Origin of the sequence: Alkaliphilus flagellatus (assembly GCF_018919215.1) — a bacterium.
Lineage (GTDB): Bacteria > Bacillota > Clostridia > Peptostreptococcales > Natronincolaceae > Alkaliphilus_B > Alkaliphilus_B flagellatus.
On sequence record NZ_JAHLQK010000006.1, the window covers coordinates 230,686 to 319,893 of the forward strand.

At 31.0% G+C, this 89,208-nt stretch carries 100 protein-coding genes, 1 pseudogene and 1 other annotated feature (1 of these 102 only partly in view); of the genes and pseudogenes, 89 read left to right on the plus strand and 12 right to left on the minus strand.

Annotated elements, in window-relative coordinates:
- The 37 genes from KQI88_RS15850 to KQI88_RS16030 all read left to right on the plus strand — a co-directional run.
- Positions 1 to 1,099, plus strand: the final stretch of a protein-coding gene (locus KQI88_RS15850) for a virulence-associated E family protein (RefSeq protein WP_216418985.1). Its footprint begins 1,226 nt before the window's first position; the window shows 1,099 of its 2,325 coding nt (coding positions 1,227-2,325); its start codon lies beyond the left edge, outside the window; its stop codon occupies positions 1,097 to 1,099.
- Positions 1,100 to 1,402: 303 nt separating this feature from the next.
- Positions 1,403 to 1,684, plus strand: coding sequence for a PDDEXK family nuclease (locus KQI88_RS15855; RefSeq protein ID WP_216418987.1), 282 nt, complete (start codon positions 1,403 to 1,405; stop codon positions 1,682 to 1,684).
- Between the two features lie 117 nt (positions 1,685 to 1,801).
- Positions 1,802 to 3,064, plus strand: a complete 1,263-nt coding sequence (locus tag KQI88_RS15860; RefSeq protein WP_216419191.1) for an SNF2-related protein — start codon at positions 1,802 to 1,804, stop codon at positions 3,062 to 3,064.
- 2 nt (positions 3,065 to 3,066) lie between these two features.
- Positions 3,067 to 3,558 (plus strand): hypothetical protein, encoded by a 492-nt coding sequence (locus tag KQI88_RS15865; RefSeq protein WP_330656253.1) that lies wholly within the window; start codon positions 3,067 to 3,069, stop codon positions 3,556 to 3,558.
- A 777-nt stretch (positions 3,559 to 4,335) separates the two neighbouring features.
- Positions 4,336 to 4,860 (plus strand): hypothetical protein, encoded by a 525-nt coding sequence (locus tag KQI88_RS15870; RefSeq protein ID WP_216418988.1) that lies wholly within the window; start codon positions 4,336 to 4,338, stop codon positions 4,858 to 4,860.
- Between the two features lie 266 nt (positions 4,861 to 5,126).
- Positions 5,127 to 7,121: an NACHT domain-containing protein gene (locus tag KQI88_RS15875; RefSeq protein ID WP_216418990.1), complete on the plus strand. Its 1,995-nt coding sequence runs from the start codon at positions 5,127 to 5,129 to the stop codon at positions 7,119 to 7,121.
- Between the two features lie 65 nt (positions 7,122 to 7,186).
- The gene (locus tag KQI88_RS15880; RefSeq protein ID WP_216418992.1) at positions 7,187 to 7,594 is read left to right on the plus strand and encodes a terminase small subunit; all 408 of its coding nucleotides are present in this window, start codon (positions 7,187 to 7,189) and stop codon (positions 7,592 to 7,594) included.
- Entirely contained in the window at positions 7,587 to 8,822 is a 1,236-nt protein-coding gene (locus KQI88_RS15885) for a PBSX family phage terminase large subunit (RefSeq protein WP_246579338.1), read from the plus strand. Before KQI88_RS15880 ends, KQI88_RS15885 begins: the two co-directional genes overlap by 8 nt.
- 11 nt (positions 8,823 to 8,833) lie before the next feature.
- Positions 8,834 to 10,276 (plus strand): phage portal protein, encoded by a 1,443-nt coding sequence (locus KQI88_RS15890; protein ID WP_246579339.1) that lies wholly within the window; start codon positions 8,834 to 8,836, stop codon positions 10,274 to 10,276.
- Positions 10,266 to 11,801, plus strand: a complete 1,536-nt coding sequence (locus tag KQI88_RS15895) for a minor capsid protein (protein WP_216418996.1) — start codon at positions 10,266 to 10,268, stop codon at positions 11,799 to 11,801. Before KQI88_RS15890 ends, KQI88_RS15895 begins: the two co-directional genes overlap by 11 nt.
- A 2-nt stretch (positions 11,802 to 11,803) precedes the next feature.
- Positions 11,804 to 11,983, plus strand: a complete 180-nt coding sequence (locus KQI88_RS15900; protein ID WP_216418998.1) for a CPCC family cysteine-rich protein — start codon at positions 11,804 to 11,806, stop codon at positions 11,981 to 11,983.
- 66 nt (positions 11,984 to 12,049) lie between these two features.
- Entirely contained in the window at positions 12,050 to 12,202 is a 153-nt protein-coding gene (locus KQI88_RS15905) for a hypothetical protein (RefSeq protein ID WP_216419000.1), read from the plus strand.
- A 105-nt stretch (positions 12,203 to 12,307) separates the two neighbouring features.
- A complete protein-coding gene (locus tag KQI88_RS15910) occupies positions 12,308 to 12,856 on the plus strand; it encodes a phage scaffolding protein (RefSeq protein ID WP_216419001.1) in 549 nt (182 codons plus the stop codon).
- Between the two features lie 24 nt (positions 12,857 to 12,880).
- Positions 12,881 to 13,705 (plus strand): hypothetical protein, encoded by an 825-nt coding sequence (locus tag KQI88_RS15915; RefSeq protein WP_216419003.1) that lies wholly within the window; start codon positions 12,881 to 12,883, stop codon positions 13,703 to 13,705.
- Positions 13,706 to 13,715: 10 nt separating this feature from the next.
- On the plus strand, positions 13,716 to 13,871 hold the full coding sequence (locus tag KQI88_RS15920; protein WP_216419005.1) for a hypothetical protein: 156 nt from the start codon (positions 13,716 to 13,718) through the stop codon (positions 13,869 to 13,871).
- A gap of 30 nt (positions 13,872 to 13,901) precedes the next feature.
- Positions 13,902 to 14,204 carry a phage head-tail connector protein gene (locus KQI88_RS15925; protein WP_216419007.1) on the plus strand — a complete coding sequence of 101 codons (303 nt, stop codon included), beginning with the start codon at positions 13,902 to 13,904 and terminating at the stop codon, positions 14,202 to 14,204.
- Positions 14,205 to 14,208: 4 nt separating this feature from the next.
- The gene (locus KQI88_RS15930) at positions 14,209 to 14,565 is read left to right on the plus strand and encodes a hypothetical protein (protein WP_216419009.1); all 357 of its coding nucleotides are present in this window, start codon (positions 14,209 to 14,211) and stop codon (positions 14,563 to 14,565) included.
- On the plus strand, positions 14,566 to 14,997 hold the full coding sequence (locus tag KQI88_RS15935) for an HK97-gp10 family putative phage morphogenesis protein (protein WP_216419011.1): 432 nt from the start codon (positions 14,566 to 14,568) through the stop codon (positions 14,995 to 14,997).
- Positions 14,997 to 15,350 carry a hypothetical protein gene (locus tag KQI88_RS15940; RefSeq protein WP_216419013.1) on the plus strand — a complete coding sequence of 118 codons (354 nt, stop codon included), beginning with the start codon at positions 14,997 to 14,999 and terminating at the stop codon, positions 15,348 to 15,350. Before KQI88_RS15935 ends, KQI88_RS15940 begins: the two co-directional genes overlap by 1 nt.
- 16 nt (positions 15,351 to 15,366) lie before the next feature.
- Positions 15,367 to 15,810 carry a phage tail protein gene (locus tag KQI88_RS15945; RefSeq protein ID WP_216419015.1) on the plus strand — a complete coding sequence of 148 codons (444 nt, stop codon included), beginning with the start codon at positions 15,367 to 15,369 and terminating at the stop codon, positions 15,808 to 15,810.
- Positions 15,811 to 15,881: 71 nt separating this feature from the next.
- Positions 15,882 to 16,325, plus strand: a complete 444-nt coding sequence (locus KQI88_RS15950) for a hypothetical protein (protein WP_216419016.1) — start codon at positions 15,882 to 15,884, stop codon at positions 16,323 to 16,325.
- Between the two features lie 85 nt (positions 16,326 to 16,410).
- A complete protein-coding gene (locus KQI88_RS15955) occupies positions 16,411 to 16,776 on the plus strand; it encodes a DUF6096 family protein (RefSeq protein ID WP_216419018.1) in 366 nt (121 codons plus the stop codon).
- Positions 16,777 to 16,829: 53 nt separating this feature from the next.
- On the plus strand, positions 16,830 to 17,132 hold the full coding sequence (locus KQI88_RS15960; protein ID WP_216419020.1) for a hypothetical protein: 303 nt from the start codon (positions 16,830 to 16,832) through the stop codon (positions 17,130 to 17,132).
- Positions 17,129 to 19,840, plus strand: coding sequence for a hypothetical protein (locus KQI88_RS15965; RefSeq protein WP_216419022.1), 2,712 nt, complete (start codon positions 17,129 to 17,131; stop codon positions 19,838 to 19,840). Before KQI88_RS15960 ends, KQI88_RS15965 begins: the two co-directional genes overlap by 4 nt.
- 14 nt (positions 19,841 to 19,854) lie before the next feature.
- On the plus strand, positions 19,855 to 20,199 hold the full coding sequence (locus KQI88_RS15970) for a DUF6711 family protein (protein ID WP_216419024.1): 345 nt from the start codon (positions 19,855 to 19,857) through the stop codon (positions 20,197 to 20,199).
- A 7-nt stretch (positions 20,200 to 20,206) separates the two neighbouring features.
- A complete protein-coding gene (locus tag KQI88_RS15975) occupies positions 20,207 to 21,763 on the plus strand; it encodes a hypothetical protein (protein WP_216419026.1) in 1,557 nt (518 codons plus the stop codon).
- 1 nt (position 21,764) lies between these two features.
- On the plus strand, positions 21,765 to 22,172 hold the full coding sequence (locus KQI88_RS15980) for a hypothetical protein (RefSeq protein WP_216419028.1): 408 nt from the start codon (positions 21,765 to 21,767) through the stop codon (positions 22,170 to 22,172).
- Complete coding sequence (locus KQI88_RS15985) at positions 22,172 to 23,041, plus strand: hypothetical protein (protein ID WP_216419204.1); 870 nt, start codon at positions 22,172 to 22,174, stop codon at positions 23,039 to 23,041. The genes KQI88_RS15980 and KQI88_RS15985 overlap by 1 nt, the downstream gene beginning before the upstream one ends.
- A gap of 13 nt (positions 23,042 to 23,054) precedes the next feature.
- The gene (locus KQI88_RS15990) at positions 23,055 to 23,381 is read left to right on the plus strand and encodes a hypothetical protein (protein WP_216419029.1); all 327 of its coding nucleotides are present in this window, start codon (positions 23,055 to 23,057) and stop codon (positions 23,379 to 23,381) included.
- Between the two features lie 14 nt (positions 23,382 to 23,395).
- The gene (locus KQI88_RS15995) at positions 23,396 to 23,608 is read left to right on the plus strand and encodes a hypothetical protein (RefSeq protein ID WP_216419206.1); all 213 of its coding nucleotides are present in this window, start codon (positions 23,396 to 23,398) and stop codon (positions 23,606 to 23,608) included.
- A gap of 106 nt (positions 23,609 to 23,714) precedes the next feature.
- Entirely contained in the window at positions 23,715 to 24,623 is a 909-nt protein-coding gene (locus KQI88_RS16000) for an HNH endonuclease (protein WP_216419031.1), read from the plus strand.
- Between the two features lie 51 nt (positions 24,624 to 24,674).
- A complete protein-coding gene (locus KQI88_RS16005; RefSeq protein ID WP_216419033.1) occupies positions 24,675 to 25,406 on the plus strand; it encodes an N-acetylmuramoyl-L-alanine amidase family protein in 732 nt (243 codons plus the stop codon).
- Entirely contained in the window at positions 25,406 to 25,819 is a 414-nt protein-coding gene (locus KQI88_RS16010; protein WP_216419035.1) for a phage holin family protein, read from the plus strand. Before KQI88_RS16005 ends, KQI88_RS16010 begins: the two co-directional genes overlap by 1 nt.
- 147 nt (positions 25,820 to 25,966) lie before the next feature.
- Entirely contained in the window at positions 25,967 to 26,122 is a 156-nt protein-coding gene (locus tag KQI88_RS16015) for a hypothetical protein (protein WP_216419037.1), read from the plus strand.
- 446 nt (positions 26,123 to 26,568) lie between these two features.
- Entirely contained in the window at positions 26,569 to 26,781 is a 213-nt protein-coding gene (locus tag KQI88_RS16020; protein ID WP_216419039.1) for a hypothetical protein, read from the plus strand.
- A gap of 170 nt (positions 26,782 to 26,951) precedes the next feature.
- Positions 26,952 to 27,404, plus strand: a complete 453-nt coding sequence (locus KQI88_RS16025; protein WP_216419041.1) for a DUF3888 domain-containing protein — start codon at positions 26,952 to 26,954, stop codon at positions 27,402 to 27,404.
- Between the two features lie 149 nt (positions 27,405 to 27,553).
- The gene (locus KQI88_RS16030) at positions 27,554 to 28,531 is read left to right on the plus strand and encodes a hypothetical protein (protein WP_330656254.1); all 978 of its coding nucleotides are present in this window, start codon (positions 27,554 to 27,556) and stop codon (positions 28,529 to 28,531) included.
- A 48-nt stretch (positions 28,532 to 28,579) separates the two neighbouring features.
- On the opposite strand, the gene KQI88_RS16035 is transcribed toward KQI88_RS16030, so the two are convergent.
- The 3 genes from KQI88_RS16035 to KQI88_RS16045 form a co-directional block, all read right to left on the minus strand.
- Positions 28,580 to 29,836 (minus strand): replication-associated recombination protein A, encoded by a 1,257-nt coding sequence (locus tag KQI88_RS16035; protein WP_216419042.1) that lies wholly within the window; start codon positions 29,834 to 29,836, stop codon positions 28,580 to 28,582.
- A 42-nt stretch (positions 29,837 to 29,878) separates the two neighbouring features.
- On the minus strand, positions 29,879 to 30,856 hold the full coding sequence (locus KQI88_RS16040) for a diaminopimelate dehydrogenase (protein WP_216419044.1): 978 nt from the start codon (positions 30,854 to 30,856) through the stop codon (positions 29,879 to 29,881).
- A gap of 177 nt (positions 30,857 to 31,033) precedes the next feature.
- On the minus strand, positions 31,034 to 31,210 hold the full coding sequence (locus tag KQI88_RS16045) for an alpha/beta-type small acid-soluble spore protein (protein ID WP_216419046.1): 177 nt from the start codon (positions 31,208 to 31,210) through the stop codon (positions 31,034 to 31,036).
- A 371-nt stretch (positions 31,211 to 31,581) separates the two neighbouring features.
- Between KQI88_RS16045 and KQI88_RS16050 the strand changes: the two genes are divergently transcribed.
- The 5 genes from KQI88_RS16050 to KQI88_RS16070 all read left to right on the plus strand — a co-directional run bounded on the left by KQI88_RS16050 (position 31,582) and on the right by KQI88_RS16070 (position 39,582).
- Positions 31,582 to 33,060: a sodium-dependent transporter gene (locus tag KQI88_RS16050; RefSeq protein ID WP_216419048.1), complete on the plus strand. Its 1,479-nt coding sequence runs from the start codon at positions 31,582 to 31,584 to the stop codon at positions 33,058 to 33,060.
- A 133-nt stretch (positions 33,061 to 33,193) separates the two neighbouring features.
- The gene (locus KQI88_RS16055) at positions 33,194 to 34,096 is read left to right on the plus strand and encodes a glycyl-radical enzyme activating protein (RefSeq protein ID WP_216419050.1); all 903 of its coding nucleotides are present in this window, start codon (positions 33,194 to 33,196) and stop codon (positions 34,094 to 34,096) included.
- A gap of 4 nt (positions 34,097 to 34,100) precedes the next feature.
- Positions 34,101 to 36,461 carry a trans-4-hydroxy-L-proline dehydratase gene (hypD, locus tag KQI88_RS16060; protein WP_216419052.1) on the plus strand — a complete coding sequence of 787 codons (2,361 nt, stop codon included), beginning with the start codon at positions 34,101 to 34,103 and terminating at the stop codon, positions 36,459 to 36,461.
- A gap of 422 nt (positions 36,462 to 36,883) precedes the next feature.
- Positions 36,884 to 39,151: an ATP-binding cassette domain-containing protein gene (locus KQI88_RS16065; RefSeq protein ID WP_216419055.1), complete on the plus strand. Its 2,268-nt coding sequence runs from the start codon at positions 36,884 to 36,886 to the stop codon at positions 39,149 to 39,151.
- 11 nt (positions 39,152 to 39,162) lie between these two features.
- Positions 39,163 to 39,582: a MarR family winged helix-turn-helix transcriptional regulator gene (locus KQI88_RS16070; protein WP_216419057.1), complete on the plus strand. Its 420-nt coding sequence runs from the start codon at positions 39,163 to 39,165 to the stop codon at positions 39,580 to 39,582.
- 309 nt (positions 39,583 to 39,891) lie between these two features.
- On the opposite strand, the gene truA is transcribed toward KQI88_RS16070, so the two are convergent.
- Positions 39,892 to 40,629 carry a tRNA pseudouridine(38-40) synthase TruA gene (truA, locus tag KQI88_RS16075; RefSeq protein ID WP_216419058.1) on the minus strand — a complete coding sequence of 246 codons (738 nt, stop codon included), beginning with the start codon at positions 40,627 to 40,629 and terminating at the stop codon, positions 39,892 to 39,894.
- A gap of 192 nt (positions 40,630 to 40,821) precedes the next feature.
- Here truA and KQI88_RS16080 point away from each other — a divergent pair, with 192 nt between their 5' ends.
- The 4 genes from KQI88_RS16080 (at position 40,822) to KQI88_RS16095 (ending at position 43,911) form a co-directional block, all read left to right on the plus strand.
- Positions 40,822 to 41,301 (plus strand): DUF6530 family protein, encoded by a 480-nt coding sequence (locus KQI88_RS16080; RefSeq protein WP_216419061.1) that lies wholly within the window; start codon positions 40,822 to 40,824, stop codon positions 41,299 to 41,301.
- Positions 41,302 to 41,304: 3 nt separating this feature from the next.
- Positions 41,305 to 41,655, plus strand: a complete 351-nt coding sequence (locus tag KQI88_RS16085; RefSeq protein ID WP_216419063.1) for a GIY-YIG nuclease family protein — start codon at positions 41,305 to 41,307, stop codon at positions 41,653 to 41,655.
- 320 nt (positions 41,656 to 41,975) lie between these two features.
- Positions 41,976 to 42,359, plus strand: coding sequence for a BlaI/MecI/CopY family transcriptional regulator (locus KQI88_RS16090; protein WP_216419065.1), 384 nt, complete (start codon positions 41,976 to 41,978; stop codon positions 42,357 to 42,359).
- Positions 42,352 to 43,911, plus strand: coding sequence for a M56 family metallopeptidase (locus KQI88_RS16095; RefSeq protein ID WP_216419067.1), 1,560 nt, complete (start codon positions 42,352 to 42,354; stop codon positions 43,909 to 43,911). Before KQI88_RS16090 ends, KQI88_RS16095 begins: the two co-directional genes overlap by 8 nt.
- A gap of 68 nt (positions 43,912 to 43,979) precedes the next feature.
- Here the strand turns inward: KQI88_RS16095 and KQI88_RS16100 are convergent, their stop codons facing one another.
- Positions 43,980 to 44,165: a hypothetical protein gene (locus KQI88_RS16100; RefSeq protein WP_216419069.1), complete on the minus strand. Its 186-nt coding sequence runs from the start codon at positions 44,163 to 44,165 to the stop codon at positions 43,980 to 43,982.
- A 199-nt stretch (positions 44,166 to 44,364) separates the two neighbouring features.
- A complete protein-coding gene (locus KQI88_RS16105; protein ID WP_246579340.1) occupies positions 44,365 to 45,555 on the minus strand; it encodes a DNA polymerase IV in 1,191 nt (396 codons plus the stop codon).
- A 644-nt stretch (positions 45,556 to 46,199) separates the two neighbouring features.
- Between KQI88_RS16105 and arsD the strand changes: the two genes are divergently transcribed.
- The 9 genes from arsD to KQI88_RS16150 all read left to right on the plus strand — a co-directional run bounded on the left by arsD (position 46,200) and on the right by KQI88_RS16150 (position 54,453).
- The gene (gene arsD, locus KQI88_RS16110) at positions 46,200 to 46,574 is read left to right on the plus strand and encodes an arsenite efflux transporter metallochaperone ArsD (RefSeq protein ID WP_216419071.1); all 375 of its coding nucleotides are present in this window, start codon (positions 46,200 to 46,202) and stop codon (positions 46,572 to 46,574) included.
- 24 nt (positions 46,575 to 46,598) lie between these two features.
- Complete coding sequence (arsA, locus tag KQI88_RS16115; RefSeq protein WP_216419073.1) at positions 46,599 to 48,347, plus strand: arsenical pump-driving ATPase; 1,749 nt, start codon at positions 46,599 to 46,601, stop codon at positions 48,345 to 48,347.
- A gap of 99 nt (positions 48,348 to 48,446) precedes the next feature.
- Positions 48,447 to 48,785 carry a hypothetical protein gene (locus KQI88_RS16120; protein WP_246579341.1) on the plus strand — a complete coding sequence of 113 codons (339 nt, stop codon included), beginning with the start codon at positions 48,447 to 48,449 and terminating at the stop codon, positions 48,783 to 48,785.
- A 98-nt stretch (positions 48,786 to 48,883) separates the two neighbouring features.
- A complete protein-coding gene (locus tag KQI88_RS16125; protein ID WP_330655453.1) occupies positions 48,884 to 49,201 on the plus strand; it encodes an ArsR/SmtB family transcription factor in 318 nt (105 codons plus the stop codon).
- Positions 49,202 to 49,235: 34 nt separating this feature from the next.
- A complete protein-coding gene (locus tag KQI88_RS16130; RefSeq protein WP_216419075.1) occupies positions 49,236 to 49,637 on the plus strand; it encodes an arsenate reductase ArsC in 402 nt (133 codons plus the stop codon).
- A gap of 70 nt (positions 49,638 to 49,707) precedes the next feature.
- A complete protein-coding gene (gene arsB / locus KQI88_RS16135) occupies positions 49,708 to 50,781 on the plus strand; it encodes an ACR3 family arsenite efflux transporter (RefSeq protein WP_216419077.1) in 1,074 nt (357 codons plus the stop codon).
- 462 nt (positions 50,782 to 51,243) lie between these two features.
- Positions 51,244 to 51,930: a helix-turn-helix domain-containing protein gene (locus KQI88_RS16140; protein ID WP_216419079.1), complete on the plus strand. Its 687-nt coding sequence runs from the start codon at positions 51,244 to 51,246 to the stop codon at positions 51,928 to 51,930.
- A 215-nt stretch (positions 51,931 to 52,145) separates the two neighbouring features.
- Positions 52,146 to 54,026, plus strand: a complete 1,881-nt coding sequence (htpG, locus tag KQI88_RS16145) for a molecular chaperone HtpG (RefSeq protein ID WP_216419081.1) — start codon at positions 52,146 to 52,148, stop codon at positions 54,024 to 54,026.
- 136 nt (positions 54,027 to 54,162) lie between these two features.
- A complete protein-coding gene (locus KQI88_RS16150; protein WP_216419083.1) occupies positions 54,163 to 54,453 on the plus strand; it encodes a DUF3343 domain-containing protein in 291 nt (96 codons plus the stop codon).
- A 20-nt stretch (positions 54,454 to 54,473) separates the two neighbouring features.
- On the opposite strand, the gene KQI88_RS16155 is transcribed toward KQI88_RS16150, so the two are convergent.
- On the minus strand, positions 54,474 to 55,901 hold the full coding sequence (locus tag KQI88_RS16155) for a hypothetical protein (protein ID WP_216419085.1): 1,428 nt from the start codon (positions 55,899 to 55,901) through the stop codon (positions 54,474 to 54,476).
- A 128-nt stretch (positions 55,902 to 56,029) separates the two neighbouring features.
- Between KQI88_RS16155 and KQI88_RS16160 the strand changes: the two genes are divergently transcribed.
- A complete protein-coding gene (locus tag KQI88_RS16160; RefSeq protein ID WP_216419087.1) occupies positions 56,030 to 56,695 on the plus strand; it encodes a hypothetical protein in 666 nt (221 codons plus the stop codon).
- A gap of 60 nt (positions 56,696 to 56,755) precedes the next feature.
- Here KQI88_RS16160 and KQI88_RS16165 read toward each other — a convergent pair whose 3' ends face one another.
- Positions 56,756 to 57,520 carry a CAP domain-containing protein gene (locus tag KQI88_RS16165; RefSeq protein ID WP_216419090.1) on the minus strand — a complete coding sequence of 255 codons (765 nt, stop codon included), beginning with the start codon at positions 57,518 to 57,520 and terminating at the stop codon, positions 56,756 to 56,758.
- 177 nt (positions 57,521 to 57,697) lie between these two features.
- Here KQI88_RS16165 and KQI88_RS16170 point away from each other — a divergent pair, with 177 nt between their 5' ends.
- The 9 genes from KQI88_RS16170 to KQI88_RS16210 all read left to right on the plus strand — a co-directional run bounded on the left by KQI88_RS16170 (position 57,698) and on the right by KQI88_RS16210 (position 64,603).
- Positions 57,698 to 58,699: a glycosyltransferase family 4 protein gene (locus tag KQI88_RS16170; protein ID WP_216419092.1), complete on the plus strand. Its 1,002-nt coding sequence runs from the start codon at positions 57,698 to 57,700 to the stop codon at positions 58,697 to 58,699.
- A 123-nt stretch (positions 58,700 to 58,822) separates the two neighbouring features.
- Complete coding sequence (gene rfbD / locus KQI88_RS16175; RefSeq protein WP_216419093.1) at positions 58,823 to 59,647, plus strand: dTDP-4-dehydrorhamnose reductase; 825 nt, start codon at positions 58,823 to 58,825, stop codon at positions 59,645 to 59,647.
- A gap of 90 nt (positions 59,648 to 59,737) precedes the next feature.
- Positions 59,738 to 59,965 carry a hypothetical protein gene (locus KQI88_RS16180; protein WP_216419095.1) on the plus strand — a complete coding sequence of 76 codons (228 nt, stop codon included), beginning with the start codon at positions 59,738 to 59,740 and terminating at the stop codon, positions 59,963 to 59,965.
- A 186-nt stretch (positions 59,966 to 60,151) separates the two neighbouring features.
- Positions 60,152 to 60,601: an RrF2 family transcriptional regulator gene (locus KQI88_RS16185; protein WP_216419097.1), complete on the plus strand. Its 450-nt coding sequence runs from the start codon at positions 60,152 to 60,154 to the stop codon at positions 60,599 to 60,601.
- Positions 60,602 to 60,671: 70 nt separating this feature from the next.
- Positions 60,672 to 61,853 (plus strand): cysteine desulfurase NifS, encoded by a 1,182-nt coding sequence (gene nifS / locus KQI88_RS16190; protein ID WP_216419100.1) that lies wholly within the window; start codon positions 60,672 to 60,674, stop codon positions 61,851 to 61,853.
- A complete protein-coding gene (gene nifU / locus KQI88_RS16195; protein WP_456298292.1) occupies positions 61,850 to 62,293 on the plus strand; it encodes a Fe-S cluster assembly scaffold protein NifU in 444 nt (147 codons plus the stop codon). The genes nifS and nifU overlap by 4 nt, the downstream gene beginning before the upstream one ends.
- A gap of 118 nt (positions 62,294 to 62,411) precedes the next feature.
- Positions 62,412 to 62,948 (plus strand): PRC-barrel domain-containing protein, encoded by a 537-nt coding sequence (locus tag KQI88_RS16200; RefSeq protein WP_216419104.1) that lies wholly within the window; start codon positions 62,412 to 62,414, stop codon positions 62,946 to 62,948.
- A 46-nt stretch (positions 62,949 to 62,994) separates the two neighbouring features.
- On the plus strand, positions 62,995 to 63,162 hold the full coding sequence (locus KQI88_RS16205; protein ID WP_216419106.1) for a YtxH domain-containing protein: 168 nt from the start codon (positions 62,995 to 62,997) through the stop codon (positions 63,160 to 63,162).
- A gap of 205 nt (positions 63,163 to 63,367) precedes the next feature.
- Positions 63,368 to 64,603 carry an AI-2E family transporter gene (locus KQI88_RS16210; protein ID WP_216419108.1) on the plus strand — a complete coding sequence of 412 codons (1,236 nt, stop codon included), beginning with the start codon at positions 63,368 to 63,370 and terminating at the stop codon, positions 64,601 to 64,603.
- A 144-nt stretch (positions 64,604 to 64,747) separates the two neighbouring features.
- Here KQI88_RS16210 and KQI88_RS18715 read toward each other — a convergent pair whose 3' ends face one another.
- The gene (locus KQI88_RS18715) at positions 64,748 to 64,894 is read right to left on the minus strand and encodes a tyrosine-type recombinase/integrase (protein WP_216419110.1); all 147 of its coding nucleotides are present in this window, start codon (positions 64,892 to 64,894) and stop codon (positions 64,748 to 64,750) included.
- A 223-nt stretch (positions 64,895 to 65,117) separates the two neighbouring features.
- Between KQI88_RS18715 and KQI88_RS16220 the strand changes: the two genes are divergently transcribed.
- From KQI88_RS16220 to KQI88_RS16310, 20 genes are all read left to right on the plus strand, one after another.
- Positions 65,118 to 65,702 carry an ATP-dependent Clp protease proteolytic subunit gene (locus tag KQI88_RS16220; protein WP_216419111.1) on the plus strand — a complete coding sequence of 195 codons (585 nt, stop codon included), beginning with the start codon at positions 65,118 to 65,120 and terminating at the stop codon, positions 65,700 to 65,702.
- Positions 65,703 to 65,856: 154 nt separating this feature from the next.
- A complete protein-coding gene (locus KQI88_RS16225) occupies positions 65,857 to 66,081 on the plus strand; it encodes a phage scaffolding protein (protein ID WP_216419114.1) in 225 nt (74 codons plus the stop codon).
- Positions 66,082 to 66,314: 233 nt separating this feature from the next.
- Complete coding sequence (locus tag KQI88_RS16230; protein WP_216419116.1) at positions 66,315 to 66,668, plus strand: spore coat protein; 354 nt, start codon at positions 66,315 to 66,317, stop codon at positions 66,666 to 66,668.
- Between the two features lie 166 nt (positions 66,669 to 66,834).
- Positions 66,835 to 67,050, plus strand: a complete 216-nt coding sequence (locus KQI88_RS16235) for an alpha/beta-type small acid-soluble spore protein (RefSeq protein ID WP_216419118.1) — start codon at positions 66,835 to 66,837, stop codon at positions 67,048 to 67,050.
- 201 nt (positions 67,051 to 67,251) lie between these two features.
- On the plus strand, positions 67,252 to 67,374 hold the full coding sequence (locus tag KQI88_RS18375; protein WP_281417629.1) for a hypothetical protein: 123 nt from the start codon (positions 67,252 to 67,254) through the stop codon (positions 67,372 to 67,374).
- A gap of 511 nt (positions 67,375 to 67,885) precedes the next feature.
- Positions 67,886 to 68,104, plus strand: a binding site (T-box leader).
- Positions 68,105 to 68,184: 80 nt separating this feature from the next.
- Positions 68,185 to 70,827 (plus strand): alanine--tRNA ligase, encoded by a 2,643-nt coding sequence (gene alaS, locus KQI88_RS16240; RefSeq protein ID WP_216419120.1) that lies wholly within the window; start codon positions 68,185 to 68,187, stop codon positions 70,825 to 70,827.
- A 125-nt stretch (positions 70,828 to 70,952) separates the two neighbouring features.
- Positions 70,953 to 71,210, plus strand: a complete 258-nt coding sequence (locus tag KQI88_RS16245; protein ID WP_212377739.1) for an IreB family regulatory phosphoprotein — start codon at positions 70,953 to 70,955, stop codon at positions 71,208 to 71,210.
- A gap of 11 nt (positions 71,211 to 71,221) precedes the next feature.
- Entirely contained in the window at positions 71,222 to 73,393 is a 2,172-nt protein-coding gene (locus KQI88_RS16250; RefSeq protein WP_216419122.1) for an alkaline phosphatase family protein, read from the plus strand.
- A 48-nt stretch (positions 73,394 to 73,441) separates the two neighbouring features.
- The gene (locus KQI88_RS16255) at positions 73,442 to 74,392 is read left to right on the plus strand and encodes an aldo/keto reductase (protein WP_216419124.1); all 951 of its coding nucleotides are present in this window, start codon (positions 73,442 to 73,444) and stop codon (positions 74,390 to 74,392) included.
- Positions 74,393 to 74,406: 14 nt separating this feature from the next.
- Entirely contained in the window at positions 74,407 to 74,826 is a 420-nt protein-coding gene (gene ruvX / locus KQI88_RS16260; RefSeq protein WP_216419126.1) for a Holliday junction resolvase RuvX, read from the plus strand.
- A gap of 85 nt (positions 74,827 to 74,911) precedes the next feature.
- Positions 74,912 to 75,172, plus strand: a complete 261-nt coding sequence (locus KQI88_RS16265) for a DUF1292 domain-containing protein (RefSeq protein ID WP_212382259.1) — start codon at positions 74,912 to 74,914, stop codon at positions 75,170 to 75,172.
- A 279-nt stretch (positions 75,173 to 75,451) separates the two neighbouring features.
- Complete coding sequence (locus tag KQI88_RS16270; RefSeq protein WP_216419128.1) at positions 75,452 to 75,886, plus strand: Fur family transcriptional regulator; 435 nt, start codon at positions 75,452 to 75,454, stop codon at positions 75,884 to 75,886.
- Between the two features lie 450 nt (positions 75,887 to 76,336).
- Entirely contained in the window at positions 76,337 to 78,001 is a 1,665-nt protein-coding gene (locus KQI88_RS16275) for a ribonuclease J (RefSeq protein WP_305829048.1), read from the plus strand.
- Between the two features lie 107 nt (positions 78,002 to 78,108).
- Positions 78,109 to 78,411: a LysO family transporter gene (locus tag KQI88_RS16280; RefSeq protein WP_216419130.1), complete on the plus strand. Its 303-nt coding sequence runs from the start codon at positions 78,109 to 78,111 to the stop codon at positions 78,409 to 78,411.
- On the plus strand, positions 78,401 to 78,997 hold the full coding sequence (locus KQI88_RS16285; RefSeq protein WP_216419132.1) for a lysine exporter LysO family protein: 597 nt from the start codon (positions 78,401 to 78,403) through the stop codon (positions 78,995 to 78,997). Before KQI88_RS16280 ends, KQI88_RS16285 begins: the two co-directional genes overlap by 11 nt.
- A 347-nt stretch (positions 78,998 to 79,344) precedes the next feature.
- Complete coding sequence (locus KQI88_RS16290; protein WP_246579342.1) at positions 79,345 to 79,989, plus strand: O-methyltransferase; 645 nt, start codon at positions 79,345 to 79,347, stop codon at positions 79,987 to 79,989.
- Between the two features lie 20 nt (positions 79,990 to 80,009).
- Positions 80,010 to 81,248 carry a peptidase U32 family protein gene (locus KQI88_RS16295; protein ID WP_216419136.1) on the plus strand — a complete coding sequence of 413 codons (1,239 nt, stop codon included), beginning with the start codon at positions 80,010 to 80,012 and terminating at the stop codon, positions 81,246 to 81,248.
- Entirely contained in the window at positions 81,249 to 81,908 is a 660-nt protein-coding gene (gene udk, locus KQI88_RS16300; protein WP_216419138.1) for a uridine kinase, read from the plus strand.
- A gap of 78 nt (positions 81,909 to 81,986) precedes the next feature.
- Positions 81,987 to 83,672 (plus strand): peptidoglycan D,D-transpeptidase FtsI family protein, encoded by a 1,686-nt coding sequence (locus KQI88_RS16305; protein ID WP_216419140.1) that lies wholly within the window; start codon positions 81,987 to 81,989, stop codon positions 83,670 to 83,672.
- Positions 83,673 to 83,894: 222 nt separating this feature from the next.
- Positions 83,895 to 84,251 carry a sigma-70 family RNA polymerase sigma factor gene (locus KQI88_RS16310; RefSeq protein ID WP_212377759.1) on the plus strand — a complete coding sequence of 119 codons (357 nt, stop codon included), beginning with the start codon at positions 83,895 to 83,897 and terminating at the stop codon, positions 84,249 to 84,251.
- Positions 84,252 to 84,259: 8 nt separating this feature from the next.
- Here KQI88_RS16310 and KQI88_RS16315 read toward each other — a convergent pair whose 3' ends face one another.
- The 3 genes from KQI88_RS16315 to KQI88_RS18380 form a co-directional block, all read right to left on the minus strand.
- A complete protein-coding gene (locus tag KQI88_RS16315) occupies positions 84,260 to 85,918 on the minus strand; it encodes a recombinase family protein (RefSeq protein ID WP_216419142.1) in 1,659 nt (552 codons plus the stop codon).
- 91 nt (positions 85,919 to 86,009) lie between these two features.
- Positions 86,010 to 86,585, minus strand: coding sequence for a DUF4878 domain-containing protein (locus KQI88_RS16320; protein WP_216419144.1), 576 nt, complete (start codon positions 86,583 to 86,585; stop codon positions 86,010 to 86,012).
- A 117-nt stretch (positions 86,586 to 86,702) separates the two neighbouring features.
- Entirely contained in the window at positions 86,703 to 86,834 is a 132-nt protein-coding gene (locus KQI88_RS18380; protein ID WP_281417636.1) for a hypothetical protein, read from the minus strand.
- Between the two features lie 186 nt (positions 86,835 to 87,020).
- Here KQI88_RS18380 and KQI88_RS16325 point away from each other — a divergent pair, with 186 nt between their 5' ends.
- The 4 genes and pseudogenes from KQI88_RS16325 (at position 87,021) to KQI88_RS16340 (ending at position 88,668) form a co-directional block, all read left to right on the plus strand.
- Positions 87,021 to 87,224, plus strand: coding sequence for a hypothetical protein (locus tag KQI88_RS16325; protein WP_216419146.1), 204 nt, complete (start codon positions 87,021 to 87,023; stop codon positions 87,222 to 87,224).
- Between the two features lie 512 nt (positions 87,225 to 87,736).
- Entirely contained in the window at positions 87,737 to 88,318 is a 582-nt protein-coding gene (locus KQI88_RS16330; RefSeq protein WP_216419147.1) for a class I SAM-dependent methyltransferase, read from the plus strand.
- A 49-nt stretch (positions 88,319 to 88,367) separates the two neighbouring features.
- Positions 88,368 to 88,454: pseudogene (locus KQI88_RS18720) on the plus strand (hypothetical protein); the annotation flags it as partial.
- A gap of 1 nt (position 88,455) precedes the next feature.
- Complete coding sequence (locus tag KQI88_RS16340) at positions 88,456 to 88,668, plus strand: phage holin family protein (RefSeq protein ID WP_330656259.1); 213 nt, start codon at positions 88,456 to 88,458, stop codon at positions 88,666 to 88,668.
- Positions 88,669 to 89,208 lie beyond the last annotated feature (540 nt).

The window sequence follows — 89,208 nt, forward strand, 5'->3', positions numbered from 1 at the left end:
GCCCTGGCGAAAGAGGGAAAGGCCTTATGAGGATTATGAGCCTTGGCTTGGAGCAGACGATAGGAGAATGGAACACTATTTTGGTAAAAACTATGAATTTAAATCAAGTAGTACGATAAAAAATGCTTTTACAGAAGTAGCGCACATGAATAAATTTCATCCAATTATTGATTATTTAGAAGCTCAGCAGTGGGACGGAATTTCAAGATTAGAGTCTTTATTTATAGATTATCTAGGAGCTGAAGATTCTCTTTATATAAGAGAAGTTACTAGAAAAATGTTTGTAGCAGCTGTTAAAAGATTATATGAGCCTGGTTGTAAGTTTGACTATATGATGGTACTAGTTGGGCCACAAGGCTGCGGTAAAAGTACAATTATTCAAATGTTAGCAAGGAATTGGTTCAGTGATTCTCTAAAAACCTTTGATACTAAAGATGCTGGAGAGCATTTACAGTCAGCTTGGATTTTTGAATTTGGTGAATTAGCAGGAATGACAAAAACAGAAGTTGATGAGATTAAACAGTTTATTACAAAAAGATCTGATAAATATAGAGTTGCCTATGACCGGGTGGTTACAGATTTTCCTAGAAAATGCGTTTTCTTTGGAACTACAAACAACTGGAACTTCTTAAAGGACCCTACAGGGAATCGTAGGTTTTGGCCCGTAAATGTTGATCCTGCAAAAAGGACGAAAAGTATTTTTGAAGATTTAACAGAATACGATATTGGCCAGATGTGGGCGGAAACTTTAGAGGCATATAAAGCTGGAGAAAGCCTAATTTTATCCCCTGAGGTAGACAAGGAAGCAGCTAAAATACAAGGATTGCATATGGAAGATGATCCTAGGGTAGGATTGATACAAGAATGGCTAGAAACTCCAATAGAAGACGATATGGGCCAAAGTACAGGGCAATTAAGAACTAGAGTATGTGCATCTCAAGTATGGGCCGAGTGTCTTCACAATAAAACGAGTTCTATTAGACCTTGGGAAGCAAGAGAAATCAGTGATATTCTACGTAGAATTCCAGGATGGAAAGAACGTAAAACTAGAGCGAGAATACCTGGTTATGGAGCGCAAAATGTATTTGAAAGAGTGTAGCAGAAAGAGAATTTTTACTAGCACACGTCTAACACATCAAACACACCGCTGTGTTTAATGTTGCAGTACATGTAGCAGTAAATGGCATATGGTTAAACACAGACCATGTGTAGTAATACCAAAGTATATAGTGCTGTTGTGTTTAATGTGTTAGTAAAATTACTATTAAAGATAAATAGTAAATAGCATAGGGAATATAAAAAAAGTAATTTGTATGCTAGTGTATGCTAAATAGAAATAATCTTAATACGCATGCGTGTGAGGAACATTAGCACAAATTTAAATTGTGAGGTAAGAATAAAAATGCGAGAATCTAGAATTGAAAAAGAGTTAGTAAATAGAGTTAAAGCTATAGGTGGACTAGCATGGAAATTTGTTTCACCTGGTACGTCAGGAGTGCCGGATAGGATTGTGATACTTCCAGACGGACAAACGATATACGTAGAACTAAAACGACCAGGAGCTAAACCAGAACCATTACAGTTAAAACGTCATAAAGAACTAAGAAATAGAGGGCATAAAGTCTTTGTTATAGATAGCCTTGAAGGCGTAAAAAGTTTTATTCAGGAGGTGATGCCAAAATGAAGTTCATTCCACACCAATACCAGGAATACGCCACACAGCGTATCCTGGATACAAATTACATAGCCTTGTTGCTGGAAATGGGCTTAGGTTGACAAAACCGTAAGTACTCTAACAGCCATAGACCTTTTACTTAACGATTATTTTGATGCTTCTAAGGTATTAGTAATTGCACCATTAAGAGTGGCAGATGATACTTGGGCCAGAGAAGTAGAGAAATGGGATCATCTTAAACATTTAAAGATTAGTAAGGTTTTGGGAAGTGCTACAACCAGAAGAAAAGCCTTAAAAGCTGAAGCTGATATATACGTGATAAATAGGGAAAATGTAGAATGGCTTGTCAGTGAATATGGCAGTGAGTGGCCCTTCGATACAGTAGTAATCGATGAACTTTCAAGTTTTAAAAATCATCAGTCAAAGCGATTTAGAGCACTTCGACGAGTTAGGCCAATGATGAAAAGAGTAATCGGACTTACAGGAACACCGGCACCAAATGGGCTTATAGACTTATGGCCACAAATATACCTGTTAGACCAGGGTGAAAGATTAGGCAAAACAATTACAAGCTATAGGGATCGATATTTTGTACCAGGAGAAAGAGACGGCTACGTAGTTTACAAGTGGAAACAGAAACAAGAATCAGAGCAGCGAATCTACGAAGCTATTTCAGATATAGCGGTATCTATGAAAGCTGAAGATTGGCTTGACCTTCCAGAGAGGATAGACCATACAGTGCATGTTAAATTAAATGATAAAGCAAAAGAGCAATATAAAAAACTTGAAAAAGAGTTGCTGCTTCCATTCCAGGACGCAGACGTAGTAGCTTCTACAGCAGCAGTACTATCTAATAAATTACTTCAAATGGCCAGTGGAGCTGTATATGACGAAGAGAGAGGCGTGAAGCTAATCCACGACGCAAAACTTGATGCGTTGGAAGATATTATAGAGGCTGCCAATGGAAAACCGGTAATGGTATTTTATAATTTCAAACATAGTTTATCACGGATTCAAGAACGTTTTCCGAAAGCTAGAATACTGAGAAAAGGCAAAGATGGGAACGAAGATATTAGGACTTGGAATAATGACGAGATCCCAATTCTACTACTTCATCCAAAATCAGCCGGCCATGGGCTAAATCTTCAAGAATCTAGCTGCCAGACAGTAGTATGGTACGATCAGATATGGAGCTTAGAAGAAGATCAACAAGCTAATGCAAGAGTACACAGACAAGGACAGAAACACCGTATATTTATTATGAGATTGGTAGCTGAAGGAACTATGGACGAAGAAGCAGTAGCAGCACTAGATCGAAAAGCATCAGGACAAGATGCATTAATGGTAGCAGTAAAAGCTAGAATAGAGAAACTTAAAAAGGGGGCATAAAGGTGAAAAATTCAGAAATGACTAAATTAGTAAAAGAAGCTATAAAAGAATTTAAGATAGAGAATCAAAAGCAAGAGAAAAAACAAGTTTACCATAATACTAGATTGCTACTTAGGCATTACAATGATTTACAAGAGCATATACTAGACGCTGTAGACAATATAAATCAAATGGAATGTGATATAGATATCCATGAGTTAAACGAGGACGACCTATATATTTTAAGTATTAAACAGTCAAAAGTAAAAACATTAATTATGTTAGCACATATTGATGTATCGTTAGAGAAATTAAAGCAGAAACAGATAAAATTAGGTACTGTTGAAAAGTATCGAGCATTAGAAATGTTTTATTTTCAAGGTAAAACTTACGAACAAATTCAAGAGGAATTGCATTGTGGTTTAGGTACACCTGGAAGATGGGTAAATCAAATGGTTAATCAACTTAGTATTTATTTATTTGGGATTGATGGATTAAAGCAGATGCTAAAATAGTGCTAAAAAGATGCTATTTTTATACTAAGGTAAATGTGTTAATATGGTACTAAGGAAAACTATATAAAGCAGCCATGATTACGAGAGAACCTCCTTTCAAGATTATTAGAAAACCCTATTAGGTGCGAAATCCTGCTAGGGTTTTTATGTTTGATAATGTTATTTCATTATGATTGCATAAAAAGTAATCAAAATGTAATCAAAAAGACATCAAAAAGTAACTAAAATGTAAGTCAAACCTAGTATAATGGCATTATAGAAAATTATAACTTAGAAAGAAAATGTTTCCTCCCCTTTATTTAACCTCACTGGGACTCGCTCAGTGGGGTTTTTTATTACTCAAAATTAAGGCTAATAAGAGAGCATAAAACAACATTTAAGGTGGGACGAACTACTATCTAACAATCACCATATGGTAAAAAATATCATATTCGACATAATCAGTCTGTTTTTGCTATGGACAAAAAGTTTTACTTGCATTACCATAGTATATATAAAGTATTTACAAATATACCATAATGATATATATTTGTAAAAATTTTATAATTGTGTACTTGTCATTTAAGTGATATTTATCACCTAAATAAACTAACCCTCAAATCAATGCATCTCTGGACAAGCTGACATTGACTCGAGGGTAGAGCACCTTTACACAAAATGGCAAAAGTTATCTCTATTATATACCATATTAGGATATTTGTGAAGGTAGCATTAATAAAAGGGGGATAGAAGAAGTTATTTTCATGTCCTAAAATAATAATAATATGAGGTGAAATTATGAAAAAAAGATTAATGATTACGACTTTTATTGTTTTAATATGTGGATTAACATTCGCATCAGCAGCTAGTATCAAATGGAGTGAATCTGGAGAATGGGTTGATGCAAATTCAATTAACGATACTATGCCAGCTTTTTTATTTGATGCAACAGGTCATGGATTTGATATTTTTGGTGTATGTTCTTCAGTAGATAAAGAAGACTGGTATCAAATTAGAACAGAAGTAAATGGCATATTTAATATTGAATTAGATTTGGCGGATACTAATTTAGACGCAGATGTGTACCTTGTTCGTCCAGATGGAACAGTTATGTATCCAGGATATCCTAGTGGAACTAGTAAATTGTTAACAAATATATATATACCTACAAATCAGAATTGGATGATTAAGGTAGTTTATAAAAGTGGAATACCTAAAAAACCATATGAATTGTGGGTTGGATTGAGTCCAGCTTCTTATAAATCATATTCAGAAGTTATAAATTTAGAAGATGTACCACAAAATCTATTGCCTGTAAAATAATAGAATAATAGATAGCAAGTCTATGAATGACTTTATGTTTTACAATACATAATAAATTTTATTTGCTCAAAAAATATAATAAGAAAATAACTCAACTAAAGAGTTAGTAAAATATAGATATAATTATAAGAATTAAGAGCCAACAGGCTCTTTTCTTTTGCACAAAATAAAAGAATAGTTGTTATATATTGTCGAAACTTGACACACGAAATATGTAGGATTTAAGAACCTTTTGCCGAATGAGTAGGTGAGAGGGAGTGGTCGAAATGAGTGAAAATATAGCAAATGAAATTATTAAAGAAGTGGCTGTTTGGGGAGTACCTCAAATGATTGATTTGATTATAACTACTTATGTAAAACCTAAATTAAAAAAGAATACTAAAGATAGTAATTCGATTCTCGAGGAAAAGTTAAGTGAATATTTAAGAAGAAGCTATAATAAATATTTATATATGAATACTATAGTATTTAAAAATCAACAAAAAACAATAGATGATTTATATATTCCTTTAACTGTATCAAAACGTAATATAAAACCTAAAGTTGGTTATGCTAATATACTTATTAATAAATTTCCAGATAATTTCATTCCTTTATATACAAAGGTTCTATTAATTGATAATGCAGGTATGGGTAAATCGACAATAATAAAATATTTGTATTTAGAAGCGATAAAACAAAACAAAGGAATTCCTATACTTATAGAATTAAGAAGATTAGGTCAAGATGACGTTATTATTGATTTTATAACAAATGAAATAAGTAATATAAGGAAAAAGTTTGATAATGATGATGTATATAATTTAATAGAGGGCGGTGAGTTTATATTTTTCTTTGATGGATATGATGAAATAGTTGAGGAATCTAAAGGAAAAATAACGGATGCTTTACGAGAATTCATTTCAAAGGCTGAAAAGAATATGTTTATAATATCTTCAAGAGAGGAAAGTTCACTTAGCTGTTTTGGGGATTTTCAAAGATTCGATATAAAGCCATTGAGAAAGGAAGAAGCATATGATTTAATATGTAAATATGATAATAATGGCGAGTTATCAAAACAACTGATAACTAAACTTGAAAATGAGGAAAATCTTAAAATAATTAATGAATTCTTAACAAATCCATTAATGGTATCTTTACTATATAAAGCATTTGAATATAAGTCAAATGTTCCTTACAAAAAGAGTATTTTTTATAGACAAGTATATGACGCACTATTTGAAGATCATGATAGAAGTAAAGGGGGAGCATATGTTCATCCTAAAAAAAGTAATTTAGATATAGAGGATTTTTATAGAATACTTAGGATATTAGGGTTTTTAACTTTGAAAGAAGGTATAACCTATTCTAAAGAAAAGCTTATTGAAATATTAAAGAGATCAAAACAATATGCAACTGGAATTGAATTTAAAGAAAATGATTTTATTTATGATATCACCTATTCAGTACCTTTATTACTTAAAGAAGGCACTGAGTATAAATGGATTCATAAATCATTTCAAGAATACTTTGCTGCAAGTTACATCTGCATTGATGCTAAAGAAAATCAAAGTAAGTATTTATCTCAAATGATAAGTAATAAGAAAATGGATAGATATTATAATATATTAGATTTCTGCTATGATATTGATTATAAAGAGTTTAGGAAAGTTATAATTTATCCAACTATAAAAAAATTTATAGAGTATTATGAGAATTCATATACTGATGAACCGTATGAAAATTATAATGCAGAAGATTTAGATGTTAGAAAAAATTTGAATTTTATATATGAAAATACATATATAATAAAAATAGATAAAGCAGTACCTAGTATAGATGAGCAATTAAAATATACGAAGGAGAAATTCAAGGAAATTTTTAGAGGATGGAAGTATGTGTCGGATAAAAATGCAGCTATGTTGATTAGCAATACTGGAATTTGTGTTGGGTATCTTAAGGGATATACAAATAGAATTCTATTGAAGTTGTTAAGCAGTAAACAATCACCTATTATCAAAAAAGATATACATACAAAATCAAAACGATATTCAGAAAATATATTTAACCAGCTTGTTGAAGGAGAACATCTCATAAATGAAAATCCAGCCAATATACTAAATAATCATGAAATATTTGGCGAAGTTAATAGATTCCTAATTGAATATTTGCCTCAAGGAGATGGTACTAATTTAATATTTGATTATGCTGAATGCGTAAAATTTAAAAAAGAAATAGAAGAAGAAATTAAATTTGAAAAAGAAAATAAGTTATTTTTATAGAGCCAACCGGCTCTTTTTTCATGCAACAAAACAAACGAATAGCAACTAGCAATGGGGTGGTGGTAATGAAGAAAAGAGAAGCAACAAGACAACAAAAATTGTTTGTAGATGAGTTTTTAAGGTTGAGGAAAAAAAATCAAGGTCAAGCTGCAATCAATGCAGGATATAGTAAAAAATCAGCAGATAGTCAAGCTTACCAACTCCTACAAAATCCTATAGTTTTAGAATATTTACATGAACGAGAAAATGAGATAAAACAAGAGCTACAAGAGGAATTCATATTTGATGCTATAGAGGCTAGAAAAGAAATGTATAAGATATTAAAAAATCCAAAGGCAAGAGATATAGATAAAATAACTATAGCTAAAGATTTCTTAGATAGGGCAGGATTTAAGCCTACAGATAAATTAGAACATAATGGAGCTATAGCTAATGAGGTTAATATAGTAATAGATGGTGATGAGTTTGATTAACATTCAAATTAACTCAAATGTATTTAATCCTATCTATCTCAAACACCAATTAAAGAACCAAAACAGATATCAGATTTACTACGGAGGATCATCCAGTGGTAAATCTTTTTCTTTGGCTCAAAGGACTGTTTTAGATGTGCTTAATGGTAAAAGAAACTATCTTATAGTTAGAAATGTTCAAAACACCATTAGAAGGTCATGTCTAAATGAGATTACAAAGGCTATTAGTAGTTTTAAAGTAGCAGACTACTTCGATATAAACAAAACAGATTTAACTATTACTTGTAAATTAAATAAGAAACAAATTCTATTTGCGGGATTAGATGATCCAGAGAAGATTAAATCTATTACACCTATAGATGGAGTTATAACAGATATATGGGTGGAGGAAGCTACAGAGTGTGACTATAAGGCAATAAAGCAGCTAGATAAGAGACTTAGAGGAAGGTCTAAAGCTAAGAAAAGGTTGACGTTAAGCTTTAACCCGATACTTAGAGATCATTGGCTTTATAAAGAATATTTCTCTATATGGGAAGATAATAAGAAGTATGTAGAAAAAGAAGATGTTAGCATATTAAAGACTACATACAAAGATAATCAATTCCTAACTGATGATGATATAAAAGCATTAGAGAATGAAACGGATCCATATTACTATGAAGTTTATACTTTAGGTAACTGGGGAATCCTTGGGGCTGTTATCTTTAAGAATTGGAAGGTTAAGGATTTTAGTGATATAGAAAGTACCTTTAATAACTTTAGAAACGGAGTTGACTGGGGATTTGGTAGCGACCCGTTTGCTTTTATAAGGGCACATTATGATAAGTCTAGGAAGAAGCTTTATTTATGTGATGAAATATATGCTACTGAATTAGAGAATGAGGATAGTGCTAATTTAGTAAAGGAAAAAGTTAATAACGAGATAGTTATATGCGATAGTGCTGAACCTAAATCTATTAGAGATTTTAAGAAATATAGAGTTAGGTCAGTAGCAGCTAAGAAGGGTCCAGGTTCTATTGAGTATGGTATTAAATTCTTACAAAGTTTAGAAATAATAATACATCCAAGATGCCAAAATGCTAGGAATGAGTTTAGTAAATATAAGTGGAAAGAAGATAAGATGGGTAATGTACTACCTATTCCAATTGATAAAGATAACCACATTATAGATGCTCTTAGATATGCAATGGAGGGCGAAGGTAAAGGCGGACTAAAGATAATGAAATAGGAGGTGACAACTTGTTTCAGTTTAAAAACATGTTTAGAAACAATGTAAATATAATGACTACTGAGGAAATTCTTTTTAACGAAATAGAGGAATTTAATAACTCAGATAAACGTAAATGGATGGTTACAGGAGATAAATATTATAGGGTAGAGAATGACATCTTCAATAGAAAAATGCTAAGACATACGGAAGATGGAGCTGTAGAGGAAAAGTCTAAAGCTAATAATAAATTGGCTCATGGGTTTGCTAAGAACCTTACTGATGAAAAGATTGGATATTTACTTACTAAGGATTATTCCCTAGACTGTGATAACAAAGAGTATATTGAGAAAGTCAAGAATGTATTAGGGAAGTATTTTCAATATACATTGACTAATTTAGGTACTGAAACATCTAATAAGGGTATTGCATGGTTACAGGTCTATATAGACGAGCAAGGGCAATTTAAGACAATGATTATTCCTGCTGAACAATGTATACCTATATGGACAGATAATACCCATACAGAATTACAGGCCATGATTAGATATTATGTTCAGACTGTCTATGAGGGCAGAGATAAAAAGGAGATAACCAGAGTTGAATATTATACTCCAGAGCAAATAGACTTCTATGTGTTAGATGGAAAACAGCTCATTAGAGATATAGAAAATAACGAGGGCGGTCCAGTGCTTCACTATAGAAAAGGTGAAGAATGGAAGTCATGGGGCAAAGTGCCCTTTATACCATGGAAAAATAACAGATTAGAATATCCGGATATAAGGTTTATAAAGTCTTTAATAGATAATTATGATTTATCCAGGAGTGATATAGCTAACTTCATTGAGGATACTAAGAACCTTATTTATGTACTAAAGGGTTATGGTGGAGAAGATTTAGGAGAGTTCATGAGGGACTTAAACTACTATAGGGCAATTAAGATTGATGATCCCCAAGATGGTGGAGTTGATACTCTGAATCCTACTATAGATATTCAAGCAGCTAAGGAGCATTTTGAACAACTCAAAAGAGATATTAAAGAGTTTGGCCAAAGTGTTAATATGGACCTAGATAAGTTTGGTAGTTCTCCAAGTGGAATTGCTCTTAAATTTCTTTATAGTGGATTAGACTTAAAGTGTAACCATCTAGAGGTAGAATTTAAGAGGGCCTTTGAACAACTACTACACTTTGTAAATATCTATTTAGCAGAAACTAGCCAAGGAAATTATCAAAACATAGATGTAGATATTATATTCAATAGAGACATTCAGATTAACGAGACAGAGGCTATTGATAACTGTATTAATTCACAAGACGTTATTTCTGAGGAAACTATAATTGCTAATCATCCATGGGTTAAAGATGTTGAAGCTGAACAAAAAAGGCTTGCAGAAGAAAGAAAAGAAAAAGCTAATAGAAATGCTCAAATGTTTGATTTGCCGTTTTCTAAGTCGGTGATGGATGATGAAGAGTAATCAGTACTGGAAGCAAAGATCTATTGAAAGGATGGCAAAGTACCATAAAGATAGTGAAGAAACTATTAATCTTATATCTAATGCCTATAGTAAAGCACTACATGACATCGAGGAAGATATACGAAAGATAGTAGGTACATATGCTACTAATGGAAAATTAACCTCAGCACAAGCAAGAAAGTATTTAAATCAAAAGATACCTAATTTTATTTTAGATATAATACGAAATCTGTATCCTAAAGTAAAAAATGAAAGTCTACAACAATGGATGTTATCAATACTTAATGCACCGGCTTACAAAGCTAGAATAACAAGACTTGAAGCACTAAAACAAAGTATATATCTAAGGACAAAACTAGTAGCTGATATAGAAACTCAACTAGCCACAAGTCAATACTTAGATACTATTAATCCAGCTTACTATAGAAATATGTTTGATATTCAAAAAGGTATAAGTATGGGGTTCGATGTCGCCCAAATGCCAACTAACGTAATTAAAACTGTATTAAATAATCCTTGGAGTGGAAAACATTTTTCAAGTCGTATATGGAACAACACTGATGCATTAGCCGAAAAACTAATTGAAGTTATAACTAGCGGATTTATGAGTGGTAAAAGCATAGATAGAATGGTTAAGGAGATAGAAGAATTAACCGATTATGGTAAGTTTGCAGCCACCAGATTAGTCAGAACAGAAACTACTTTTATGGCAAATGCAGCAGAGATGGAAAGCTATAAAGAAGCAGGAATTGATAAATATATTTATGTGGCCACACTAGATATGAGAACATCGGATATATGTCAGAAGCTAGATAGACAAATATTTAATGTTAAAGATGCAGAACCAGGAAAGAATCTTCCACCAATGCACCCTTATTGTAGAAGTACGACAAGGGCTTATTTAGGAGAGGATACATTAAAAGGTATTCAAAGACGTGCAAGGGATCCAAAGACAGGTAAGACTTATCTGGTGCCAGCTGATATGAGTTATAAAGAATGGTATAAGAAATATGTAGTAGATGAATATGGCCAAGATCAAGCTCAGGCTATGAAAAATAAGATAGTAAACAAATCAAGTGATAAGGAGCAACATAATAGATACAAAGATATTTTAGGCAAAGAAGTTCCTAAATCCTTTGATAAATTTCAAGAATTGAAATATAATAATAGTGAGGAATGGAAAGGTCTACAACAGTTATATCGCGATACAAATAGTGGTAAAGTTTGGCAAAATGCTGAGTTTTCTACAGAAAAATTATTTAATAAGCATTATGATAAACACTTAAGTGAGTATGGAAATATAACCAAAGAGGAATACCTAAATATGGCTAGAGATTTATTAGCTTCACCTGTTAAAGGAGATATTGAAGGATTTAAGAGTGGAATTGGATTTGTATTTAGGTATAACAAAACAACAAATGATTTTGCTATTGGTAGAGCTGATGGATACATATCGACGTTATATAAGCCAATAGATGGATATGAACATTATCTTGAGCAGGTAGAAAAATATATGGAGGAATAATAATGGACTATGAAATTAATTGTCCTTGCTGTACTTCTAAAGTAGAGATGTTTGATATTTGCGAAGTATGCGGATGGCAAAACAGTGGACCAGATGAAAATGAAGATGATCCTAAAGGCCCTAATAAGATGAGTTTGAAGGAAGCTAAGGAAGCCTATCTAAAAGGCAATGAAATAATTTAACTAAGCACTTACTGAGTAAAAATAGTAGGTGCTTTTATTATGCTTATAATTAGGAGGTGTAAATTTATGATATTGGATACAGTCATCAAGGCATTTACTTCTATATTGATATTACTTTACTTAATTAAGTCCTTTAGAGAGAAAAACAAAGGCAATACGTTAAATAGCATATATGGAATGTTATGGGCTATATTTATGATGATGGTATTAAAGCTTTAGAAATAAGGCTTTTTTTATTGCCCTTTTTTAGTATTGTTAGGGCATAAAGAAACAAGAACCTAAAACTGGCACTGACCAGTATAAAAAAGTATGGAGGTATGAAATATGGATTGGTTAAAAGAGTTGCTTAAAAATGCAGGGATTGAAGATATAAAGGTAGATGAAATAGTAGCAAATGCAAATAAAGAAGTCCCTAAGTATCTAATTCCAAAAGACAAGTATAACGAAGTATCAGAAGCTAAGAAACAATTAGAGTCTGATATTAAAGAGAGAGACAAACAGCTTAAGAATTTAGGAGACAAGGTAAAAGGTAATGAAGAATTAGAAAAGCAGATTAAAGACCTTCAAGAAACTAATAAAAAGGCTGCTGGAGATTATGAAACTAAGATTAAGAACATTACCTTAGATAATGCCATTAAGCTTAAATTAAAGGACAGTAAAGCAAAGTATGAGGACATTCTAATGGGTAAGTTTGATAGGGAAAAATTAAACATTAAAGAAGATGGTACTATTGAAGGCTTAGACGAGCAATTCAATAGTATTAAAGAAGGCTACAAGGATTTATTTGAACAACCCATTACTGGAAATACACCTAATAATAATGGTGGTAGCAAGGGCGAAGTAGATCCATTTTTAGCAGGATTTAATTCATAAAAAATATAAGGAGATGATTATAGTATGGCAACGATAGATTATGCAGTAAAGTATTCAGGTGCAGTAGATGAAAGATTCAAAGTAGAGGCAAAATCAGAACGAGTAATTAATAAGGATTATGATTTTGTAGGAGCTAAAACAGTAAAAGTATATAATATTTCAACGGCTCCTATGGGAGATTATACTAGGAGTGGATTATCAAGATACGGTACTCCAGAGGAATTAGATGCAACTACTCAAGAAATGACTATGACCCAAGATAGATCATTTACATTCACAATTGACAAAATGAACGAAGATGAAACTATGGGGGCATTAAATGCAGGAAAAGCATTAGCAAGACAATTAAGAGAAGTAGTAATTCCAGAAGTCGACACCTATAGATTTACCAAGATGGCTACAGGAGCAGGAACTAAAGCAGAAGCAGTAGCAATTACAAAAGATAATATCTACGATCTTGTTACAACTGGAACAGAAACACTAGACGATAAAGAAGTACCTACAGAAGGTAGATTTATCGTAGTTACTCCTGCAACTTACAAAGCAATGAAAGGTTCTAAAGACATTGTATTAGAAACGGAAATAGGGCAAGATATGAGACTTAGGGGTGTTGTAGCAATGTTAGACAACATGCCTGTAATTAAAGTACCTTCTAGTAGACTACCAGCAAAAGCAGGATTTTTAATAGGACATTCTGTAGCAACTACAGCACCTGTTAAGTTAGCAGAGTATAAAGTACATACAGATGTACCTGGTATTAGTGGTAGCTTAGTAGAGGGAAGGGTTTACTATGATGCATTTGTACTAAACAACAAGAAAGATGCTCTATACTTCCAACCAATATTATAGGAGGGATAAAGTGATTAAATTTAAAAATAAGATAGATGGCTCTGTATTCTTTGTAGAGCCTAATACTATTCAATTTACTGTATTAAACAATGATAGTAATTACGAAGTTATCGAAGAAGAATTAGAAGAAAAGAAAGAAACTACTAAGAAAAAGGCTGCTAAATAGTGGCCTTCTTTACTTTAGGTAGGTGATTATATGGAGCAATTAGAAAGACTCAAGATTAAGTTAGGTATATCTTTAGAAGATGTGACTCAAGACGAATTATTAAATCTGTATTTAGAAGATTCAAAGGATACTATGTTAGAACTTACACACCTTAAAGAGCTACCTACAAGCCTAAATTCAAGTCAAATAGACCTAGCTATAGTTTACTATAACAAGCAAGGAATAGAGGGGCAAACAAGCCATAGTGAAGGTGGAATAAGCAGAAGTTTTGAAGAAGATATACCTAAAGACATAATGAAGAAGATTAGATCAGCAAGAAGATTGCCGAGGTGATTATATGAGACTAAGGCAGAGGGACTTAAAACCATATCAGCTTAAAAAACATGGTAAGTTTAAAGATGGTGATGCAACTACCTATACAGGATATGAAAAAGAAGGTCGAGAAATCAAGGCTAAAATCCAACCTGCAGGGGGTAAAACCCTATCTGAAATGTACGGACTAAAACTTGCTAATATGCAGATTATGATTTTAGAGGATACTCCTATAGCCAAGGAAATAGACAAAGATTTTAATAGCCAAAAGCAACAATACGGAGTATGTGTCTATAGAAATAAAGACCAAGAACCCGACTATAAAATAGTTGCTATAAGACCTTGGAGTGGGCATTTAGTCGTAGATTTGGAGAGGGTATAAATGAGTATAGAAGGTTTTGATAGCTTAATGAGAAAGCTAGATAGTTTAGGTGGTAGTACTACAAAAGCAGTAGCTAAAGGTGTAGGATTAGCAGCTAAAAAAGTACAAGGCGATGCTAAAGACTTGGCACCTGTAGATACAGGACAGCTAAGAAATAGTATAAGTACCAACATAGAAGAAAAAGACAATGTGATAGTAGGCAAGGTATTTACTAACAATGACCATGCAGCATATGTTGAATTTGGTACAGGACAACGGGGTAAAGCTTCGGATATAGAGTCTAAAAAGGAAATGAATATTTCTTATAAGGAAGATTGGACAGGTATGGCAGCACAACCATTTATGTATCCAGCTATGAAACAGAACGAGGGATATATTAAGGATACTATTAAAGGTGCTATACAAATGGAAATAAAGAAGGTGAGTAAGTAATGTATGATATTAAACCTACTATAAATAAATTACTTGAAGAAATTGTAGGAGAAGATAGTGTATCAGATGCTTACCCAGAAGATTTTAATAATCTGCCACACATATCTTTTTATGAGCAAAGCAATAATGATTATCTGAAAAAAGGCCCCGAACTCTTAACAGAAATAGTTATTCAAATTGATATTTGGCATAACAGGAGCACAGGAGCATTGGCACAACAAGTTAATAATAAAATGAACTCCATAGGTTTTAGACGTGAGTTTATGAGGGACATACCAGACCCTAATGTAAAGCATAAAACTATGAGGTTTAAAGGCATAGTAGATAAAAGAAGTTTATTAGTATATCAATAAAGAAGGAGTGAAGATAATGTTTAAGATAGATTTACAGTTATTTGCAGGAACAAGCTTTAACGAAACAAAAATCTCTTATAAAGAAGGTTCAATGACTGATTTTACAGAGATTGAATTATTAATGGAAGTACCTGAACTTGGAGGGGATCCAGAGAAGATAGATGTAACTACATTGAAAGATAAACATAAAAAGTCTATTCCAGGTATTACAGATTTAGGTGATTTAGCTTTTGTATTTCTATATGACAATAGCAGTTCTACATCTAATTATAGAGTTTTAAAGAAATTACAAGATGATAAGAAGATAGCTACATTTAAGCTAGAGTATCCAGATGGAACAGGTCACGAATTTGATGCCTATGTAAATGTAAAGATTGCAGGTGGTGGAGTTAATACAGCAGCAACATTTACTGCAAGTATGAGTTTACAGAGTGATATAAACACTACTAATCCAGCATAGCGTATTGAAAATCCTTCCATGGTATGGTATCCTAAAAATGTTATAATATACTAATAGAGGAGGATTTTCTCATGAGTGAAAAGAAGAACAAGAAACCTTTATTTAAAAGATGGTGGTTTTGGGTTATAGTAGTGATTGTAGCAGGTGGAGTTATAGGTTCTAATGGCAGCAAGAATACGCCTAAAGCAGGGTCTGATGTACCTACATCTAACCAAGAAAAAACAGAAGAAAAATGGGAAGAAGTAATAAGGTTTGAAGGAAAAAGTATTAAAGATACTGAAACTTTTAAAATCTCATCTAAAGAATGGAGAATTGTGTGGGATACAAAGCCAGGCGATATGGGTGGCATGAATTTTCAAATATATGTATATAATGCTAATGGCTCTATGGAAAGTGTTGCTGCAAATGTAATTGGAGAGGCGAATGATACAAGCTATATGCGTGGTAAGGGTGAGTACTATTTTACAATTGTCACTGCTCAACCATATACAATCATTGTTGAGGAAAAGAAATAAATCATTTTAAAATTTAAATGAAAAGCACTTACTTATGTAGGTGCTTTTTTCATACTCAAAATAAAAAAAACGGAGGAATGAATAAATGAGATATACAGAATTTAAGGTTGGAGATAAGGAATATAAATTAAGATTAGCAGCTAGTGAAATGATAAATGTAGAAAAGAAAATTGGTGGGAATGTATTAGATATATTCATGAAAAAAGAACAGATACCTACAATGGAGGAATTACTTTTAACACTTCATGGATCACTACAGAAATTCCAGCACGGTATCGGTTTATCAGATACTTATAATATTTATGATGAATATGTAGATAATGGTGGAGCTTTTGAAGATTTAATAGAAGTAATTATGGACGTACTGGAGGTAAGTGGTTTTTTCAAGAAAGAGCAATTAGAGGAGGGGAAGGCCAAACTCAAGAAAACCAAGGAGCAAAAGAACGAATAAACAATTGCACAGAACTATTTGAAAAACTGTATCCAGTTGCTGTAGAAAGCGGTGTGGATGCAGTTTTTTATTGGGATATGACTTATTCAGAAATTATTGCTTCTATAGAAGGAGCACAAAGAAAAGCAAAATTAGAAATGCAATTCAATGCCAGTTTAGTTTATAAATTAGGTTCTCTTATAGGTGTTGCAGTAAATGACCCTAAGAAATATCCATCTACTTCAAAAGAAGCATTCCCTAAATTATTTGATGATTTAGTAGAAGATACATCTAAACAACAACCATGGCAAGTTATGAAAGAAAGATTGAATGATTATAATGCTTACCTTAAAAGGAAGAGAGGTGAGAATGCTTGACCATAGAAGAATTAAGGGTAATAATATCAGCTAAAACTGAAAAGTTACAAGAAGGTATTAATAAAGCTACGAGTAGACTTAACAGTTTTAGAGAATCAACAAATGAAACAAGTAACACTGTTAATCAAAATGTCCAAAGAATGAGAGAGCAGTATGATAGCCTTGTTAGAAAACTAGATATTGTAAATGCACAGGCAGAGACACAACAAAGGAAATTAAATGCTTTGCGTGAAAGATATAGTAGTGTTAGTGCTCTAAATAATGATAGTCCTGCTGCTCTAAGACTTCAAGAGCAGATAGTTAATACTGAAGCTAGATTAGAAAGGCTTGTTAATACTAGTGATAGAACAGCTAACTCTATACATCAACTAGAGGATAGTATGGCCAACACTAGTAATGCTACACAGAACGCTAATAGTGGAATTAGTAGTTTAAGGGATACAGTTAGTAATGCTAGTAATAGAGTTAGGCAGGCTACCAATAACACCAGAAGGCTTGGTAGGGAAATAAATACAACTGGTGAAAGAGCTAAACAATCTACTGGCAAAATAGCAGGCTTTGCAAAAATGATCGATAGTTCTTTTAGGAGAATACTTAAAAGGATATTTATTTATAATTTGATATACAAAGCCATAAGAGGTTTGATTGGTTATATGGGTGGAGCACTCAAAACTAATAACCAATTCGCTGATTCCATACAAACAATAAAGACTAATTTAAGGGTAGCATTTCAACCTATATATGATTTTATTCTCCCTGCTATTAATGCTTTAATGAATGCACTGGCGACTGTATCAACATACATAGCTAGTTTTACATCTGCTTTATTTGGAAAGACCTATAAACAGTCCTATGATGCTGCTAAAGGAATTGAAACAGCAAAAAAAGAAATGGATGGATACGGTAAGTCAGCTAAAAAGGCTAAAGGACAACTAGCAGGTTTTGACGAGGTAAATCAGTTAGATCTTAGTAAAGATGATGAAGGTTCTGGTGGTACTAATGAGTTTGAGATGTCTATGCCGGATATATCTAGTGTAGATATGAGCGGCATAGAAGAATTGAAGCAGAATTTATCAGAATTATTCCAGCCTTTTAAAGATGCTTGGGACAATGAAGGAGCAAGGACTATTGAGAGTGCTAAAAATGCTTTTAATAGTGTAAAGGCTTTAATATTAGAGATAGGTAAGAGTTTTAAAGAGGTTTGGACTGGTGGAAGTGGTCAGCAGATATTAGAAATACTTCAAAGAATATTACAAAATATATTTGATCTAGTAGGTAGAATAGCAGAAAATTTTAGAATAGCCTGGTCAGAAAATGAAACAGGAACTAAAATTATTCAAGGAATTGCAGATATATTTAATATAATACTTGGAGTCATCGAAAGTATAGGTGAATCTTTAAATAAAGTTTGGGGCGAAATAGGGCAAGATGTAGCTAATACTTTCATGAGTATTATTGAAGCTACCATTGAGGTTTTAAAAACACTAGCTGAAGGATTAAAGGCTGTATGGGACAATGGTGGACAACATCTATTTGAGAGTTTAATTAAATTAGGTGCTAAGGTGTTTGAATTAGCAGGATATATTTATACTGAGTTTGTTGCACCTTTTGTTAGTTGGTTTATAGAACTTATATCTCCTGCAATTAGTAAGGTACTAGATGTAGTTGCTGATTTATTAGATACATTTACTGAATTGATAGATTGGTTATTAAGTGATGGTAAACCTACATTAGATATAATTGTAACGGTTTTAGGAAGTATGGCAGCAGCTTTTGGAATAGTAAAAGGAGCGATTGCTGCAAAAGCAGCAGTAGTCACGGCTTATAATGCAGTTATGTTTATAGCTTCTAATGTCACAGGTATATTTGCTGGAGTTTTAGCATTTTTAACATCACCTATAACATTAGCAGTTGCAGCTATCGGAACTTTAATAGCTATAGGAGTGCTTCTATATAAAAATTGGGACGAGATATCTGTATGGATAAAAGACTTATGGGAAGGCATAAAAATTAAAGCTGAAGAAATATGGAGTAGTATAGCAATATTCTTCTCTGATACATGGAATGGTATTAAGACAACAACTCAAAACATATGGACAAATATAAAGTCTTTCATTCTAAATAAATGGAGTGAGATAAGACAAGGAATTACAAATATGAAGAGTAATCTAATAGATGCTATTAAGTCACCTTTTAACATTGCTAAAGATTGGATAGATGATTTAATTAAAGATGCTTTTGATTGGGGAAAAAATTTAATTGGTAATATTGTAGATGGTATCAAATCTATGGGAGGTAAGGTTAAAGAGTCAGTATCAGGTGTAGCTAATACTATAGGTGATTTCTTAGGATTTCATTCTCCATCTAAAAAGGGTCCAGGAGCTGACGCTGATAGATGGATGCCAAACCTTATGAACATGTTAGCTGATGGTATAGAGGATAATGTATATAAAGTAAGTGGGGCTGTTGATGTTACAGCGAATGCACTTAGAGGAATTGAGACTTCTAATAACTCAGATAGTATAGCTAGTGCTGTAGGTAGTGCGGTAATGGCTGCTATGCAATTTAATAACAGTCAGTCATCACAAGGTCAAGATGGGGATATGGTAATACAGATTGATGGTACAACATTAGCTAGAATAGTTAAGCCTTATTTAGAAAAAGAGCAACAAAGAATAGGTGGTAGTGCTATTCTACAAACAACATAGAAAGGAGTGGGGCCATGATTAAGATTAACGGAGTGGAACTACCCACTCCTTCTGATTACTCAGTTGGAATACAAGATATATCAAAAGCTGAAAGAAATGCTAATGGAACTATGATTATAGAAAGAGTAGCAACTAAAAGAAAACTAGATTTATCCTGGAAGTATTTAGAGAAATCAGAACTAAGCAGGGTGTTAAATTTAGTATCACCGATATTTTTTCAAGTAGAGTACATAGATCCACAGGATAATAGAAGAAAAACAGGCACATTTTATGCAGGAGATAGAACAGCAGGAGCTTTGGATTTTATAGATGGGAATATACAATACAAGGATATTAAGTTTAATATGATAGAAAGGTAGGTGTAGCATGATACAAGTAAGTGACAAATTTAAAACAGCTATATATGCACCTACTAGAAAAACTACAGCTAAAGTTACTTTTGAAATATTAGATGTTGGAGCTTTTGAAAACAATACTAAGACAGTAATAAGTCAAGCGGAGATAAGTAGATTGGATCAACTTACTAATAAAGTTAGGGGAATGACTTCTAAGTATGCTACTTATGAAAGAAATTATTTTAGATTAGATGGTTCTTTCGTTATTCCTCCTAAAACAACTGATGCAGGATTTGAGGTTGGTTGGTGGAGTGGAGATATATGTGATAGTGAAGGAGCCTTTAATCCATACCAAGTTATAGAAATCCTACTTGATGAAGAAAGCTCTAGTATAGGATTAACTATTTCTTTTGATATATTAGCGAATGAATATGCTACTGATTTTGATATTGCAGTTTATAAAGCAGATAATACCTTATTACATAGCCAATCTGTAATAGGAAATATAGAACCTGTATATGCTCTTACAAAACCATTAGATGATTACAAGAAGGTAATTGTAACTATTAAAAAATGGGGTAAAGGTTATCATAGAGCTAGAATAACAGAAATAGACTTTGGAGTCATAAGGGAGTACTCGGATAATAGTTTAATAAAACTAAATCTTTTAGAAGAAATAAACACTACTAGTGAAACACTTCCTGCAAGTGAATTGAAGTTTACAGTAGACAATAGCAATAAAGAGTTTAATATACTAAATCCGGAAGGCTTTTATAGATTCCTACAACAACGACAAGAGGCAGCCTTAGAATTAGGTGTTGAAATATCTCCAGATACATTCGAGTATGTTAAGATGGGAAATTTTTATTTAAGTGAATGGCAGAGTGATGAGGGAGCATTAACAACTACTTTTACAGCTAAAAATATAATAGATCTCTTAGATAATTATGATATGGAAAACTTGGTAGCTAAGAATACTAATTTATATGACTTAGCAGTTGAATTGTTTACTGTAGCTAAGATCACCAGATATGAAATTGATATAGCATTGAAAGGCATTACTACACAAGCCATATATAAGAAAGTGACATGTAGACAGTTATTACAGTGTATTTGTATAGCAGGAATGGCAGTAGCTTTTACAGATAGAGAGGGTAGGCTAATAGTAAAACAACTGACAAATAACACTCCTATAGATAATATAACCTTTGACAACATATATAAGGAACCACAGATAAAATTAGATAAGTTAGTATCTAGTGTAGAAGTTTCGATTTACGATAAGGGAGAGGTAACAAATATATATAAAGCGAATGGTACTATTACAGGCGGAGCAACTCTAAAAGTGGAAAACACTCTTATAAACAATATAGCTATAGCTCAATCGGTCGCAGAGTGGATATTATCAGAGTCTAATCTAAGGGCCTTATATGATGTAAACTGGCGACAAAATCCTGCCTTAGATTTGGGAGACATTATTACTTTAGAAGATAGTTACGGAGCTAATAAACCTTCCAGGATAATCAAACAAGAATTTGAGTATCAAGGGTATCTTTCAGGAAAAATAACAACTAAAGGAGGGGTTTAATATGCCTTGGTTAAATCCTAAGATTGATTGGAATGGAGACACTGATTATTACAACTTTGAAGATATGAACAGAGTTGAAAACAATACAGGAGTAATAAAAGAATTAATAGAGTTTCTACAAGGTAATTTTAGTTTAGAAAAATTAATAACTGATAGAAATATACTAAGTATAGATTTTGCAGATGATTTGAATAGAATTGAAACAAATATAGAAAAATTAAAGGATAATTTCTATAAGCCTTTAAATTGGGAGCCTGTTAAAACTAACTGGAAAGCAGGAGATCCTTTTAGCTATATAGATGCAAATAGACTAGAGAAAAATTTAAAACTACTTTATGACTTAGCTAAATGTACTACAGATAATTTAAAATACTGTGGTACTTTTTCATGTGGAGAAGAGGTGATTTAATGGCATACAATAAAACAATTTGGACAAATAGAGTTACCGAAAAAATACGTACATTTTTCAAACAGGATAATCCAGATGGTACTATCTCATTAACTCCAGATTACGGAGAAATAATTGAAGAGGGAACTCCTGTAACCGCAGCTAATATGAACAAAATAGAGCAAGGCATAGCAGATGCATTTACGGAGATAGGAAAAAAGGTAGATAAAGTCAATGCAGTAACAAGTGTTGCTGGAAAAACAGGGGCTGTTACTCTTGTTAAAGGAGATGTAGGTTTAGGCAGTGTCGAAAACTATAGTATATCAACAACAACAGAGGCACAGGCAGGAACAAGTAACGTAAAGTATATGACTCCCTTAAGAGTTAAAGAAGCAATAGCTACACTACCGGGTAAGCCTATTTTTGATTTTGACTTTAATTCTCGTTTTTCTAGACCTACACCAGAAGGTACTAATAGCACATCTATTTCTAATCTAGGTTCTCAAGAAATAACTGCTCAAGCTGTTGAATATACGTATAACATTAAGAGTGGTTATGCCATTACCAGCATACAAAATGGGAGAGCGTATTCTTTGAAGGTTACTAAATTTGCTATTGGATTTAATTTTCCGAGCAGTGGTACAAATGTTGCGGAAGGTAGATATGGTGTAAAGGTTGGTAATAAGGCAGAACAACTTTCACCTATAAGGACATTCACGTATACTTCTGGTAACCAAACTATGGAATTTCCAGACACTATGACTATACCTATCACAACATTAGGTGAGAGAATTACTATAACTATATATGGTAGAAAAGTTAGTGGTGGTGGCATGGGCACATATATTGATGTTGATGTCCATTATGTTATATCAGTTTACCAATTATAATGGAGGTGATAATATGAAAGCATTGATTTACAATAATGATACCTTAGTTTCAATTTGTGAGGATGATATCGAATTTGAAACTGATTGGATAAAAGACCTATACGGAGATGGTGAGTTATCAACACAGCATATAGACATGACAGTAGACCAATTTAAGAAACACCCACATAGTATTGTTGATGGTCAAGTTGTTGTTGATGTTGATACTATAATAGATATTCCAGAGTCAGCTATTCCAAAACCTACACCAGAAGAATTAAAAATTAAAGAATTAGAAACACAATTAGCAGGCTTACAATCTGCAATGGCTGAATTAACAATGATGATGACAACACCCTAGGAGGTGTTATTTTTATGCTTAAAAAAGTACTGAATAAAATTAAAAGGAGAGTGTTAAGTATGTTTAAATTAACAAAAGAAAGTGGAATAGTAAAAAATGTATGGGTGCCTTTGATTTTGAATGGGACATATACGTTTGAACAATGTCCTAATCTATTCAATTTAAGGGAAGTAGTTGAGGAAGTGTTAATTGAAGTAGGATTTATAATAAAAGAACCTACTGCATAATTGGAACATTCTCCGATATAAAAATAAGTTAATTTAGCACCTAATAAGGGCGTGTTTTTATACCCATCTTTCCTCTATTGTGGTAAAATCTAGTAGAGGTGATTATATGATAGATAGCAAAACATGTATAATTTGCAGAAAAATCAAAAGCAAGCAAGATTTTAATATAGAACATATTATTCCTGAGTCTATTGGCAATAAGAAATTAATTATCCATTCAGTATGCAAAGATTGTAATAGTAGATTAGGAAAAAAAGTAGATTACGAAATAACCAATAATATAGTATCTGAGTTAGCAAGATTTTCTCACAAGATTAAAGGGAAATCAGGGAAGATTCCTAATCCTTTTAGAAAAGGCATTACAGCGAATGGAAGAATTGTATATTGTGATGAGGATATAAAACCTAGATTTGAACCAGAAGTTAAATTTAATGAAGAGACTGGCATGTGTAATATATCTGCAGGTTCATTAGAGGAAGCAATTAACATTGCAAATAAAAAACTTAAAAGGCTTGGAAAACCTATCTTGACTGAATCTCAGATTGATAACTTGCGTGACACAGTAAATATAAAAAAAGAGCAACCTGAAATAAAAATAACTACATCAGTAGATTTTTATAAAATACAAATGGCATTTATTAAGATTGCTTATGAATTCATGCACTATATTATTGGAGACAAGTACTTAGAAGATTCACACGGAAAAAGATTATCTAAGATATTATATGATTATATATATAATGATAAAAAGGCTAATCTTGATGGAATATTAGGTCAATTGCCAATAAAAGAATGTAAAAGAATAATAAATAATTTTAAATTCTTAGGTAAAGAAATTTTCAATAATGAGAATATACATTATGTTCAACTCTTAAAAAATAAAGATATTAGTATAGTGAATATAATAATATTCTCATCATTTAATTATTCGGTTGTAGTAAGTAATGGAAACTATGAATTTGTTAGTAATATGTATTTGATAAACCCTATAAGTGGAGAATATATTAAAGGTTAAAAAGAACTTGGTTATCCAGGTTCTTTTTATTTTTAGAAAGCAGGTGAAGTTATGAAGAAATATATAGTGGTTCTTGACCCAGGTCATGGCGGTACTGATCCAGGAGCAGTAGGACCTACTGGACTAAAAGAAAAAGATGTAGCATGGCGAATAGCATGTATGGTAGCAGATATCCTTATGAGATATGGCATAGAGATTATATTTACACGTGTAGGAGATGAAAGAGTCAGTTTAGATAAAAGAGTTCAGATAGCGAACAAATCTAAAGCTGATTTTTTTGTATCTATCCATATAAATAGTGCAGGTAATCCTTTGGCTACAGGAACAGAAACATATGCTTATAAGCAAGGTGTAGAAGGAGATAGGCTAGCTCATTCTATACAAAGTAATCTAGTACAGGCAATAGGATTATCAGATCGTGGAGTTAAATATAACAGTCTACATGTGACTAGACAAACTATTATGCCAGCTTGCCTAGTAGAAGTAGCTTTTATTAATAATCCAGTAGAGGAACAACTACTTAAAAATGATGAATTTTTAGAGAAGGCAGCTGTAGGAATTGCAAAAGGAATATTAGAACATGTAGGTATTGACTACATACCGAAGGAGGATAAACCTATGGAGACACCACAATGGAAAAAGGAAGGAATAGAATATCTAGCACAAAATAAATTAATGAGTGATCCGGAAGGGTGGCTAAAAAAAATAGAGGAACCTATGTCAGTATGGGCAGTAACAACTTTATTTATGAATATACATAAGGATTTGAAAGGAGATAAATAATGAACTATAAAACAGTTTGGAATAGTTTAGTTGCTTTTTTAGGTACATGGACGACATATCTTCTTGGAGGGTGGGATAGCACATTGAAAATACTAGCTATTTTAATGGCAGTAGATTACATAACAGGATTAATGAAAGGTTTCAAAAATAAGAACCTAGCAAGTGATATAGGCTTTAATGGACTCATGAAAAAAGGCGCCATATTCTTAGTAATTATTTTAGCCCATCAAATAGATTTAACCCTAGCTGTAGAAAATCCTATCTTTAGAACTATGGCGGTTTTATTCTATACAGCAAATGAAGGTATAAGTGTAACGGAAAATATAGCATTACTAGGTGTACCTTTACCTCCTGGTATATTAGATGCATTAAAGAAACTAAAGGATAATACAGAGAATAAAATGTTAGGGTAGAGCTTAGGCTCTACTCTTTTTTGTTTTTACTCAGATATATCACAATATATGGGTCATTTCATAATATATATTACAGCTACTAACAATTTTAAAATAGAAAGGCTGCATGTATAGTAGCAATTAAGATTGAAAAAGGTGGTGTAATACATGAGTGAAAACGTTGAAAATAAAGGTTTATTTGGAGGCTGTGGTTGTGGTGGTTTTTTCGGAGGTGGTTTAATTTCCTTCATCTTTATAATTATTATATTATGTTTTGTATTTGGACTATTTGGACGTGAACGTAGATGCGGATGTGGGTGTTAGTTCTGTAATTGTAAAAGACAAAGGAAAGGTGATTAGGGTAGAGCATAAGCTTTACCCTTTTTTATTTTGTATAGATATATCACAATATATAGGTTGTTTCATAATATATATTGCAACTAAGGATGAAGCCAATTTTATATTACACCTCACTCAGTTTCAAAAAGGTAGTGAAATATATGTTTTCTTTCATCTTTTTAATTATTATATTATGTTGTGCATATTGACGTGAACGTAGATGCGGACGTGAATTTTGTAATTGTAAAAGATAAAGGAAACATAATTAGGGTAGAGCTTAGGCTTTACCCCCCTCTTTTCATTTTTAACATGAAATATAGAACAGTTTATATGAAATTTCATAATATATATTACAGCTAAGTATACTCCTAAAAGATAAATTAAGTTGTGTATTTAGCAGTACTTAAAATAAAAAAAGGTAGGTGTCATAAATGGGCGAAATTTTTGGAAAGGGTGGAGGTTGCGACGGCGGTTTTGGTGGTATTTTTGGAAATCGAAGTAGTTTACTTTTCTTCTTTTTGATTTTAGTGATAATTTTCTGTAACTGTGGTATTTTTAAGGGATCAGGAGATAGCTTATTATTCTTCTTCCTATTACTTGTTGTACTATTTTGTGGATGTGGACGTGACGGATTCTTCTTCTAAAAAGATAGATTAACAGAATTTGGGTAGGGCTTAGGCTCTACCCTTTTTTTATGTCCATTTTTAAAAGAAAACACCTCACAGAATTAGCCACAATCAATTTTTCTATATTTTTCATGTTTAATTATTTGTCATTCCTAAAACTATATTATATATAGAAAGGAATGATTTGTTTGAAAAAAATAATATTCGTAGTCAGTTTATTAATTATATCATTTGTAAGTGGCTATTTTATTCATAAATATAGTTTTGAAATCAAGACACAATTAAGTCAAGATGCCATTCTACAAGGATCTAAACAAGAACTATATCAAGACATTTTTGTTACTTTACTTTTACCATTTATAGATAAAGCAGTAGAAGAGTATTATGGCTCATCATATAATGTTGCACCATATGATGTTGAAGTGCTAAGTATCGAAAGACCTAATGCGTATCGCACATTTGCCTTTAAAATAAAACTTAAAGTAATGCCATATATAGGTCCGCATCTATATGCAGGAGAGGATCATATTACAATTTCCTTGGAGTTAGATGAGGTTAGAATTATAGAATTTGAACATATTAAAGGTTATGAATTACCTCCACATTACAAACAAATACACCCCACTCAACATGCAGAATAACCACAATCAATTCTTTCAAACTTGTCGAAGTATTATATCCAATTGATAATAGAATTGCTTAAATTAAATTTTAAAGGATCATAAAATGCTAGGGTAGAGTTTAGGCTTTACCCTGTTTTTTTATGCATTTTTAAAATAAAACAAGCTATGTGATAGAGCAGGGCGAACCTGCTCTTCAATTTATTTATTTCGCATATAATATAACTATAAAAACAATGCTAATAAGTTGTCTTTTTGTACAGATAGATGAACCATGCTGTATTGCCAATACAGGTTGCTTCTTTGACGGTTGTCTAGATGATGTAGTTGGCGAATGTATATTTGTAGATAAGGTATATGATGCAGCAACATTTAATTTACAAGGATTACAGGCTGGAAACAGAGTACCATTTGGAACATTACCAACATCAAAATGTGGTCCGAAATCTAGAATTATAAGAGTAAGAGCTATAAGAGCTAAAAAATTTTTTAACCCTGATAATATTAATGATCCTAGAAATTTAACTATTACTCCTACAACAACCTTATCAGGAGCTCAGTTTGTTACTGATGAAAACGGAGATCCTGTTGTTGTTCCAGGCCCTGCTGGATTACTACAGTTTCTAATTTTTGCTGATACGTCTGAGTGCGATGAAATAACTAGAGGTACTCCTATATTTGGTTCACAGGAAATCTTAATTAGGGGTACAATTGCAGTAGAAATAGATGTTGACTTTATTGACAATCAAGGAAACACACAAACTACAACCCTTAGGGGGAGAGTACCAGTAAATCAAACAGTAACTAATTTCTTTGAATTATGTATGCCTTCAGTATTTGATTCAGCGTTCTTACCTCAATTTGCAGAGTTCTGTAACATTGCATTTAGTCCTAGATTGGCAACTCAAAGTATATCTAGGGATATTACATTTAATCCACAAACAGGTGAAGTTCTTGTTAACTTAATTATTGCTTTATGTATTACTTGCGAGAAGAAGATTAAAGTTCCAGTACAATTATGTGTACTAAGTACAGGTTTCTGCGAGCAAAACGTTAGTCCAAGACAAATTTGTCCAGATTTTCCACCATTATTCCCACCACAAGTAAACGTACCATTTATAGAGCTACGTGAAGGCGAACTTCAATAAAAAAGATATAGTCTGTTGAGTACTCAACAGACTATGATTTTTTAATATTTAACCTTTAATATTGTTCCAATAGGACTTCATGGATTGTTCAAATTTATTATTGCCGTGCTTATAATAAGTTTTGTTCTTAATATTTTCAGGCATATATTGTTGTTTTACATAACTATTGGGATAATCATGTGGATATAGGTATACAGCTTTATTTTTTATAGAAGAATTTGAATGACTATCACATAGATGATAAGGTATATGTCCTACATCAAATCTATCTAAATCATCTAATGCAGCATTAATTGCTTTATAGGCAGTATTGGACTTAGGAAGGGATGCAAGCAGTATTGTAGCTTGGGATAATGGTATTCTAGCTTCTGGTAAACCCAGCTGTAGAGCGGCATCAGTGCAAGATTTTACTATAGAAATTGCCTGTGGATAAGCAAGTCCTATATCTTCAGATGCAATAACTAGAAGTCTTCTACAAATAGAAGTCAAATCTCCACTTTTAATTAATCTAGCAAGGGCATGCACACTAGCTTGTTCATCTGATCCCCTTATGCTCTTTTGAAAAAAACTAAGTAGATTATAATGCCCATCTCCATCTCTATCATAATTAGTAATTTTACTTTGAGAGCATTCTACTGCCTTCTGTATATCTATATGTATCTCTTCAGGATTATAAATAGCATATGTATTTATTATTAGTTCCAATGTATTTAAAGATCTTCTTAAATCTCCGCCAGATACCTCTGCAATATAGTCTATTGCATTATCTTCGTATGCAATTTTGATATCTAGTCGTGTTTCTTCTAGAGAAATGGCTCTTTTTAATCCTTCGATTAAATCGTGAGCATTTAATGCTTTAAACTCGATAGTAGTGCATCTACTTAGTAGAGCATTAAATATGGAAAAATTAACATTTTCAGTAGTGCTTCCAATAAGAGTTATATCTCCATTCTCTATATATTCAAGTATAGACTGTTGTTGACGTTTAGTTAAATAATGTAACTCATCAATGTATAGTAAAATACCATTCATAGTATGTAGTGTTCCAATTTGAGATATTACATGTTTTATATCATCTATATTAGTATTAGTGCCGTTAATTTTATAAAATTTTTTATTAGAACTTTTTGCTATTATATTGGCTATTGTAGTTTTACCTGTTCCGGATGGTCCAAAAAAAATCATATTAGGAATTATTTTTGACTGGACTATTCTATTTAATAATTTACCCTCACCTATAATGTGATTTTGTCCTACTATTTCATTTAATTCTACAGGTCGTACTCTATCTGCTAAAGGTTTCATGATCAACCCTCCTAAAATTTTGTAATATAATCTATTATATCATTATAATAGATTCCTTCTTAATTCTTCTCCACTCATAGGAGATAAGTATCCTAATGGTACATCAAATACAGATATAGCACCAGTCTTGCCTTCTTGCCACAGCTTAAATACTGCTCTAGCATAGGCAACTAAAATTGATGAAGTAAATTCTGGGTTACTGTCGAGAGTAAGGTTAAACTCTATTTTTTGCTTATTGCCTTCTCCAGTAGTTCCAGTTCGAACAACTAATCCACCATGTGGCATTTTACTATGATTTTGTTTTAATTCTTCTTCGGATATGAAAAATACAGATGTATCATAGCCATAAAAATAATTAGGCATAGTTTTAATTTCATTCTCAATTCTAGCTAAATCTGCATTCTCTTCACAACATACATAGCAGATTCGTTTATGTCCTTCATTAGCCGGTATATCTATATTTTCATAATTCATGACTTTATCTAATGCCTCCCTAATAGGTATAGTATATTGGATCCCATTTTTTACACCTTTTATTCTTTTAATTGCATCAGAATGACCTTGACTTAATCCTTCTCCCCAGAAAGTATAGCTTTTACCATGGGGTAAAACGGAGATACCTAATAGTTTATTAAGAGAAAACAGTCCTGGGTCCCAACCTACAGATATAAGTCCTAATTTTCCTGATGATTTTGCTGATTGATTTATCTTTTCAAAGTATTCAGGAATTCTTTGATGATTATCAAAACTATCCACCGTGTTGAAGTGAGAAACTATCATAGGTCCTTGCTCATCTAGGTCCTTTGCAGAACCACCACATAGTATCATTACATCAATTTTATCCTTAAAATCTAATACTTGTGATATATGTACTACATTAGGTTTTGAATCTAGCAAATTGGGGTCTCTTCTTGTAAATATAGCAACAAGTTTAATATCAGGATTTTGAGATATTGCCAGTTCTGTCCCATGACCGAGATTTCCATAGCCTACTATACCAATTCTAATTTTATTATCCATAAGACCCTCCCATAATAAATTATAATAAGTACTTTAATACTAGAATTATATCACTTTAATAGCTATTTATAATATTTTATGAATAAAAAATGCAGAAAATTGATGATGTTTTAATATATTGAAAGAAATTAGTAAGAGCATTAGAGAAATACCCTAATGCCCTTTAACATATACAAATTATTTTTTGTTTATAAGTTGTTTTTCACCCATTTCTACCAAATCTCTTACTATTAGACCTGTATGTTTTGAAGCTAGGTGTCTAGGATCGTTTACTCCAAATTCATTTGCAATTTCCAACTTGAATTCTTCTAAAGCATGTCTAGCTTCTGGAACAAGCAGTCTCTTCTTGGACATTAATATCATCTCCTTTGAATTTAGATACCCCTTTAAATAGTATTTGAAAACAGTGTAATGTTATCCGTATCTAGGGAATCCAAATCATGTCAATTGAATTAAAAATAATCCTAAAAATAATACCTTGTAAAATAAAACGTCCTTAAAATGGGACGTTTTTGTATCTATATAAATAATAATGGTTCTTTTCGGAAATAAAAATTAACTAATATTGTACATTATATAGATACATAAAGGATTTTGCAATAATATTAAAAAATAATGTGCAATTAATGAATTATGGTATATCAATTGCATATATAATCAGTAAATTCAATCTATTATCTAACTAAGCTAGATATAAGGTTAAATATTAATTAGGGGGGAATAGAATGAGTAAGCAAGATGAACGGTGGGGAAGCAGATTAGGGGTTATTTTAGCTGCTATGGGGATGGCAGTAGGTACAGGAAATATTTGGAGATTTCCACGTATAGTTGGAAGCAATCATGGAGGTTCATTCATATTAGCCTATACTATTACTAATCTTATTTGGGTTGTTCCTTTACTTATTATGGAAATGGGAATAGGAAAAACTACGCGATTAGGAGCTATTGGATCTTTCAGAGATTTTTATGGTAAGAAGAAAACATGGCTTGGCGGGTGGATTACTTTTGTCTGCGCTGCAATAACATTTTACTATGCAGTAGTATTTGGGTATGCAATGAGGTATTTTGTTTATTCTGTACAAGGTGTTATCAAGCCTGGATTTAATTCTAGCGCTTTATGGGAAGGCTTTATTAGCTCTCCTAACGAAACTATATTATTTCATGGGGTTGCAGTATTTTTAACTGGATTTGTTATTTATAGGGGAGTAAAAGGTGGATTAGAAGCAATTGCAAAAATAACAATACCAACCTTATTTATTTCACTTATAATTGCAGCTATATGGGCGATTTCTCAAAAAGGATCTTCTTTAGGATTAAAATACTTATTTGTTCCAGACTGGTCTGCACTAGGCACTTCAAAATTATGGCTTAATGCACTTACACAGTCTGCTTGGTCGGCAGGAGCAGGCTGGGCTATGATGCTTACTTATTCTAATTATTTTAAAGAAAATGAAGATATAGGTGTTAATGCTTTTATGATTACTTTTGGGGATGCGCTAGGCGCGTTAATCGCTGCATTAGCTGTGTTGCCAGCAGTTTTTGCTCTTTCTGCTAGTGAAGGTGCAGCAGTTGAGGCACTATCATCTGGTAATTATGGTCTTACTTTTGTATATTTAGCCCAGCTATTTTCTAATATTCCTGGAGGTCAAATAATTTCAATTATTTTCTTCTTAGCACTATCCCTTGCAGCACTAACTTCAATTATACCTCAAACTGAAGTTTTAGTACGTAATTTTATTAACGCAGGATTTTCAAGAAAAAAGGCCACTTTGATAGTATCTGTTGCAGTATTTATATTAGGAATCCCTTCTGCTTACAGTATTGACATATTAAACAACCAAGACTGGGTATGGGGAATAGGTTTACTAGTGAGTGGACTCCTGTTTGCACTTGCTATATTTAAATATGGTGTTGATAGATTTAGAACAGAAATAGTAAATCCAAACAGTGATATTCATATTGGAAAATGGTTTAACTTTTTAGTAAAAACATTTCCTGTGTTATTAACTATAGTTGTAGGGTGGTGGATGTATCAATCTATTACATGGCATCCAGACAATTGGTGGAATCCTTTCGTAGTTGATAGTTTTGGAACTGTTGTAGTTCAATTTGTAATAGCTGGTATAGTATTTTATTTAGCTAACAATTGGTTAGCTAACTGGATTGATGAAAAAAACCCCGTATATGCTAAAGACGGTGAGTAAAGGAGGAATATAGATGAAAACATTATTTTGGATGGTGATATTCTTAGGTATAAACATTGGTGGATTTATTTACTTTGCAAATTTAGCAGCTAAAAAGGAGAAAATGAAGTCTTAATAATAAAGGATGATAAACTTGATAACAGGTACTATATTTAACATTCAAAAGTATTCTATTAATGATGGACCAGGTATAAGAACTACAGTGTTTTTTAAGGGGTGTCCACTTAAATGTACGTGGTGTCATAACCCCGAAAGTCAAAGCTACGAAAATGAACTTATTTTCTCAATAGAAAAATGTATATATTGTAATAGCTGTAATAATAGTTGTGTAGATAAGTGCATTACTTTTATTGATAGAGAATTGATAATAGACAAAGCAAAGTGCTCCTTATGCGGAGATTGTACAAAAAACTGTCCTACTAATGCTATAGAAATGGTCGGAATAAGTATGACAGTTAATGAGGTAATGAAGGAAATAGAAAAAGATATGGTATTTTATGAGGAGTCTGGTGGTGGAGTCACATTATCAGGTGGAGAGCCTTTAATGCAGTTTGAGTTTATTAATGCTATATTAAAAAAGTGTAAAGAAAAAGGCATACATACTGCAATAGATACATCGGGATATTCATCTTTGAGTAGTGTTTACGAATTATCTAAAAATGTAGATTTGTTTCTATATGATATTAAACATTTAGACGATGATAAACATATGGAGCTTACAGGAGTATCTAATAAACAAATATTAGATAACTTATCTAATATAGTAAAGATAGGAAATAATGTTTGGATTAGAGTTCCTATAATACCAGGAATTAATGATGATGATGAAAATATATTAGGCATAGGGCGCTTAATGAACATGTTAAAGCTAGCAGATATATCTATACTACCATATCATAATATCGCTACAGATAAATATAGAAAACTGGGAAAAACATATGATTTGTCTAATATCAAAACTCCATCAGATCAATATATGAATAAAATAGCAAGTAAGCTTAAAAATTTTGGATTAAATGTAAAAGTAGGAGGGTAATGTTATGAATGAAAGAGTAGCTAAACTAAGACAGCAAAGTGTAACTGCAATACCTAGTATATCAATTGAAAGAGCTGAATTAGTTACCCAGGTTTATGAAAAATATGCAGGGAAAGTTTCTACTCCTGTATTAAGAGCATTGACTTTTAAACATATATTGGAGAATAAAGAAATTTCTATTAATGAAGGTGAATTAATAGTAGGGGAGAGAGGTTCTGCTCCACAGGTAACACCAACCTATCCAGAACTATGCTGCCATACTATGGAAGATCTACAAATAATGAATGATAGGGAAAAAATTTCGTTTAAAGTGAGTGATGAAGTAAAGAAAGCTCATCAAGAAAGAATAATGCCATATTGGCAGGGAAGATCAATTAGAGATTTAATATTTGTCCAGATGACTGATGAATGGAAATATTGTTACGAAGCTGGGATCTTTACAGAATTTATGGAGCAAAGAGCACCAGGTCATACGGTACTAGATGATAAGGTATATAGAAAAGGATTTCTAGATTTTAAAAAAGATATACAAACATCGCTCAAAACTATAGACTATCATAATGATACTGAGGCTTACAAAAAGCAGGAGCAATTGAGTGCAATGCTTATTTGTTGTGATAGCATAATAACATTTGCGAATAGATATGCAGATAAAGCCTTAAAATTAGCGAGAAATGAGAAAAACGAGAATAGAAAAAGAGAATTATTAGAAATAGCAGATATATGCAAACGTGTGCCAGCAAATCCTCCTAGAAATTTTAGAGAGGCTCTACAGATGTATTGGTTTGTACATTTGGGAGTAATAATAGAATTAAATACTTGGGATTCCTTTTGTCCAGGTCGATTAGACCAACACTTATATCCATTCTATAAAAAAGAAATAGAAGAAGGAACATTAACTCGAGAAGAAGCAAAAGAATTATTAGAATGTTTTTGGATTAAGTTTAATAATCAACCTGCACCACCAAAAGTAGGCATAACTTTAGCAGAAAGTGGAACTTACACAGATTTTGCTAATATTAATATAGGTGGAGTAATGCCTAATGGTTCTGATGGTGTAAATGATGTTTCTTATTTATTGTTAGAAATTATTAAAGAGATGAGAATTTTACAACCAAGTACGAATGTACAAATAAGCAAGAGAAATCCAGATAGATTTATTATAAAAGCTGCAGAAGTTATTAGAGAAGGAATGGGATTCCCTTCAGTTTTTAACGCCGATGCAGTAATACAAGAACTATTAAGACAAGGTAAAAATATAATTGATGCTAGAAATGGTGGAACAAGTGGATGTGTAGAGGTTGGTGCCTTTGGTAAAGAAGCCTATATTTTAACAGGATATTTAAACTTAGTTAAAATATTAGAAATTACTTTGAATAATGGAATAGATATTAGAACTCAGAAATTTATAGGCATAGAAACTGGTGATCCTGTAGAATTTAAATCTTTAGATCAATTATTAGAAGCGTTTAAAAAACAACTGAATCATTTTATAGATATAAAGGTAAGAGGAAATAATGTTATTGAAAAGCTATATGCTGAATATATGCCTTCACCATTTATGTCTGTAGTTATTGACGATTGTATTAAAAATGCTAAAGATTATAATGCTGGAGGGGCAAGGTATAACTCCAGATATATACAAGGGGTCGGCATTGGAACTATTACGGATTGTTTATCATCTATTAAATACAATGTTTTTGACGAGAAAAGATTAACTATGAAAGAATTATTGAAAATATTGAAGGCTGACTTCGAAGGTTACGAAAAGGAACGTCAATTTTTATTAAATAAAACTCCAAAGTATGGTAATGATGACGATTATGCCGATGAATTAATGCTAGAAGTATTTGATATTTTTTATGATGCAGTTAATGGTAGACCTTCGATAACTGGTGGAACATATCGAATAGAAATGCTTCCAACCACTTGCCATGTTTATTTTGGATCTATAGTATTAGCTACACCAGATGGTAGAAAAGCTGGAGTACCATTGTCAGAAGGAATATCACCAGTGCAAGGAGCGGACAAATATGGGCCTACAGCAGTTATAAAGTCAGCATCTAAAATGGATCATTTAAGAACAGGTGGAACACTATTAAATCAAAAATTGAATCCTAGCATTGTTCAAAACGAAGATGGATTAGTAAAGATTAAGGATTTAATTAGATCATATTTTAAATTGGATGGTCATCATATACAGCTAAATATAGTGGATGGAAATACATTAAGAGATGCACAAAAAAATCCTAGTGAATATAATAATCTAATTGTTAGGGTTGCAGGATACAGTGACTACTTTAATAATTTGGGTAAAGCATTACAAGATGAAATTATTGCTAGAACAGAACATTCTAATTTTTAATTAATATTTTAAATGGACTAGACAATCATTATGATTGTAAGATATATTATATTTTTCCTCATACGAGTCATGCGGAGACGGTGGTTTTTTAACAAGGAAAAGAGTAGTAAATAACGAGGAAGTTAGGTGTAAAAATAAGCATATTAATGAAGGAGTACTTTTTAAAGCGTTTGTATAGTGTATTGGTTGAAAATAATGAACATTTTATAAAGAAGTAGAAAAATGTATAATTGAATAAGAAATAATAAATCAGCTGGTTGGGGGTGTTATAGTATGACCTTGGCCAGCTTTTTTTGTGTAAAAAAATTCAATTGTTATTGCAAATAAAAAAGAACAGTAGTAAAATTTATTTAACCGGGTTATATATTTATCGGGTTATGTAATTTTGTTTTAAGATATTAACTTTTTGAAAGGTGATTTTTATGAATAAGAAAAATAATGAAGGATATATACACGTAGTTGGAGCTAGAGAGAAAAATCTTAGAAATATTGATGTGAAAATTCCAAAGAAAAAAATAACTGTCTTCACCGGGGTTTCAGGCTCAGGGAAATCATCTCTAGTATTTGATACAATAGCAGCAGAATCACAAAGGCAGCTAAATGAAACTTATTCAAGTTTTATTCGTCATCGTTTACCACACTATGGTCAGCCGAAGGTGGATGCTATTGAAAATTTATCTGTTGCAATTGTTATCGATCAAAAACGCATTGGAGGAAATGCAAGGTCAACTGTTGGAACGATCACAGATATATACTCATTACTAAGATTATTGTTTTCTCGTATAGGGAAACCATTTGTTGGTTATTCCGATGTTTTTTCATTTAATAATCCCTCGGGAATGTGTCCAAAATGTGATGGGTTAGGAAGGATTGATATGATAGATATTGAACGGTTATTGGATAGAAATAAATCTCTCAATGAGGGTGCAATTTTATTTCCAACTTTTGAGCTGGGGGCATGGAGGTTAAAAAGATATATCCATTCGAGATTTTTTGACAACGATAAAAAAATAAAAGATTTTACAGATGACGAATTGAAATTGCTTTTATATAAATCAGATATTAAAGTAACTACCTCTGATCCAGAATGGCCCAAAACTTCACTCTATGAAGGTCTTATTCCAAGAATTGAAAGAAGCTTTCTAAAAAAGGAAGAGGGAGAATCAGTCAAATATAAAAAAGAAATAGATAGGATTGTTGGTAAAGAAACATGTCCTGTCTGTGGTGGTACTCGATTAAATCAAACCGTTTTGCAGTGTAAAATAAACAATAAAAATATAGCAGATTGCGGTGAAATGCAAATCACTGATTTAGTAGATTTTATTCGTGCTATTAAAGACCCAAAAGCTACGACTATCGTCATGGCTGTAGCCAATCGATTAGAACATTTAGTTTCAATTGGTTTAGGTTATTTAAGCTTAAATCGTGAAACATCAACTCTTTCAGGTGGTGAATCACAACGAATAAAAATGGTTCGACAGTTAGGAAGTAGTTTAACAGATCTTACTTATATTTTTGACGAACCGAGCATTGGATTACATCCTCATGATGTGAATAAGATTAATTCCCTATTAAAACTTTTACGTGATAAGGGGAATACCGTTCTGATAGTCGAGCACGATCCCGATGTAATCAAAATTGCAGACCATATCATTGATATGGGACCGCAAGCTGGAATAAATGGTGGCAAAATCATGTATCAAGGTACTTTAAATGGTTTGGCGCAATCAGAGACAATTACGGGAAAATATCTATGCACTCAAACACAGTTAAAAAAGAATATCAGAAACCCAGTTGAATGGTTATCTCTGAAAGATGCGAATTTGCATAACCTAAAAAATATTAATGTGATCATCCCTAAAGGGGTTATGACGGTAGTAACTGGAGTTGCAGGTTCAGGGAAAAGTACATTGATCAATCATGTGTTACCTAAATTTTATCCTGAAACGATTTTTATTGATCAGAAGCCAATTAAAACCTCAAAGCGCTCTAATATTGCTACTTTTACAGGAATATTTGATATAATAAGGGGACTGTTTTCAAAAGCAAATAATGTAAAACCTGCTTTATTCAGCTTTAATTCACAAGGAGCATGCCCAAACTGTAAAGGGTTGGGAGTAACATATACAGATTTGGCATTTATGGATACAGTGGTAAATGTATGTGAGGTTTGCCAAGGTGACAGATTTATAGATGAAGCATTAAGCTACAAATTACGTGGCAAAAATATAAGTGAAGTTTTAAACATGACAGTTGACGAAGCTTTAGATTTTTTCTATGAAAAAGAAATATCAACAACATTAAAAAAACTGGCAGATGTAGGAATAACTTATATTCCACTTGGACAGCCATTAAATACTTTGTCTGGTGGTGAACTGCAAAGAGTAAAGCTTGCCGATGAACTTGAAAGTAATGGGAATATCTATGTGTTAGACGAACCGACTACTGGACTTCATATGTCAGATATATCACAGCTTCTTAAAATTTTGGACCGCCTTGTTGAACAAGGTAGTACCGTAATTGTGATAGAACATAATTTAGATGTTATTAGTCAGGCAGATTGGATCATTGATTTAGGACCTTTGGCGGGACAGAATGGTGGTAAAGTTATGTTTGAGGGATTACCAAAGGATTTAATAAATTGCAATTCCTCTATTACAGGACAATATTTAAAGAAATATATTAAGTAAGGAGAATCTTTATGGGGAAAAAAGAATTAGAGGATTATTATATCCCTTTTCAATGTATGATTATAAGTAATATTAATCGCTTTAATATTGAGGGAGTGACAACAGCCCAGTATAATGTACTGGATATTTTATATAAGCAAGGCTCTAAAACTACTAAAGAGTTAGCCAAGATTCGCGGGATTTCACAGGCTGGAATGTCTAAGTTAACAAAAAGGCTTTTGGAGAAAAAATACATTATACAAAAACGGAAGGAAGCTGATCGGAGAGCTTATGATATTCTCATTACTCCTGCTGGTAAGGATTTTCTTTTAAGATCAGAAAAGTTCAGAAATGAAATCATGGATTTAATTGAAGATACGTTGACAGAAGAAGAACTGTATTGTTTTATAAAACTATGTAAGAAAATTACTGATTCATATGTGGAGAAGTAATTATATGAATTTGAGGACTTTAATTATCCTCTATACTTTTTGGATTAGGCTATTTCTTTTGTGGTAGCACCCATGATAATTAAATCTTTTTAATTGAAGGATAGGGGGATACTGATACGCAAAAATCCCTGTTTTTGTACACTAGTATCATTTCCTTGCCCCAACCCATGTTGAGTATGTTTCAAAGGTCATTAAGAGTTGGAAAATTAGAAGTTGAAAGGGTAGCAAACTACAATAACTAGTTGCTACCTTATCTTCTTTGATTTTGATTTTTTTCACAAGTTGAGAGAGTGCTTGTAAAAAGTTATTTTAGTAATATACCTCTTCTAAAAACAAGCCATGAGGTGGAAGTGTTTTACCAGCAATTGATCTGGTTTTGGTTTTTAGTATTTCATCAATATAGAAAATTTCTTTTTCTCTTATACCAATTTCTATCAAACTACCCATTATAATACGAATCATATTATATAGGAATCCATCTCCAATAAAACTAAATTTCAACATATTTCCTTCCTTAATAATGGTTATTTCTTCAATGGTCCGAATAGTGGACTTATTGGTCTTTTTAACTGAAGAGAAGCCAATAAAATCATGAGTTCCAACTAGCTTTTTTGATGCCTCCTCCATTAATCCAATGTCTAGAGTTTCAATAAAGTGATAACTATATTTTCGTTGAAAAGGTGATGGAATCCAATGATTCCAAATATAATAAGTATATTTTTTGCTTTTTGCATTATATCTACTATGAAATCTTTCTGATACTTCTATTACTTTCTTTACTACAATATCCTGTGGCAAATAATGATTAATGTATTTATGGATATCTTTTATTGGCATAGTAGAGTTAGTTTTAAAGTTAGCCACTTGCCCTCTAGCATGGACACCTGCATCGGTTCGTCCTGATCCAATAATTTCCACAGGTGAGGATACCATCTCACTGATAACACTTTCCAATTTTCCTTGAATTGTTTGATCAGAATTCTTTAGCCTTTGCCAACCACTATACTTGCTACCATCATATTCTATTATTAGCTTAATATTTCTCATAAGATCACTCCCTATTTATATATCATAACATGCTAAGATGGATATACACCATTATATAAACTTTATTTTGTAATAAAAAGAGTAATCTTATTTATATATTATTGACATAATATATAAATAAGATTATACTATAATTAGTAGTCTACTAATTTACTAATTTACTAATTAGTAAATAAAATAGGAGGAAAAATAATGAAAATACCAACTAATTTAAAGCATAAACCAGTCGTTGTATCTGAGAACTATGAAAATGTTGATGGTAGGTATGCATATAATACAGATGCAAAGGGACTTTCTTTAGGATTAGCTCAATGGAATGATAGAGGCAAGGTAGATATTTCAGCTAAAGTATGGAGACATACAGGAGAAAAATGGTCAAGACAGTCTGAAGAATTACCACTACATCGAGTGCTTGACCTTGCAATTCTTGTTTGTAGAACTAAACTTCATTTTCAGGATGCCTATAGATATGAAAAATTATATGATACAGAAAACCCTGTTATAGATAGAGTGGGATTACAGGGGGATGCCATGACAGTAGCTGTATGCACTGATAATGAAAAAATTGATGAAGATATTAAACTATTCAGCCAGGCGCTCAGTGATGATGGTGAGCTTATTGGAGAACGCTTGCGTACCTTGTCAAGAATATTAAAGGATATGGGGTATTAATCCATGGACAGAAGAAAAGAATTGAAGGAACAATACAAGCAGATGAAATCAGATATGGGTATATTTATTATACGTTCTAACTTCGATCAAAAGTGTTATATCCAAACAACTCAAGATTTGAAAGGAACTATCAATGGCACCAAATTTAAATTGGCAGCTGGGGCTCATCCTAACCGAGAGTTACAAAAGGAATGGAATGAGTATGGCGAAGGGAGCTTCACGATTGAGATACTTGAGAATCTCGAATACGAAAAAGATGAATCTAAAACCGATTACAGGGAAGATTTAGCTTTGCTGCAAATGATTTGGGAAGAAAAACTATCCCAAAAAAACATTGAGTTTTATAAAAAATAGAGATGTTATATTGTGAAAAAGAATGTAAATGACTGTAGATGGGTTTGTGTAAATTCGCAAACTTACTACAGTTTTTACTTTTTATTGAAGAATAAAATTCTATTGAATTGCCAAGATGACTAGGAATATTTCTATCATGCCTATTGTACATTACGTTATATGATTCAATAAAATAGAGAGGGATTAGAGAGTGGAATTTAAAATGGCTTCTTTTGGAATTTAATAAAATTTCAATATTAAAAAATAATTATTGACATGTATAGGTTACAAGTGTAGACTAAAATTAAGACTACATTTGTAACCTATAAGGAGAGATTAATATGAAATCATTAGTTTCAAAGATAACAGATTCAGAAGTTGAAGTAATGCGTGTATTATGGGAAGCTGGCTGTGAACTACCTATTGCAGATATTAGAAAACCACTTGAAAAATCAAGTGGTTGGGAAAGTTCTACTATTAAAACTCTACTTCGTAGACTTTGTAATAAGGGTGTAGTTCTATCGACTAAAAGAGATGTGTTTTATTATAAGCCTTTAGTTAGTGAGGCAGAATATAATGAATATACTACGCAAAATTTAATTGATCGTTTGTATGATGGAAGTGCAAAAAACCTTGTAGCATCTCTATTAGGAAGAAAAAAGCTGGATGATGCCGATATTGAAGAGTTACGTACTCTATTTAAAGTTGGTGAGAGTAATGAATGAAACAATTAAGCTAATATTATCATTATCTTTATCAGGTAGTATTCTGGCAGGGTTAATATTTGCTATTAAGCCCTTTATAAAGCATAAGTTATCAAAGTCTATACAGTACTACATATGGATAGTAGTGTTATTAAGACTTGTACTTCCGTTTTCATTTGAAAATAGTATTATGAACAAAGTGTTTTATAACAATCAGACATCTGTTGTAATAAGTTCCCAAGGTGAATATGATGAAGAACCTAGTACAAGTCAAAATATAAGCAATGTATCTAGTTTGTTTAATATTAAAGAAGATGTTGTTAATAGAATTTATGGTGATGATGTTGACCATAGTAGATTTTCTAGGGATTTATTTAATAAGTATATATTTTACATTTGGTTACTTGGCGCTATTTTGGTGGTTTTAGTCAACTTAACTAGTTATATAAGATTCACGAAAAAAATAAAATTGACTAATAAATTAGCTACTGATGAAGAAAATAGAGTATTAAATGATTTGTTAGATGGGCGACATAATGTGATTCTGTCGCGTAATGTTTGGGCACCCACACCAATGCTAATTGGAATCTTAAGACCAGCTATTATAATTCCAGACATTAGCTTTGATGAAAATCAGCTTAGATATATTTTGCTCCATGAGCTTACACATTTTAAACGTTTTGATATTGAAATAAAATGGTTAACAATGCTAGTTACATCATTACACTGGTTTAATCCATTTATGTATTTTATAAAAAAAGAAATTAATCATGCTTGTGAATTGGCTTGCGATGAAGCAGTTATCAAAAACCTTAATTCGCTAGAAAAACAAGCTTATGGTGATACATTAATATCTATAGTATCTAAGAAAAAATATTCTGCAGGAATATTGCAGGCTACTATGAGCGAAGATAAGAGTATTCTTAAGGAAAGGTTGATATCGATTATGAAGTATAGTAAAAAGTCAAAAACTATTATAATCACATCTGTAATATTATTTGTAGGTATTATAAGTAGCTCTATAATATTAGGAGCAGGTGTTGGAACTAGTAAAGAAAAGGCCGAATCAGAACTATATACACAAAATGCACAAAAAAAATCAGCATATAATTTAGCTGAAATTTCAAGATATAAGACACCATACATAGGGGATAATAGCAAGGTTTACGCTATTGTAAATCATCTGCCTGTGCCCGATAATTATTTCGATCAAAAGTATATTTCTATGAGAACTAGTGAAAAACCCTATAATCTTACTATATACTACGAAGCAGGATCAGATATTGAATATAAAGGGGAGTGGCCAGTTACAAAACCAGATTCTGCTATCGAACTAAATTCTGAGAAAAATGCATTAGTACTGTTTTCTATGATTGATAATCTTGACGAGGTAACTTTTGCATATCGTATTTCTCAATCTAGCGGAGAACTAGATTTTTCCAAATATGATACTACCTTTACATTCAAAAGGGCTACTTTTGAGGAGAAGTATGGTGATCTTTCTGCATTTGCAAAAAATTTAGACTTATTCAAAAATGTATTGACAGAAAAAATATCTATAATGTCTGAATAACTAGAAAAGGCATTTCTTGATGATAAAGTAAAAAGGACGTGATATATTACGTCCTTTTTATTTCTATATTACATAGTACAGCTCAAATAATGATATTTAACTCGAGCTGCATCTATATTTGCTGTAGCTTCTGTAATTAGTAGCTCTTGCTTAATGCTAGACACTGGCTTGTTTTTTATTTTAGTCATGTCTTTTTTAATACTAATATTTATATTAAAATGACTAAAGTTTATTAAAAAGTTCAGCATTGACATGTTTTCCAACCTCCTTTAATATAAACTATATTTATTAGGCTTACTAATAGTTTATATTAAAGAGTTATGTCTATATCAATAGAAACTTATTTGTTTTTATATGAAAAGTTACAAGAATCAGGAGTTAACACCATATTTAAAAAAATCTATAAAATACTATTTATGTTTATAATGGTACCTATTATTTTAATTGAACTTTTTACTTTTTTATTAAAGATGCTCTACTTATTTTCTCGAAACCATATTTGTTCCTTATTTTGTCCATTACCTCGTCAACTTTCTCATGTCTATCATCTTTATCTATATTGAAAAGGGATATTTGCTCTGATGAATAGTTCTCTTCAAATCCACCAAGGCTAATGCCTATTAATCGTACGGCTTTATAAGTATGTATATTCTTTTTAAGTAAATTATAACCAGCGTTGAATATATCATTTGTAAAGTAAGTAGGATATACTGTAGTTTGTCTAGTAATAACCTCAAAATCTGAAAATTTTAATATAATCTGAACAATGCGGCCTTTTTTATTATGCTTCCTTGCTGTCATTCCAACATCTTCAGATAATTTCATAAGAATATACTTTAACTTGTCTATATCAACTAGATCTTCAGGAAGGGTTGTAGATCGTCCGATAGATTTTATATCATCTTGAGCTTCTAATCTAACGGGTGAAAAATCTATACCATTGGCATATTGATGAAGTTCCATGCCAGATTTGCCAAGTATTTCTTGAATATAATTTTTATCAAATTTAGCTAGGTCACCTATGGTTTTGATTCCTAAGCTATTAAGCCTATCAGAAGTTTTCTCTCCTACTCTATACATAGCTCTGACTGGAAGTGGCCATAATTTATGTTCAATGTCCCTTTGCCAGAGTTCTGTGATACCTAGTGGTTTTTTCATATTAGATGCCATTTTAGAAAGAAATTTATTTTCAGATATTCCTATAGAACACCAAAGATCAAGATTTACTTTAATATCTTCCATAATTCTGCTTGCAGCTTCAAAAGGGGTTCCGAATAATCCTTCAGTTCCAGTCATATCAAGCCAAGCTTCATCAATGCTGTTTTTCTCCACAATAGGACTATAGTTAAATAATAGATTTATAACTTCATTTGATTTCTTCTGATAGAAGTTATGATCTGGAGGGACTAAAATCATATCAGGGCAGAGTTTTAAAGCCTTATGTAGAACCATAGCAGTTTTTACACCAAATTTCCTAGCTTCATAGTTAGCTGCTAGAACAATTCCTGTGCGTTTTTGTGGGTCTCCTGCTACCGCCGCTGGTTTTCCAAGAAGATTTGGGTTTCTTGTCATCTCACAGGATATAAAAAAAGCATTCATATCAACAAGAAATATAACTTTCTGCACTGTAATCGTTCCTTTCATATTTTTTACTTATTAATTATAGCTGGTGATATTTAATAAAGTCGTATACTGTTTAATAAACTTGCTCATTGATTAATAAACTTGCTAACTATTGCTGCAATTGTTGATGTGGAATAAAGTTAGAAAATAAAATTTATCGTCACAAAATCAAATTTTAAAATTCTTCACTGTAAAATAATAACATAACCAATAGTTTATATCAATTCGGATAACTATATAAAAAATTCATATTAAGATAAACAGCCAAAATTATTTTATAACTTGATAGGTAAAATTAGTCTTAGTTAGTAAAAATAACAATGTTAAAAAATCCACGTCATGTGGATTTTTTTATGAGTTTATAATTGTAATTATAATTCCATTTAGAATATAGAGGAATTTTAGTACCATTGAAGGAAGATGAAAGATTAATTGAATAAATAGATCGTGTCTTTATAGACACAGAGCAATACAGTGTCCATAAAGGATAGGTATATATTTTTAGAAAAATATAATAATAAAATGGTTGGATTATATTGACAATACATAGATGATCATCTATACTATACATAGATGGTCATCTATGTGAGTTAGGAAATTATATAAAAATTGGCTATTTAGAAAACTAAAGGCCAATTAAAATAAAAGAATAGGAGTGATTGTGCATGAAAAAAATGATAATATTTGAACCGGCTATGTGTTGTCCTACAGGAGTTTGTGGTCCATCTGTTGATAAGGAGCTATTAAGAATTTCTACTGTAATTAATAATTTAAAGAATAATGGAGTAATAGTTGAAAGACACAACCTAACTAGTAATCCTTTAATATTTGTTCAAAATGAAGAAATAAATAATATGTTAGATAAAGAAGGCATAGAGATCCTGCCAGTTATAATGGTTGATGGAGTTGTTGTAAAAACTAAAGGCTATCCAACAAACGAAGAATTTTGCAGTTTATTAGAGGTTGCAGAAGATTATCTAAAAGCACCTGATAAAAATACATCTAAAGGATACTGTGATCCTAATAGTGGCTGTTGCTAATAACCTAGGAAAAGAGGGATTTATATGTCATTTAAAAATTTTGATGTGACAGAAATTAGCTTAACTAAGTACTTATTTTTCACAGGAAAAGGTGGAGTCGGTAAAACTTCAACAGCATGTGCTATTGCAGTAGCTTTAGCTGATAAAGGTAAAAAAATTATGCTTATAAGTACTGATCCAGCTTCAAATCTTCAAGATGTATTTAGTACAGAATTAAATAACAAAGGTGTTCCTATAAAGGAAGTACCAAATTTAGTAGTAGCAAATTTTGAACCAGAAAAAGCAGCAGCAGAATATAAGGAAAGTGTAATAGCTCCATACAGAGGAAAGCTTCCTGAAGCAGTACTTACAAATATGGAAGAGCAGCTTTCAGGATCATGTACAGTTGAAATAGCAGCCTTTAATGAATTTTCTAGTTTTATAACTGATGAAAAAGCAGCAAAAGAGTATGATCATATTATATTCGATACTGCACCTACAGGTCATACATTAAGGATGCTTCAACTTCCTTCAGCATGGAGTAACTTTATTAGCGAAAATACTCATGGTGCGTCATGTTTAGGACAGCTATCAGGACTTGAGGATAAAAAAGAAGTTTATAAAAATGCAGTAGAAAATCTAGCTGATGGTGAAAAAACTACACTTATACTAGTATCTCGCCCTGAAGTAGCAGCTCTGAAAGAAGCTGAAAGAGCTTCTATAGAACTTCAGGATATAAGTGTAAATAATCAACTTTTAGTAGTTAATGGAGTATTAAAGACACACGACGATGAGCTTTCTACTGCTATTTATACAAAACAAAAGGCAGCATTAGATGATATACCAGAAGGACTTAAAACAATAGAAACTTTTGAAATTCCATTAAGACCTTATAATGTAACTGGGATAGAAAACGTTAGAGCTTTTTTCAAGAGTGACATTATCAAACATAGTGCTGAGACATTAAATGTTAGTAGCATTCCTAATTTAAATGATGTAATAGAAGATTTGTATAAATCTAATAAGAAAGTTATATTTACTATGGGTAAGGGTGGTGTAGGTAAGACTACCATAGCAGCTACAATTGCACAAGAGTTAGCGAAAGAAGGTAAGAAAGTACATTTAACAACTACTGATCCAGCAGCACACTTAAAGTTTGTTTTAGAGGAAAGCTATGGTATTACTCTAAGTAATATTGACGAGAAAAAAGAGCTAGAAAAGTATAAAGAAGAAGTACTAAGTAAAGCAAGAGAGACAATGAGTAATGATGATATAGCCTATGTTGAAGAGGATTTAAGATCTCCATGTACTCAAGAAATTGCAGTATTTAGAGCATTTGCTGAAATAGTTGAAAGGTCAGAAAATGAAGTTGTTGTAATAGATACAGCACCTACAGGACATACACTGCTATTATTAGATTCAACTCAAAGTTATCATAGAGAAATAGAAAGATCACAAGGAGATATACCAGAGTCTGTTAAGAAACTATTGCCTAAGCTAAGAGATGAAAAAGAAACTGAAGTTATAATTGTTACACTTGCTGAAACTACACCAGTTTATGAAGCTATGAGGCTGAAAGAAGACTTGAATAGAGCAGGTATTAATGTTAAGTGGTGGGTTATTAACTCAAGCTTTTATGCAACTAATACGACAAATGATATCTTAAAGGTAAAAGCAAGTAATGAAGTAGAGTGGATTAACAAGGTAAATGAAATATCAAAAGGTAATTTTGCGGTTATAGAATGGATTCCAGAAGAAGTAAAAGGTGAAAATTTAAGTAAGCTTTTAAAATAGAATCGATCTAAGTAGGTTAATAAAGTAAGACTTAGTTCAGAGGGAGTTTTTACTCCCGCTGAACTTAATTCAATAAAGATAATTAGTGGAGGAGATCTAATGGAAGAAAAAATTAAAGTCCAAATGTTTGGAGTCAAAGATGAAGTTATTTCAGCTCCATGTTGCTGCGGTCCAAGCACAAGCTGCGAACCTAGTGAGGATCTAACAACAATAGAAATGTATGATGAGCTTTATAAATTCCTTAAAGAGACAGATGTTAAGGATAAGTTCGAGATGACATTTATTGACTTAGAGAAAGATGATTTGACTGATTATGAGAATGAAGGAAAAGTTATAGATAAAGGTTATCAACTACCGATTACTTTTATAAATGGAAAGCCTGCCTTTTCAGGCAAGGTTGATCAGTTTAAAGCATATCAAGTTTTAAAAAGAATATAAAATTTTCTCATTTAATATAAGTTATCGATGTTATGGCAAGTGATGGCTTATCTCATTGGTTATATATTTAGTTATATATTTAGTTATATATTAGGAAGGTGATTACAATAGAAGATAAAGTAGAATTACTAAAAGCCTTAGCCGATAAAAATAGATTGCTTATTTTAGATATGCTTTCATGTGGAGAACTTTGTGCTTGTAATATTATGGATGGTTTAAACTTAACTCAACCAACTATTTCTCATCATATGAAAATCTTACAACAATGCGAACTTGTAAAGGCAAGAAAAGAAGGAAAGTGGGTATTTTATTCAATTAATCAAGAAAAGGTAGATGAATTTCAACAGTTTATTAGAGAGCTAACTTCCTTTAAAGAGGGTTGTATATGTGAAGGATATAATAAAGACTGCACTTAAATTGATTTAAATCAAGGTGAGAGGTGGGATTAATATGAAGAAAAAAGTAGCATTTGTATGTGTCCATAATTCATGCAGATCTCAAATGGCAGAGGCTTGGGCCAAAAAATTAGGGAATCATGTACTAGAAGTATATTCAGCTGGAACAGAAAATTATCACGAAGTAAAGCTTGGAGCTGTTAAGGTAATGGAAGAAGCAGGTATTGATATGAGTGAGCATTATCCTAAGCTTTTAACGGATATTCCAGAAGAAGTAGATATTCTTATTACCATGGGTTGTAATGTAGTTTGTCCATTTGTACCATGTAGCCATACTGAAGATTGGGGGCTTGAAGATCCATCAGGCGGTCCTATTGAAGGATTTAGAAATACGAGAGATCTAATTAAAACTAAAGTAGAAGACCTTATTAAAAGAGTAGAAAATAAGGAACTGTAAATTATTAATACAGTCCATAATAATAAGGAACAATGCAATTATAAATTATATTGAACAGGGGGGTTGTGTAATGAGTAATAAAAGCATTGAACAAAAAGGAAAGGGCTTAGGTTTTTTTGAAACTTATTTAACAGTATGGGTAGCAGCTTGCATTGTAATTGGGGTAGCAATAGGACAGTTCTTACCAATAGTTCCTCAAGTACTAAATAAGTTTACCTATTATGAAATCTCTATTCCAATTGCAATTTTAATTTGGTTAATGATTTATCCAATGATGCTAAAAATTGATTTTACTAGTATTGTAGAAGCTACAAGAAAACCAAAAGGATTAATTGTAACTTGCGTTACAAATTGGCTAATTAAACCTTTTACCATGTATGCAATTGCAGCATTTTTCTTAAAGGTAGTATTTAGCTCTTTAATTCCTGAAGCATTAGCAAATGAATATTTAGCAGGTGCAGTAATACTAGGAGCAGCTCCTTGCACAGCAATGGTATTTGTATGGGGACATTTAACTAAAGGAGATCCTGCATATACTCTAGTACAAGTAGCAGTAAATGATCTTATTCTTTTATTTGCATTTACTCCTATTGTAGCTATTTTACTAGGAGTAACAGATGTAGTTGTACCTTATGGAACCTTATTTTTATCTGTAATTCTATTTATTGTTATTCCATTAGCTGGTGGATACTTATCTAGAAAATACATTGTAAAAAATAAGGGAATAGAATATTTTGAAAATGTATTTTTAAAGAAGTTTGATAATGTAACTATTATAGGACTATTATTAACATTAATTATTATATTTACCTTCCAAGGTGATGTTATTTTAAGTAATCCTCTACACATTGCATTAATTGCTATACCATTAACAATTCAAACTTTCTTTATATTTATTGTTGCCTATGGATGGGCAAAAGCTTGGAAACTGCCTCATAGTATAGCAGCACCTGCTGGAATGATAGGAGCAAGTAACTTTTTTGAACTTGCAGTAGCAGTAGCAATATCACTATTTGGATTAAATTCTGGTGCAACCTTAGCTACAGTAGTTGGAGTATTAGTAGAAGTACCAGTAATGCTTGCATTGGTTAAAATAGCTAACAGTACAAGGCATTGGTTTCCCGAAGTGAGTAAGGGAAACTAATATAAAATTGGAACAAATAAGAGAAGAACAAAAAAATCTAATTTTAAAGAAAAAATAGAGATGATTAATGAGGTGACTATTTATTTTTCTCAGCTTGGTTATGAGTATAAATTTTTAGACGAAATTGCAAGGCTTATAAAGATGAGAAGAAATCAAGAAATAAATAGTTCAATAATTATTTGACTACATCTATGAAAGGTGTAGTTTTTGTTTTTTCGGAATGATATTAAAAAATAGATGGTTTTAAATAAATATCTTCCCAACTTTATAAAAAAGTAATTTGAAATATAAGTAGCAATTAACTATGTTTTAAGTAAAAAGTTCTGTACAACTTTATTTTACAACAACAGCACATTAATGGATGGATCATATATGTTCTGCTTGTTTTAAGCCTGTATTAGCAATATAATTATTATTAATAGAATACTTCCAATAATTATAAAGTATGAAAGAGGTGTGGATATGAGTCGTATTGCTACAAAAATAAAAGAGGCAAGAATTAAAGCAAAAATTACAGAAAAAGAATTAGCAAAGAAGTGTGGTTTAACAGCAAGTTATATTATTCAAATAGAATCAGGCAAAAAAGTGGTTAATGAAAAAGTAGCTGAGAATATTTTAGAAGCATTAGGAGAGAAATTAGAGTTTATGTATCAAGAAGATAAAAATGAAGAAAAGCCGGTTACTTCTATTGAAAAAAAACGTAAAAATAATAATAAAGATGAGTTTTATACTGTGGAGCCTACAGAGCAGTGGTCCGATGCTTTGGCTAATATTATTAAGAAATTTCCTATATATGAAACAAATAATAATAAAATAGTAGGCTATAAAGAGTTGCCTGTTCTAGGAAAAAAAATAGATGGCTATAGCTGGGATAAAGTATTGTTTATTAAATCGCCAGATAATAAGATGGAAGTCTTTCGTATAAAAAAAGATGATATTATTACAATTCATTTGACAAGTGAAATACAAAATAATTGTATTTATTTATTTGAAATTAACAATAAAAAGATGATTAGGCAACTGCGAAAAGAATCAAATAATAAAGTAATCATTTCTACTGGAGTTAAAGGAGAGGATCTAGTTACTACAGAATTAAGCAGAATTAAAGTAATTGGAAAATGTATAAAGGCAGAGTTTGAGTTAGGATAAAAAGTGATGACTAAACCTATTAAATTGCTATAACTAATACCACTAATTAAGATAAAAAATCTTTATTTTAGTAGAGTTATTGTTGACAAAAAAAATGTAATATGATATATAAAAGTTAGGAGTTAGCACTCGATGTGTGAGAGTGCTAACAAAATATAATGCTATACTACTTTTTTATTATAGTCAAAATTTTTATTGAGAGAGGAGAGATTTATTTGGAAACAAAACAGTTTAGGGCTGAATCCAAAAGATTACTAGACTTAATGATTAACTCAATCTACACTCATAGGGAAATATTTTTGAGAGAACTAATTTCCAATGCTAGTGATGCTATTGATAAAATATACTATAGAGCATTAACTGATGATACCTTAGAATTTGATAAAGATGATTATTACATAAAGGTTATTTTAGATGAAAAAAACAGAGTATTAAAAATTATCGATACTGGTATAGGAATGACAAAAGAAGAATTAGAAGATAATTTGGGGACTATTGCAAAAAGTGGATCTTTAGCATTTAAAAAGGAAAATGAATTAAAAGATGGATATGATATAATCGGACAGTTTGGAGTTGGTTTCTATTCAGCATTTATGGTAGCTGAAACAGTGACTGTAATTAGCAAGGCTCTTGATAGTGAAGGGGCATACAAATGGGAGTCACAAGGGATAGATGGATATACTATTGAACCATGGGAAAAAGATACAATTGGAACAGAAATTATTCTAAAAATAAAAGAGAATACAGAAGATGAAAAATACGATGAGTATTTAGAAGAATATAGATTAAAGGATATAATAAAGAAATACTCTGATTTTATAAGATATCCAATTAAAATGAATGTCACTATAAAGAAACTCAAAGAAGGTAGTGAAAATGAATACGAAGACTATGTAGAAGAGCAAACGATTAATAGTATGGTGCCAATTTGGAGAAAAAATAAAAACGAACTTACTGAAGAAGATTATTCTAATTTTTATTCTGAAAAACGCTATGGATTTGATAAGCCTGTTAAGCATATTCATATAAGTGCTGATGGTGCTGTAAGATATAATGCGATTTTATTTATTCCTGAAAGAATACCTTTTGATTACTATACAAAGGAATATGAGAAGGGATTAGAGTTATATTCTAATGGTGTACTTATTATGAATAAGTGCTCAGACTTACTTCCAGATTATTTTAGCTTTGTAAAAGGAATGGTAGATTCGGAGGATTTATCTTTAAATATTTCTAGAGAAATGTTACAACACGATAGACAGCTTAAATTAATTTCAAAAAACATTAAAAATAAAATAAAAAATGAATTGTTAGCTTTATTAAAGGATGATAGAGATAAATATGAAGAGTTCTATAAATCTTTCGGCAGACAATTAAAATATGGAGTATACAGTGACTTTGGAAGCAATAAGGACATGCTACAGGACCTATTAATGTTCTATTCATCAAAAGCAAAGAAACTTGTAACTTTAAATGAGTATATTTCGGGGATGGCTGACGATCAGAAATATATTTATTATGCTACAGGTGAATCTAATGAAAGAATAGAAAAATTGCCTCAAACTGAGTTGGTAACAGAAAAAGGATTTGAAATTCTTTATCTGACAGAGGAAATTGATGAATTTGTATTAAAAGTTCTAATGGCTTATAAGGAAAAAGAGTTTAAATCTGTGTCCGCTGGCGACTTAGGTATTGAAGATCAAGAAAATGAAAATAATTTAGACACTGAACATACAGCCAATAAGGAATTATTTGAAAGAATGAAAACTATATTATCTGATAAGGTAAAGGATGTAAGAATATCGAAGAGATTGAAATCTCATCCAGTATGTTTGACTAATGATGGAGAAATTTCAATCGAAATGGAAAAAATATTAAATGCAATGCCAAACAATCAAAATATTAAAGCAGATAAGATATTAGAAATTAATATAAATCACAATGTATTTGAAGCCCTAAAGGACTCCTACGAAAAAGATCAAGAGAAATTTGTTTTATTTACTAATTTACTTTATAATCAAGCTTTACTTATTGAAGGACTACAAATTAATGATCCAGTAGAGTTTACTAATGATATTTGCAAACTAATGATTTAGCAAAAAGCCACATTCAAGAGCAATTCTCTTGAATGTGGCTTTTTAAATAAAAAAAAGAAGATACGGTTAAATAACTGTATCATCTAAACAAAAAAATACATACATTATATTAACTAAGTGTATAGGAGGAAACACTATGGAGCGTAGATATATGAAAGATAAATATTATATTGCTGTGTTCGAATCAAGAAACCACGCTATACAACTATATCAGTATTTAAGTAGACAACATTATATCCAATACGAGTTAGTATCCACACCATGTAAAATAAAGGCAGGTTGTAGTTACTCTATTAAATTTACAGATTTAAAGGATTATGAGTTTTTGAAAAATCTAGCCGATAAATCTAGTAGGAAGATATTGAATATATATGAAATTAATCGACAAAACGGAAAAAGAACCTTAAACAAGTTAGATTTAAAATAAATATAGTATACAGATTAAATCTATTTGAAAAAATTCACAAAACGTTGGAACATATTATTATTAGTAGGAAGATTATTCAGTCTATCTTGTAATATTAACATGTGCTTTTTATAATCTACTATTTTTTCTTCTAATAAATTTAAATCTATTTCACAATCAGCGATATTTTTCGCAAACTCTTGTTTTTTACCTTCTATTTCAGAGAGCTGCATTTCTAAGATTTTATAATTAGAGAGTAGCTCTTTTATTATTTCAGTAGATTGATCATTTTCATTTTTTATTGTATAAAAATCATTTGTGGATGCTGAATTTACAACTGGATTTTTTAACTCATATTCTTCGGTTTCTTTTATACTACTTATAATAGGATCTTGAGGTTTGAAAACTTCAGGGTCTATAGATGTCTCATTCTCTATGCTATTAAACAGATCTATACCAACAATCTCAATTTTATCTGTAATATTTCCATAAAGGTGTTTAATAAAAAAGTTATCATCTATTTCTGGGCTACTAGAGTATCTAATAATCTTAGAATCTTCTATTTTATATAGATTATTACCTACTGATTCCCAAGAATGTCCGAAGTCCTTTGATATAATTTCAATAATTTGGCTATTTTGTTTGCAGTAAATTTTCAATGTATTTGACTCTTGGATTAATATAGGAGAATGGTTATTTGAATTTTTATTAGACAATATTTGTGTATTAGACCACTTTGATCTAGGGTCAATTACATTAGTCTTTTTTTTGTATTTCAATATAAAGTTATTTTGCTGTATAGTACACCAAACCAAATGAAGATTATCATTTTTATCTATGAATATATAAGGATGAGAATGGTCTTCTTGTGAATTGGTTATTAACTCACTAATACTCCATTTTTTAGTAGATAGGTTAAATCTATTATAGTATAGTTGATGATTATTTTTATAATATACTTTATATACTAAATGAAGATTTTTCAAGCTATCTATAGAAACCTGAAGAGGACTAGGATATTTTCCGTGAAGGTAATTTCCAACTACAAGTCTATCTATACCAGTTTCATTCCAATATATATGTTCAACATAAGATAACATAGGAGTAAGTAAATTTGTTTTTGTGTAGATAATGTGTGTATAACTACTATTAACATATAACGTTAAATATCTATATATATTGGACTTGATATCGAACTTTGAAATAGTTTTATAATTCCACTTATCATTTTGATTTATATAGTATAATAAATCTCCTTCTTTAGTGACACAAATAAGATGAATTTTTTCACGTCTATCAATTGTTACTGAAAAATCTACAATAGAGGTAACTAATAGATTATTTTCTAGGAGAGTATTGTTGTTAGCATATATACTATAATGCAATGACTTATCATTACTTAAAAAAAAATGGTAGGTTAAATTTTTATTAGTTTTAACTAAATATTGTTGATCAGCAGTCAGTTGCATAGAACTCACATCCTTTTTAAAAAAAATTTTTTTTAATAATCACAAATATTAACTTACTCCATATTATGATATTACAAGTAAAATTATTAATATATTGAGATTTAAAATAAAATGAGGGGGGAAAACCTATGCCGTTAAATCTTGATTCTAACTTATTACAACAAAGTCCATACGACCCATATTTTCCAGATTTCGTTACTGCATGTGTAATAGTTGACAAAGTATACTTCCAATGTCAACAAAGAGAGTGCATTGAAAATGTGCGAGTTAGACTGCCACATGATTGCCCATCTAAATTTGAATTTTTAGATGTTGTATTTAACCCAGGAGAAATTATAAATGGAACACTAGTAATTACAGATATACCAAGTAGACCAAATTTTAGAAGAGTAAGATTTAAAGTAAAAATTACTTTTACAGTAAGAATTCGAAATACAACAACAGGAGCTATTGAAAATATTGCTGGTGAATTGCCACCAATCCAAAAAGATATAGTTCTATTCATTCCAGACGCAAGAGATGAATTTACATTTAAGATTGTAGTTGAAACTCTATCACAATCATTAACTGAGCCTATATTTGATGATGGTGTCTTAATATTTACTATCGGAGTATTCATGATTATTAAAGTAGTTGGTAAAGTACAATTACTTATTCCAGAGTTTGGATTCTGTCCTGCACCACCTGAGTGTGAAGAATTCTTACCAACAGATATATGCGATGAATTCGAAATGGAAGACTTCCCACCTTTCTTCCCACCACAGTTGGAAGATATACCTCTTGGATTTATGTAAATAACAATAAAAAGCTACCATAATGGTAGCTTTTTATTAAAAATATAGTATTCAAATTAATTATTTTCTAATAAACATTTGAGTGTAATGTCCATTATGAATACCAACTCCAATATGAGTATAAGTAGGATTTAAAATGTTTTCTTTATGACCTTGTGATCTCATAAGTGCATTGTGAGCGGCTTCAACACTACTATTTTTTGCTATGTTTTCAGCTGCACCACGATATTTAATTCCGAATTTAGTCATCATGTCAAATGGAGATCCATATGTCGGGGAATCATGAGAAAAATACTTGTTATCACTCATATCTTGAGATTTTAATCTAGCAACATAGGATAGATCAACATCTATTTGTAATGGTTGCAACCCAGCATCTTGTCTTGCTTTGTTTACATATTCAATCATCTGAATTTCTGATGCAGTTAATGAATGCTTTCCATTAGAAGTAGATCCTGTGTTAGATCCAGTATTAGTATCTGGTTGTGGCTCCTGTGGTTTAGGCTTAACATTTTCTGCTGGTTTTTCCACTGGTTTAGTTGTGTTGTCTGACGGTACTTCTACAGGTTTATTAGTATTAGTTTCAGGTTTAGGATATTTTCCTATGGATACAACAGGACAATTTTTTGTTGTTTGATTTGGTTTACTTACAACCTTAAAGTATCCATTGTTTTGTCGTATAGTTGCACTATTTGAATAAGTAGTTCCTGCAACATTAGATACATTAATGTATTTTGTGTAAGCACTAGATGTCACAGGCATAGAAACTAATAGAGCCGCCATAACTGTAGGTAATACTAACCTCTTACAATTTTTAAGTTTCATTATATTTCCTCCCTTTAATTTAGGCTTGTCATTATAATACAGTAACAAAGTTAAGATTTCAACACAATTCGACATTTTTTTTGTGGTAATTTATTGAACATAAGTTAAATCTAGTAAGTTAATAAAATAATCAGAAGCTTTATTTGTACTGAAATTACAGTTATGAGGAGAATATATATGAAAGTATTAGCTTATATAAGAAATGACTATAAAAGTAATATAGGGGGAGATTCAATTCAATTTACTAAAACTGTAGAATATTTAAAAAGAAAAGGTATTGATGTTGTAATTTCCAGTAATCAACACGAAGATTTAAGGCCGTATGACCTAGTCCATATTTTTAATACTATTCGTATTGGAGATACATATCGATATTATAAACGGAGTAAAGATTTTAAAAAGAAGATTGTTTTGTCTCCTATATATTGGAATTATGGTATATATTTATATAAAAACTTTAATAAAGCAAAGTTTATAAATCGTTGGAATATGGATAATGTATTAAGAAAAGAAGTTATGCAAAATGTAGATCTGATTTTACCAAGTTCAAAGATTGAGTTAGATATTATAAAGAAAGATTTCAATACTAAAAGACCGTGTAAAATTGTATATAATGGTGTAGATGCTTGTTTTTCTGAAGGAAAATCCGAAAAATTTTTAGATAGATATGAGATTAATAATGAAAATTTTGTTTTATCTGTAGGTAGAATCTGCCCACATAAAAATCAACTAACACTTGCAAAAATATGCCAGAGTATAGATATACCTTTTGTAATGATAGGTCCAGTAAATGATATAGAATACTTTAATAAGTGTAAAGATGAAAATCCATTTTTAATACATATAAATGGATTAAATCATGAAGAGTTAGTTTCAGCCTATAGAGCAGCTAAGGTTCATTGTCTTGTTAGTTGGTATGAGACTCCAGGTCTGGTTAATTTAGAAGCTGGAATCGCTGGGTGTAATATACTTACAACACCAGAAGGAAGTACCAAGGAGTACTTTAAAGATTATGTAGAGTATTCAACATGGGATGATGATCACAATATATTAGAAAAAATAGTGGCATTATTAAGTAAGAATAAAGATTATAATTTAAAGAATCATATTGTAAATAATTTTCTGTGGGAGGATATAGCCGATTCTATAATAGATGCCTATAGAACTTTATTAAATTAGAAAATATAATACCCTTTTAAAGATTACACCTAATAAAGTTATTAAAAAGTATTACTAAGTAGTAAGTATATTACATATAATTATCCAATAAATGAAGAAAATTAAACTGATGAGGTGAAGTTAATGAAGATTTGTATATTAGGTGGATCTGGGCAGTTAGGATATGAACTAAGTAAAGATTTAGAAAAACTTGATTTTGATATTGTGTCTTTAAGAAGGAAAGATTTAGATATAACTAATTTAGATTCTTGTTATGAAATTTTAAATAGTATTAGACCTGAATTTGTTATACATGCTGCTGCTTATACGGATATAGATGGATGTGAAAAGACACCAGATTTAGCTTATAGTGTTAATACTAATGGTACAGAAAATATTACAAAAGCAGTTGAAAAAATAGGCACAAAATTAATATATGTCAGTACAGATCATGTTTTTGATGGAGTTAAGGGATCATCTTACAATGAGTATGATACACCAAATCCTATTAATGTTTATGGTATGTCTAAATATAATGGCGAGTTAATTGTGAAAAAAAATTTAGAAAAATATTTTATAGTAAGAACATCATCTATATTTGGGCATAGAAGTAAAAATCTTATAAAAGCAATTACAAATTTAACAAACACTAATACAATTTTAAATATTATAAGTGATCAAAAAAGAAGTCCTACCTATTCAGCAGACTTTTCGACAGCATTGATTCAGCTTTTAAACAACGAAGATTATGGAATATATCATTTAGTGAACAAGGGAAGCTGCTCTTGGTATGAATTTGTTCAATATATATTCAAAATAAAAGAAATGGAAGTAAAAGTTGTTCCTATAAACTCTAAAGATCTGCAGTTGATGGCTAAAAGACCTGAAAATATTAGTTTAAATAATAGTTCTTATATTAGATTAAGATCATGGGAAGAAGCGGTAGAAGAATATCTGACTTTTACTTAGTTGTATGTGAATTTTGATATTAGCAATATAATTTATTGAGCATATAATAAATAAGGTATTTATTTAAATGTTTTTAAAGGGGGGTTAATAGTGAAGGTTTATGTAAAAAAACCAGTTCGTATTGAATATTATCCAAAGACAAAAGAAAATGTAGATAGCAATGAATACATGCAAGTAGACGAGGTTTTAAGTAAATCTTTAGATGAGGAAATTACAGTAGAACATATAGTGCAAGAGGAAAAGTGTATATGTCAAGAGTATAGTTCAATAAAAAATGAGGAAATTATAGAAGAAGATATAGAAGAATTAGAAATTTAAATAAAATAGTAGAATAATAAGAGAGGCAAAGCCTCTCTTTAATTTTACAATTAAGTTAAATAAAACATTATATAATCACTAAAAAATTTAATAAAAATTACCAATGAATGTTGACAAAAATAGTAGGGTATAATATAATTATTGAAGAATTCCAATCATTTCACTTGGAATTAGAGGAGGGGCGAAATGAAACTTTCTACTAAGGGGAGATATGGCTTAAAAGCAATGTTTGATTTAGCAATACATTATGGAGATGGACCAATTTCTCTTAAGAGTGTTGCAGAACGACAGTTAATTTCAGATCATTATTTGGAGCAATTAATTGCAAGTCTTAGAAAATCAGGATTAGTTAAAAGTGTTAGAGGTGCTCAAGGTGGATATATGTTAGCTGATAGCCCATCTAAAACAACAGTTGGTGATATTATTAGAGTTTTAGAGGGCCCTCTTGGTCCGTCAGATTGTGTCCTAGAGGATGAACCATCAGCATGCGATAGAGCTGATTGTTGTGTAACTAGAATAGTATGGGAAAAAATACGATTAAGTATTAGTGAGGTTATTGATTCTATTACACTTCAAGATATGTTAGATGATTACGAGAGAATAGGAAATAAAGATAATTATATGTATTATATATAATTGTATGCTAAAAAATTTAAATAAATAATTTCAATCAATATGTCAATATACGCTATGAGGAGAGGGTTACATGAATAAACGAGTTTACTTTGATTACTCTGCAACTACACCTATGAAAAAAGAGGTATTAGAAGAAATGCTTCCATTTTTCAATATTGAATTTGGTAATCCATCAAGCATACATTCCTTTGGTAGACAAGGAAAAAGTGTACTGGATACTGCAAGAGATAAGATAGCAAAAACATTAAATGCAAAATCTGATGAGATTTTCTTTACAGGTGGCGGATCTGAAGCTGACAACTGGGCTATTAAAGGGGTTGCATTTGCAAACAAAGCTAAAGGAAATCATATCATAACTACTAAAATTGAACATCATGCAGTGCTGCATACATGCGAATATTTAGAAAAAGAAGGTTTTGAAGTAACTTACTTAGATGTAGATCAATATGGATTAGTTGATGTAGATGATGTAAAAAATGCTATTAAAGATAATACTATTTTAATTACTATTATATATGCTAATAATGAGATTGGAACAATACAGCCTATAAAAGAAATTGCTCAGGTATCTAAAGAAAAAGGAGTTATTTTTCATACAGATGCTGTACAAGCCTATGGTAACGAAATTATTGATGTTATTGACCTTAGTGTTGATTTAATGTCTATTTCTGCTCATAAGGTTTATGGACCAAAGGGTGTAGGAGCACTATATATAAAAAGGGGTACAAAAATTCATCAGCTTATTCATGGTGGAGCCCAAGAAAAAAGAAGAAGGGCGGGTACTGAAAATATACCTGGAATAGTAGGCTTTGGGAAAGCATCAGAAATGGCCTATGAAAATATAGAAGATCATATTAATAAGTTAATTAGATTAAGAGATAAAATGATTAATGAACTTATGGAGAAAATACCGTATACACGATTAAATGGACATCCTACAAAAAGATTACCTGGAAATGTAAATCTATCTTTTGAGTTTATAGAAGGTGAGTCACTTTTATTAAGTCTGGATATGGTAGGAATTGCTGGATCAAGTGGATCAGCTTGTACATCAGGCTCATTAGACCCATCTCATGTGCTAATGGCAATTGGACTATCCCATGAAGTAGCTCATGGATCTTTAAGGTTAACAATAGGTGATTTCACCACAGAAGAAGATGTAGACTATGTTATTGAAAAATTACCGCCAATTGTTGATAGATTAAGGCAAATGTCACCTTTGTATGAAAAGGTAAAGGGAGGAAACAAATAATGTATAGTGAAAAAGTAATGGATCATTTTATGAACCCTAGAAATGTTGGAGAGATAGAAAATGCTGAGGCAGTAGGTCAAGTTGGTAATGCAAAATGTGGAGATATTATGAAAATGTATTTAAAGATTGACAATGATATTATTACAGATGTGAAATTTAAAACCTTTGGATGTGGTTCTGCTATTGCAACATCAAGTATGGCAACTGAAATGATTAAAGGTAAAACGGTAAAAGAAGCATTAAAATTAACTAATAAAGCTGTTGCAGAAGCTCTTGATGGACTTCCTCCCGTAAAAATGCATTGCTCTGTATTAGCAGAACAAGCAGTAAAAGCAGCTATATATAACTATGCAAAGGAAAGAAATCTAGTTTATGAAGAATTAGATGGATTTGATCCCGATGAAGATCATGACCACCATGACCATGGAGAAGAAGAATAATTTTTAATTTGGAAACCTTAATTAATCATTCATATTTTATCTAAAAAATGCAGGTATTGCCTGCATTTTTTTATTTTTTTGAGCAAAAATAGTGAATAGAGAAGAAAAGAGGGATACAATGATTAAGGAAACCGATCTTATTGGATTACCTATTTTAAAAGAGGATCATGAGCCCTTAAGCTATGAAATAAAAGATATAATCTATTGCTTTAAGGATTTTCGTATATTGGGGCTTTATTTACAACAAATAAATTCAATAAAATATACAAAATTTCTTCCTTACACAAAAATAAAAAACATTACAGAAGAAGGTATTTTAATATATTCAATTAATGATATTGTAGGTGTAGATCAAATAGCAGAGATAAAAGATGCAATTAATAATAAACCAATAATTGGATATGAGATATATTCAAACACTGGCGAAATAATTGGAGTAATAAAGGATGCATTATTACAAATAAGAAGTGGAAAAATTTTAGGATTTATTATGAGCGAAGGATTGTTTGATGACCTAATAAATGGGTATTCATTTTTACCTTTAGTTGAAGGAATTAACTTTTATGAGTATAAAATAATGTTAAATAATAAGGACCAATTAAAAATTTTACCTCAGCAAGGTGGATTGAAAAAAATGCTTGGTATAGATCGATAAAACTAGCAAAACATATAAATAATAATATAGAAAAGGAGTGAAATGTATGCATAGAAATATGACAAGAGGACTTATTGCAATAGGAATTGCTGGCGCGGCAGTAGGTATGTATGCAGCAGCAAATATGAAACCTAGAGAAAGAAAACGAATGATGAAAAATGGTAGAAGAGCTCTAAGTGCTTTAGGTATTATGAAAGGACTTGATATGTTTTAGTGAATGCATTAAATATTAGTAAAGCCTCTACCCTTGCGATAGAGGCTTTACTAAATTAAAAGTATTCCATTAATTTCTCATAGGGTGAGAAAATATAAATTTTAAAGTACTCCATAAATCTATGAGGTAGAATCAGAAGATTTTTTTATAAAACATGATTATATATTTATTAAATATTACATATTAAACATAAAGGGGTGAAAAAATGGAAAATAGCAAAACAATACAGGTCATTTCTAAAAGTTTTAAAAATTTAGCTGAAAATAATGGATTCACGAATATTTTGCAATTTTTTATGCAGCTTTTAATCGTTGTGTTACTATTTTTTATTATTTATTTTCTTGTACATATTGGTAATCAACATATAGATTCTAAAAAAAGAATTAATATTGGAAAACGTCAAATTGTTTATTTTATATTATCATTTATATTGATAATTGCAGTTATTGTAATATTTCAGTCTGGAAGTTTAATGTATGAAATATTATCACCATTTTTATTTGCAATTATATTGGCATATACTTTGAATCCACTTGTTAGTTATATAGAGAAAAAAGGTATAAAAAGATTTTGGTCAGTATTTATTGTTTATTTTGTAATAGCTACAATTATTTTTATATTTTCCGTTACTTTAGTGCCCAAAATGACTTTTGAAATTAAAAAATTATTAGAGTCATTACCAAAGCTTGGGAATGAAAGCTATGGATACATATATGATAAATATGTAAAATATAACAGTAGTATAGACAATTTACCAAAAGAATTTAATGGAGTAAAAGAAGTATTAAAATTTAATGGAAATAGGCTTGAAGATTTTATATTAAGAATTATATCTTCTGTAACAAATTTAATGCTCACAACTCTTTCAAAGATAGTAAATATAGTGCTGACTCCAATATTAGCATTTTATTTTTTAAAAGATGCAGATAAATTTAAAAAGATGTTAATTTTAAGTATACCTAAATTTTTGAGAAAAGGAGTAATTGATGTTGCCAAAGACATTGATGAAGTTCTGGGTGGATTTATAAGAGGACAACTGATTGTTGCAGGAATAGTAGGACTTTTAACTACTATATCTCTTTTAATTTTGAAAGTAGAATTTGCAGTATTAGTTGGTATGATTGCGGGAATAGCAAATGTAATTCCTTATTTTGGACCAATAGTTGGAATAATACCTGCAGCAGTTTTTGCATCCTTAGGAGGATTGAATAAAGTAATATGGGTAGTAGTTATATTTATAATTATACAGCAAGTTGAAAGTGCTATTATATCACCAAAAATTATTTCTGATAAAGTGGGTATCCATCCTATTGTTGTTATTTTATCTTTAATTATTGCAGGAAAATTTTTTGGTTTATTTGGACTTTTAATTGCAGTGCCTATAGCTGGAGTAATTAAAGTGACTGGAAAGCATTTTATAAATTATATTGCAAAATTTTGATATGCTCATTAATAGGTTTTAAAATAGCTATTTTAGAAAAAACGTCAAAAATAATAATCAAAAATTTTTAAAATAATCATTCACAACTCTAGTAGCATTATCAATCATATCTTGATTGACATGACTATAAATTTTCATAGTTATTTATACATCATGTCCTAGAAGTTGTGCAGTAGTTTTAAAATCTATTCCTTTAGCAATCAAAGAAGTGCCACACGTATGTCTTAAATCATGAATAGTTATATCATATATATCAATGATATTAAATGCTGTTGTTGAGGAAGAATACAATAACGGCGTTGAAGATACTAATAATATTAAAACTTTTAACTAAGCACTTACTAAGAAAAAACAGTAGGTGCTTTTATTATGCTTAAATTTAAAGGTGATATTTTTATCTTATGATTAACAATTTTTAGTTAATTATGTTATAATTAGTTAAATTAAAAATAGTTGATAATAATATATTATTATCATTAGATTTAAATATATTAATTGATAGGAGAATGATACCATGAACAATCAAGAACAGAAACAAGAAAAAGAAACTTCAAGTTTAGTGCTAGAAAAACTATTGCAATCTAGATCAATCATAATTTCTGGAGAGATCAATCAAGCTTTAGCAGAAAAAATAACTACACAGCTTTTAATTCTACAAGAAATGGGAGATCAACCAATAAAATTATTTATCAACAGTCAAGGTGGTCATGTAGAAGCTGGTGATACAATTCATGATATGATTAAGTTTATTAAACCACGTGTTATTGTAATTGGTACTGGTTGGGTTGCAAGTGCTGCTATCACAATATATCTTGCGGCTAAAAAACAAGATCGTTATTCTTTACCAAACACAAGGTATATGATACATCAGCCATTAGGTGGCTTAAGTGGTCAAGCTACAGATATTGGGATTGAAGCAAAAGAGATATTGAAAGTACGTAAGAGGATTAATAGCATAATCAGTGAAGCCACTGGTCAATCGTTAGAAAAAATAGAAAAAGACACAGATAGAAATTATTGGTTAAACGCTTATGAAGCAATTGACTATGGAATAGTAAATCAAGTTATTTCGAAATATGAGGAACTAACGAATCTATAATTTATCAGGGTATTAATCTATATATAGGAAATATAGAACAACAAGTCTTATAAATAAGGCTTGTTGTTTTTGCTATTTTTAGTATTGTAGAGCATAAAGAACAAGAATCAAAGACTGGCACTGATCAGTATAAAAAAGCATGTAGGTATGAAATATGGATTGGTTAAAGGTGTTACCTAAAAAAGTAGGAATTGAAGATATAAAGGTTGATGAGATTGTAGGAGATATAAATAAAGAAGTACCAAAGTATCTAATTCCTAAGGATAAGTACAATGAAGTATTGGAAGCTAAAAAACAACTTGGACCTGACATTAAAGAAAGATACAAACAACTTAATGATTTAGGTGATAAGGTAAAAGGTAATGAAGAACTAGGGTAGTGTTTAGACTTTACCCTCTTTTTTATATAATTTATAAAAATATGAAATCTACTCAATAAAAATAGTGTTTTGATGTAAAACACTTGATAGAGTAATTACCAAGTTTAGGTGTAGAGATACCCGTGTTTTTTATTTTTTAGTAACACTTTTGCCAGTCCGCAATATACTTGTATTGGGAAAGAAGCAAAGCAGTAAGCAACTTTTCTAATATAAAAAAAGGGAAGGCGAGAATAATGAATTATAACCAAGAAATTAATACACAAAGGTGCAACGATCCAATTAGTATAGGTGCAACATGTGTAGCTCAGATAGATGGAAGATTCTTCTTGCTTATAGAAATTGAAATAGAAGTTATGGGTAATGTGGTGGAAGAAGTGATTATAATAGAGATAACAGCAGCTCAAGCAGCAGCGCTAATAGCAGCAGGAGTTATGCGTTGTCAAATAGTTACCACAATTCCTACAGGAACAGGAGTAAACCTTATTTGTGCATTTGTAGTAGGAGCAAATGTATTCTTAGTGTTTAATGTTGAAAATGCAACTGATCGACTAGTTCTAGTTAGAGTACCTTTATGTACTATTATTTAATCAAACTGTGTCAGGATGAGAGTTGCTGAATGAAAGGCTGAAGGAAAATGATGGGGTAGCTTAGGCTACCCTGTTTTTTATTTTTGCAGATATTAATAATTGTCTAGTATTTAAATAAATATTATGCAAAAAATAAGATTGATTAAATATAAAGAGGTGAATTAATTTGAGTAGAAGAGGACCATTAGATCCTAATGCAGCAAAAGCATTAAATAAAATGAGACTTGAAATAGCCGACGAATTAGGTGTTACGGACAATATTACTGAAGATAAGAACGATTCACTTGTATATGAGCAGGTTAAAATTGGTGGAAAAATTGGAGGTAACATGACAAGAAGATTAGTAGAAATGGGACAAAATCAATTGATTAATAAAAAATAATTAAATAGTAAAGGGTAGCTAAGGTTCCCTCTTTTTTTATTTTTATACGGATATATCACAATCTATAGGTCGTTTCATAATATATATTGCAACTAAAGATAAAGTTGCTAATAGAAAAAATAAATAAGGCTAGAATTTTAGAGGTTCATTCACAGCTTATAGATTCCTGACTACTTTATTTTAAAAAGGCAGGTGAAATATATGAGTCAAATCGTTGAAAAAGATGGATTTTTTGGAGGGTGCGGAAATAATTTCTTTTTCTTCATCTTTCTAATTATTATATTATGTTGTGTATGTGGACGTGAACGTAGATTTGGATGTTGATGCGAACGTGAGTTTTGTGATTGTAAAAGATAAAGGAAACAGAATTAGGGCGAAGCTTAGGCTTTACCCTCTTTTTTTATGTCTTTTTAAGTTGAAACAAGCTACAGAGTTAACCACAATCAATTATTTTGTGAGTACCTATAAGTTTATCATATTTAAAATAAAATTGTTTAAAATGAATCCTATGAGATATTAGAGGAAGTACAAAAAGCACTTGGCCAGAAATTGAGTGTTATTAGTACAAAAAACTTTCCAAGTTTAGATAAATTGTTTGAAACAACGATAGATGATACGGATGGAGAATGAATTAAATACCTAACAAATATAAATTATTTAATTTGATAAAGTGTTTTTTAATTAAATTCATTACAATATAGATAATAACTGTATTGTAATAAAATTTGTTAAAGTTGTAAAACATAGTAATGTATATTCTAAATTATATTGCAAAGTTTTAGTTATATATTGACAAAATATAGTATGTTATATATAATTCATATAAAATATATTGTTAAAAGTGATGAAGAGAAGTAGTAATATGGATTAACTCTTACAGAGAGGAGGTTCTAGGCTGAAAAACCTCTAGATAGACCATTTGAAGCAGTCTCTGAACAATAATCTTGAAACTAAGTAGAGATTATCGGCAAAGCCGTTATACTTTATTTCCTAGAGTGATCGTTATTTTTAGCGATAATTAGGGTGGTACCGCGAGAATACTCTCGTCCCTACAGTTTTATTATGTATGGATGAGAGTTTTTATTTTTATATTTTTTCAAACTACAGGAAAAATTATGAAGGAGGATTATTTTTATGAAGAAATTAGGCGTGAATGAAATTAGAAAAGAATTTCTAGAGTTTTTTAAAACTAAAGGTCATATAATACAACCTAGTTTTCCTTTAGTACCTCAAAAGGATAAGAGTTTACTGTTAATAAACTCTGGGATGGCACCATTAAAACCTTATTTTGCAGGGATAGAAGAGCCACCAGGAAAAAGAATGGCTACGTGTCAAAAATGTATTCGTACAGGTGATATTGAAAATGTAGGAAAAACAGCAAGACATGCTACTTTTTTTGAAATGTTAGGGAACTTTTCATTTGGTGACTATTTCAAAAAAGAGTCTATTCAGTGGGGATGGGAGTTTGTAACAAAGAATCTAGAGTTACCAGTTGATAAGCTTTGGGCTACTGTATATTTAGAAGATGATGAGGCTTTTGAAATCTGGAGTAAGCAAGTTGGTTTGCCAGAAGATAGGATTGTTAGGTTAGGTAAGGCTGACAACTTTTGGGAGATCGGTATAGGCCCATGCGGACCATGTTCAGAAATTTATTTTGATCGTGGACAAAAGTATGGCTGTGGAAGTAAAGACTGCAAGCCAGGCTGCGAATGTGACAGATATGTTGAATTTTGGAATCATGTATTTACACAATTTGATAGAGATGAAGATGGAAATTATAATCCTCTTCCAAACCCCAATATAGATACAGGTATGGGACTGGAGAGAATGGCTTGTATTATGCAAGGTGTAGACTCTATTTTTGATATAGACACAATGCAATATATATTAAATGGAGTATGTGAAATTACTAATACAGAGTATAATAAGGATGAAAAAACTGATGTGTCTATTAGAATTATAACCGATCATGTACGCTCTATATCTTTAATGATTGGTGATGGAATACTGCCAAGTAACGAAGGTAGGGGTTATGTTTTAAGAAGATTATTAAGAAGAGCTGCACGTCATGGAAAATTATTAGGAGTAAATAGAGCATTCTTGTACGAGTTAGTAGATAGAGTGGCTAAGAACTATGGTGAAACCTATACTGAGCTAATTGAAAAGAAGGATTATATTAAAAAGGTAATACAAGTTGAAGAAGAGCGATTTATGGAAACGATAGATCAAGGTATGGAGATTTTAAACCAGTATATAGAAGAATTATTAGGTGCAAGTGAAAACGTATTAAGTGGAACAAACGCATTTAAGTTATATGATACTTATGGATTTCCATTTGATTTAACTAAAGAAATATTAGATGAAAAAGGACTATCTGTAGATGAAAAGAGTTTTGAAAGTGAAATGGAAAAACAAAGGCAAAGAGCTCGGGAAGCAAGGGTAGGTGTTGATACTGAGGGCTGGAAAGAGGATGTTTTTGCAGGACTAAACAAAGATATCAATACAGTTTTTAAAGGGTATAATAATTTAGAACTAGAAGGAAAAGTACTAGCTATTATAAATAATGGTGAAGTTGTTGAAGAATGTACTATAGGAGATGAAGCTACTATCATACTAGATGAAACTGTTTTCTATGGTGAAGGTGGAGGACAGGTAGGCGATATTGGTACTTTATACAATGAAACAACAAAATTGACTGTATTAGATACTAAAAAAGGACCACATAATCAAATTCATCATATTGTTAAAATAGAAGATGGCTTACTCCATATCGGTGATACTATTAAAGCTAAAGTAGATGTTACTACTAGAATGAATACTGCTCGTAACCATACTGCTACTCATTTATTGCACAAAGCTTTAAAAGATGTAGTAGGTGAGCATGTTAATCAGGCAGGGTCTCTTGTGACTCCCGAAAGGCTAAGATTTGACTTTACTCATTTTGAAGGATTAACAAAGGAGCAAGTAGCTAAAATTGAAGAAAATGTTAATAAACAAATATTAGGTGGACTAAATGTAAATATCTTTGAAACATCTATAGATGAAGCTAGAAAGATAGGTGCTCAAGCTTTATTTGGTGAAAAGTATGGTGATATAGTTAGAGTAGTTAAGGTTGGAGATTATAGCACCGAACTTTGTGGAGGAACCCATGTAAATAATAGTGGTGAAATAGGAATTTTAATTATATTAAGTGAGGCAGGCGTTGCTGCTGGTGTAAGAAGGATTGAGGCTATTACAGGTATTGAAGCATATAGATATGTACAAAAAAATCAAGAGACAATACAAAAAATAGCAGAAACATTAAAGACACAAACTCAAAATGTAATCGGGCGTGTAGATGAATTAGTACAAGAAGTAAAGGAAAAAGATAAAGAAATAGATAAACTTAAAAGCCAGTTAGCAAGCAATTCCACCGGGGATTTTTTAAATAATGCAGATAGTATTAATGGAGTAAATATAATTGTTGAGTCTATAGATAATCAAGATATGGACGATTTAAGAAAAATTGGAGATGCATTAAAAGAAAAGATTGGAACAGGAGTAATTGTTTTAGCGTCTAATAACAATAATAAGGCTAATTTTGTCGCTATGGCTACAAAGGATGCAGTTTCAAAAGGAGTACATTCTGGTAATTTAGTTAAAGAAGCTGCTAAAATTGCTGGTGGCGGTGGTGGTGGAAGACCAGACATGGCACAAGCAGGTGGAAAAAACCCTCAAAAAATAGAAGAAGCTTTAGCTGTTATAAAGGATTTATTAAAAACTCAATTAAATGGGTAATTTAATGAGTAAGAGCATGGATATCCATGCTCCTACTTATTTCAATAATTTCATATGATATTCCTTAGTATATAAGGGTATAATATGGTAAAATAATATTAATCTAATAGGAGAGGGGAATAACTATGTCAGAAAAACTTAATTTTACTATGAAGTTTGATCTAGATAAAGAAAAAGAAACTAAGGCAAAGGATATAATTTTAACTGTATATAAAGCCTTGGAAGAAAAGGGATACAACCCTACAAATCAGTTTGTTGGATATATTTTATCTGGAGATCCTACTTATATTACAAGCTATAATAATGCTAGAAGCTTAATAAGACAAATAGAAAGAGATGAATTATTAGAAGAGTTATTAAAGACATATTTAGATAAAAAGTAGGTGATTTAAAATTGAATATAAGAGCAATTCGCTTTATTACAGTGTTAATTTTAGTAATGACAATAGTAACAGGTATATCTTATGGATCTGAAAATAACATACATGATTATGATGATGTTAAGGTAGTAATGGTTATAATTAATCGAATTGATTTTAGTGACTTAGAGAAAATGCCTTATGTGAGACGATTAATTGATAAAAGTTCTATTGCCCTAATGAACACTAAGGCTTCTGGAGCAAATAATGAATTTAAGTCTTATGCTACTATAGGATGGGGAATACGATCAGAGGCTTCACAGAATACTTCTTTATTTTATAATCTAGATGAAGATACTGAATCAATCTATGAGAGACGTACTGGGAATGAAGCATCTGAAAATGGTATTATTAATTTAGATATTAGTAAATTAATTACTCAAAACCAAAGAAGTGAGTATGGTTCGACACCTGGCTCGTTGGGTCAAGTGTTAAGAGAACATGGATATAAGACTTCGTTAATAGGCAATAGCGATACTGATGATACTGAAATTAGATCTGCGGGCTTAATAGCTATGGACTTTGATGGATTTATCGACTCTGGAAATGTAAGTAGTGATTTAATAAAAGAGGATATAACAAGACCCTTTGGTATTAAAACTAATTATGAGTTATTAATAGAAGAATTTGAAAAAGCGTATTCAGATTCAAATTTAATAGTAATTGAAACTGGCGATACTACAAGGTTAGAAAGATATAAAGAAAATCTATATCCTGAAGCCTATGAAAACCATAAAACAAATATATTGAAGGAAATAGATGATTTTATTTCTAACATCGCTGAAAACTTTAATGAAGAAAATACTAAACTTATGATTGTTGCTCCATATCCATCTAATGCAGCAGCAAGTAAGGGAGAAAGATTAACTCCTGTTGTTATCCATGAGGGGGGAGATGATGGACATATTCTATATTCATCAACTACAAGAAGAGATGGAATTGTAGGCAATGTAGATATTGGACCAACAATTTTATCTTATTTTAATTTAAGCTCAGATAAAATGACAGGGAGAGTATTAACATCACATCGACATGAGGATAACTTAAATTATATTAATAATTTAAATAAAAGAGTAGTTAATACATCTACACAAAGGTATAGAGTTTTATATAGCTTTGCTATATACGAAATAATTACTTCACTTTTAGCTTTAATATTAATAATGCTTAGAAACAGTATATCAACTAGATGGTATAAATATATGTCTCTAGCATTGGTTGGAAATATGGTTGCGCCTTTCACCCTACTACTAATACCTTTATTTAGGGTAACAAATATTACAATTACGTATTTATTACTTTTAGGTATTACAATAGGTATAGTATTTTTACTTTACCTAGTAGCTAATGGCAACTCATTAAATTTAATTTTGTATGCTATGGTTCTGTTAGTTGGTGGTCTATTGATTGATACTATCACTGGACAAAATTTAATTAAAAATTCTCTATTAGGCTATGATCCTATAATAGGCGCAAGATATTATGGAATAGGTAATGAATACATGGGTATACTTATTGGGGCTGTTCTAGTATTAACTACTGTATTATCAGAAAGATATTCAATTAATAAATATATGCTTATAATAATTTATGGATTTGTTACTATTATTATAGGATTTCCTAGGCTTGGAGCAAATGTAGGTGGTACAATTACAGCGGTATTTGCTTTTGTGTTTGTATCTATTAGACTACTGGGGCAAAAAATTAATATTAAGAAGCTAATTTATATTGCTTTAGCTGTAATAGGGGCAGTGGGTGTAATGGCTATAATTGATTTATTTATCCTCGAAAGTCAGTCTCATTTAGCAGGAGCAATAAAACAAATTATTTCAAGTGGCCCTATTGTGATATATCAAATTATAGTTAGAAAAATTTCTATGAATTTAAGAATTATGGGTGTAACCATTTGGAGTAAGGTGCTTTTAAGTGCAATTGTTGTTTTAAGTATACTTTTTTATAAACCTATTGGATTTATAAAACAAATATCATTGAAGTATCCTAAAATAGCTATAGGCTGGAGTGGGATAATCGTTGCTTGTATTATTGGGTTTGCGGTTAATGATTCTGGTGTAGTAGCAGCAGCTACAAGCGTAATATTTTTAACATCAACAATACTGTATTTAATAATTGATGACTTAAGTCATTAAAGCCGGCATAGCCGGCTAGAATTTTTTACTGGTACTGGAGTGGTTATTATGGAAAAAATAAAATTAGGAAATACCAATATTGAAGTTTCAAGACTTTGCTTCGGAAGCTTAACTATGGGTCCACTGCAGACAAATCAAAGCCCAGAAGATGGTGGAGATTTATTATTATATGGATTTGAAAATGGAATTAACTTTATTGATGCAGCAGAGCTATATGAAACCTATAAACATATAGGACATGCCTTAAAGTATTTAGATAGAAGTAAGGTTATAGTGTCTACAAAATCTTATGCTTATTCTAAGGAAACAGCTGAAAACAGCTTAAAGAAAGCACTAGATGAAATGGATACAGATTACGTAGACTTCTTTATGCTACATGAGCAGGAAAGTGAACATACTATACGCGGGCACTATGAAGCTATAGAATACTTTTTAAAGATGAAAGAAAAAGGATATATTAGAGGTGTTGGGTTATCTACTCATACAGTTGCGGCGGTAAGAGGAAGCTTAAAGTATAAAGAGATAGAAGTAATACACCCTATTGTAAATATTAATGGGTTAGGCATACAAGATGGTACGATTGATGACATGCTTTTAGCCCTTAAAGATGCCCATGATTTGGGAAAAGGCATATATGGTATGAAACCCTTAGGGGGAGGTAATTTGTTGAGAAATTTTCAGCAATGCTTCGATTTTGTGCTAAATCTTCCAGTGCTTGATTCTATTGCTGTCGGTATGCAAAGCAAGGAAGAAATAGATGTTAATGTATCCATATTCGAGGGAAGGGAAATAAATAAATTATCATTAGATAAAATTAAAAGCAAAGAAAGAAAGTTGAGCATTTCTAATTGGTGTGAAAGATGTGGTAAATGTGTAGAGGCTTGTAGTCATAATGCTTTGCAAATAATTGATGATAAGGTTGTAGTGGATCATAACAAGTGTGTACTATGTAGCTATTGTTCTAAATATTGTCCTGAATTTTGTATAAAAGTTATCTAATTAGGAGGTAGAAAATGCCAAGAATAATGGGTTTAGATGTAGGAGATAAAACTATAGGAGTAGCTTTGAGCGATTTGCTAGGGTGGACTGCACAAGGATTAGAAACTATACGTAGAATTGGAATAAAAAAAGATCTTCAAAGACTTGAAGAAATTATTAAAGAATATGAGGTAAATAAAATTGTTGTAGGCTTACCTAAAAACATGAATGGAACTATTGGACCTCAAGGAGAGAAGGTATTAGAATTTAATGAACGATTAGAAAAAAGATTTAATAATATAGAAATTGTTCCGTGGGATGAACGCTTAACTACTGTAGCGGCTGAAAAATCGCTAATAGAGGCAGATGTTAGTAGAAAAAAACGAAAAGAGGTAATAGATAAAATTGCCGCTGTTTATATTTTACAGGGATACTTAGATAGTTTAAGTAAATAATAAAATAAAAATAGTATTTTTTTATATGGATTTAGTATATAATACAACTATGGTAGTGATAGCCATAGGAAAGGAGAATATATCAATGGAAGAAAGAGACGATATAATAACACTAGTAGATGAAGATGGAAAAGAGCAGGATTTTGAAGTGATAATGACCCTTGAGGTAGAAGATAATGAATATGCAATTTTAGCACCTGTAGGATCAGATGATGAAGAAGACGCTTATGTTTTTAAAATCGTATATGATAATGAAGAAGAATTCTCGCTTGTTGCTATCGAAGATGATGAAGAATATGAAAATGTAGTAGCTACATATGAAACATTAATGGATGAAGAAATGTAAATAAAAAAGAGATGAACTTTAAAGAGTCCATCTCTTTTTATATAATGTATAGTAAAGCATATATTTTCTTAATATAGACTTTACTTTAAACACAGTTCAGCCATGCTTATCTGACTTAAAAAGATTTTGATAGAAATCTTTGTTATATTTATTACTTCAAATGAACATAATAATTTACAGTTAGTAGGATTAAAAGATATTAAACGATTGACAAACTTGGAATCTTTTACTATAATATTACTTGAAAAGCATTATTATTTGAGAAATGAAGGTGGGAAAATGGACAACCTGATTGATTCATTAAAAGAAAGACTAAAGGAGAAAGGTTATAAATTAACTCCTCAGCGAAGAGCTACATTAGATACTATTATTGAAAATCAAGGGAAACATTTAAATACCGAGGAGATTTATGATCTTGTAAAAGAGAAATGTCCTGAAATAGGACTTGCAACTGTGTATCGAACTTTACAACTATTAGATGAGATGTCAGTTCTCTCAAAGTTAAATTTAGACGATGGATGTATTCGTTATGAACTAAATACTCATGAAGATGACCATCAACATCATCATTTAATTTGCCAAAGCTGTAATGATGTAATAGAAGTGGAGCTAGATCTATTAGAGCATTTAGAAGAAGAAATAGAAAAAAAATATCATTTTATTATTAGGGATCATACTGTTAAATTTTTTGGTATCTGTTCTAAATGCCAGTAGTCTTGCAGAACTTCTGCAAGACTTTTCTACATATATACTAGATATTTTTTATTGTTTAAGAAAGCATAATTTTTTAATTATTGATGAATTTTAAAGAAGTAGACGATTAGTAGCATTTTAAGTATTTTAAAATTTAAAATAAATTTCATGTGCGATAGCATGAGACGAATTTTTTAAATATAATTTTATGTTATTTAGGAAAATATATATACAAGATAAACAAATTTAGTTATTTTAATTAAATATGATAAAATCTATATTTATTTGAGAAAATTGGATATATATTTAATAATATATAGTATGATATATCCTTATTAAATAATATAGTTTCTATATAAATGGAATATGTGGTAAAATATATTAGACGAAATGAGTCCGGGTAATTAGTACTACTGTATTAATAATAAAAACAATAAACGGAGAAACGATATGACAAAAGGAGAGATAATAGTGGCTAGAAAAGCAACAAAAATTAAAATTATTCCACTAGGAGGGCTAAGTGAAATTGGAAGAAATATGACCGCATTTGAATATAAAGATGAGATCTTGATTATTGATTGTGGACTAAGTTTTCCAGAGGACGATATGTTAGGGATTGACATTGTTATTCCAGATATAACATATTTAATGAAGAATAAGGATAAGGTTAAAGGAATAGTATTGACCCATGGACATGAAGACCATATTGGAGCATTACCTTATATTCTTAAAAAATTAAATGTTCCAGTATATGGTACAAGACTTACATTAGGTTTAGTAGAAATTAAAATTAAAGAACATAAGCTTAATAACGTACATTTACAAAGAGTAGATGCTGGTCAAACCGTCAAACTTGGAGAATTCGAAGTTGAGTTTATTCGTACTAGTCATAGTATACCAGACTCCTGTGCTATAGCTATACATACCTCTTTAGGTGTAATCTTTCACACAGGGGATTTTAAGGTGGATTACACACCTATTGATGGTCAACTAATTGACTTACATCGTATAGCAGAACTAGGTAAAAAAGGCGTGTTAGTAATGATGGCTGATAGTACAAATGTGGAGAGACCAGGATCTACACTGTCGGAGCGTAGTGTAGGATCAACATTTGAAAATATTTTTAGAAATACTAGAAAACGAATTATTGTTGCTACTTTTGCATCGAATGTACATAGAGTACAGCAGGTGTTAGATTCGGCATATAAATACAATAGAAGGGTAGTAATCTCTGGTAGAAGCATGGTAAATGTAATATCAGTTGCTCAGGAGCTGGGCGCTTTAAATGTGCCAGAAGGATTAATTATTGATATAAACGAAATGGATCAATATGACGATAACAGAATTGTTATTTTAACAACTGGAAGTCAGGGTGAACCTATGGCTGCTCTATCAAGGATGGCAAGTTCTGAACATAGAAAATTAGATATTCAACCTGGAGATTTAGTTGTTTTTTCATCTAGTCCAATTCCAGGAAATGAAAAATCAGTTACTCGTGTAATCAATCAGTTATTTGAAAAGGGTGCCGAAGTTATTTATGAAAGCTTAGATGAAGTCCACGTTTCAGGTCATGCTTGCCAAGAAGAGTTAAAGTTAATGCATAGGTTAGCTATGCCACAATATTTTATACCAGTTCATGGAGAATATAGACATTTAAGACAACATGGAAAGTTGGCTGAAAGCCTAGGTATGCCTAAAGAGAATATATTTATTGGCCAAAATGGTACTGTTTTCGAATTTGGTAAGGACTATGGGAAAATAAGTGGTAGCATACAGTCAGGTAGAGTATTAGTAGATGGATTAGGTGTAGGGGATGTAGGTAATATTGTTCTTAGAGATCGTAAACATTTAGCAGAAGACGGATTAATGGTAGTAGTAGTTACAATTGCTAGAGAAAATGGTAAGGTTGCAGCAGGACCAGATATCATTTCAAGAGGTTTTGTTTATGTAAGAGAATCTGAAGATCTAATGGATGAAGCTAGAAAAGTTGTTCGAAGTGTTTTAGATAGTTGTGAACAGCAAAATATTAGGGAATGGTCATCGCTAAAAAGTGCTATAAGAGATAGCTTAAAGGATTTTCTATATGAAAAAACTAAGCGTAGACCAATGATTCTACCAGTAATAATGGAAGTTTAAAACTAAACCGCCTTGGTAATTTTACTCCAGGGTGGTTTTTATTATTTATTCAGGTGAGAAGTTAATATTAGGTATGATAATATTAATAATGGAACTGGGGGAATAGTATGAACATATTTTTATATTTAATAATCTTAGCATTAGGTGCATACATAGGCAACAAAAAGCTACTAAAAGATTCTATAATGAAAAAACTAGATTATATTCAAAGTCTTTCACTTTTATTACTTTTATTTATTATGGGTGTTAGTATAGGTATGGATAAAGATGTAGTTACCTCTTTTGCTGCAATTGGTGTGCAGGCTATAGTTTTAGCAGTATTTTCAGTAGCATTTAGTATTTTAGGTGTTAAGATTATATCCAAAAAGGTACTTACCTTGGAAGAAAAGAGGGAAAAAAGTGACTGTTAAAATATTATTAGCTGTTGGTTTTGGCATATTATTCGGATTGTTTATTTTTCCTGTAAATATGGCTACGTATATGAGTACATTTATTAGCATAGGACTTTGTATACTGTTGTTTTTTGTTGGCATAGATATAGGAAGACAAGAAAATATAGCTAAAAAAGTAAAGGAATTGGGTTTGAAAGTTCTTTTAGTTCCTTTAATGGTTGCATTAGGTAGTATTATAGGCTCTATGTTTGGCGGAGCTATACTAGGTATTCCAATTAACCAGGCAGGAGCAATTGGAGCAGGGTTTGGTTGGTATAGTTTATCAGCTATTGAATTAGCAAAACATAGTGCTCAGCTTGGAACATTGGCGTTTATCACAAATGTTTGTAGAGAAATTATTGCAATAATTATAATTCCTATAATTGCTAAGTATATAGGTAAATTAGAAAGTATTGCACCAGCAGGGGCTACAGCGATGGATACCACATTACCTATTATTTCAAAGGCTACAGATGGAAACGTAGCTGTTATTTCATTTATTACGGGTGCATCATTATCGTTATTAGTACCAATTTTAGTGCCATTTTTTATGATTTTACAATAAATTTATTTAAAGACTTATTTTCGATAAAAAATAACATGATAATGATATTATTGTTGAAATTTCACTATTTCCACGGAAATTAATATTTCAAATAGAATATTTTAAATTTAGATATATAATACAAGGCTTCAGCTGACTAATAATAAGGGATATGTGAAAAACTATTAGCAATAGACAATAATTCTTGTAAAAGTATACACACAATAATATAATATTAAGTGATTATTAGATATGTTATTTTAAATTTTATATATCTTGATTGTTATATTTTAACTAAAAGCATGAAAAGGATAAATTGATACGTGGTATAGCCCACGTATTAATTTATGATAAAGGAGTTGTTTACCTTGAGCAATATAACATTACCATTTGTAGAGGAATATATTAGAGGAATTTTACCGAGCAATGAAGGACTTTTTCGAGAAATGGAACTGTATGCTGATGAAAATCATGTACCTATAGTTCATAAAGAAGTAGGTGTTTTATTGCAAGTAATTACAAAATCTACTAGGGCAAAAAAAGTATTAGAAGTGGGGACAGCTATTGCCTACTCTACTCTACTATTTTGTGAAGCTATGGGAGATAATGGGCACATAACTACAATTGAAAGAAATGCAAAGAGGATTTGTTTAGCTAGAGAAAATATTAAAAAAGCAAATAAAACTAATAATGTTCATCTACTAGAGGGCGATGCAACGGAAATTTTAAAAAGTTTAGAAGGCAAGTATGATTTAATTTTTTTAGATGGAGCAAAAGGGCACTATAAGGATTTTTTAAATGATTGTATTAATTTATTAAATCCTGGTGGTTTGTTGATTTCAGATAATATATTATATAAGGGCATGGTTGCAACAGATGATTTAGTAGTGCGTAGACAACGAACAATTGTAAATAGAATGCGAGAATATTTACAATACATATGCAATCATTCACAATTAGATACTAGTATTATACCTATAGGAGATGGACTAGCTATTAGTTATAAAAAGTAGGAAGAGTAGGAGGAATAAAAATGAAAAAGGTAGAATTATTAGCACCCGCAGGGGATTTAGAGAGATTAAAAGTTGCAATTATGTATGGAGCAGATGCAGTATATTTAGGAGGACAAATATTTGGTCTAAGAGCTGCGGCTAAAAATTTTAGCTATGAAGATTTAACAGAAGGAGTACGCTTTGCACATGAAAGGGGAGTAAAGGTATATGTTACAGCTAATATTATTCCTCATAACGAAGATTTAGAAGGATTCCCAGAGTATTTAGAACAAATCTATAAAATAGGAGTAGATGCCGTAATTGTTTCAGATCCAGGTACATTTTCCATAGTAAAAGAAACGGTTCCTAACATGGAAGTTCATATAAGTACACAAGCAAATAATACAAATCACATGACTGCGAAATTTTGGGGAAGTCTTGGAGCTAGTAGAGTTGTATTAGCTCGTGAGCTTAACTTCAATGAGATTAAAGAAATTAGAGACAATATACCAGAAGATCTTGAACTTGAAGCATTCGTTCATGGTGCTATGTGTATGTCATATTCTGGTAGATGCTTACTTAGCAATTATATGGCAAATCGTGATGCTAATAGAGGCGAATGTGCTCAGCCATGCAGATGGAAATACAATTTAGTTGAAGAAAAAAGACCAGGAGAATATATACAAGTAATCGAAGATGAAAAGGGAACATACTTTATGAACTCTAAAGACCTATGTATGATTGAATATATTCCAGAAATAATTGAATCAGGTATAACAAGCTTAAAGATTGAAGGCCGAATGAAAACTACTTACTATGTAGCTATGGTTGTTAAGGCATATAGAGCGGCAATAGATAGCTATTATGATAATCCTAACAATTGGGAGTTTAATCCTAAGTGGATGGAAGAGTTAAAAAAGGCAAGTCACAGAGACTTTACGACAGGATTTTATTTGAATAAACCAGGATACACTGAGCACCATTATGATAATACATCATATGTAAGAGACTACAGTTTTATCGGCATTGTTAAAGATTATGATGAAACAAATAAAATTGCAACAATAGAGCAGAGAAATCGATTCTTCCTAGGTGATCAAATCGAAATTACCGGGCCTAAAGAAGATGTAGCTATGACTATTACAGAAATGTGGGATGAAGATATGAATCCAATTGATGTAGCACCTCATCCACAACAGATTATAAAAATTAGAGTAGAACTACCTGTAGCAGAAAACTATATTTTACGAAAAGAAATAAAGGCTGGGGAGAATGAGTAAATGAGTAGTAGACCTATTTTGATTGGTATTATTGGTGGAACTGGTTCTGGAAAAAGTACAGTTGCTAGGGCTATTTTCCAAAGTTTACCAGAAAAAAATATAGCAATTATTCAACAAGATTCATATTATAAAGATCAAAGTCATTTAACTTTCGAAGAAAGAACAAAAACAAATTATGACCATCCACTAGCTTTTGATGCCACTTTATTGAAACAACACTTAAGTGAGTTATTAAATAATAACTCTATTCAAAAGCCTATTTATGACTTTGAACAGCATACAAGAAAAAAAGAAACAGAAACAATATATCCTAAGGATATAATTATTTTAGAGGGTATTATGATCTTGGATGACTCAGAGTTAAGGAAGATGCTGGATATTAAAATCTTTGTAGATACAGATGCAGATGTTCGTATTATTAGAAGGATATTGCGAGATATGAGAGAACGTGGGAGAACGTTAGAATCTGTAATAGATCAATATCTAACAACTGTAAGACCAGCGCATTTGCAATTTGTTGAACCTAATAAAAAATATGCAGATGTAATTATTCCAGAGGGTGGATACAATCAAGTAGCTATTGATATAATGGTAGCTAAAATTAAATCAATTATTGAAAATAAACAAAAACTAAATTCAAATAGAGTTAAGAATAACTAGGTATTAAATAAAAGATAGTATAAGTATAACCCCCTATACGATTGGTGATAATATTTAAAAAAGTATAGGGGGATTTCTATGTCAAGAATAAAACGTAAAAAAAATGAATGCAGCGTGGTTAACATAAAAAGATTATTGTTTATCAGAGGCATGTCCTTTTGTATTTTTATAGGACTAATTGTGCGTTTATTTTATATACAGGTGATAAAATATGATTTTTATAATGCAGAAGTAATTAAACAAAGACAGATTAGTATTCCAGTTGATAGTGGTAGGGGATTAATACTCGATAGAAACTTTATTCCTTTAACTGATAGAATAGAGCAAAAGGTAGCAATTATTTTTCCTCAACATTTTGTTGCAAACGCAAGTAACGTTTTATTTTTACAGGAGATTACAGGTAAAGAATATGAGGAACTATTTAATAAAGTGAAAAATTCTAAATATACTTTAGAGTTCTCAGTAAAAGATGATCTAAACTGGAATGATAGAAGATTTATAAATACTAAGGGACTATTTATTGTTAATAAAAGAATACGCCACGATAGTAATGGATTTTTAAATCATGTAATTGGATACATAAACCAGGTAGATCTTAGAGGGATGTCAGGTATTGAAGGGGCGATGGATGGAGTGCTCAGTGGAAATACAGGTAAATCTTTAATAGCGACATTAGATGGGCGAAAAAAATTTCTGCCTGGAGAAGGATATGTGGTAGCTAGTACCAATAATAAAAGCCAAAATCTTAGGTTAACCATTGATTATCACATACAGAAAATAGCTGAAGAAGTTATAGACGAAAGTAGTATGCCAGGTTCAGTTATAGTTTCAGATATACAAACTGGTGAAATACTAGGTATGGTAAGTAGACCTAACTTTGATTCTGGCAACATATCATATCATCTTAAAAGCAGAGGGGATGAATTATATAATAAGGCTATTCAAATGGCATTTCCACCAGGATCTATATTTAAAATAGTAGTAGCTATAGAAGCATTAAGGCAGAATCCTCTATATGCAGATGAAATATTTGAATGTTTAGGTTATGAGTCTGTAGGGGAAATAGAGATTAAATGTTCATCCTATGATAAAGGGGGACATGGACAAATAACAATGGATAGAGCCTTTGCTGAGTCTTGTAACTGCGTATTTATTCAGTTGGCTCAAAGGATAGGGGCAGGAAATATTATTAATATGGCAGAACAGTTGGGTTTTAATAACATAGTAGATATAGGCTTAATGGAAGAAAATTCAGGGAATCTTCCTAGTGGAAATGATTTATTAGGACCAGCCTATGGAAATATAGCTATCGGTCAAGGACAAATATTAGCAACTCCACTTCAAGTTAATCAATTAACTCAGTTGATAGCAAATAATGGATTAAAGAAATCCTTATATATTATGGAAGATATTGTTGATAATGACTATGTTACTTTAAAAAAATCAAATATAGCAAAGGAGCAGCAAGTATTAGATTCAGAATTAGCTAAAAAGCTAAAGCTATGGATGGAAAAAGTAATGCTAGAAGGGAGTGGCCGCCATGTTGAAGAGTTTTCTAACATTACTGCTGGTAAAACAGGATCTGCAGAATCGGTAGAAAATGGACAAGAAGTAGTTCATGCTTGGTTTACAGGATACTATCCAACAAATACCCCTAAGTATGCCGTTACTATTTTTATACAAAATGGAAGGTCTGGAGGTGGCGTTGCAGTTCCGATTTTTAGAAAAATAGTAGAAAAAATGACGAATTTAGGATATAAATAGCAAATATGAACAAAATTTTCCTTACCAAGATTTCAAAGCTGATTTTATTGAAACTCTCTATGGCATAAAACCTCTATCTAAAGAACAGAAGTTTTATGCCATCGTTATTATAAATATAATATAGCTTATACAATTATATAAGTACATGCACATATATAGACTTCAGAACATATTATTTAAAGTGACATACTATTTAGGTTTTTAAGGGAGGAGATGATCTACATGTGGCCGATATTACTAAGTTTATTTCCCGTTACACTAAAGCCAATATTATTTTTAGTATCTTACGTTTCTAGCAGTACATCTTTTCCACAGCCATTAACACCAGAAGAAGAAGCAATGTATTTAGAACAATACGAGCAAGGTAATGAAGAAGCTAGAAATATATTAGTGGAAAGGAATTTACGGCTTGTGGCCCATATTGTAAAGAAGTATTCTAATATTGGTCGAGATATGGATGATTTGATTTCTATAGGTACTATTGGATTAATTAAAGGAATTACTACCTTTGATAGATCAAAGGGAACAAGACTTGCAACTTATGCTGCAAGGTGTATTGAAAATGCTATACACTCCTAACGGAAACATTATTCTGTTTCCCTTGGTGGAATTTGCTTTTTTTCTGAAATACTACCGAACATAATTATTTCCGCATTTTTACCATTCCAGATTATTTTATCAACTATAATTTTAAGGAACGCTCTTTTATCTTCTATATCCATTAAGTCAACACTATCATTAAAATTCGAGAGTATACCTTTCATAACATCAAGACTATTTTCTTTAGCTTGATTTTTTTCTTGTACTTCTTTAAGTCTTAGAAGTCTATCTTTAATTTGGGCAGTTTCTTTATCTAATCCTTCAATCTGATCAATAATATATTTTGCAGCTGTACTGTTTTGATTTTGTGATAGAGAACTAACTAAATTGCCTATAGATTGCCCATTATTTTTAATATTAGACTCTAGCATGGATATTTCATTTTGAATAGCATTTTGAGCTGTCTGAAGGCTAATTTTATCATTTTCAATACTATCCTGTACATCTGAATTTGACATAGCTAAATTTTTAATTCTATCAATAATCAAGTGATCAAGTTCATTACCTTTTATATTTTTAATATTACAACGAGTTCTTTTGCTTTTTTCCTTCATTTCACACATATAATAAAAAATTTGTTCACCATCTTTATTTTTTCTTCCCATTTTAGGACGCATATAACTTCCACAACTACAATAAAGAACTCCAGATAGTAAGCTGTTAGTATTTTTAACTCTCCTGTAGCCCTTAGATTTATTCTTATACAATAGATTTTGTGCTTTAATCCAGGTAGTACTTTCAATGATTCCTTTATGTGCTCCAATGGCTACTATCCACTCTGACACGTCCCTAAATCTAATAGAACTTTTACTATCTTGGTTAGTTTTATTATACGCCATTATTCCATGTTTACCGGTAAACTCACTTTCGTGAGAGTAAACTTCGTATCCATTATCTATTATGTAATCATACATAGTCTTATCTGCTACTGCGTAAACAGGATTAGCAAGAATAGATCTAATAGAGTACCTGGTAAAATCAATGTCATTTTTACTTTTAATATTATTTATAATTAGATATTGTTCAACCTTTGTTAAAGATTTAAATTCTAAATATTTATCAAATATCAATCTAACTATTTCTAATTCATTATCAACAGTGGATAGTTTAAACATTTTTCTCTCCTTTCCGGAAGGGTCCGTATAAATAATTTGCTTAGAAGAATATCCTGTAGGAGTTATTCCACCAAGCCATCTTCCGGTCTTAGCTAGTTGAAGCATATTATCCTTTATACGTTCAGCAGCAGTTTCACGTTCTAATTGTGCAAACACAGAAGATATGTATAGCATAGCTTTACCCATAGGTGTAGAAGTATCAAATTGTTCTTTAATAGACACAAAACCTACTCCATTACTTTCTAATGTTTCAAAGGTGTTAGAAAAGTCCATAACACTCCTGCTAATACGGTCCAGTCTGTAGCAAATAAGAATATCAAACTTTTTCTTTTTAGCATCTTTCATAAGTAGCTGAAATTGAGGTCTATCAGTATTTCCTCCAGAAAATCCTTCATCTTCATAAATATAAAAATCATTATCTTTTATACCAAAGTGAGTAGTAGCATAGTTTTTACATAGCTGTATCTGATTTTCAATACTATCACCTTTACCAGTAAATTTTGATTTTCTTGAATAGATTGCTACTTTCATTAAATTCACCCCTTAGATATATTATAAAGTATTTTATAAAAACAAAAAGCCCTTTAATGGGCTTCTCATATAAAAAACATATAATAAAGATTTATTTAAATAGTTTTGACATATCAGCTAAATTACCAGTTATAGCATTAGTAAAATCATTACTAGGATTTATTATCCAGTTGTTATTTTCTTTAACTAAATCTATTTTAACTGTTTTCTTTACCATAGGCATATCATCACTATTTACTTTATCCAAAAGCATTGTATTCATTAAATCATCCATATTATCTTCAGATTTATCTTCTTTAAATGCAGCTGCAAAGGCTAAAGGCAATGCTTCTTGAATTAGTTCAGTCATAATTTTACCTAAGTTAGGGGCATTTATTTCAGTTTCTACTGTGGCAGTATCACCATTTACTTTTGAACTTAATATCTTATAATCCAGTTTACTATATGCCTTTAAAAATGCTTCCTCATTCATTTGATTTTCATTATTGAATACCTCTTTTACTTGGTCTTCGGAATCAGACTTTACATATTTATTCATTTCTTCTATATTGCCAGATTTTAATGCATCTAAATATCCACTAACACTAGCTTTTGGGTCTGACTTTGCACAGGCAGTCATACTAAAAACTAATACAATAATAAGTAATACAGATAAAAACTTCTTCATAAAAATACATTCCTTTCGATTTAAAATGTTATGCTAAATTTTACTATATTAATACTAGCTACATTATATATAGATACTCTTGAAAAAAATATCAAACTTTGTCGAACGAAAAAATGTTTATATTATAAATAAAAAAACCCACCTACCAGTAAAAATTCCACCTGCAGTTACGAATGCACATCTTGTACCTAGCAAACTTTCTGTATAATGGTTAAACGGTATATCCAAATAAGTAATTGTATTAGACATAGTATCGACCTCCTTCCTAATATAAATTTCTAGAGGAAGCGAGAGGAACCTTTAAAACCGAAAGATAAATATCGATAAGAGTATAGCTAATAAAAAATGCTGAAATTTTCAGAGATAATTATAGCTTAATTCTTGAATAGGACAAAATGCACAAAACATAAGATTTATTATTAAGGGGGTGGCAAAATGGCGAAGGGGCCTACTATAAGCATAACAGTAAAAGGACTAGAGACAAAAGAAGATAGAGAGTATTTTAGTAAAAAGTGTGCTGAATTTTGGATGGAGATTATATCTAAAAAAATTAGTGAGTTGCCAATAAGCCACGAAAGCAAAGTAGAATTTGCCAAAGAGATAGTTGATGAAATACATAAAAAATCAAGGAAGATTTAAGTTACCATGAAAAGAAGGTTCAACCAACCTACAGACAAAGTAAAATTTACATGTTAATATGGTGGTGTAAGAAAAACTAGATAGTTCTCCCTTTAGAGATTGTGAAAAAATCCTATTAGGTGTGAAACATAATAGGACTTTTATGTTGGATAATATTATTTATTTTATATACATATAAATCAAATTTGCAGTAAGATTGCATAAAAAGTAATCAAAAAGACATCAAAAAGTAACTGAAATGTAAATTAAACTTAGTATAATGGCATTATAGAAACTTATAGCTTAGAAAGAAAATGTTTCATCCCCTTTATTTAACCTCACTGGGATTTACTCGGTGGGGTTTTTTATTACTCAAAACGAGGTGAAATTATGAAATATGCAATAAATTGTTTAGCAATGGCTATTATAAAGCCAACCTAAGAATGACTTTTTTTATGTCCTTCTACTTAAATAATTCAATATTATAAGGGGATAATAAAGCTAGATTAATTTCTAGAAGGAGGTCATATTATATGGAGTTATCCCCGAGATTATATCGTATTCTTGTAAGACCAAAATGGTTTTCTAAATTCTATGTAGAGAATGTAATTAAACGCAATATTATGCATGATCATAAAAGGGTGCTTGATTTTGGATGTGGAATAGGATCTAACTGCAGTATGTTCGATTCATCAAAATACATAGGATTAGATTGTGACAAAAGAAGAATCAAAGAAGCAAAAAAATTATATCCTAAATATGAATTTGCAACTCTTGAATGTTCCACATTGCCAGTTGATGATAAATCAATAGATTATATATTAATATTTTCTGTTCTACATCATATTGACTCACAGGAACTAAAAGGCTGCCTAAAAGAATTTCATAGAGTGTTAAGACATCAAGGCCGTATACTTATAATAGAACCGTATTTTAAACCTCAAGCCGTTTTAACAAATAATTGCATGCGGTATGTCGATAGAGGTAATTATATTAGAACAGAGGAAGAATATCTTAGTATGTTTAATAATAATAAATACGAAACAAAGGTAATCAACAGGTACAGTCAGCTGGTATTTTATAATAAATTATTTTTTATAGCTAGTCCTATTTAATAAAAAATAAAAAATAAATAATAAATAATCTAATACAAGGTGGGATAGCACACTTAAAATACTAGCTATTTTGATGGCACTAGACTACATAACAGGATTAATGAAAGGTTCCAAAAATAGGAACCTAGGAAAGTGATATAGGTTTTAATGGACTAATGAAAAAAGATGCTATATTATTAGTAGTTATTCTAACACATCAAATAGATTTAACTCTAGTTGTAGAAAATCCTATTTTTAGAACTATGGCAGTTTTATTCTACACAGCAAATGAGGGTATAAGTGTAACTGAAAGCATAGCTTTATTAGGTGTGCCACTCCCTACTGGTATGTTAGATACACTAAAAAATTAAAGGATACTGAATTATGGTAGACTATGACTTTAGGTTGACAAATTACGTAATTATAGGCAAAACAGTTGCATAGTAGGTATTATGTAACTGTTTTGAAGTTATGGGGTAGATATACCCCTCTTTTTTATTTTATAGTAACACATTTCCCAATCCGTAATATACTTGTATTGAGAAAGAAGCAAAACAGTAAGCAACTTTTCTAATATAGAAAAAGAATGAAAAACATGATGAATTACAACCAACAAATTAATGTTAGCTCAGGTAAATTTTGAAAATTTTAAATAAAATTCACCAAAATATAATTACAGAATATTATGTACTAGGCAAAAGGACAATAGGATTTTAGACATCATAAAAGACTGATAGGAGGAAATAAAATTGGATAATAGAGAAGTTTTCATAAATAGAAGGGATGCAGAGTGTCATAATAATAGATTTGAAAATGCTGCAGTACACAAAAAACCTGAAAGTAAGACATCTTGCGTTGAAGTTAAAGCTGAAACTCTAGGAGATTGTGACAATAATCCAGTAAGATTAAAC

Coding starts and splice junctions, on each gene's coding strand:
- KQI88_RS16160 (WP_216419087.1), top strand. CDS start 56,030: ATGCCGTTAAATCTTGATTCTAACTTATTACAACAAAGTCCATACGAC.
- KQI88_RS15895 (WP_216418996.1), top strand. CDS start 10,266: ATGAAGAGTAATCAGTACTGGAAGCAAAGATCTATTGAAAGGATGGCA.
- KQI88_RS15935 (WP_216419011.1), top strand. CDS start 14,566: ATGAGTATAGAAGGTTTTGATAGCTTAATGAGAAAGCTAGATAGTTTA.
- alaS (WP_216419120.1), top strand. CDS start 68,185: ATGAAGAAATTAGGCGTGAATGAAATTAGAAAAGAATTTCTAGAGTTT.
- KQI88_RS16220 (WP_216419111.1), top strand. CDS start 65,118: ATGAACAATCAAGAACAGAAACAAGAAAAAGAAACTTCAAGTTTAGTG.
- KQI88_RS16165 (WP_216419090.1), bottom strand. CDS start 57,520: ATGAAACTTAAAAATTGTAAGAGGTTAGTATTACCTACAGTTATGGCG.
- KQI88_RS16310 (WP_212377759.1), top strand. CDS start 83,895: ATGTGGCCGATATTACTAAGTTTATTTCCCGTTACACTAAAGCCAATA.
- KQI88_RS16130 (WP_216419075.1), top strand. CDS start 49,236: ATGAAGAAAAAAGTAGCATTTGTATGTGTCCATAATTCATGCAGATCT.
- KQI88_RS18375 (WP_281417629.1), top strand. CDS start 67,252: ATGAGTCAAATCGTTGAAAAAGATGGATTTTTTGGAGGGTGCGGAAAT.
- arsD (WP_216419071.1), top strand. CDS start 46,200: ATGAAAAAAATGATAATATTTGAACCGGCTATGTGTTGTCCTACAGGA.
- KQI88_RS15905 (WP_216419000.1), top strand. CDS start 12,050: ATGATATTGGATACAGTCATCAAGGCATTTACTTCTATATTGATATTA.
- KQI88_RS15880 (WP_216418992.1), top strand. CDS start 7,187: ATGAAGAAAAGAGAAGCAACAAGACAACAAAAATTGTTTGTAGATGAG.
- KQI88_RS16245 (WP_212377739.1), top strand. CDS start 70,953: ATGTCAGAAAAACTTAATTTTACTATGAAGTTTGATCTAGATAAAGAA.
- KQI88_RS15995 (WP_216419206.1), top strand. CDS start 23,396: ATGCTTAAAAAAGTACTGAATAAAATTAAAAGGAGAGTGTTAAGTATG.
- KQI88_RS15855 (WP_216418987.1), top strand. CDS start 1,403: ATGCGAGAATCTAGAATTGAAAAAGAGTTAGTAAATAGAGTTAAAGCT.
- KQI88_RS15910 (WP_216419001.1), top strand. CDS start 12,308: ATGGATTGGTTAAAAGAGTTGCTTAAAAATGCAGGGATTGAAGATATA.
- KQI88_RS16035 (WP_216419042.1), bottom strand. CDS start 29,836: ATGAAACCTTTAGCAGATAGAGTACGACCTGTAGAATTAAATGAAATA.
- KQI88_RS16070 (WP_216419057.1), top strand. CDS start 39,163: ATGGGGAAAAAAGAATTAGAGGATTATTATATCCCTTTTCAATGTATG.
- ruvX (WP_216419126.1), top strand. CDS start 74,407: ATGCCAAGAATAATGGGTTTAGATGTAGGAGATAAAACTATAGGAGTA.
- KQI88_RS16050 (WP_216419048.1), top strand. CDS start 31,582: ATGAGTAAGCAAGATGAACGGTGGGGAAGCAGATTAGGGGTTATTTTA.
- KQI88_RS16185 (WP_216419097.1), top strand. CDS start 60,152: ATGAAACTTTCTACTAAGGGGAGATATGGCTTAAAAGCAATGTTTGAT.
- KQI88_RS15980 (WP_216419028.1), top strand. CDS start 21,765: ATGCCTTGGTTAAATCCTAAGATTGATTGGAATGGAGACACTGATTAT.
- KQI88_RS16225 (WP_216419114.1), top strand. CDS start 65,857: ATGGATTGGTTAAAGGTGTTACCTAAAAAAGTAGGAATTGAAGATATA.
- KQI88_RS16105 (WP_246579340.1), bottom strand. CDS start 45,555: ATGAAAGGAACGATTACAGTGCAGAAAGTTATATTTCTTGTTGATATG.
- KQI88_RS16320 (WP_216419144.1), bottom strand. CDS start 86,585: ATGAAGAAGTTTTTATCTGTATTACTTATTATTGTATTAGTTTTTAGT.
- KQI88_RS15975 (WP_216419026.1), top strand. CDS start 20,207: ATGATACAAGTAAGTGACAAATTTAAAACAGCTATATATGCACCTACT.
- KQI88_RS16080 (WP_216419061.1), top strand. CDS start 40,822: ATGAAAATACCAACTAATTTAAAGCATAAACCAGTCGTTGTATCTGAG.
- KQI88_RS16210 (WP_216419108.1), top strand. CDS start 63,368: ATGGAAAATAGCAAAACAATACAGGTCATTTCTAAAAGTTTTAAAAAT.
- KQI88_RS15950 (WP_216419016.1), top strand. CDS start 15,882: ATGAGTGAAAAGAAGAACAAGAAACCTTTATTTAAAAGATGGTGGTTT.
- KQI88_RS15970 (WP_216419024.1), top strand. CDS start 19,855: ATGATTAAGATTAACGGAGTGGAACTACCCACTCCTTCTGATTACTCA.
- KQI88_RS16205 (WP_216419106.1), top strand. CDS start 62,995: ATGCATAGAAATATGACAAGAGGACTTATTGCAATAGGAATTGCTGGC.
- arsB (WP_216419077.1), top strand. CDS start 49,708: ATGAGTAATAAAAGCATTGAACAAAAAGGAAAGGGCTTAGGTTTTTTT.
- KQI88_RS15900 (WP_216418998.1), top strand. CDS start 11,804: ATGGACTATGAAATTAATTGTCCTTGCTGTACTTCTAAAGTAGAGATG.
- KQI88_RS16200 (WP_216419104.1), top strand. CDS start 62,412: ATGATTAAGGAAACCGATCTTATTGGATTACCTATTTTAAAAGAGGAT.
- KQI88_RS15915 (WP_216419003.1), top strand. CDS start 12,881: ATGGCAACGATAGATTATGCAGTAAAGTATTCAGGTGCAGTAGATGAA.
- udk (WP_216419138.1), top strand. CDS start 81,249: ATGAGTAGTAGACCTATTTTGATTGGTATTATTGGTGGAACTGGTTCT.
- KQI88_RS16255 (WP_216419124.1), top strand. CDS start 73,442: ATGGAAAAAATAAAATTAGGAAATACCAATATTGAAGTTTCAAGACTT.
- nifS (WP_216419100.1), top strand. CDS start 60,672: ATGAATAAACGAGTTTACTTTGATTACTCTGCAACTACACCTATGAAA.
- KQI88_RS16230 (WP_216419116.1), top strand. CDS start 66,315: ATGAATTATAACCAAGAAATTAATACACAAAGGTGCAACGATCCAATT.
- KQI88_RS16155 (WP_216419085.1), bottom strand. CDS start 55,901: ATGCAACTGACTGCTGATCAACAATATTTAGTTAAAACTAATAAAAAT.
- KQI88_RS16295 (WP_216419136.1), top strand. CDS start 80,010: ATGAAAAAGGTAGAATTATTAGCACCCGCAGGGGATTTAGAGAGATTA.
- rfbD (WP_216419093.1), top strand. CDS start 58,823: ATGAAGATTTGTATATTAGGTGGATCTGGGCAGTTAGGATATGAACTA.
- KQI88_RS15925 (WP_216419007.1), top strand. CDS start 13,902: ATGGAGCAATTAGAAAGACTCAAGATTAAGTTAGGTATATCTTTAGAA.
- truA (WP_216419058.1), bottom strand. CDS start 40,629: ATGAGAAATATTAAGCTAATAATAGAATATGATGGTAGCAAGTATAGT.
- KQI88_RS16000 (WP_216419031.1), top strand. CDS start 23,715: ATGATAGATAGCAAAACATGTATAATTTGCAGAAAAATCAAAAGCAAG.
- KQI88_RS16325 (WP_216419146.1), top strand. CDS start 87,021: ATGGCGAAGGGGCCTACTATAAGCATAACAGTAAAAGGACTAGAGACA.
- KQI88_RS15985 (WP_216419204.1), top strand. CDS start 22,172: ATGGCATACAATAAAACAATTTGGACAAATAGAGTTACCGAAAAAATA.
- arsA (WP_216419073.1), top strand. CDS start 46,599: ATGTCATTTAAAAATTTTGATGTGACAGAAATTAGCTTAACTAAGTAC.
- KQI88_RS16315 (WP_216419142.1), bottom strand. CDS start 85,918: ATGAAAGTAGCAATCTATTCAAGAAAATCAAAATTTACTGGTAAAGGT.
- KQI88_RS16005 (WP_216419033.1), top strand. CDS start 24,675: ATGAAGAAATATATAGTGGTTCTTGACCCAGGTCATGGCGGTACTGAT.
- KQI88_RS15870 (WP_216418988.1), top strand. CDS start 4,336: ATGAAAAAAAGATTAATGATTACGACTTTTATTGTTTTAATATGTGGA.
- KQI88_RS16150 (WP_216419083.1), top strand. CDS start 54,163: ATGGAGCGTAGATATATGAAAGATAAATATTATATTGCTGTGTTCGAA.
- KQI88_RS16020 (WP_216419039.1), top strand. CDS start 26,569: ATGGGCGAAATTTTTGGAAAGGGTGGAGGTTGCGACGGCGGTTTTGGT.
- KQI88_RS16270 (WP_216419128.1), top strand. CDS start 75,452: ATGGACAACCTGATTGATTCATTAAAAGAAAGACTAAAGGAGAAAGGT.
- KQI88_RS16090 (WP_216419065.1), top strand. CDS start 41,976: ATGAAATCATTAGTTTCAAAGATAACAGATTCAGAAGTTGAAGTAATG.
- KQI88_RS16305 (WP_216419140.1), top strand. CDS start 81,987: ATGTCAAGAATAAAACGTAAAAAAAATGAATGCAGCGTGGTTAACATA.
- KQI88_RS16015 (WP_216419037.1), top strand. CDS start 25,967: ATGAGTGAAAACGTTGAAAATAAAGGTTTATTTGGAGGCTGTGGTTGT.
- KQI88_RS16140 (WP_216419079.1), top strand. CDS start 51,244: ATGAGTCGTATTGCTACAAAAATAAAAGAGGCAAGAATTAAAGCAAAA.
- KQI88_RS15940 (WP_216419013.1), top strand. CDS start 14,997: ATGTATGATATTAAACCTACTATAAATAAATTACTTGAAGAAATTGTA.
- KQI88_RS18380 (WP_281417636.1), bottom strand. CDS start 86,834: ATGTCTAATACAATTACTTATTTGGATATACCGTTTAACCATTATACA.
- KQI88_RS15945 (WP_216419015.1), top strand. CDS start 15,367: ATGTTTAAGATAGATTTACAGTTATTTGCAGGAACAAGCTTTAACGAA.
- KQI88_RS16065 (WP_216419055.1), top strand. CDS start 36,884: ATGAATAAGAAAAATAATGAAGGATATATACACGTAGTTGGAGCTAGA.
- KQI88_RS16010 (WP_216419035.1), top strand. CDS start 25,406: ATGAACTATAAAACAGTTTGGAATAGTTTAGTTGCTTTTTTAGGTACA.
- KQI88_RS16120 (WP_246579341.1), top strand. CDS start 48,447: ATGGAAGAAAAAATTAAAGTCCAAATGTTTGGAGTCAAAGATGAAGTT.
- KQI88_RS15955 (WP_216419018.1), top strand. CDS start 16,411: ATGAGATATACAGAATTTAAGGTTGGAGATAAGGAATATAAATTAAGA.
- KQI88_RS15875 (WP_216418990.1), top strand. CDS start 5,127: ATGAGTGAAAATATAGCAAATGAAATTATTAAAGAAGTGGCTGTTTGG.
- KQI88_RS16265 (WP_212382259.1), top strand. CDS start 74,912: ATGGAAGAAAGAGACGATATAATAACACTAGTAGATGAAGATGGAAAA.
- KQI88_RS16085 (WP_216419063.1), top strand. CDS start 41,305: ATGGACAGAAGAAAAGAATTGAAGGAACAATACAAGCAGATGAAATCA.
- KQI88_RS15930 (WP_216419009.1), top strand. CDS start 14,209: ATGAGACTAAGGCAGAGGGACTTAAAACCATATCAGCTTAAAAAACAT.
- KQI88_RS16095 (WP_216419067.1), top strand. CDS start 42,352: ATGAATGAAACAATTAAGCTAATATTATCATTATCTTTATCAGGTAGT.
- KQI88_RS16280 (WP_216419130.1), top strand. CDS start 78,109: ATGAACATATTTTTATATTTAATAATCTTAGCATTAGGTGCATACATA.
- KQI88_RS16040 (WP_216419044.1), bottom strand. CDS start 30,856: ATGGATAATAAAATTAGAATTGGTATAGTAGGCTATGGAAATCTCGGT.
- hypD (WP_216419052.1), top strand. CDS start 34,101: ATGAATGAAAGAGTAGCTAAACTAAGACAGCAAAGTGTAACTGCAATA.
- KQI88_RS15990 (WP_216419029.1), top strand. CDS start 23,055: ATGAAAGCATTGATTTACAATAATGATACCTTAGTTTCAATTTGTGAG.
- KQI88_RS16170 (WP_216419092.1), top strand. CDS start 57,698: ATGAAAGTATTAGCTTATATAAGAAATGACTATAAAAGTAATATAGGG.
- KQI88_RS16330 (WP_216419147.1), top strand. CDS start 87,737: ATGGAGTTATCCCCGAGATTATATCGTATTCTTGTAAGACCAAAATGG.
- KQI88_RS16100 (WP_216419069.1), bottom strand. CDS start 44,165: ATGTCAATGCTGAACTTTTTAATAAACTTTAGTCATTTTAATATAAAT.
- KQI88_RS16045 (WP_216419046.1), bottom strand. CDS start 31,210: ATGTCCAAGAAGAGACTGCTTGTTCCAGAAGCTAGACATGCTTTAGAA.